This window comes from Sporomusa intestinalis (genome assembly GCF_055383785.1).
Map to the genome: position 1 here is coordinate 897,843 of NZ_AP042390.1, position 115,343 is coordinate 1,013,185.

The 115,343-nt window shown below is 49.9% G+C and carries 87 protein-coding genes, 3 tRNA genes, 5 rRNA genes, 1 pseudogene and 4 riboswitches (2 of these 100 cut by a window edge); of the genes and pseudogenes, 86 read left to right on the forward strand and 10 right to left on the reverse strand.

What is annotated here, in order from left to right:
* From ACZ481_RS04130 to cobO, 14 genes are all read left to right on the forward strand, one after another.
* A protein-coding gene (locus ACZ481_RS04130) for a TonB-dependent receptor plug domain-containing protein (protein ID WP_464768909.1) crosses the window boundary here: on the forward strand, positions 1–1,904 show its 3' portion. 76 nt of this gene lie to the left of the window's left edge; 1,904 of the gene's 1,980 nt are visible here — the last part of the coding sequence; the start codon falls outside the window, past its left edge; it ends in the stop codon at positions 1,902–1,904.
* A 175-nt stretch (positions 1,905–2,079) separates the two neighbouring features.
* Positions 2,080–2,262: riboswitch (cobalamin riboswitch) on the forward strand.
* A 207-nt stretch (positions 2,263–2,469) separates the two neighbouring features.
* Positions 2,470–3,132 (forward strand): redox-sensing transcriptional repressor Rex, encoded by a 663-nt coding sequence (locus ACZ481_RS04135; protein ID WP_464768910.1) that lies wholly within the window; start codon positions 2,470–2,472, stop codon positions 3,130–3,132.
* Between the two features lie 193 nt (positions 3,133–3,325).
* Positions 3,326–3,510: riboswitch (cobalamin riboswitch) on the forward strand.
* 163 nt (positions 3,511–3,673) lie between these two features.
* Positions 3,674–4,597 (forward strand): sirohydrochlorin cobaltochelatase, encoded by a 924-nt coding sequence (locus ACZ481_RS04140; protein WP_464768911.1) that lies wholly within the window; start codon positions 3,674–3,676, stop codon positions 4,595–4,597.
* 57 nt (positions 4,598–4,654) lie between these two features.
* Positions 4,655–4,841, forward strand: a riboswitch (cobalamin riboswitch).
* A gap of 706 nt (positions 4,842–5,547) precedes the next feature.
* Positions 5,548–6,360 (forward strand): nucleotide-binding protein, encoded by an 813-nt coding sequence (locus ACZ481_RS04145; protein ID WP_464768912.1) that lies wholly within the window; start codon positions 5,548–5,550, stop codon positions 6,358–6,360.
* Complete coding sequence (locus tag ACZ481_RS04150; protein WP_464768913.1) at positions 6,347–7,642, forward strand: nitrogenase component 1; 1,296 nt, start codon at positions 6,347–6,349, stop codon at positions 7,640–7,642. The genes ACZ481_RS04145 and ACZ481_RS04150 overlap by 14 nt, the downstream gene beginning before the upstream one ends.
* The gene (locus ACZ481_RS04155; RefSeq protein ID WP_464768914.1) at positions 7,635–8,924 is read left to right on the forward strand and encodes a nitrogenase component 1; all 1,290 of its coding nucleotides are present in this window, start codon (positions 7,635–7,637) and stop codon (positions 8,922–8,924) included. Before ACZ481_RS04150 ends, ACZ481_RS04155 begins: the two co-directional genes overlap by 8 nt.
* Before the next feature lie 205 nt (positions 8,925–9,129).
* On the forward strand, positions 9,130–10,782 hold the full coding sequence (locus ACZ481_RS04160) for a hypothetical protein (protein WP_464768915.1): 1,653 nt from the start codon (positions 9,130–9,132) through the stop codon (positions 10,780–10,782).
* Between the two features lies 1 nt (position 10,783).
* Complete coding sequence (locus tag ACZ481_RS04165; protein ID WP_464768916.1) at positions 10,784–12,472, forward strand: ABC transporter ATP-binding protein; 1,689 nt, start codon at positions 10,784–10,786, stop codon at positions 12,470–12,472.
* Positions 12,435–13,322 carry an energy-coupling factor transporter transmembrane component T family protein gene (locus tag ACZ481_RS04170; RefSeq protein WP_464768917.1) on the forward strand — a complete coding sequence of 296 codons (888 nt, stop codon included), beginning with the start codon at positions 12,435–12,437 and terminating at the stop codon, positions 13,320–13,322. The genes ACZ481_RS04165 and ACZ481_RS04170 overlap by 38 nt, the downstream gene beginning before the upstream one ends.
* Before the next feature lie 7 nt (positions 13,323–13,329).
* On the forward strand, positions 13,330–14,748 hold the full coding sequence (locus ACZ481_RS04175) for an outer membrane protein assembly factor BamB family protein (RefSeq protein ID WP_464768918.1): 1,419 nt from the start codon (positions 13,330–13,332) through the stop codon (positions 14,746–14,748).
* A 49-nt stretch (positions 14,749–14,797) separates the two neighbouring features.
* On the forward strand, positions 14,798–15,475 hold the full coding sequence (locus ACZ481_RS04180) for an ABC transporter ATP-binding protein (protein WP_464768919.1): 678 nt from the start codon (positions 14,798–14,800) through the stop codon (positions 15,473–15,475).
* 266 nt (positions 15,476–15,741) lie between these two features.
* Complete coding sequence (locus ACZ481_RS04185) at positions 15,742–16,185, forward strand: flavodoxin (RefSeq protein ID WP_464768920.1); 444 nt, start codon at positions 15,742–15,744, stop codon at positions 16,183–16,185.
* A gap of 78 nt (positions 16,186–16,263) precedes the next feature.
* Positions 16,264–16,445, forward strand: a riboswitch (cobalamin riboswitch).
* 383 nt (positions 16,446–16,828) lie between these two features.
* Positions 16,829–17,404, forward strand: coding sequence for an HD-GYP domain-containing protein (locus ACZ481_RS04190; protein ID WP_464768921.1), 576 nt, complete (start codon positions 16,829–16,831; stop codon positions 17,402–17,404).
* A 104-nt stretch (positions 17,405–17,508) separates the two neighbouring features.
* Positions 17,509–18,042, forward strand: a complete 534-nt coding sequence (gene cobO, locus ACZ481_RS04195) for a cob(I)yrinic acid a,c-diamide adenosyltransferase (protein WP_464768922.1) — start codon at positions 17,509–17,511, stop codon at positions 18,040–18,042.
* Here cobO and ACZ481_RS04200 read toward each other — a convergent pair.
* On the reverse strand, positions 18,039–19,802 hold the full coding sequence (locus ACZ481_RS04200) for an ABC transporter ATP-binding protein/permease (RefSeq protein WP_464768923.1): 1,764 nt from the start codon (positions 19,800–19,802) through the stop codon (positions 18,039–18,041). The two genes, cobO and ACZ481_RS04200, sit on opposite strands and share 4 nt — an antisense overlap.
* A gap of 149 nt (positions 19,803–19,951) precedes the next feature.
* Here ACZ481_RS04200 and ACZ481_RS04205 point away from each other — a divergent pair, with 149 nt between their 5' ends.
* The 23 genes and pseudogenes from ACZ481_RS04205 to ACZ481_RS04315 all read left to right on the forward strand — a co-directional run bounded on the left by ACZ481_RS04205 (position 19,952) and on the right by ACZ481_RS04315 (position 47,069).
* A complete protein-coding gene (locus ACZ481_RS04205) occupies positions 19,952–20,914 on the forward strand; it encodes an ABC transporter substrate-binding protein (RefSeq protein ID WP_464768924.1) in 963 nt (320 codons plus the stop codon).
* A gap of 616 nt (positions 20,915–21,530) precedes the next feature.
* Positions 21,531–23,087, forward strand: a 16S ribosomal RNA gene (locus ACZ481_RS04210).
* A gap of 244 nt (positions 23,088–23,331) precedes the next feature.
* Positions 23,332–23,407 (forward strand) — tRNA-Ala (locus ACZ481_RS04215).
* A 117-nt stretch (positions 23,408–23,524) separates the two neighbouring features.
* Positions 23,525–23,637 (forward strand): 5S ribosomal RNA (rrf, locus tag ACZ481_RS04220).
* Between the two features lie 322 nt (positions 23,638–23,959).
* A 23S ribosomal RNA gene (locus ACZ481_RS04225) occupies positions 23,960–26,966 on the forward strand.
* 181 nt (positions 26,967–27,147) lie between these two features.
* Positions 27,148–27,223, forward strand: a tRNA-Asn gene (locus tag ACZ481_RS04230).
* Positions 27,224–27,485: 262 nt separating this feature from the next.
* Positions 27,486–27,602 (forward strand): 5S ribosomal RNA (rrf, locus tag ACZ481_RS04235).
* Together the 16S, 23S and 5S rRNA genes with 2 tRNA genes alongside form the textbook arrangement of a ribosomal RNA operon.
* A gap of 517 nt (positions 27,603–28,119) precedes the next feature.
* Positions 28,120–28,449, forward strand: a pseudogene (locus tag ACZ481_RS04240) (PAS domain S-box protein); the annotation flags it as partial.
* A 30-nt stretch (positions 28,450–28,479) separates the two neighbouring features.
* Complete coding sequence (locus ACZ481_RS04245; RefSeq protein ID WP_464770572.1) at positions 28,480–29,517, forward strand: sigma-54 interaction domain-containing protein; 1,038 nt, start codon at positions 28,480–28,482, stop codon at positions 29,515–29,517.
* A gap of 303 nt (positions 29,518–29,820) precedes the next feature.
* Positions 29,821–31,113 carry an MFS transporter gene (locus tag ACZ481_RS04250; protein WP_464768925.1) on the forward strand — a complete coding sequence of 431 codons (1,293 nt, stop codon included), beginning with the start codon at positions 29,821–29,823 and terminating at the stop codon, positions 31,111–31,113.
* 422 nt (positions 31,114–31,535) lie between these two features.
* Positions 31,536–32,348 (forward strand): methyl-accepting chemotaxis protein, encoded by an 813-nt coding sequence (locus ACZ481_RS04255; protein WP_464768926.1) that lies wholly within the window; start codon positions 31,536–31,538, stop codon positions 32,346–32,348.
* Positions 32,349–32,411: 63 nt separating this feature from the next.
* Positions 32,412–33,545, forward strand: coding sequence for a uroporphyrinogen decarboxylase family protein (locus ACZ481_RS04260; RefSeq protein WP_464768927.1), 1,134 nt, complete (start codon positions 32,412–32,414; stop codon positions 33,543–33,545).
* Between the two features lie 145 nt (positions 33,546–33,690).
* Complete coding sequence (locus tag ACZ481_RS04265; RefSeq protein WP_464770573.1) at positions 33,691–35,121, forward strand: sigma-54 interaction domain-containing protein; 1,431 nt, start codon at positions 33,691–33,693, stop codon at positions 35,119–35,121.
* 315 nt (positions 35,122–35,436) lie between these two features.
* Positions 35,437–37,011 carry an acyl CoA:acetate/3-ketoacid CoA transferase gene (locus tag ACZ481_RS04270; protein ID WP_464768928.1) on the forward strand — a complete coding sequence of 525 codons (1,575 nt, stop codon included), beginning with the start codon at positions 35,437–35,439 and terminating at the stop codon, positions 37,009–37,011.
* A gap of 6 nt (positions 37,012–37,017) precedes the next feature.
* Positions 37,018–38,163 (forward strand): acyl-CoA dehydrogenase family protein, encoded by a 1,146-nt coding sequence (locus ACZ481_RS04275; protein WP_464768929.1) that lies wholly within the window; start codon positions 37,018–37,020, stop codon positions 38,161–38,163.
* Positions 38,164–38,193: 30 nt separating this feature from the next.
* Positions 38,194–39,333: an acyl-CoA dehydrogenase family protein gene (locus ACZ481_RS04280; RefSeq protein WP_464768930.1), complete on the forward strand. Its 1,140-nt coding sequence runs from the start codon at positions 38,194–38,196 to the stop codon at positions 39,331–39,333.
* A 70-nt stretch (positions 39,334–39,403) separates the two neighbouring features.
* Entirely contained in the window at positions 39,404–40,180 is a 777-nt protein-coding gene (locus tag ACZ481_RS04285; protein WP_464768931.1) for an electron transfer flavoprotein subunit beta/FixA family protein, read from the forward strand.
* A gap of 18 nt (positions 40,181–40,198) precedes the next feature.
* Positions 40,199–41,131 (forward strand): electron transfer flavoprotein subunit alpha/FixB family protein, encoded by a 933-nt coding sequence (locus ACZ481_RS04290; protein WP_464768932.1) that lies wholly within the window; start codon positions 40,199–40,201, stop codon positions 41,129–41,131.
* A gap of 36 nt (positions 41,132–41,167) precedes the next feature.
* Complete coding sequence (locus ACZ481_RS04295; RefSeq protein WP_464768933.1) at positions 41,168–42,451, forward strand: FAD-dependent oxidoreductase; 1,284 nt, start codon at positions 41,168–41,170, stop codon at positions 42,449–42,451.
* Entirely contained in the window at positions 42,448–42,738 is a 291-nt protein-coding gene (locus tag ACZ481_RS04300; RefSeq protein ID WP_144348814.1) for a ferredoxin family protein, read from the forward strand. The genes ACZ481_RS04295 and ACZ481_RS04300 overlap by 4 nt, the downstream gene beginning before the upstream one ends.
* 128 nt (positions 42,739–42,866) lie before the next feature.
* Positions 42,867–44,144, forward strand: a complete 1,278-nt coding sequence (locus tag ACZ481_RS04305) for an MFS transporter (protein ID WP_464768934.1) — start codon at positions 42,867–42,869, stop codon at positions 44,142–44,144.
* 55 nt (positions 44,145–44,199) lie between these two features.
* Entirely contained in the window at positions 44,200–45,663 is a 1,464-nt protein-coding gene (locus ACZ481_RS04310; RefSeq protein ID WP_464768935.1) for an S-layer homology domain-containing protein, read from the forward strand.
* 110 nt (positions 45,664–45,773) lie between these two features.
* Positions 45,774–47,069, forward strand: a complete 1,296-nt coding sequence (locus ACZ481_RS04315) for an MFS transporter (protein WP_464768936.1) — start codon at positions 45,774–45,776, stop codon at positions 47,067–47,069.
* 23 nt (positions 47,070–47,092) lie between these two features.
* Here ACZ481_RS04315 and ACZ481_RS04320 read toward each other — a convergent pair whose 3' ends face one another.
* Positions 47,093–48,379, reverse strand: coding sequence for an MFS transporter (locus tag ACZ481_RS04320; protein WP_464768937.1), 1,287 nt, complete (start codon positions 48,377–48,379; stop codon positions 47,093–47,095).
* A 940-nt stretch (positions 48,380–49,319) separates the two neighbouring features.
* Here ACZ481_RS04320 and ACZ481_RS04325 point away from each other — a divergent pair.
* The 4 genes from ACZ481_RS04325 to ACZ481_RS04340 are packed head-to-tail and all read left to right on the forward strand — an operon-like array spanning position 49,320 to position 52,618.
* Entirely contained in the window at positions 49,320–50,090 is a 771-nt protein-coding gene (locus ACZ481_RS04325) for an electron transfer flavoprotein (RefSeq protein WP_464768938.1), read from the forward strand.
* A gap of 15 nt (positions 50,091–50,105) precedes the next feature.
* A complete protein-coding gene (locus tag ACZ481_RS04330; RefSeq protein ID WP_464768939.1) occupies positions 50,106–50,999 on the forward strand; it encodes an electron transfer flavoprotein subunit alpha/FixB family protein in 894 nt (297 codons plus the stop codon).
* 45 nt (positions 51,000–51,044) lie between these two features.
* On the forward strand, positions 51,045–52,337 hold the full coding sequence (locus ACZ481_RS04335) for an FAD-dependent oxidoreductase (protein WP_464768940.1): 1,293 nt from the start codon (positions 51,045–51,047) through the stop codon (positions 52,335–52,337).
* Complete coding sequence (locus ACZ481_RS04340; RefSeq protein ID WP_464768941.1) at positions 52,334–52,618, forward strand: ferredoxin family protein; 285 nt, start codon at positions 52,334–52,336, stop codon at positions 52,616–52,618. The genes ACZ481_RS04335 and ACZ481_RS04340 overlap by 4 nt, the downstream gene beginning before the upstream one ends.
* A 145-nt stretch (positions 52,619–52,763) precedes the next feature.
* On the opposite strand, the gene ACZ481_RS04345 is transcribed toward ACZ481_RS04340, so the two are convergent.
* Together ACZ481_RS04345 and ACZ481_RS04350 are read right to left on the reverse strand one after the other, a co-directional pair.
* On the reverse strand, positions 52,764–54,227 hold the full coding sequence (locus tag ACZ481_RS04345) for a sigma-54-dependent transcriptional regulator (RefSeq protein WP_464768942.1): 1,464 nt from the start codon (positions 54,225–54,227) through the stop codon (positions 52,764–52,766).
* A gap of 144 nt (positions 54,228–54,371) precedes the next feature.
* Positions 54,372–57,419: a GAF domain-containing sensor histidine kinase gene (locus ACZ481_RS04350; RefSeq protein WP_464768943.1), complete on the reverse strand. Its 3,048-nt coding sequence runs from the start codon at positions 57,417–57,419 to the stop codon at positions 54,372–54,374.
* Between the two features lie 450 nt (positions 57,420–57,869).
* On the opposite strand from ACZ481_RS04350, the gene ACZ481_RS04355 reads away from it, so the two are divergent.
* The 23 genes from ACZ481_RS04355 (at position 57,870) to ACZ481_RS04465 (ending at position 87,968) form a co-directional block, all read left to right on the forward strand.
* Positions 57,870–59,087 carry a CaiB/BaiF CoA transferase family protein gene (locus ACZ481_RS04355; protein WP_464768944.1) on the forward strand — a complete coding sequence of 406 codons (1,218 nt, stop codon included), beginning with the start codon at positions 57,870–57,872 and terminating at the stop codon, positions 59,085–59,087.
* A 40-nt stretch (positions 59,088–59,127) separates the two neighbouring features.
* On the forward strand, positions 59,128–60,285 hold the full coding sequence (locus tag ACZ481_RS04360; RefSeq protein WP_464768945.1) for a thiolase family protein: 1,158 nt from the start codon (positions 59,128–59,130) through the stop codon (positions 60,283–60,285).
* A gap of 342 nt (positions 60,286–60,627) precedes the next feature.
* Positions 60,628–62,616, forward strand: a complete 1,989-nt coding sequence (locus ACZ481_RS04365) for a methyl-accepting chemotaxis protein (protein WP_464768946.1) — start codon at positions 60,628–60,630, stop codon at positions 62,614–62,616.
* Between the two features lie 51 nt (positions 62,617–62,667).
* Positions 62,668–63,528: a 3-hydroxyacyl-CoA dehydrogenase family protein gene (locus ACZ481_RS04370; RefSeq protein WP_464768947.1), complete on the forward strand. Its 861-nt coding sequence runs from the start codon at positions 62,668–62,670 to the stop codon at positions 63,526–63,528.
* A gap of 671 nt (positions 63,529–64,199) precedes the next feature.
* Entirely contained in the window at positions 64,200–65,504 is a 1,305-nt protein-coding gene (locus ACZ481_RS04375) for an S-layer homology domain-containing protein (RefSeq protein ID WP_464768948.1), read from the forward strand.
* A gap of 388 nt (positions 65,505–65,892) precedes the next feature.
* Positions 65,893–66,897, forward strand: coding sequence for an NAD(P)H-dependent flavin oxidoreductase (locus tag ACZ481_RS04380; protein WP_464770574.1), 1,005 nt, complete (start codon positions 65,893–65,895; stop codon positions 66,895–66,897).
* A gap of 167 nt (positions 66,898–67,064) precedes the next feature.
* On the forward strand, positions 67,065–67,847 hold the full coding sequence (locus ACZ481_RS04385; RefSeq protein WP_464770575.1) for an enoyl-CoA hydratase/isomerase family protein: 783 nt from the start codon (positions 67,065–67,067) through the stop codon (positions 67,845–67,847).
* Positions 67,848–67,921: 74 nt separating this feature from the next.
* Complete coding sequence (locus ACZ481_RS04390; RefSeq protein WP_464768949.1) at positions 67,922–69,064, forward strand: acyl-CoA dehydrogenase family protein; 1,143 nt, start codon at positions 67,922–67,924, stop codon at positions 69,062–69,064.
* A gap of 23 nt (positions 69,065–69,087) precedes the next feature.
* Positions 69,088–70,281 carry a CaiB/BaiF CoA transferase family protein gene (locus tag ACZ481_RS04395; RefSeq protein WP_464768950.1) on the forward strand — a complete coding sequence of 398 codons (1,194 nt, stop codon included), beginning with the start codon at positions 69,088–69,090 and terminating at the stop codon, positions 70,279–70,281.
* A 54-nt stretch (positions 70,282–70,335) separates the two neighbouring features.
* Entirely contained in the window at positions 70,336–71,754 is a 1,419-nt protein-coding gene (locus tag ACZ481_RS04400) for an SLC13 family permease (protein ID WP_464768951.1), read from the forward strand.
* A 379-nt stretch (positions 71,755–72,133) separates the two neighbouring features.
* Complete coding sequence (locus ACZ481_RS04405; protein ID WP_464768952.1) at positions 72,134–73,549, forward strand: sigma-54 interaction domain-containing protein; 1,416 nt, start codon at positions 72,134–72,136, stop codon at positions 73,547–73,549.
* Between the two features lie 351 nt (positions 73,550–73,900).
* Positions 73,901–74,539 carry a cobalamin B12-binding domain-containing protein gene (locus ACZ481_RS04410; protein ID WP_464768953.1) on the forward strand — a complete coding sequence of 213 codons (639 nt, stop codon included), beginning with the start codon at positions 73,901–73,903 and terminating at the stop codon, positions 74,537–74,539.
* A 15-nt stretch (positions 74,540–74,554) separates the two neighbouring features.
* Positions 74,555–75,355, forward strand: a complete 801-nt coding sequence (locus ACZ481_RS04415) for a methyltetrahydrofolate cobalamin methyltransferase (protein ID WP_464768954.1) — start codon at positions 74,555–74,557, stop codon at positions 75,353–75,355.
* A gap of 42 nt (positions 75,356–75,397) precedes the next feature.
* Positions 75,398–76,621 (forward strand): NAD/NADP octopine/nopaline dehydrogenase family protein, encoded by a 1,224-nt coding sequence (locus ACZ481_RS04420; protein WP_464768955.1) that lies wholly within the window; start codon positions 75,398–75,400, stop codon positions 76,619–76,621.
* A gap of 49 nt (positions 76,622–76,670) precedes the next feature.
* Positions 76,671–78,089, forward strand: a complete 1,419-nt coding sequence (locus ACZ481_RS04425) for a trimethylamine methyltransferase family protein (RefSeq protein ID WP_464768956.1) — start codon at positions 76,671–76,673, stop codon at positions 78,087–78,089.
* A 263-nt stretch (positions 78,090–78,352) separates the two neighbouring features.
* Complete coding sequence (locus ACZ481_RS04430; RefSeq protein WP_464768957.1) at positions 78,353–79,144, forward strand: aspartate/glutamate racemase family protein; 792 nt, start codon at positions 78,353–78,355, stop codon at positions 79,142–79,144.
* A 191-nt stretch (positions 79,145–79,335) separates the two neighbouring features.
* On the forward strand, positions 79,336–80,679 hold the full coding sequence (locus ACZ481_RS04435; protein ID WP_464768958.1) for an MFS transporter: 1,344 nt from the start codon (positions 79,336–79,338) through the stop codon (positions 80,677–80,679).
* A 164-nt stretch (positions 80,680–80,843) separates the two neighbouring features.
* Positions 80,844–82,274, forward strand: coding sequence for a trimethylamine methyltransferase family protein (locus ACZ481_RS04440; RefSeq protein WP_464768959.1), 1,431 nt, complete (start codon positions 80,844–80,846; stop codon positions 82,272–82,274).
* A 43-nt stretch (positions 82,275–82,317) separates the two neighbouring features.
* The gene (panB, locus tag ACZ481_RS04445; RefSeq protein ID WP_464768960.1) at positions 82,318–83,172 is read left to right on the forward strand and encodes a 3-methyl-2-oxobutanoate hydroxymethyltransferase; all 855 of its coding nucleotides are present in this window, start codon (positions 82,318–82,320) and stop codon (positions 83,170–83,172) included.
* A gap of 231 nt (positions 83,173–83,403) precedes the next feature.
* Positions 83,404–83,479, forward strand: a tRNA-Trp gene (locus tag ACZ481_RS04450).
* Between the two features lie 249 nt (positions 83,480–83,728).
* Positions 83,729–85,285 (forward strand): 16S ribosomal RNA (locus tag ACZ481_RS04455).
* A gap of 447 nt (positions 85,286–85,732) precedes the next feature.
* Positions 85,733–87,136 carry a hypothetical protein gene (locus tag ACZ481_RS04460; RefSeq protein WP_464768961.1) on the forward strand — a complete coding sequence of 468 codons (1,404 nt, stop codon included), beginning with the start codon at positions 85,733–85,735 and terminating at the stop codon, positions 87,134–87,136.
* A 463-nt stretch (positions 87,137–87,599) separates the two neighbouring features.
* Complete coding sequence (locus ACZ481_RS04465; RefSeq protein ID WP_464768962.1) at positions 87,600–87,968, forward strand: hypothetical protein; 369 nt, start codon at positions 87,600–87,602, stop codon at positions 87,966–87,968.
* A 163-nt stretch (positions 87,969–88,131) separates the two neighbouring features.
* On the opposite strand, the gene ACZ481_RS04470 is transcribed toward ACZ481_RS04465, so the two are convergent.
* On the reverse strand, positions 88,132–89,763 hold the full coding sequence (locus ACZ481_RS04470; protein WP_464768963.1) for an L-lactate permease: 1,632 nt from the start codon (positions 89,761–89,763) through the stop codon (positions 88,132–88,134).
* Positions 89,764–89,918: 155 nt separating this feature from the next.
* Here ACZ481_RS04470 and ACZ481_RS04475 point away from each other — a divergent pair, with 155 nt between their 5' ends.
* Genes ACZ481_RS04475 through ACZ481_RS04485 form a run of 3 tightly spaced genes read left to right on the forward strand, consistent with a single transcriptional unit; the run spans position 89,919 to position 92,778 of the window.
* The gene (locus ACZ481_RS04475) at positions 89,919–90,647 is read left to right on the forward strand and encodes a (Fe-S)-binding protein (protein ID WP_464768964.1); all 729 of its coding nucleotides are present in this window, start codon (positions 89,919–89,921) and stop codon (positions 90,645–90,647) included.
* Positions 90,644–92,056: a LutB/LldF family L-lactate oxidation iron-sulfur protein gene (locus ACZ481_RS04480; RefSeq protein ID WP_464768965.1), complete on the forward strand. Its 1,413-nt coding sequence runs from the start codon at positions 90,644–90,646 to the stop codon at positions 92,054–92,056. The genes ACZ481_RS04475 and ACZ481_RS04480 overlap by 4 nt, the downstream gene beginning before the upstream one ends.
* Positions 92,035–92,778, forward strand: a complete 744-nt coding sequence (locus tag ACZ481_RS04485) for a LutC/YkgG family protein (RefSeq protein ID WP_464768966.1) — start codon at positions 92,035–92,037, stop codon at positions 92,776–92,778. The genes ACZ481_RS04480 and ACZ481_RS04485 overlap by 22 nt, the downstream gene beginning before the upstream one ends.
* 208 nt (positions 92,779–92,986) lie before the next feature.
* Here ACZ481_RS04485 and ACZ481_RS04490 read toward each other — a convergent pair whose 3' ends face one another.
* Both ACZ481_RS04490 and ACZ481_RS04495 read right to left on the reverse strand, forming a co-directional pair.
* Complete coding sequence (locus ACZ481_RS04490; RefSeq protein ID WP_464768967.1) at positions 92,987–93,160, reverse strand: hypothetical protein; 174 nt, start codon at positions 93,158–93,160, stop codon at positions 92,987–92,989.
* 92 nt (positions 93,161–93,252) lie between these two features.
* The gene (locus ACZ481_RS04495) at positions 93,253–94,158 is read right to left on the reverse strand and encodes a LysR family transcriptional regulator (RefSeq protein WP_464768968.1); all 906 of its coding nucleotides are present in this window, start codon (positions 94,156–94,158) and stop codon (positions 93,253–93,255) included.
* A gap of 126 nt (positions 94,159–94,284) precedes the next feature.
* Between ACZ481_RS04495 and ACZ481_RS04500 the strand changes: the two genes are divergently transcribed.
* The 7 genes from ACZ481_RS04500 (at position 94,285) to ACZ481_RS04530 (ending at position 100,675) form a co-directional block, all read left to right on the forward strand.
* Complete coding sequence (locus ACZ481_RS04500; RefSeq protein WP_464768969.1) at positions 94,285–94,515, forward strand: hypothetical protein; 231 nt, start codon at positions 94,285–94,287, stop codon at positions 94,513–94,515.
* Between the two features lie 203 nt (positions 94,516–94,718).
* Entirely contained in the window at positions 94,719–95,984 is a 1,266-nt protein-coding gene (locus tag ACZ481_RS04505) for a helix-turn-helix domain-containing protein (RefSeq protein ID WP_464768970.1), read from the forward strand.
* Between the two features lie 150 nt (positions 95,985–96,134).
* The gene (locus tag ACZ481_RS04510) at positions 96,135–97,319 is read left to right on the forward strand and encodes an ABC transporter substrate-binding protein (RefSeq protein WP_464768971.1); all 1,185 of its coding nucleotides are present in this window, start codon (positions 96,135–96,137) and stop codon (positions 97,317–97,319) included.
* Positions 97,320–97,415: 96 nt separating this feature from the next.
* Positions 97,416–98,276, forward strand: coding sequence for a branched-chain amino acid ABC transporter permease (locus ACZ481_RS04515; RefSeq protein ID WP_464768972.1), 861 nt, complete (start codon positions 97,416–97,418; stop codon positions 98,274–98,276).
* 21 nt (positions 98,277–98,297) lie between these two features.
* The gene (locus ACZ481_RS04520) at positions 98,298–99,221 is read left to right on the forward strand and encodes a branched-chain amino acid ABC transporter permease (RefSeq protein WP_464768973.1); all 924 of its coding nucleotides are present in this window, start codon (positions 98,298–98,300) and stop codon (positions 99,219–99,221) included.
* Complete coding sequence (locus ACZ481_RS04525; protein WP_464768974.1) at positions 99,208–99,978, forward strand: ABC transporter ATP-binding protein; 771 nt, start codon at positions 99,208–99,210, stop codon at positions 99,976–99,978. Before ACZ481_RS04520 ends, ACZ481_RS04525 begins: the two co-directional genes overlap by 14 nt.
* Positions 99,965–100,675 carry an ABC transporter ATP-binding protein gene (locus ACZ481_RS04530; protein WP_464768975.1) on the forward strand — a complete coding sequence of 237 codons (711 nt, stop codon included), beginning with the start codon at positions 99,965–99,967 and terminating at the stop codon, positions 100,673–100,675. Before ACZ481_RS04525 ends, ACZ481_RS04530 begins: the two co-directional genes overlap by 14 nt.
* 129 nt (positions 100,676–100,804) lie before the next feature.
* On the opposite strand, the gene pdxK is transcribed toward ACZ481_RS04530, so the two are convergent.
* Positions 100,805–101,614, reverse strand: a complete 810-nt coding sequence (pdxK, locus tag ACZ481_RS04535; RefSeq protein WP_464768976.1) for a pyridoxine/pyridoxal/pyridoxamine kinase — start codon at positions 101,612–101,614, stop codon at positions 100,805–100,807.
* A gap of 140 nt (positions 101,615–101,754) precedes the next feature.
* On the opposite strand from pdxK, the gene pdxR reads away from it, so the two are divergent.
* The 11 genes from pdxR to ACZ481_RS04590 all read left to right on the forward strand — a co-directional run bounded on the left by pdxR (position 101,755) and on the right by ACZ481_RS04590 (position 112,875).
* Positions 101,755–103,158: a MocR-like pyridoxine biosynthesis transcription factor PdxR gene (pdxR, locus tag ACZ481_RS04540; RefSeq protein ID WP_464768977.1), complete on the forward strand. Its 1,404-nt coding sequence runs from the start codon at positions 101,755–101,757 to the stop codon at positions 103,156–103,158.
* A 135-nt stretch (positions 103,159–103,293) separates the two neighbouring features.
* Positions 103,294–104,166, forward strand: a complete 873-nt coding sequence (locus ACZ481_RS04545) for a DMT family transporter (RefSeq protein ID WP_464768978.1) — start codon at positions 103,294–103,296, stop codon at positions 104,164–104,166.
* A 435-nt stretch (positions 104,167–104,601) separates the two neighbouring features.
* Positions 104,602–106,182, forward strand: a complete 1,581-nt coding sequence (gene serA, locus ACZ481_RS04550; protein ID WP_464768979.1) for a phosphoglycerate dehydrogenase — start codon at positions 104,602–104,604, stop codon at positions 106,180–106,182.
* Between the two features lie 142 nt (positions 106,183–106,324).
* Entirely contained in the window at positions 106,325–107,458 is a 1,134-nt protein-coding gene (locus tag ACZ481_RS04555; RefSeq protein ID WP_464768980.1) for an FAD-binding oxidoreductase, read from the forward strand.
* A gap of 21 nt (positions 107,459–107,479) precedes the next feature.
* Positions 107,480–108,202, forward strand: a complete 723-nt coding sequence (locus ACZ481_RS04560; RefSeq protein WP_464768981.1) for a 4Fe-4S dicluster domain-containing protein — start codon at positions 107,480–107,482, stop codon at positions 108,200–108,202.
* Complete coding sequence (locus ACZ481_RS04565) at positions 108,085–108,759, forward strand: (Fe-S)-binding protein (protein ID WP_464770576.1); 675 nt, start codon at positions 108,085–108,087, stop codon at positions 108,757–108,759. The genes ACZ481_RS04560 and ACZ481_RS04565 overlap by 118 nt, the downstream gene beginning before the upstream one ends.
* The gene (locus ACZ481_RS04570) at positions 108,759–110,132 is read left to right on the forward strand and encodes an FAD-binding oxidoreductase (protein ID WP_464768982.1); all 1,374 of its coding nucleotides are present in this window, start codon (positions 108,759–108,761) and stop codon (positions 110,130–110,132) included. The genes ACZ481_RS04565 and ACZ481_RS04570 overlap by 1 nt, the downstream gene beginning before the upstream one ends.
* Positions 110,133–110,160: 28 nt before the next feature.
* The gene (locus tag ACZ481_RS04575) at positions 110,161–110,355 is read left to right on the forward strand and encodes a 4Fe-4S binding protein (protein ID WP_464768983.1); all 195 of its coding nucleotides are present in this window, start codon (positions 110,161–110,163) and stop codon (positions 110,353–110,355) included.
* A 26-nt stretch (positions 110,356–110,381) separates the two neighbouring features.
* Entirely contained in the window at positions 110,382–111,518 is a 1,137-nt protein-coding gene (locus tag ACZ481_RS04580; RefSeq protein WP_464768984.1) for a 2-oxoacid:acceptor oxidoreductase subunit alpha, read from the forward strand.
* 15 nt (positions 111,519–111,533) lie between these two features.
* Entirely contained in the window at positions 111,534–112,352 is an 819-nt protein-coding gene (locus ACZ481_RS04585) for a 2-oxoacid:ferredoxin oxidoreductase subunit beta (protein ID WP_464768985.1), read from the forward strand.
* Position 112,353: 1 nt separating this feature from the next.
* Positions 112,354–112,875, forward strand: coding sequence for a 2-oxoacid:acceptor oxidoreductase family protein (locus tag ACZ481_RS04590; protein ID WP_464768986.1), 522 nt, complete (start codon positions 112,354–112,356; stop codon positions 112,873–112,875).
* A gap of 64 nt (positions 112,876–112,939) precedes the next feature.
* On the opposite strand, the gene ACZ481_RS04595 is transcribed toward ACZ481_RS04590, so the two are convergent.
* Both ACZ481_RS04595 and ACZ481_RS04600 read right to left on the reverse strand, forming a co-directional pair.
* Positions 112,940–113,356, reverse strand: coding sequence for an EamA family transporter (locus tag ACZ481_RS04595; protein WP_464768987.1), 417 nt, complete (start codon positions 113,354–113,356; stop codon positions 112,940–112,942).
* 147 nt (positions 113,357–113,503) lie between these two features.
* Positions 113,504–114,340 carry a serine hydrolase gene (locus tag ACZ481_RS04600; RefSeq protein ID WP_464768988.1) on the reverse strand — a complete coding sequence of 279 codons (837 nt, stop codon included), beginning with the start codon at positions 114,338–114,340 and terminating at the stop codon, positions 113,504–113,506.
* Positions 114,341–114,497: 157 nt separating this feature from the next.
* Between ACZ481_RS04600 and ACZ481_RS04605 the strand changes: the two genes are divergently transcribed.
* On the forward strand, positions 114,498–115,343 hold the 5' portion of the coding sequence (locus tag ACZ481_RS04605; protein ID WP_464768989.1) for a hypothetical protein. Its footprint extends 576 nt past the window's final position; only the first 846 of its 1,422 coding nucleotides appear in the window; it begins with the start codon at positions 114,498–114,500; its stop codon lies off the right edge, out of view.

The window sequence follows — 115,343 nt, forward strand, 5'->3', positions numbered from 1 at the left end:
TAACACAGTGGCCAGGGGTTTCCTACGCCGAAGAAGTGGATGCATATGTGCTTGATCAGGTAGTGGTTACAGCCAATCGGGTACCAACCAAGCTTTCCCAGGCAGCGGCTAATGTTTCAATCATCGATAGAGAGGAGATTGAAAACGGACATTATAAGAGCCTGGCCGATGTGTTAAAACATGCCAATGGCGTTGAAATACGACAGCAGGGTTTTCCGGGGGCGGAAGAATATGTCCGCCTCAATGGTGATGAGCGGGTGCTCATCCTGATTGATGGACGTCGGGTGAATTTAAATAAGAAACCAGGCCATGGTCAGGCGACCTACAATCTAAATGTTCTTCCCTCCCTAAGCAATATTGAGCGCATTGAGATCGTAAAAGGAGCGGCGTCAGCAATATATGGCTCAGACGCTGTAGGTGGTGTTATTAATATTATTACCCGGCAAGGCGGCGAAAGTCGTTCGACTCTTGATATCGGAGCCGGCTCCTGGGGGTATAGGCAGTATGAGCTTACCACAGCAGGCGCTGAGGAAGGCTGGAACTGGTTTATTACAGCAGGGAAAGAAGAGCAGGATCACTCTGCCTATAAAGATTTTAAATTTGGCACCGTAAAAGATATGCCGAACAGCGCGTATGATCAGAAAAACATGACAATCCGTATTGACAGGGAATTAAGCGACACGACCTCACTGACATTCAGCGCGGAGCATGCTGACGACCATAAGGGGCAGCCTTATAAGCCACTTGGTTTTATAAACCATAATCCCAGTGCGTATTTAGATACGCTTACCAATAACTGGGATTTGACATATAATATGGATAAATCATCAACAACCCCGGGATACTTGCGCTTGTACCAAAATTATCATAAGTATGAATTGCATGATACCGATGAGGATTCGATGTACAACAATAAGGAAACCGGCATTGCCTGGCAGGATGGCTGGCACCTAGATGACAAAAACCTTTTGGTCGGGGGCGTGGAATGGCGCAATACCCGGGTGCAGCACACCTCAATGGGTAATCAGGAAATTACCAATAAGGCAGCATACTTGGAAGACCGGATGCAGCTAAATGACAAATGGATTCTGACTCCAGGCATCAGGTATGACCACCATAGTACGTTCGGTTCCAAGGCAACGCCGCGGGCTTCATTGAACTACCAGATGGATGAAACCACAGACATGTACATATCGTGGGGCAAGGTTTTTAATGCGCCGCTGGTAGATGATTTATTCTGGCCGGAGGAGGGTAGTGAGTATGAGTATGGAGGGCAAATCTACCGATACAAGCTGGTCGGCAATACCAACCTAAAACCTGAAACCGGCTATACGACGACAATAGGCATCAATAAAAAATTGGATAAGCGGACATATGTTAAGGCCAGTTATTTCCAAAGCAAGCTGCACGATGCAATTGACTGGGGCTCATATACATATGATGACAGCGGTATCTCTACAACTGTATATACACCGTCCAACATCAACGAATTACGCAAAAAGGGTGTCGACATAGAATTACGGCGGGCTATTTCGCCACTCTGGACTGTTATGACAGGATATTCTTATTTAAAGGTTGAGGAAAAAACTGGTGCTGCCTATATTCAGGACCCGGAAAACTCGCAGCCAAACGGTTACCGGCTAGGGGTTAGCTATGCCGATGAAAAATGGAATATTGATATTGATGGCACGGGGGCTACCGGGCGCAGTGCAACGAGGTTTACCTCTTCACGCTACTGGATTGTGGATCTGGCTATGAATTATTCTATTGATAAGCATGCCCGCGCCTATTTCAAAGTTAATAACTTAACAAATCAAGATTATGAATTAGTGGGAGATTCCCAACTTGGCTCGTTCCCCATGCCAGCCCGCAATTATCAGTTAGGCGTGAAATATTCCTTTTGAGGTTACAGCCAAAGTGATTTGATATAAGACCCAAAAATAGTTTCTGATTATACTAAGAGGTTGTGTTTTGCCTCTACCTCTTTAATGTAAGGTTACATCAAATCAAAACCGAAGGTGTTTGACAACTCCTGTCACAAATGGTATTATTAACATGTATAATATTCAGACATTGTAATTAAATAATCATGAGTTAGGTGCCCTTATGGGCTTAATAGGGAAGCCGGTTAAACACCGGCGCGGTCCCGCCACTGTAATGGGGAGCAAAACCAAGATATGCCACTGAGACATAACTGTCTTGGGAAGGTTTGGTGGAGTGATGAGCCAGAGCCAGGAGAACTGCCTAGCTGACAGTCACCGTTTAACCCACGAGCGATGGGGAGGGGATTACAGTCGCACCGGCTTGCTGTGGCATTTACTGCCAGGTTGGCTTTGTGTTTGCTGCTGAATTCACTCCTGGTCATTGACCAGGAGTTTCTATTTAGTGTGCGCTGTAAAAATTTCCCGGCTGTCGTGGCAGCCGGGTATTTAATTTTTTATTCATTTTTACGGGAAAGGGAGATGCGAAATGATAAAAACAAGAGATGATATATCTAAGCTGACGATAACCAGGATGGCAATCTATTATAACGCCCTGAAAAAAATGCTGGATGATGGCGAGACTATGTGCCTGTCCATTCAAATCGGCCAGCGTACCGGCATAAGCTCGTCGATAATACGCAAAGACCTGTCCTCTTTCGGTGAGTTCGGCACCAAGGGTGTCGGCTACAGGATTGATTTTCTGCTGCAGTGGATTGGTGAAATTCTGGGCTACAATACGGTTTGGAACACCATTGTGGTGGGCATGGAGATGCCTCTGTTATCGATAAATTGTTACCAGAATTTCCTGCCGCCCGGCTTCCGGATCACTGCGGTTTTAGACATGGATGAGCGGAATTACGGCGTCAGGATCCCTGAACTGGGTTTAACAATTGAAGCCCTGCGGAATCTGGAGACTGTGGTGTTGAAAAAGCAGGTGAGTATCGGGTTGGTAGCGGTGCTGCCCGAACAGGCCCAACTCGTTACTGACAGGCTTGTTGCAGCCGGTGTTGCCGGTATAGCCAATTTTACCCAGACCCAGGTAACAGTGCCTGAAGGCATTGCTCTGATCCAAATCAACGCCGGCCCGATGATCAGCCAGCTTTCCTATGATTTGGCCCGCCCTGTGCCTGCTCTGCGGTCTATTATTTGATGGCGTGGCAGTTGTAAATCGCGCTGCTAAAGCGGCAGCGATTTTCCCTGCGCCGGTTATGGAAAGCGAAGCTTCTGCAGCTTTCCTTTGGACCGGGTATAATATTCACTATATTCTGTATAAAACAGGATGTGTTTGACAATAGCTGATAACGGATGCTATTATTGGTAATAAATAAGCTGTTTTTCTGAAAATTGAATAGTAGGAGCCAGGTGCCTTAAAGGGCTTAATAGGGAAGTACGGTTAAAAGCCGGCGCGGTCCCGCCACTGTAATGGGGAGTTAGCCTAAGATATGCCACTGAGACGCAACCGTCTTGGGAAGGTTTGGGTGTAACGATGAACCAGAGTCAGGAGAACTGCCTGTCTGTCAATCACCGTTTTTACTCACGAGCGATGAGGAGGGGATTTAGAATATCAATTGCGGTTAATTGTTACGGTTATCTGGATTGATTTCCTCTGAACAGAACCCTCCCGGCCTGCGCCAGCGAGGGCTTTTATTTTTGTGGTACCTATGTGGGAGATTATGGAGGAGGCAATAACTATGGAGCAAGAGCAAAACAAGTCATCAAAAAAGGCTATTGTCGTTGTTAGCTTTGGAACTTCTTATCAGGAAACCCTTAAACTAAATATTGAAACTGTCGAAAACAAAATCCGCGCTAGTTTTCCCGAATATGAGGTGCGGCGGGCTTTTACTTCGCGTACCGTCATCAAACGTTTAGCCGCTGCCGGCGTTCAGGTTGATAATGAGATCCAGGCCTTACAGCGCCTGCAGGACGAAGGCTACAAGGAAGTATACCTCCAGCCTTTGCATATCGTGGCAGGTGCCGAATATGAAAAAATCAGGGTCCTTGTTGCCCATTACGCCCATGCCAAGGAAAAAGCTTTTGATAAAATCCGTTTGGGCCGCCCTCTGCTGTATTGCATGGGTCATGAGAATCATCCCGATGACTACGAAATTGCCATTAATGCATTAAAGACGCAGCTGCCTGCCGATGATGGCGCCAGCGCTGTGGTGCTTATGGGCCATGGCGGTATGCATCCGGCTAATGCTGCTTACTCGGTGTTGCAGCTAAAACTGGCAGACGCCGGCTTAAACAATGTTTTTGTGTATACTGTCGAAGGTTTTCCGTCTTTAAGCCGTATTATTGACAAACTGAAACTGCAACAGGTGAAAAAAGTTACCCTGATGCCATTTTTGCTGGTGGCTGGTGATCATGCAACCAACGACATGGCCGGGGATGAGGAAGATTCGGCGAAGTCGCAGTTGTTGGCGGCCGGCTTCCGTGTTGATGTATATTTCCATGGTTTAGGAGAGAATACCGCCATTCAGGATATCTATGTAAACCATCTCCGCTCTGCCATCGCCCATCCACTTCATGGCCACCGCCAGGCTGGGGGCAACTGCAGTCCCGGCCACAGCCACGCCTGCGGCAAAAGCCACGGTCACCGGCACGGACAGTCATAAGCCGGAAGTTGGTTATTGGCCGCTACCGTGTGGCTGGAAGCAGCCGGACTGATTTAACAAAATACAGCTGAAACAGGTGCCCTGCGGGGCTTAATAGGGAAGTCCGGTGGAACACCGGCGCGGTCCCGCCACTGTAATGAGGAGCAACTCCAATTATGCCACTGCGACGCCACCGAAGGAGGCTAGTGCCGAACACACCAGAAGTGTGTCGACGGTGCGACGCCACCGAAGGAGGCTAGTGCCGAACACACCAAAAGTGTGTTGACGGTGCGACGCCACCGAAGGAGGCTAGTGCCGGACACACCAGAAGTGTGTCGACGATGCGACGCCACCGAAGGAGGCTAGTGCCGGACACACCAGAAGTGTGTCGACGGTGCGACGCCACCGAAGGAGGCTAGTGCCGGACACACCAGAAGTGTGTCGACGGTGCGACGCCACCGAAGGAGGCTAGTGCCGAACACACCAAAAGTGTGTTGACGGTGCGACGCCACCGAAGGAGGCTAGTGCCGAACACACCAAAAGTGTGTTGACGGTGCGACGCCACCGAAGGAGGCTAGTGCCGAACACACCAGAAGTGTGTCGACGGTGCGACGCCACCGCTGCTAGCAGGTCGTGGGAAGGTTTGGAGGAGCGATGAGTCAGAGCCAGGAGAACTGCCTGTTTGACAATCACCGGTTGACCTACGAGCGATGGGGAGGGGGATTTTGCGATAACGCTTTTATAAAGCCGCAATAAACTCCTGGGTTAAGCTCAGGAGTTTATTTTTAGTTATTGCATCAATCGCAACAGCGGGTTTTTTGCGTCTACCAGAATTTATAAAAGAAATTCCGTGACATAAGAACGATTATACCCTAAAGGGCACAGGCGGCTTCTGCCATCGTCCCCAAGGACTTGACATAAGCCGAGTCTTTTCTTACGAATTGATGGAGAGAGGAATACAAGAGAAAAAAATGAAAAAAATTGCGTTTTACGGCAAGGGCGGGATTGGAAAATCGACAACAGCAGCCAATGTAACGGCGGCCCTGGCGGAACAGGGACACGCTGTCTGCCAGATTGGCTGCGACCCGAAAAATGACTCTACCAGACTGCTGCTTGGCAGCACCTGCAAACAAACAGTGCTTGATATGGTCAGAAAATATGGCGACGATGTGACTACAAGTCATGTGGTTCATAACGGTTTCCGGGGGGTTAAATGTGTTGAGGCCGGCGGTCCGGAGCCGGGGGTAGGCTGCGCCGGCCGCGGAATTATTGTTGCTTTGGAGAAGCTTAAAGCCCTGCAGTCGATTGCGGAAGATCATATTATTTTATATGACGTACTGGGCGATGTGGTGTGCGGGGGGTTCGCCGTGCCCATCCGTGAAGGCTACGCCACTGATATCTATATTGTGTCCTCCGGTGAGCTGATGTCGCTGTATGCTGCCAATAATATCGCTAAAGGGGTAGCAAGGTTTGCCGGCCGTGGTCAGGCCCGGCTTGGCGGTATTATTGGCAACAGCCGTAACATCGTGCATGAGCAGGCTTTATTAGAAGAGTTTGCCGCCAAACTTAATACCCGTCTGGTTGCTTATATCCCCCGGGATCAGACTGTTCATCAGGCGGAAATTCGCCGGCAGACTGTTATCGAATGGAAGCCGGACTCACCCCAGGCTGCTGTTTACCGGCAACTGGCCGCTTTGATCCTGGACAACCAGGAAATGTCCGTACCAACGCCCCTGGAATTTGAAGACCTTGAGGAACTGGTGTTGCGCTATGGTCAAGAGTAAGCGGCCCGTTGTCTCCCTGAAGAGCGGCTGCAGTTGCAGTATGCCTGGCGTGTGGCGGGCTGTAGCCCACAGCGAAGGGGCTGTAGTGATTTTTCACAGCCCTAAAGCCTGTGCCCATATAACCCAGGAGATGGGACTGGGTATTCATTACCGCCAGATATCCCGGCAGGAGTTTATGCCCGGACGTTACCGGGCCCCCTTAATTAGCAGTGAACTAAATGATGAACATTCTATCTTCGGCGGAGCGGAGCAGCTGCGGGCCTGCATCCGGTCTGTAGCCGGGCGCTACCGGCCCGGTTATATTGTGATTGCCAGTTCCTGTGTGGCCGGCATCATTGGTGATGATATCGCCGAGGTGGCCGCTCTGGCTGAACAGGAATTTAATATACCGGTTATTGCTTCTCCCTGCAGCGGGTATTTGGACGGAGAATATCATGCCGGTTTTTACCATACGGCCATGGCTGTGGCCGAGCGTTTGGTTACTCCGCAGCCTGTGCTGCCGGGCACGGTTGCGCTTTTAGGTGACCGTGGCGGGCCTGACAGCGAGGACTGCCGGGAAATGAAACGATTGCTCGGCTACTTTGGCTTAAAGGTCCATGCGCATTTTCCGGGCTATACCTCGCTTAATGACATGGGTTTGGTTGCCGCGTCATCACTGAACATCCTGATTGGCGGCAGGTCCCAGTCCTATGCCTGGATTCGCAAACTGGCCGCCGGACTCGAAAAAAGGTGCGGCACGCCGTTTTTTGACCGGGACCATCCTATAGGCTGGTTAGGGACCGCGGCGTGGCTGGCTGAGCTGGGGGCCTTACTGGAACGGCCTCAGGCAGCCCGGCAGGCAATTGCCGCTGAACAGCAGCGGTTGCAGGCCGCTGCCGGGGAAAGCCGCCGGACCTTGCGCCTGGCCCGGGCTGCCTTAGTTATCGGCCGGCCGCTGCCGTATTTTGAACCAGGCTGGGTGCTGGAGCTGCTTGCCCAGGCCGAAATGGAGCTGGTGGCTATTGTCTTGCTGCAGGGGGTGACCGGCCAGCAGCAGGAATTATTGCGGCAGGCCCTGGCCGCATATACAAAGGTGCCTGTCCTGCTGCAAAGTCAGGCCGGGGAAGTATTCAGTACAACTGAGCTGGTGCTGACTACGCATGAATTAGATGATGAAACGCTGCGCCAGTTTTTTGTGCCGGTATTACCGCCTATCGGTATAAGCGGTTTCATCCAACAACTGCAAAAACTGGAACGCCTGGCCCAGCGTCCGGTCCAGCGGGGAGGAATATTATATGGCTGATCAACAGTGGCATGATGTCCAAAGCTGCTTCAATGCCTGTGCCCTGACCGGGGCGGCGGCGTTTTTTGCCGGGATTGAGGATGCGGTTATTGTCGGCAACGGCCCGTTGTGGTGCTATTTCTATGCCCTCCGCTTTCTGGAGCATGCCTGCCCTGATATTGGCAGCCGCTTTTTTTGCTCCCAGGTCGATAATGATGCAGTGATTTACGGTACTGAAGAGGCCCTGCTGGCGACTCTGCAAACCGTCAAGGAAACTACCCGCCCGGCTGTGGTATTTATTGAAAGCAGCTGCTCAGTGAGTCTGATCGGCGATGATCTTGCCGCGATTGCCCGGCAGGCCGCTATGGCCTGTCCGGTAATTTGTCTGGAAAGCGGCGGTTTGGGCGGGAGCTTTCAAGAGGGATACCGGGCCGCGGCTAAAGCCTATTTTTCCGCAATGCCGTTGCCAAAAGGCCTGCCAGGAAAGGCGGGCACGGTCAATTTATTGGGGGCCACCTGCGGCTATTATAATGCCGTCAGTGATATACAGGAAATTAAGCGCCTGCTGGGAGTGTGTGGCTACCAGGTGCTGGCCTGCCCGGGGGCCGGTTCCAGCCAGGCCGGCATCGCCGCCATGGCTCAGGCAGATCTGAATATTGTCTTACATGCTGAGCTGGGGCTGGAAACAGCTTTGTTACTGCAAGACCAGTATGGTATACCCTATGTGGCCGCGCCGCCGCCGTATGGGCTGGAAGGCTCCTGGGAATGGCTCTGTGCGCTGGGGCAGGCCGGCGGCAAGTCAAAGCAGGATTTGGCAATAGCCGGTAAGGAACGGGATTTGCTGGAGCGCCGGCTGCGCAGCGCCACCCTGGAGATGGAACGGATTTGGGGTGAACTGTGGTTTGACCAGGTGCTGGTGGCGGCCCCTGCTTCCACCGCACTGGGGATGGCCCAGGCAATACGGCGGGAGTGGGTGGACACCGCTAAGCTGACGATCCTTGCGCAGGGCGGAATTATGCAGCAGATTCCGGCAGGCTTAGGCCGGGTAATCGATGCCAAAAAAGACGGCCAGGCACTGGCAGACTGCTTAAATCAACTGACGACAGGACTGCTGCTTGCCAGCAGCAATGAACGGGTCTGGCTGTGTCGCAACCAACAGCAGGCGGTGGTGTACCAGAATATAGCCTTGCCTGTATATGATGAAATCCGGCTCAGTCATCGACCGTTTATGGGGCTGCAGGGAGCTGTTCATCTGCTGGAGAGCCTGTGGGAAAGATATATTGCTGTTTGCCAGCAATATTGAGCGGCGCTGCCTGCTCCAACCGGGAAGATGCTGCGGCTGAATTGAACAAAGAAAGGTGAGCGGGTTGTGGCCATGTTGATTGATTCGCATGAGGACATGGGTAATTTCAGCACCTATGTGCTGCTGCCTGTGTCGTTTTTATGTGCTGCTTTTTAGGTGGCCAGCCTCCGGATAATGGAAAAGGTGCGGGAGTAGAAGGAAAATTATGAAACTAACAGCATTGCTCAGTTTATATCTCATCGCTCTTTGCCTGCTGCCGCCATTAGGGGCAGGGCAAACAAATGATGATGTTACTATTTCGTTGCAAGTACCTTACTATTTAGGAAAACCGCGGGAAGGCGTCAGGCCGGGGAGTCAGCTGCAGGCCCTGTACAGCATCGAAAACCGCAGTCAGGCTGCGGTTGCCGCCACACTTTCCATTAAACTGCCCCCCGGATTTTCTCTAGTTGACAGGTCTACTGTATGGCAGGTGGAACAACACCCGGAGGGGGATATTCTGCAGCGGCACATTGACTTAGCCGGCGGCTACAGCCAGTGGTTCGACTTATTGACAATCCAGGCTGCGGCAGATGTAATACCAGGTACCTATGCCATTACCATCAGCGACGGCCGGCAGAGCCGGCAGATACCATTTACCGTAATTACAACAGGCCGGAGTCTTGGCAATCAGCCGGCAGTTATTGAGGAAATTATCCTGCCGCTGGACCGGGATGGAAAAAATGACGAGCGGTTATCACGCAATACACTGGTCATGCGTGACAAAAGCTGGGACTATTATAAAAATATTATCAATGGCAAAGGGGCCTCCAATCTGGAGGTGGAGGCGCTGCACCCGCTTACCCACATGCGGCTTATTGTCAATAATCCGTCTGAGCAGCAAAAACTGGTGGTTATTACGGCCCGGTTGCTTGATGCAAATAGCCGCGAGCCGGTGTCCGGCCTGTTTACGCCGGGAACAACCGGCGAGGATAAGGATGCCGGCTCACTGGGCGGGCACGAGGATAAGCTGGTCGCTTTTGCCGCGCTCACCGGTGAGTCCAGACAGGCTGTTCAACTGCCTGTTTATATGAACGAGCAGGCGCTGACAGGAGGGCAGTACATCCTGCGGGTGATTATGGAAGATGAGTTTGCGCCACCCATTGTGCAGGAAACAGTGCTTACTGTTGTTAAAAAGGATGTAAAAGCCCTGGCCATTATTGGCGGCGCGGCCGTTACTTTGCTGGCGGCGCTGCTGCTGGCTGTCAGTCGCGTCAGGTCTGTTCTGACAACGCTGAAAACCCGCTGGCTGGTGACGGTGGCTTTATTCGGGGCGGCGGCGTTTGCGGTTGTTACGGTGCCGTCCACCCTGCTCAGTGATTTCTTTCATATTCTGATGGGGCCTTTCGGGTTTATTGTTACCGGCTTATTTCACAGTATTATGCTGTATATGATGATCATAGCGCTGGTTATACTGATTCCCCGGCCAGGGGTTATCGCCCTGATGATTATTGTGCGTCTCCTGCTGGGAATGCTGGCCTTCGGGCAGGTATCACCGATTAGTTTATTGTCTTATGGGATTAATGCCCTGCTGCTGGAAACGCTGCTGTACAGCAGCGGTCTGTACCGCCACCTGCAGTCAGCCCATGCGGCAGCCGGCCTGAGCTGGCATAAGATTGCCTGCCTGGCCTTGATCTGCGGGGTGGCCGACAGTATTGCGACCTATGTTAGTCTCCAAGGCCTGTCGGTGTTATACCGGATGTACTATGCCGACTGGTATATTTATCTGCTGTTATTGATTAACGGCTTCTTATATACCGCCATTGGCGCGGTCTGCGGTGTGCGGCTTGGCAGCCGTTTATGCCGGGTAGGGGGGGACTGAGATGCAGTTTTTGGTGGAATGGCAGAATGTAACCTTTACGTATAAACATGCAAGTCAGCCCAGTGTCAATCAGTTCAACCTGCAGGTAGCGGCCGGCGACTTCGTACTGATTACCGGTTCGACAGGCTGTGGCAAAAGTACATTACTAAAAATGCTTAATGGACTTATTCCGGAAGAGAGCGGCGGGGTGCTGGGCGGTACTGTGCTGGTGAACGGGCAGGATACCCGCCGGCTCAGTGTCAGCCAGCTGAGCCGGACGGTGGGAATGGTGTTCCAAAGCCCGGAGGATCAGATTTTTTCCACAACAGTGTATGACGAAACGGCTTTTATTTTGGAGAATATGGGCATGGCTGCCGCCGACATTACCCGCCGGGTTGATGAGGCCCTGACGCTGGTAGGGATGCTCGATAAACGGGAAGCAAGCGTACATGCCCTGTCAGGGGGGCAAAAACAGCGCCTGGCGGCCGCCTCGGTATTGGCGGCCAGGCCGGCTATTCTAGCCCTGGATGAACCGATCAGCCAACTTGATCCTCAGGGGGCTACTGAATTGTTGGCCGTGCTGGAAAAAATCAACCGGGAGCTTGGCATTACCGTTATTCTGGTGGAACACCGCCTGCATGAGGTTATGCCGCTATGTAACCGCGTTGTCATTATGGAGGAAGGAAACCTGCTGTGGGAGGGTACCAGAGAGGCGGCGTTCGGCTGTCCGGAGTTGTTTGCCGACAATGGCCTCAGGGTGCCGCAGCCGGTGGACATATGCCGGCGGCTGGGGATTGTAGCCTCGTCGGCCGGGGTTGGAGAGGCTGTAGCCGCTATCCGGCGGCGGTACCCTGTACCGCCCATGGTCCAGACGGCATGTACGCTGGCGGCAGCCGGCAGCAGTTCGGAGCCGGCTATGGAGATTCAGAAGGTATCTTTCTGGTATGAGCGGAGCCGCCAGCCGGTTCTGGATCATATTGATCTCGTTATTCCCCGGGGGCAGTTTGTGGCGCTTATGGGCAATAACGGGGCCGGGAAATCAACCTTGCTGCAACAGATAGGCGGGCTGTTGACGCCGCAGCAGGGAGCCGTGCGGGTATTAGGCCAGCCGCTGGCCGCTGTACGTCGCCAGGTGGGGATGGTATTGCAAAATCCGGATCTGATGCTGTTTAACAGTACGGTAGCCGATGAGGTGGCCTTTGCTCCCCGGCAGCAGGGAGGAAGCGATCTCACGCCTTACTGCCGGGAACTGCTGCTGAAAATGGGGTTAAACGGCCGGGAAGAAGAGTTCCCGCTGGCTCTTAGCCGCGGCCAGCGCCTGCGGCTGGCCCTGGCGGCCGTATTGTCCTGCCGGCCGGCGGTATTGCTGCTGGACGAGCCGACAACAGGGCAGGATATCGGTCATATTGAGGACATTATTGTCTTGTTGAAAGAGTATGTGGCGCACGGAGGAACAGTGGTGTTTTGTACTCATGACACCGAGGTTGCCGCCGGTCATGCCGACCGGGTCATTGTTCTGTGCCAGGGGCGCCTGGCGGCGGACGGGCCGCCGTCTTTAGTCTTCAATCAGGATGACATGCTGCGCCGGGCGGGTTTAAAGCCGCCGGCTGCTTTGCTGGTGGCGCAGCAACTGTATGGCGGCGTGGCCATGGGGGTAGAGGAGGTGGTGCGGTATGTCCGTCAGGGATGTCTGGGAAGCAACGCCGGGTGATACCCTGGTGCATAAACTTGACGTACGGACTAAAGTAGTATTATTGGCCGGGTTTGCAGCGGCCGCGATTCTGATTGACAGTCCCCGTACCTTATATTTGTTGTTTTGCCTGACTTTGGCTATGCACATCCTGGCCCGGTCAAGCGCGCCGCGATGGCGGATACTGATTATTTTTGTCCTGCTGGGTTTATGGGGGTCGATGGTCAGCCAGGCATTGTTTTATTCCCGCGAGCCAAGAACCATTGTGGCTTGCCTCGTACCACCGTCCCTGCCGGTTCTCGGGGCTTTGACCGGCGGCGTGTTTGTCTACCGGGAGGGGCTGGAGTATGGCGCGGTCCAGGCCTTGCGCTCGGCAACTATGCTGTCGTTAGGTTTGCTGCTGAGCTGGACGTCAGATCCCCGGCAACTGCTTAAAAGTTTTGTTGCCTGGAGAATGCCGTATGAGCTGGCCTTTATGCTGATCAGCGGCCTGCGTTTTCTGCCGGTTATTTTTCAGGAAACGGCTATTGTCCTGACTGCGCAGCGGCTGCGGGGGTTTGAGCCGTTAAAGGCATTAGCGCCCCGCCGGCTGATTCAAACCGCCTTCCAGACCCTCTTTCCCATTCTGGCAAGGACGCTGAGGCGGGCAGCAACTCTGGCGGCCTCGGTTGAAAGCCGTGGCTTCGGGCGGGAAGCACGGGTGGCGGAAATAAAGCAGTGGCCGGCAGGCGAACAGCGGTTCTGTCTGGGGGTTTTGGCCGCAATTGTCCTCCTGCTGGGGTTAAAACTTCTGGATGTGCTGCAATTCAACGGTATGCTTTTCATTCCGGCCTGGCGTGACCTGTACGATGTAATGAAAGTGTGGATGTGAAATATACATGAGAAAGCTGCAAACAGCAGGGTTTATTTTTCTGTTCCTGATAACCTTAGGCCTTTTGGCAAGCCATATTTTTGATAATGCTGCTGCCGGGCCGGTGCTCTCATCCCGGCAGACCGGGACCCAAACCGGTGCTTTTGTGCAAGTGGCCGACATTTCACTGGGTAAAGTAGAAGTACATAATTTTCAGAGGATGGGTTTCACAAAAGGGTTTATTAAGTTTTCGCCAGACAGCCGGCATTTGGCCATTGGTACTGAGAACGGTGAGCTGATGCTGCTCAATCTCAAGGGACAGGTACTGTGGCGTAAAAATATGGGGCTGGGTAAGTTATCGGCCCTGGAATTTTCACCGGACAGCCGGTATTTATATATTGGCGAAATCAGTCAACAGGGATACCTGTTGTGCATAAACCGGGAAGATGGCCGGGAAATCTGGCGGCAGCCCAGTGTCAGCGAACTGGGGGTCAATATTCAGGATAAAACCTATCCTGGTATCATAGCAGTCAGGACTGATGCCAAGGGGATGGTATACGCAGTCGGGCAGCGTTATATCCGTTATGCCGACGGAAGAAATGAGTACCGGGGGCGCATTTACAAATTTAATGCCGCGGGAGTGCGGCAGGCAATGTTTCCGGCTGACCACAATCTGGATGCCTGGGTCAGCTGGGTAAGTGTCGACGCCGGCGGCAGCAGGGCTGCTTTTGGCACGGCGAATTGGGATGAGGGCTCAACTAACCGCTATACGGACAGCATGTACTGCCTGGACGGGGCTTTGCGGCAAATACTGTGGAGTGCAGAGATTCCCCCGGCTCCGCCTTATCTGAACACAACCATGCGCAGCAGCCCGGAGCTTACGCCCGGCGGCAGGCATGTTGCCGGTGTGGCCAGTGACGGCCGGTGCTTTTTGTATGATGGAGATGGCCGCGAGATATGGTTCCGTACCATCAGCCAGCCGCAGCAAGTAGGCGGGGTGTATATAAATGCTGTCGGTAATTATGTGCATCTTACGGAAGAACATGCAGTGTTTACAACCGGCAATACCTACAACCGGGCTAACTGGCAGCTGCCCACGCCGGTAGAACACCCTGGCTCGAACAGTGTATTTGTTTTTGATCTGTCAGGCAAGCTTGTCAGCCGTTACAAGCTGGGCGGCATGGTCGAGCAAATCAGCGGCACGGAGCAGACAATGGCCATTGCTATCGGCCGTAATGTCCGGACCAGGGATGTCGGGGTGCATGGGTTATATCTTTTATCCCTGCCTGACGCCCGGCTGCTTGATTATGCTGCCACTACCGGCCCGTGCGTAGGGGCGGCCATCAGCCCTGACGGCCGTTATGCTGCGGCGGTGGAAGCGCCATTGCAGCTGGATGATGGTCAGGTTATAGGTGCATATCGCTTATTATTATTAAAAAGAAATTAGTTACGCCTGGCCGGTACTGGCATGCAGGGCGCTATAAGGAGGGATTGCTATGACAATTGCCTTGGTCGATGTAGGGAAAACATATAACATTGATGGCAGTGAGGTTTTTGCCCTGGACGGGGTTAACCTGACTATTCCCGCCGGGGAATTTACCGCAATTATGGGACCTGAGGGCGCAGGTAAATCAACACTTATTAATATTTTAGGCTGCAGGGACCGGCCGACCATTGGCTCCTATACCCTTGACGGCCAGGAGATAACATGTCTGAACGATGCCGCATTAGCTGCCACCCGGAATCAGAAAATTGGTTTTGTGCACCAGTACTTTAACCTGTTGCCGCGCATGTCGGCTTTACAGAACACCACGCTGCCATTAATTTATGCCGGTGTTGATAAACAGGAACGCTACGAGCGGGCGGAACAGGCGCTGCTGACTGTAGGGCTGAGTAAGAATATGCGGCAGCGCCCAAATGAAATGACCGGCGGTCAACGGCAGCGTGTGGCCATTGCCCAGGCACTTGTTAATAATCCGTCCATTATTCTGGCTGATGAACCGACCAGTAATCTGGATACTAGAGCAGGTAATGAGATTATGGAGGTTCTTAGCCGTCTTAATCAGCAGGGCCACACCGTTGTCATCGTCACCAATGCCTCTGAGATTGCCCGGCGCACAGGCCGTGTTATTCATGTGCGCAATGGGCGTATTTTAGGGGAGGAGAGCGTGTAATGCCCCGTAAATCCAGCCATTCCCGGGGAAAACCGCCGGGCGTGGCTGGATTTACGGGATAGTTTACAATTAAAATAAATAATAAATTAAGTACTGGGAGATATTGACTAAAAGCTCGTTTCGCGTTATATTAATGATAAAGATTATCATTTTCACTGATAAAAATGCATTGTGGGGGTGAGCAAAAAGCAGCTGAACTAAAGCTTTGGCTGATATTTTTTTTGACAAGCGATTGAGAACCTATTTCAATTATGGAGGGATTAAGCATGAAAAAGCTAGCTGTTATTTATTGGAGTGGTACTGGGAATACGGAACAAATGGCTGTGGCTGTAGCGGACGGTGCTAAAAGCAATGAAGGCGTTAGTGTTGAATTAATTGCCGTAAATAATGCGAATAAAAATAATGTTGGTGAAGCGGATGCGGTTGCTTTAGGCTGCCCGTCTATGGGGGATGAAGTGCTGGAGGAAACGGAAATGGAGCCATTTGTGGCAACCTTACAGGCCGCTGAGTTAAGCGGCAAACCGCTGGCTTTATTTGGCTCCTATGGCTGGGGCGACGGACAATGGATGCGGGATTGGGAGGAAAGAATGAAGGGCCTTGGCGCCGAGTTGGTAGCGAATGGCTTGATTGTACAGGAAAGTCCTGACGACCAGGGGCTTGGCCAGTGCAAAGAGCTGGGGGCAAAATTAGCCCAGACAGCTGTAAAATAATAATCTGACAAATAGTTATTGACATATTTTGGGCTACATGCTACATTTAATTTGAAACGAAAAACAGATACATAAAACAATTGAATATTGGAGACAGGTGCCCGCAAGGGCTTAATAGGGAAGACCGGTGTAAAACCGGCGCGGTCCCGCCACTGTAATGGGGGAGCAAACCTAAGGTATACCACTGAGACTTAGTCTTGGGAAGGTTTGGGCGAGCAATGATCCAGAGCCAGGAGAACTGCCTGTCTGACAGTCACCGTTTTACCCACGGGCGATGGGAAGGGGATTATTATAAGAATCATTTAGCCAGATAGATTGCTTTTTTCAGTTCGACCCTCCCGCATTATGTAAGGGAGGGTTTCTTTATTGCCATTTTGGCCATCATCAAGCGTAAAATATAATGTGGTCAAGGCACTGTCTGAACTTGTGCGATAAATGTTTGTTCCGGGTGTAGTGTCCCAGGACAGAACTCCTGAGCCAGGCTCAGGAGTTTTATTTTCCAGACCGCAAGCTTAACATTCGCCAAAGGCCCGGCTGCCGCTTTTGCCAAACCTGCGTGAGCCGTGTTTGCTGCCAGGGGGGTTGATTGCATCAGGGTGAGCGGGTCATACTAATAAAAACATAACAGGGACGGTGAAATACAATGCAAAAAGTCGCTAGCTTACTGTCGCTTCTTGGCAAGCACGATCCCGGTACCCTCAGCCATTGCCAGAGTGTTGCCATGCAAATGTTTGAATGGGCAGCCTGTATGGATTTTTCTGAGCGGGAGATGCAAAAATCCCTGACCTGCGGCATGGTGCATGATATTGGGAAACTATGTCTGTCAAGTACAATCCTAAACAAAGTCGAACCATTGTCAGAGCATGAAGAGACGATGATTAAATTTCATCCTTTATATGGGGAAGCAATCCTTAACGCCATGGGATTAGCAGAAATCAGCCGGGTTATCCGGTATCATCGTGACCGCTATGATGGCTGGGGGTCCCCGGATGGTCTTAAAGAAGCCGAGCTTCCGTTTTTAAGCCGAATGCTTGCTGTTTGTGACGCCTTTGATGAAATGACAAACAGGCGCCAGGAAAATAGCCGGAATTTAAATACCCAGCAGGCTTTGCTGGCAATAGAGCGCTGTGCCGGCACCCGGTTTGATCCATGGCTGTGTCATCAATTTAACAGTTATATGGAAAAAATAGAAGCGAAAAAGGATGAGTATCTGATCTGAAGGATTGCTGCTGTAGGCCAGAGAAGCAGGAGAATAGGCTATGGGCGGGAAAATATAGTTAAAAGCTGTGATAAGGAAATGACATACAGGAAGGGACTGGGAGTATGAAAGAGCGCCACGGATTAATTATTGTCAATACAGGCAATGGTAAAGGCAAGACAACAGCGGCGTTGGGGCTGGGGCTGCGGGCCTGGGGACAAGGGTTTAAAGTGCTCGTCTTGCAATTTATCAAGGGAAACTGGAAATACGGTGAATTAGAGGCTGCAGCGAGGATGGGCGAGGATTTTGTCATCCGCCAGCTAGGCGAGGGGTTTGTACGGCATGCCACAGATGAGGCGTTAGCTGATCACAAAGACGCAGCTGCAGACGCACTCCTTGATGCCAGGGAAGAAATGCTCTCAGGCAAGTGGGACATGATTATTCTGGATGAGATTAATTATGCTATCAAATATGGACTGGTCCCGATAGCGGAAGTACTGGCGCTGCTGACAGCAAAACCACAGACGCTGCACCTTGTACTCACCGGCAGGGATGCACAGCCGGAAATTATTGCTAAGGCCGATTTAGTCACAGAAATGAAAGAAATTAAGCATCCCTATAAAAAGGGGGTCCCTGCTCAAAAAGGGATCGAGTTTTAACTGGAATTAGCGAATTGCAGTATAGTGCCTGCCGTCGGCTGCTGCTCAGAATAATGCCATAAACCGGTTGTCTCCAAATGTAAAATCCGCCGGTGATAAGCCTTCAGAGTATCCCGGTGACCGATGCTGATAAACGCTGTTTTCGGTAGCTGCTCTTTGAGAATCCGGTACATGGCCTGCTCCATGCCGGTATCAATACAGGAGGTTGTTTCATCCAGAAACAGCCATTCAGGCTGATGCAGTATTGCTCGGGTAATGGAAAGCCTTTGCAGTTCACCCATTGAAAGCAGTTTTGACCAGTCTGCTTCCTTTTCCAGGTGTTGCTGCAGTGAGCATAAACCACAAATTGTCAGCAGCTCCTTGATTGCCCGGTTAGGAACATCAGCCACGCTGTGCGGGTATAAAATGGCTTTGCGGAGTGAACCAATAGGTAAGTAGGGTTTTTGTGGCAGAAACAGCATCTTTTCCGCTGTCGGTAATGTGATTTTCCCGGCAAAGAACGGCCATATGCCTGACAATGTCTTTAATAAGGTTGTTTTTCCACAGCCGGACGGGCCGGTAATAAGCAGGCTTTCTCCGGGGCTTAACTCCAGTGTTAAATCATTTATTAAAACCTGGCCGGCCGGTGATAATACCGTAAGGTTTTTCATTGCTACCGTTTTATGATTGCCTGCTATTATAGCAGCCGGCCGTGGGGTGATTTCTTTATGATTGGCAGCCAGCTGCGTGTAGAACTCTCTTAAGCGGTCAGTGACTGCCTGCCACTGTGCTATCTTGCCAAAGCTGTCGATCAGGTAAGAAAGGGCAGAATGAACGTACCAGTAGGCGCCTGATATCTCAAATAACTGGCCAAGCAGTAATTCGCCGTTGAAATACCGGGGCGAGGCAATCAGGAAGGCGAAAACGATGGATAACTGGGAATAAATTGATGATATCCAGGTAATTGTTCTGGTCGTTTTAATTATAGAAAGATAAGTAGCCACAATTCTCGCCAGGTGCCGCATTAAATTAACCTTTTCCTGCTGGTCCCCTTTGTAGAGGGCAACACATTCGCCATATTCCTGCAAGCGAATCAGGCAATAGCGGAAATCAGCCTCATTGCTTTGCTGGACATTACTTTGCCGCATCAGCGGATGGCCTGCCTGCATAGTGACCCATGTCCCGAAGGCAGAATAAATGAGGGCTGATAAAACGAGATAACCGGGAAGAATAAATTCGGTGCCGGCCAAGGAGACTTTGAGCTCGCCTGACAAATGCCACAATACAGCGGCGAATACAGTGAGCGATATAATTTGACGCAAAAAGCCTGTTGCCAGCTCTAAGGAGTGAGTGACAAACAGATTAATATCTTCGCCAATTCGCTGGTCCGGATTATCAACAGTGTCAGGATGTACACTCATGCGAAAATAGGTTTGGTTATGCAGCCATAAGCTGATATATTTGTCGGTTATCCACTGCCGCCAGCGTATCTGCAGCATCATTTTAAAATGCGTCTGGCTGCCGGAAGCGGCAACCAATACCAGCGACAGAACAATAAATTGTGCCAAAGAGTTTGTAAAACCGTTATAGCTAAGCTGTTGCAGATTAGTATAAAAACCCACCTGCCAGCTGTTAAGCTGCATAGTTAATAATACGATCAGCCCTGTACAAACAATAAGGGAACAGGTTAGGAGCCAAGCCTGCAAGCCTGCTGATGACCACCAATAGGACAATAACAGTCTTATTAAGTTGCCATTGGTTTTGGCGGTATAGTTGATCATAGGTTTCCTCCTCCCCAGGCAGGACGAATGATCCTCACAAAAAGCAGGTATGGCATTTATATGCCTCTGTGGGTACAGATATGTAAGCAAATACAAGAAGAATTGCAATACTATGTATATGTTGCAGTTGAATTTTTAGGAGGCACGATATGAAGCGTCCGGCAGCTATCAGCCTGTTGATAATAGTTTTAAGCTATGCTTTTTTGCTTACTGCCGGCTGTGGCCCCAGTCCCAGGGAGCAGGCGCCAGCGCCGCCTGGCGGCTACAGCGTGACAGACAGTAAAGGGCATGTTGTTACATTCACCCATAAACCGCAGCGGCTAGTGTCTTTAACCATTGGCACGGATGAATTTTTAACAGGGCTTGTACCTGCTGAGCGGATTGCCGCCCTGACATATTTAGCTGATGACAGCAGCGTTTCCAATATTGCCGAAGCGGCTAAGCAGGTTCGGGGCAAAATCCGCGCCAATACTGAAAACGTAGTGGCAATGTCGCCCGATTTGGTTATTACGGCCGACTGGCAGGCTATTGAGCTTATTCAAAGCATAAGAGATGTCGGCATCGCTGTATATGTATATAAAACACCAAATAATATAGCCGAAGTTAAACAGGTCATTGCCGAACTTGCCCATGTTGTCGGTGAGGAGGCGGCCGGTGCCAGGATTGTAGCAGATATGGAGGCTGAGCTCCAGGCCATTGGCAGGAAAATCGAACAGGTGCCGCCTGATAAGCGGCAGGTTGTTGTTAATTATTCCTTAATGGGTGGTATGGGGGGACAGGGCAGTATGTTTGAAGATCTATGCCGGCATGCCGGTGTGGTTGATGGGGCGGCCAGCGTGGGTCTTAACAAGGATGGTACGCTATCCAAAGAACAGATTATTAAAATAAACCCTGATATTCTTCTGACTCCAGACTGGGACTATACCGGGAAAACTAATTTTAAGCAATTTAAAAGTGATTTAGAGAATGATCTGGCATTACGGCAGGTCAAAGCCATTGCTAATAAAAGGCTTATTCAGATTCCTGACCGCTATATATATTCTACATCGCAATACATAGTTTACGGAGTTTCCGGGATGGCTAAAGCCGCCTATCCGCAATACTTTAACTGAGCAGTATGTGCGGCTGATAAAGAAAAACACAGCTTACGCCGAGCCTTAGCGAAAGCGGAAGCCGATGTTGCCCTTATCCAGGGAAGTTAACCTTTCTATCCTGAAAAATAGCATTTTTCATTCTTTGCTGGTGCCGTTGTAACGGCATGACTGTCTATCAGGATAAAAAAGTTCGGGCAGATGATTGACAATACTGTATTTGTTGGATATTATATATAAGTCGCTTGCCGATAACAGGGCGTAAAAGGTTGTAATTAACAAAAAAAATACTGTTAAACATATTGACAATGACAAAATCAATATGTTAATATATAAAAGTCGTCACAAAGCGACAATATACCAAATGATACCAGGATTAATGTATCATTATGGTATGATCATGACACTAGCGCATCCATGCGCGTCGGTCCCCGGCAGAGCGTATCGTCCTGATACGCCTGTGATCCTAGCGCATCCATGCGCGTCGTTCCCTGAAAACTGAACAATGTAAAGAAATGCATCATAAAAGCCAGATGTGCGGTGTGCTGCCATGCAGCACAACCAACAACAATTTTGATTGAATTGAGCCGATAAAACGGCTTCAATATAAATGTAGTCACTATGTGATTGCAGCATTTTATTGGAGAGTTTGATCCTGGCTCAGGACGAACGCTGGCGGCGTGCCTAACACATGCAAGTCGAACGGAGTAGTTAGCAATAGCTACTTAGTGGCGAACGGGTGAGTAACGCGTAGACAACCTGCCTCTGAATTGGGGACAACACCGCGAAAGTGGTGCTAATACCGAATGTGGTATCTTGGTTGCATGACTGAGATAAGAAAGGTGGCCTCTATATATAAGCTATCGTTCAGAGATGGGTCTGCGTCTGATTAGCTGGTTGGTGAGGTAATGGCTCACCAAGGCGACGATCAGTAGCCGGTCTGAGAGGATGAACGGCCACACTGGGACTGAGACACGGCCCAGACTCCTACGGGAGGCAGCAGTGGGGAATCTTCCGCAATGGACGAAAGTCTGACGGAGCAACGCCGCGTGAGTGAAGAAGGCCTTCGGGTCGTAAAGCTCTGTCGTTTGGGACGAACGTATCCTATGTAAATAATATAGGGTAATGACGGTACCAAAGGAGGAAGCCACGGCTAACTACGTGCCAGCAGCCGCGGTAATACGTAGGTGGCAAGCGTTGTCCGGAATTATTGGGCGTAAAGGGCGTGTAGGTGGCCTGATAAGTCGTGTGTCTAAGTGCGAAGCTCAACTTCGTATGGGCGCAGGAAACTGACAGGCTTGAGTGCAGGAGAGGAAAGTGGAATTCCCAGTGTAGCGGTGAAATGCGTAGAGATTGGGAGGAACACCAGTGGCGAAGGCGACTTTCTGGACTGTGTCTGACACTGAGGCGCGAAAGCCAGGGGAGCGAACGGGATTAGATACCCCGGTAGTCCTGGCCGTAAACGATGGGTACTAGGTGTAGAGGGTATCGACCCCTTCTGTGCCGGAGTTAACGCAATAAGTACCCCGCCTGGGGAGTACGGCCGCAAGGTTGAAACTCAAAGGAATTGACGGGGGCCCGCACAAGCGGTGGAGTATGTGGTTTAATTCGACGCAACGCGAAGAACCTTACCAGGGCTTGACATTGAGTGAAAGGTCTAGAGATAGATCCCTATCTTCGGATACACAAAAACAGGTGGTGCATGGCTGTCGTCAGCTCGTGTCGTGAGATGTTGGGTTAAGTCCCGCAACGAGCGCAACCCTTATCCTTTGTTGCCAGCGCGTAAAGGCGGGAACTCAAGGGAGACTGCCGCAGAGAATGCGGAGGAAGGCGGGGATGACGTCAAGTCATCATGCCCCTAATGTCCTGGGCTACACACGTACTACAATGGGCTTAAACAAAGCGAAGCAAACCTGCGAAGGCAAGCAAAACGCAGAAACAAGCTCTCAGTTCGGATCGGAGGCTGCAACTCGCCTCCGTGAAGTCGGAATCGCTAGTAATCGCAGGTCAGCATACTGCGGTGAATACGTTCCCGGGCCTTGTACACACCGCCCGTCACACCACGAAAGTCAGTCACACCCGAAGCCGGTGGGGTAACCAGAAATGGAACTAGCCGTCGAAGGTGGGGCCGATGATTGGGGTGAAGTCGTAACAAGGTAGCCGTATCGGAAGGTGCGGCTGGATCACCTCCTTTCTAGGGATAAGCAGAGAACCAGGTTTTTAGGAGCGAAAGCGACGCGGAAACCTGAGTGAATCGCTTAGTTCTGAGCGCAAGCGAAGAACATCATTATAAGCGAGCTCTATTCCAGGTCGGTACATTTGGCAGATGCACAGATTTACATTGTTTAGTTTTGAGGGAATGCTTTTGTTACCAAAAGTTACTTGTTGAAACATACAGGCAACTATGATAACATAGATATTCCTGAAACAAAATATCTGGGGGTATAGCTCAGCTGGGAGAGCGCTTGAATGGCATTCAAGAGGTCAGCGGTTCGATCCCGCTTATCTCCACCATAGATCCAGTGACGATAGCTGTGGGGGATGAGGAAGGTACTCGCGTACCTTCGAATTGTACACTGTGTGTCCTATGTTGTAATAAGAGTCTTCGTAGAAGTCATGGGATATTAGATATCTAGTGGCAGTAAGACGTTTGACCTGTTCCCATACCGAACACAGAAGTTAAGCCCACAAACGCCGAAGGTACTTGGCTGGAAACGGCCCGGGAGATTAGGAAGCTGCTGGTTCCTCTCGATGTTCGACAGTCGACCTTCGACTTTCGAGTCGAAAATCGAGAACCTGTTCCTTGAAAACTGCACAGAAGAAAGCAAAGTAAAAGTACCTCTCATATGCAAATATGTGAAGTAGCTTAACGAAGCGCAATTAGGATTTTTAAAAAATGACTTAACCTTAGTCACAAGCAAAGTTTAAGTTGAGGCGGAGACTGGCTAGAAGGTGCCATATGCTAGGCGCCCCGGAAACCCGAGCCGTGCCGCGTACTCGCGTACGCAAACAATCGGGTTGAGGAGCAACAACGCAGATGGCGACTTATAGACAGTCGGAGCTAGAAGTCAAGTTAGTAAGGGCATACTGGTGGATGCCTAGGCGCCAAGAGCCGAAGAAGGACGCGGTAAGCTGCGAAAAGTCATGGGGAGCCGCAAGCAGGCCCTGATCCATGAATGTCCGAATGGGGGAACCCAGTGGTGGTCATGCACCATTACCCGACTCAGGTCGGGAGGTAAGCCGGGGAACTGAAACATCTAAGTACCCGGAGGAAAAGTAATCAAACGAGATTCCCCAAGTAGCGGCGAGCGAACGGGGAAGAGCCCAAACCCGGATCGACATTCGACTTTCGACACTGGATTTTGGAAGAGTAAAACGATAGTTTTACGAATCCCTTACGAAAGTCTAAAGTCGTACGTCGAATGTCGAATGTCGACCCGGGGGTTGAGGACCGGCGGAAGTTTCGTCAGGCCTAGTCGAACTACCTGGAAAGGTAGGCCGCAGAAGGTAACAGCCCTGTAAGCGAAAGGCAGAGCGAAATGGCCGGAATCCAGAGTACCACGGGACACGAGGAACCCTGTGGGAAGCAGGGGGGACCACCCTCCAAGGCAAAATACTCGAGGCGACCGATAGCGCATAGTACCGTGAGGGAAAGGTGAAAAGCACCCCGGGAGGGGAGTGAAAAAGAACCTGAAACCGTATGCCTACAAGCAGTCGAAGGCCCGTAGGAGGCTGACGGCGTGCCTATTGAAGAATGAACCGGCGAGTTACAATATCCAGCAAGGTTAAGTGGAAGACACGGAGCCGAAGCGAAAGCGAGTCTAAAAAGGGCGAAAGTTGGATAGTGTAGACCCGAAACCGCAGTGATCTATCCATGGCCAGGTTGAAGCGCAGGTAAAAATGCGTGGAGGACCGAACCCGTGAGCGTTGAAAAGCTTTGGGATGAGTTGTGGATAGGGGTGAAATGCCAATCGAACGCGGAGATAGCTGGTTCTCCCCGAAATAGCTTTAGGGCTAGCCTCAGGAAGTAAGTACAGGCGGTAGAGCACTGATAGGGCTAGGGGCCTAATGGGTTACTGAACCTTGTCAAACTACGAATGCCTGTAGTGGAATCCTGGGAGTCAGACTACGAGTGATAAGACCCGTGGTCAAGAGGGAAACAGCCCAGACCATCAGCTAAGGTCCCCAATGCCGTACTAAGTGGCAAAGGATGTGGAGATACAAAAACAACCAGGATGTTGGCTTAGAAGCAGCCACCATTAAAAGAGTGCGTAATAGCTCACTGGTCGAGTGTCGCTGCGCCGAAGATGTCCGGGGCTAAAGTACGGAACCGAAGCTATGGCAAGTCTACGGACTTGGGTAGGGGAGCGTTCTATACCCAGAGAAGGTATACCGTAAGGAGTGCTGGAGAGTATAGAAGTGAGAATGCCGGTATGAGTAGCGAAAAGACAAGTGAGAATCTTGTCCACCGAAAGCCTAAGGATTTCTGAGGAAGGATCGTCCGCTCAGAGTCAGTCGGGCCCTAAGCCGAGGCAAAAAGCGTAGGCGATGGACAACTGGTAAATATTCCAGTACCACCTAGGATCGTTTGAGCGAAGGAGTGACACAGGAGGGCAGGCAAGCGCGAGGATGGAAAATCGCGTCTAAGCTTGTAGGGTGCATCACAGGCAAATCCGTGATACGGGAACCTGAGGAGTGATGGGCAGCTGTTAGAGATAATGGCGAAATTGCTGATCCCAGACTGTCAAGAAAAGCTTCTAGTGAGAGACTAGGTGCCCGTACCGTAAACCGACACAGGTAGGCGGGGAGAGAATCCTAAGGTGCGCGGGAGAACCCTCGTTAAGGAACTCGGCAAAATGTCCCCGTAACTTCGGGAAAAGGGGAGCTTGTAAACCGTGTAGACCAGAAGCGGTCGAAGCGGGAATGAGTTGCAAAAAAGAGGCCCAAGCGACTGTTTACCACAAACACAGGTGCCTGCTAAAGCGAAAGCTGACGTATAGGTGCTGACACCTGCCCGGTGCCGGAAGGTTAAGAGGAGAGCTTAGCGCAAGCGAAGGTTTGAATTGAAGCCCCGGTAAACGGCGGCCGTAACTATAACGGTCCTAAGGTAGCGAAATTCCTTGTCGGGTAAGTTCCGACCCGCACGAAAGGTGTAACGACTTGGGCACTGTCTCAACGAGGGACCCGGTGAAATTGAAATACCTGTGAAGATGCAGGTTACCCGCGACTGGACAGAAAGACCCCATGGAGCTTTACTGCAACCTGACATTGAGTTTTGGTAAATGATGTACAGGATAGGTGGGAGACTAGGAAGATGGGACGCAAGTCTCATTGGAGTCAATGTTGGGATACCACCCTTTATTTACTGGAGTTCTAACTCAAGGAGTAACGAAACTGAGGACAGTGTCAGGCGGGCAGTTTGACTGGGGCGGTCGCCTCCGAAAGAGTAACGGAGGCGCCCAAAGGTTCCCTCAGCGCGGATGGAAATCGCGCGAAGAGTGTAAAGGCAGAAGGGAGCTTGACTGCAAGACAGACAAGTCGAGCAGGGACGAAAGTCGGGCTTAGTGATCCGGTGGTACCGAGTGGAAGGGCCATCGCTCAACGGATAAAAGCTACCCTGGGGATAACAGGCTAATCTCTCCCAAGAGTCCATATCGACGGGGAGGTTTGGCACCTCGATGTCGGCTCATCACATCCTGGGGCTGAAGTAGGTCCCAAGGGTTGGGCTGTTCGCCCATTAAAGTGGTACGTGAGCTGGGTTCAGAACGTCGTGAGACAGTTCGGTCCCTATCCATCGCGGGCGTAAGAGACTTGAAGGGAACTGCTCCTAGTACGAGAGGACCGGAGTGGACGGACCGCTGGTGTACCAGTTATCCCGCCAGGGGTAGAGCTGGGTAGCTACGTCCGGAAAGGATAAACGCTGAAAGCATCTAAGCGTGAAACCAGCCTTAAGATGAGGTCTGTCATTCGCAAGAAGTAAGGCCCCTTGGAGAAGACAAGGTTGATAGGCCAGGAGTGGAAGTGGAGTGATCCATGGAGCGGACTGGTACTAATAGGCCGAGGACTTGACTTTAAACCCTCGTTTGCATGAAGTGCAAACATTAAGCAGCGAACCAGCTTGCCGCGAGCGATAGCGAAACGGGAAGTTGTGTGAGTCGCTTAGTTCCGAACGAAAGTGAGGAACGTCCTATATATTGCGCAAATCTTTCTTCTGTGAAGTTTTGAAGGTACATTCCTTCATATGTCAGGCATATTCCTCGATAGCTCAGTTGGTAGAGCAATCGGCTGTTAACCGATCGGTCGTAGGTTCGAGTCCTACTCGAGGAGCCAATTTCATTTCAGGCTCAGACAGTTTAGAGTATTCCATATGCTAGGCGGAAGGAGGACGTGACCGTAGTCGTACTGGGAAGTACGTCGGAGGGAACGCCCGGACTGTACAACAACACCGTCGCCTATGAGACTACTTTACAATGAGTGGTTGGCGGCTATAATTTGTTGTAACAGCATCGCACAGATGGGATGCTATCAACTGTCATAACTCGGCTGTTGACCGATAGGTCGCTAGTTCGAGTCCTACTCGAGGAGCCATAGATCCAGTGACGATAGCTGTGGGGTTCCACCTGTTCCCATACCGAACACAGCAGTTAAGCCCACAAACGCCGAAGGTACTTGGCTGGAAACGGCCCGGGAGATTAGGAAGTTGCTGGTTAGAAAGAAAAGCACTCACTGTTGCAGTGAGTGTTTTTTATTAGGGAAAGCGAAAAAGCTTAGACCGTTCAGAGTGCCCCAGCTGCGAGGCGGAGCGAGGACGCCACCGTAGTCGTACTGGGAAGTACGTCGGAGGTGGCGCCCGCAGTGTACAACGATACCGTCGCCTATGAGACTATTTTACGAGGACTGGTTGGCGATCGGCTTTGTTGTAACAGCATCGCACAGATGGGGTGCTATGGACGGTCGTAGGAGCCGAAGGTGCTTGGCTGGATGGGCCCGGGAGATTAGGAAGTTGCTGGTTAAAAAATAGCACTCACGCCAGTGAGTGCTATTTGCTATGTAAAGAAATAGGCAAGATCATAATATTCAATGTAATGTTTTAAATAATTTGATCTTGTGGAGGATAAGGATAGGCAGGATTTCCTGTTATTGTGGTAAATAGGTATTGTAAAATCTTATAGACAAATAGGATAGGGGGAAAAATTTTGGACTATAAATTCCTTTTAGAATCAATATTGACGCATTTGGATGAAGGAATTTTAGTAGTAGACAACAAAGCCAATGTTACTTTCTATAATGAACCGGCAACCAATATAGCAGGTATTACCCGGGAAAAAGCTATCGGTAAAAATATATTGGAAATCTTTCCTGACCTGACGCCTGAAACTAGCACCTTTTATCGGGTGCTGCGGTTTAAGCAGCCAATCATTGACTATGTGCAGACCTACATGAATTATCAGGGCCGGCAAGTATCTACCCTGACCTCAACGATACCCTTGATAGCACAGGGGGAAGTTGTTGGCGCCCTTGAAATTTACCGAGATTTAACCCAGGTAAAAGAATTGTCGGAGAAGCTGTTGAGCCTGCAATCGGAGATGTTTAAGTCCAAACAAAGGAATCCGGTGAAACCATATACCGGAAATGGGACTGTTTATACTTTTGGTGATATTATCGGTAAAAGCCCGGTGATAAAAAAATTAAAAGAACAGGCGAAAAAAATAGCTGACAGCAATTCACCGGTGTTAGTATATGGAGAAACCGGGACTGGTAAAGAGCTTTTAGTTCAGGCTATTCATAATGAAAGTAAGGTACGGGGAAATCAGCCGTTTATTGCTCAAAACTGCGCCGCTTTGCCCAATTCTCTCCTGGACAGCATATTATTCGGAACGACATCAGGGAGTTTTACAGGTGCTAAAGATAAACCGGGATTGTTTGAGCTGGCCGACGGCGGGACCCTTTTTTTGGATGAAGTGAATTCTATGGGGACAGAATTGCAAGGAAAACTGTTGCGGGTTTTACAGGATGGTGTGGTCCGCAGGGTTGGCGGGACAAACACAGTGCAGGTCAATGTAAGAATTATGGCTAGTACCAATGAGCACCCGGCTAAAATCGTAGAGAAAAAGATTTTGCGTACAGATTTATATTACCGGTTGAATGTAATATCATTGAATATCCCTGCCCTCAGGGATAGAAAAGAGGATATCAGCCTGCTGACGGGATTTTTTATTAACATGTATAATACTCAGGCTGGCAAACAGGTTAAAAGGATTTCTCCTGAAGCTTTGAACGCTTTGCAGGTGTACCATTGGCCAGGCAATATCCGAGAATTGCGATACGCTATTGAGAGTATTATGAATTTCGTTGATGGCAATAGTATTGAGCTGCATGATATCCCTTCTCATATAACGCATTCCGTAACAGATGAGGATAATTTGGCAGATATTAAAGCTGGTCTGTCAATATCTTCGCTGGCGGACAAGCTAAATGAATATGAAAAACAATTAATCCAAGCAGCAATAAAAGAAGCCAATGGCAATGGGGCCAAAGCGGCGAGGCTATTGAACCTTCCCCGGCAAACGCTGCATAACAAGATCAAGAAATATAATATTGAATGGAAGATTACATTAAAATAATACTAATTTATAATGTCCCATAAGTAATACAATGTCAAAAAATATTGTATTACTTATGGGACATTATATTTTTCACAATATAGTAAAAGATCAGAATAAGCGGTTTAAGTGTCTTTGAATAGCAAACAAAATGTTGGCAGGATTATTGCATAGTATATTCGATAACCGGGGCAAGTGGGCGGCTGGTGTACGTTTAGCTGTTCGGTGGCCTGGGCAAAGCGGCAGGAGCTTGGAGGAGGGAATCAGTTGCGACGACAAAACAGGTAAGCTGATATGATGTTATTAAGCTGGGGAGGTTAGGCTATGAAAAAAACAAATTTTCGCTGGATATTAGGATTTCTGGGCTTTTTAATTATGTTAGTCGCATACATGGACAGGGTAAATTTGTCTGTGGCTACGCCGGCAATTATGAGTGAGTTTAATTTCAGTAAAATGGAAATAGGTATGCTGCAAACCTGTTTTTTTATTAGTTATGCGGCTATGCAGGTTCCCGGAGGAATTTTATCAGATTTTTTTAAACCCCGTTCGGTTGTAACAGGGGCCGTAACGTGGTGGTCGATTTTTACTGTGCTGACAGCTTACGCTTCGTCATTTAATGGTTTTGCGGTTATCCGTGCTATATTTGGAATAGGTGAAGCTCCGGTTCTGCCTGCTTTAACTGCCTTTGTCGGGCGCTGGTTTCCAAGCCGGGAGAAGGGATTCGCTTCCTCTATGTTGCTGGCCGGCTGCTATATAGGGCCTGCGTTTGGTACTGGTCTAACGGTAGCGATCTTGGCAACTATGGGTTGGAGAAATGTATTTATTTTATACGGTATTGTTGGTTTAATTTTTGCAATTGTGTGGCATTTATTAGCTGAGTCAGCGCCTGAGAATAGCAAATTTGTTAATCAGCAGGAGCTTGCCTATATTGAAGCCGGCAGGATAAAAGAGGAGGGTAAACAACGGGAAATCGCTCCGTGGGGCAATTTTTTGCAGTCCAGGCAATTCTGGGCGGCCGGTATTCAAGTGCTTATTGCCGACTATATTATGTATGTTTATCTCGTTTGGCTGCCTTTATATCTGATGGAAGCGCAGAATTTTTCACTGACAGAGATGGGGATTTCCGCCACTTTTCCCTGGCTGGCTTTGACCTTTTGCACACTTTTAGCCGGCTGGTGGGGTGACCGTTTAGTTGCCGCCGGCCATACCAAAAAAATAGCCCGCTCTTATTTGGGTGTAGCCGGATTTATTAGTTGCGGGCTATTTATGTATTTAGGAGCGATGGCCACCAATCCGACGCTTAATGTGATCTGGCTGACCCTGTCATTAGGTTCTTTGGGATTTTCTTTTGCATCGGCATGGGGAGCAGCTCATGATATTGGCGGCAAATATATCGGTTCAGTTACCGGCTGGATAAACCTAGGGGGGAATATGGGGGGAGTATTTGCTCCGGTTGTGACCGCCTGGCTGGTTACAAGCTTTGGCTGGCAAGTGGCTATAGCCGCTACTGCCACCTTTACGCTTGTCGGCGCTATTGCGTGCTTCCTGGTGCGGCCTGATACCCCGCTTAGACTGCAATCCATTAACACTCCTGCTACAGATACTAAACCAGCCTAGCAGGATATAGAGAGCCTGGTCCCGGCAGGTGTGCCGGCATAGGGGCAAATATCTGTTTTAATAAATAGTAAGAAGCCACGAAGCCATTATTTCATTTGCTGAAATAATGGCTTCGTGGCTTCTGTTTTGCTGCAACCGCTTAGGGGAGATAACTTGACCAGTAGTCAGTCAGTATCAAGGCTGATAATTTGATTCAGGTGCAGCAGGTAAGTGAAATTACGGCAATGTACCTTTTTAGGTACATAAAGGTTTTAAAAACTATTTAAAAATGTTGCAAAATAGTAACAGGCAATAGTATCAAAGCGGCAAAAATGCCGGTATATTTGATGTATTCTCAATTTTAAAATATTGGCATAAAAATTGCTTATATATAGTGATGTGATTTGCTCATATAAGGAATAGCCAAAGGAGTATAGCTGATTATGACGTTGAACGAGATTATTAGCTCAGCCGAATTCTTCCGGGATCTTAATGCCTTCGACTGTTCTGTCATGGTATGTGATACTCAGGGAAAAATCCTGCATTATGTACCGGCTGCCACGTTCCATGCCAATGTAAAGATAGGTGAGATTGCGCAAGGGGGGGCAATGGCGGAATGCATTAAAAGCAAACAAAAGGTCGTTAAAGAGGTGCCGAAAGAGGTATACGGTATTCCGGTAAAGGCGATTATTAAGCCGGTATTTGATGAAAATAACGAGTTTATTGGTCTTGTCGGTACTGCTATCAGCATGCATACTCATCAGGTTTTGCAAAACGTTGCTCATACCATCGCTGCAACCACGCAGCAACTGAGCGTAACATCGGAAAACCTTACGGTATCAGCCGCCAGGCTGGCAGAGGATTTAACCCAGGTGCGTATTGGCGGGGAAAGGGTATTGGCTGATATCAATAAAACAACAAACATTTTGCAATTTGTTAGTGAGATTGCCGCTAACTCCAATTTATTAGGACTTAATGCCGCCATTGAGGCGGCCAGAGCCGGCGATCATGGCCGGGGTTTTGCTGTGGTTGCTGAAGAAATCCGTAAGATGGCTGTTAATAGCAGCAATTCGGTCAAAGATATTGCCAGTATTCTCAAAACAATTCAGCATGATACAAGTTATGTTGTTGATACATTGGCAAAAACTGCTGAACTGGGCAATCTTCAGGCCGCGGCTACCAGCGAAATTTCCGTATCCATGCAGCAATTAGCCTCAACGGCCGGTGATGTGCAGAGGGTGGCGGAAACGGTTTAGGGGCTTTGTGGTTATAGGCAGTAAAAAAATTATATATAAAATCTAAATTAGGAGTGAAGTTAAATGGCTGATGTAATGACAGCAGAAGAGAGAATTGTGGCGACAATTAATCTTGAACCGGTGGACAGGGTGGTCTGTGCGCCGATTATCGAACAATATGCCGGCCAGTTTGTGGGGATGACCAACAAAGAATTTCTCTGGGACTGGGAAAAGGCCCAGGATGCTATGCAAAAAGTCTGGGAGGCTTTTCCTGTTTGGGACAGCAATGCATATATGCTGCACGGCCGGATCGGGCCGGTGGCGACTAAATGCGGCCCGGGGCGTTTTAAGATGCCAGGGGTCGAACTGGAGGATAATGCCCAGTACCAAATCCATGAATTCGAAGCGATGACCCGCGAGGACTATCCGCTGCTCAAAGAAAAGGGCTGGGCCGAATTCCGGATGTTATTTCTGGAGCGGGCCCATCAGGTCAGCCGGGAAGAAGTAGTGAAGGGTATGCAGGAAATGGCCCGGTTGCGTCAGGATGAGATTGACCGTTCCCTGGCCCGCGGGCAGAGTATGACCTGGGGGGCTATCATGGGGACGATTCCCTTTGACGCCCTGTCCATAGTCCGGTCGATGGACCGGTTTTATAAGGATATGTTCCAAATCGGCGATCAGATAGAAGAATTATTGTGGATTATCAATGATGCCGTTATTGCCGGCAGTGAAGCTGCTGTGAAAGCAACCGGTGTCAACCGGGTATTTGTCGGCGGGGTCAGGGGTTCAGGCCAATTCATCGGCAAGAAACATTTTGAACGGTTTGTCTGGCCGCAGCTTAAAGTGATGGTAAATCGTCTGGTAGAAAAGAACATTGTTCCTATCCTCCATTTTGATGCCGACTGGACAAAAAATCTGGAATACTTCCTGGATTTGCCGAAAGGTAAGTTTGTGCTTGAACTGGACAGTGCCACCGATATTTTTAGAGCTCACGAAATCCTGAAAGGTCACTGCTCCATTAAAGGGGATGTAAGTGCGTCATTATTTACGGTGGCTTCCCCGAGTGAACTGGATGAGTATGCGAAAAAACTGATTAATACCTTCCGCAATGGTGAAGGGCTGATGTATTCATCAGGCTGCAACCTGCCAATGAATGCAAAACATGACAATGTAAAAGCCTTCTTTGATGCTGTGGAAAAATACGGAAGATATAATTAGAATTATTGACTGCAAAACAGTTTCGCTCAACCGGTGAGACTGTTTTGCCTATTTTCCCCCATTGTTCAACTATTCGCAATAGCTGGATTAGAAGGAAAAATGTTAGTTTATGTCGAATGATGCGATAGAAAAAGCAGAGAGGGTGATGCGATTGCCGCGTAAATCCCGGAAAGCAGGGCATAATTATCAGTTTTCCAAGCAGAACTTGGACCGGCTTTTTGATATGTTACCAGATCCGATATTTGTAACTGACAGGCATGGCAATGTGCTGCTCTCCAATTCTACGACTGCATTGACACTCGACCTGTCGTTGGATCAACTGTTAAAATCCAATGTGCGCGACCTTGTCAGCAAAGGCTATTATACTAAATCAAATATAATGGAAGCGGCAGAACGAAAGTGTGTGATCAAAGGAGAACTGACTACCAAGCTGAATATTAAACAAATCTCAACAAGTACACCGATCCTGGATGAGGACGGAAATGTTATCCTGGTGCTTACAACCGGGAGAGCGGTTGAACCTGACAGCAAATGCAGCAGCCCGGAAAAGCGTGACTTGATTGATCGCCGCAAGCGCGAGGTGGAGTATTTGCGCAGTTATGTCCTGGACCGGGATACTGTGGTCGCCGAAAGCAAGTCTATGCGCCAGCTGTTGCTGCAGGCCCATAATGTGGCTCAGACAGACAGTACTGTTGTTCTATATGGTGAGACAGGTACCGGTAAGGAAATCCTGGCCAAGTACCTGCACCGTCACAGCAAGCGGGCCGGTGAGGCGTTTATTGCCGTTAATTGTGCTACTTTGCCTGAACATCTGGTGGAATCAGAGCTGTTTGGGTATGAAAAAGGGGCGTTCACCGGTGCCAGTGCGGACGGAAAAATAGGCTTATTCGAAGCTGCCCATCGCGGCACCCTGTTTTTGGATGAGATTGCCGAGATGCCACTGTCCCTTCAGTCTAAACTCCTGCGGGTTTTGGAGACTTACGAAGTAAGGCGTCTGGGCAGTCATGTGGACCGGAAGCTGGATTTCAGGCTGATTGCGGCAACCCATAAGGATTTGCACAAGATGACTGTTGATGGGACTTTTCGAACGGACTTGTTTTATCGTCTTAATGTTATTCCCCTGCAGCTGCCGCCGCTTCGAGACCGGCCGGAAGACATTGTTGCGCTGTCTTTTAAGTTCTTTGAAGACTTTAAAAAAAAATACGGGCCGGAAATCCAACTAACGCCTGATACGTTAAGCTCGTTGCAAAAATACAACTGGCCGGGTAATGTCCGTGAATTAAGGAATGTGGTTGAACGGCTGGTCATCAGCAGCCTGCAGAATTATCCCTCGGAACAGCTGCTGGATGACAGCAAGGTTTATGAAATGGGCTCGCAATATGATCCGTTTCGGTTAGCCGGACTGAATGGCACGCTGAAACAAGTGACGCGGGCCGTGGAAGAACGGTATATATATCAGGTGCTGAATGAGTGCGGGGGCCGGATGGGAGAAGCAGCTGAACGGCTAGGCATTTACCGGACGGTATTGTACCGGAAATTAAAGTCTTTTGAGAAAGAGAGAAACGAAAAGAATTAGCAGGCATAACTGGGTGTGCTGTTTAGGCACACCCAGTTATTTATTTTGCCTGTCAGCTGCCTGGCGGCCAGCCGGAAGCCAGGGAAACAGGGGGCAAAGGCGGCCGGGATTCATTGGATGTACCTAATTAGGTACATCCAATTTTTAAAATTTTATAAATTGTTGCAAAAAAGGTACTTAAAATCTCCCGCCAGATTGCTTCCTGACCGGAATTCCGGCTAATTCCGCCGCCATTTTGCTCCTTAGTGATATTGGCATAAAATTTGCTTATACATATTTACGACAACGGTCAAGAACAGAAAGGGGAGATTTATCGTGTCAAAAGTTATAACTGCCGATCAGGCTGCGGCTTTGATTCAGGACGGCGCAACCGTGGCTGCGACCGGGTTTGGTCTGGGCGCCTGGGCTGAAGAGGTTGCGCAGGCTATTGAAAAGAGATTTGTGGAAACCGGTCATCCCCGGAATATAACGCTGACCCATGCTTCGGCAATCGGTGACTGGAAAGAGCGGGGGACCACCCGCCTGGGAAAAGAGGGGCTTGTTAAGCGGTGGATCGGCGCCCATATTGGCTCATCGGCCGGAATGTCCAAACTGCTGGCGGAAAACAAGATGGAAGCTTACTGCCTGCCGCAGGGGGTCATTGTGCAATTGTTCCGGGAAATCGCCGCCAAGCGGCCGGGCCTTATCACGAAAGTCGGCCTGGGAACGTTTGTTGATCCCCGGGTGGATGGCGCTAAAATGAACTCGGCAACAACGGAGGATATTGTAAAAGTTGTGGAGTTTGAAGGCGAAGAGTGGCTCTTCTATAAGACTTTCCCCATTCATGTGGCCATTATCAGGGGGACGACTGTTGATGAACATGGCAACCTGACAATGGAAAAAGAGGGCGTTCTTATGGAAGCGCTGCCCTTGGCCCAGGCCACGAAAAACTCCGGCGGCATTGTTATTGTGCAGGCCGAATATCTGGCTAAGGCCGGTTCCCTGCATCCCAAACAGGTGAAAGTTCCGGGGATTCTGGTTGACCATATTGTGATAGCAAGCAAACCGGAGAGCTGCTGGCAGACCGAAGGCCTGTATTTCAATCCTGCCTTTGCCGGCGATCTCAAAGTGCCGTTAAACAGCATCCCTGAACTGCCGATGGATGAACGGAAGATTATTGCCCGCCGGGCGGCCCTGGAATTAGCGCCTAATACCATTGTGAACTTAGGTGTGGGTATTCCCAGCGATGTTGCCGCGATTGCCGCGGAAGAGAACCTGACAGAACTGCTGACTTTAACTACCGAAGCCGGCGGCATCGGCGGGGTTCCGGCCAGCATACCCCATTTCGGCCATTCTTATAATGTCGAGGCTGTAGTCGAGCACCATGCCCAATTTGACTATTACGACGGCGGCGGCATTGATGTGGCTTTCCTGGGCCTGGCGCAAACAGATAAAGACGGTAATGTGAATGTAAGCAAGTTTAAAGGCCGGCCGATGGGCTGCGGCGGTTTTATTAATATAACCCAGAGTTCCAAGAAAGTAGTGTATTGTGGTTCGTTTACCGCCGGCGGCCTGGAGGTTGCCGTCCAGGATGGCAAGCTGGCCATTCTTAAGGAAGGCAAAAATAAAAAGTTCATCGACATGGTTGAGCAGATTACCTTTAGTGGCAAATATGCGCAAAAAGTCGGGCAGCCGGTGGTTTATATCACGGAACGGGCCGTATTTACCCTGGAAAATGGGCAAATGAACCTGACTGAAATTGCCCCCGGCATTGACCTGGAAAAGGACGTCCTGGCTCTTATGGACTTTAAACCTGTCATTTCGCCGGCTTTAAAAACGATGGACAGCGGGATTTTCGCGCCGAAATGGGGACAGCTTAGACAACTTGTCGAAGCGAAAACGAAAGGGTGATAAAACATGGTTGATATGACACTTACCCCGCAGCAGCAGCAATTGCAGCAGGTGGCCCGGGAGTTTACGGCCGAGCATATTATTCCGGTCGCAGAGGAATGGGATGCCAGAGGGGAATTTCATGAATTTATTCTGGCTGAAGTTAAAAAGGCCGGCTTAAATTGTATGGCAATACCGGTAGAGTATGGTGGTCCCGGTTACGACGCCGTTACTCAGTCTGTTGTTGTTGAAGAATGGGGTTATGGCTGCGCCGCTTTTGCGACGACCCTGGGCGGTAACGGGCTGAGTTCTTATCCGCTGGCTATTGCCGGCACGGAAGAACAGAAGAAATTATATTACGGTCGGCTGGTGGCCGGCGGTATGGGCGGCTTTGCCCTCACTGAGCCGGGTGCCGGTTCCGATGCGGGTGCCTGCACAACCACTGCCAAGCTGGAAGGTAATGAGTGGGTGCTGAACGGGACAAAATGCTTTGCCACTACTTGCGGCTATGCTGATATCATGGTTATATTTGCTTCCACCGATCCCAGCAAAGGGGTTAAAGGTCTTAGTGCGTTTATTGTGGAGAAAGAGCGCGAGGGCGTTATTATCGGGGCTGTTGAACACAAGATGGGTATCCGCAGCTCCAATACGGTGGAGATTATCCTGAAGAATGTGAGGATTCCGCACAATCATCTGCTGGGTAAAGAAGGCGAAGGTATGAAGCTGGCCATGAAAACCCTGGATATGGCCAGACCGATTGTGGCTTCCATGGCGGTGGGGATTGCCCGCCGGGCTCTTGATGCGGCCATTACCTATGCTAAAGAATTCCTGGACATTAATGGCAAGCCTATCGGTACTCATCAGGCTGTTGCTTTTAAACTGGCCGATATGGCAACCCAGGTGGAGGCTGCCAGGCAGCTGGTCCGTAATGCCCTCCGGCTGAAGGATGCGGGCGTGCCCTATACCAAGGAAGCCGCCATGGCCAAGACTTACGCCACCGATACCGCGATGCGGGTGACCGCGGAAGCTGTGGAGTTGATGGGACATTATGGCTATTCCCGGGATTCCTTTGTGGAAAAGCTGATGCGTGATGCCAAGGTTACTCAGATTTATGAAGGCACTAATCAGGTTCAGCGGATTGTTATATCCGGGCTGCTGCTCAATTCCAAATAAGCGGCGGCAGAAAGAAGAGGAGGGGTACGCATGAGTTATCCATTAACAGAAGAGCAACAACTGATTCAGCAGAATGCCCGGGAATTCGCGCAAGAGTACGTGGAGCCGGCAGCCGCCGGGATTGACAGCACAGGCGTATATCCGGCGGAAATAGTGCAGAAAATGGCCGAACATGATTTTCTTGGGATTTTTCTGCCTGGTGAATATGGCGGGGCAGAGGCCGGGTATCTCAGCTATACCTTGCTGGTCGAGGAACTATCACGGGTAAGCGGTGCTGTGGCGGCTATCCTGATTAACCATGCCTCGCTGGCTGCCTACACTATTAACAAGTATGGTACGCCTGAACAGAAACAAAATTATCTGCCGTTTTTGTGCAATGGTCAGAAGCTGGGGGCGTTTGCCCTGAGTGAGCCTGGTGCGGCACCGGGAGCAGGAGCACAGCGGGTTGTGGCGGTTAAAGACGGTGACAGCTATATCCTGAATGGCCGTAAATGCTATGTTGCCAACGGCGGCGCTGCCGGTATCTATATTGTGTTTGCCCTGACCAACCCGGAAGCCGGGCCTAAAGGTATCAGCGCCTTTATTGTTGACGGCAAGACCGCCGGTCTGGCGGTAACCCGGAATATCGGCAAAATGGGGCTCCGAGGCTGCCTGTCGGCTGAACTGAGTTTCGAGAATGTCAGGGTTCCGGCCGTTAACCTGTTAGGGGCGGAAGGGGATGGGCTGGCGATTGCCCAGGCAGCCCAGTCTGTTGCCAGTGTGGCGGAAGCCGCCATGGTGCTCGGTATTGCCCAGGCAGCCATGGAGGATGCCGTCAAATACGGTAAGCAAAGAATCCAGTTCCGCCGTCCCATTGTCAGCTTCCCCGCCATTCAGACCATGCTGGCCGAGATGGCTGCCCATATTCATTTGACCCGTCTGGCTGTATATGATGCTGCCAGGCTGATTGAAAATGGGGAAGCCTTTACGACAGAAGCAGCGATGGTAAAATTATTTGCCGCCCGGATCGGACAAAGCGCATTGATTGATGTGATTCAGATTGAAGGCGGTTATGGCTACAGCCAGGAAATGGTTGTGTCCCGGCTGTACCGCGATGTGAAGGGCGCAATTATCAAAGAAAGCTCCGTCGATTTTCCTGAGAAAGCAATCGTCGAAGCTTTGCTTGCCTAAGTTTAAGTAGCCTGAAATATTGACAAGGAGAGGGTGCCGCACCCTCTCTGCCAAGAGAAAGGGGAAAATCATGCAAAAGCTTCTTGTCTGCTACAAGTGGGTATTAGACGAACAAGACATTAAAATTACCGGGGATTTATCCCTCGACATCAGCAAAGCCAAGTACAAAATCAGCGATTATGACAAAAATGCAATAGAAGCGGGCGCACTCTTGGCAGAACAGCACGGCGTCGCCGTTGAAGCCATCACTTTTGGGAATGCTGCGGTAAAGCAGTCGCTGAAGGATGCATTGTCCCGGGGCCTGGACAAAGTGTTCTGGATTGGTGATGCCGCGGCCGACCAGGCAGACGCTTTTGTGACCGCCAATGTATTGGCAGCCGCTATCAAAAAAGCCGGGCACTTTGATCTTATTCTGTGCGGGGAAGGCAGCGCCGATGCGTACAGCCAGCAGACAGCCTCCCGGCTGGCGGTTTTGCTTGGCATACCGGCCGTTACCTTTGTTCAGCAGTTAAGCATCACTGACGGCAAAGTTACGGCGATTCGCAAACTGGGGGACTGCACGGAAGAAGTGACGGTAACAGGCCCGGCCGTGATCAGTGTTTTGCCGGAAATCAACAAACCACGGATACCGGGCCTTAAACAGGTCATGGGGGCAGCCAAGAAGCCTGCGGAAGAATGGAAGCTGAATGACCTGGGGCTTGCTGCCGGCGACCTGACGCCAAAGGTGCGCAAATTGTCGGTACAAGGTTATGTTATGGACCGGAAAAAGGTCATCTTCAAGGACGCTGATCAGGCCGACAATGTTGCCAAATTAGTTGCCAGCCTTGCCCAAGAGGGCCTGTGCTAGAGGAAAGGGGTAAAAAACATGCCGGGAATTTGGATTTATTCAGAAGATAGCGCAGTTGCCAGACAACTCCTGACCGCCGGTCTCGAACTCAAAAACCAATTAAATCAGGCTGTTGGTGTACTTACGCCCAACAGTCAGGATGCCCAGACCTTCGTTGCTGCCGGCGCTGATAAAGTATATGTATTAAGGGGCACCAACCCCTGGCCTGAGAGCTATGACGTTGCTATAGCCGATATTCTGGTCCGGGAGGAGGCGGCAGTTGTTCTGGTAGGCGGAACCCTGCGGGGCAAAGATCTTGCCGCCAAAGTGGCGGCCGCTATGCAGGCCGGCCTTGTTACCGATGCTGCAACTATAACTTACGCCAATGGCAATATTGAAACAAGCCGCTTAATCTATGGTGGCCTGGCTGTCTCCACAGAAGCAGTGGCGCTGCCGGCATTTGTCACCATCCCGCCCCGGACGTTCGCGGAAGCGCCGGCTCAGGGGAACGGGGCCGGCGAGGTGGTGACTGTTGAGGCGGCTAATGAGGATGGGCGAATCTCCGTTACTAACGTCTGCCCCATTGTCCGTCAGGGGACGGATATTGCCGGCGCCAGCCGCGTGGTTTGTGTAGGACGGGGTTTAAACAAGCAAGAGGACCTGTCCCTGGCGGAAGCGCTGGCAGCGGCCGTGGGGGCTGAAATTGGCTGCACCCGCGGTATTTCCGAGGATTATCACTGGCTGCCTAATGACCGGTATATTGGCATTTCCGGTCAGAAGGTTAAACCTGAACTGTACATCGGTATGGGGATTTCCGGCCAGGTGCAGCATGTGGTAGGGATTAGGGACGCCAAGGTGATTGTGGCGATAGATACCAATGAAAAATCCCTGCTATTCGAAGCCGCTGACTATGGGATTGTGGGCGATCTGTACGAAGTGGTGCCCTTATTGACCAAAGCGCTGCAAAAATAGGGCGGCGGTGCCGTTTACCACAGGAGGCTTTATAGTATGTCAGCTGATGAAAAATTTGATGCGGTTATTATCGGCGCCGGTCCGGCCGGAGCTGCCTGCGCTTACGTATTAGCCAAAGCCGGTAAAAGTGTTTTACTGGTAGAGCGGGGTGCCAGCGCCGGCAGCAAAAATGTTACCGGCGGTCGTTTGTATACTTATGCGCTGGAACTGGTAGAGCCTGGGTTGTATCAGCAGGCGCCACTGGAACGGAAAGTGGTCAGGGAGCAAATCATGATGCTGGGGCAAACCAGTGCGGTGACCATGGATTATGTTGATTATAGCTTCGGCGAGGGGGTTCCCCAGTCTTACTCGGTGCTGCGGGCTCCTTTTGACGAATGGTTTGCCGGTCAGGCTGAAGAGCAGGGGGCCATGGTGGCGCCCGGCATTGTCGTCGATGAACTAATTGAGGCCGACGGCAAAATTGTCGGCATTAAGGCCGGTGATGATGAAATCTACGCAACCGTTGTCATTGCGGCCGACGGAGTGAATTCCTTTATTGCCCAGAAGGCCGGCTTACGGGAAGATATCGCCGGTCATAACGTAGGGGTTGGGGCGAAAGAAATTATCGAGCTGCCGGAAAAAGTGATTGAAGACAGATTCAACCTGCAGCCGGGCGAAGGTGCGGCCCGGGTACTGATCGGTTGTTCAGGCGGCGTGCTCGGTGGTGGCTTTCTCTATACCAATAAAGACAGTATTTCTTTGGGGGTGGTGCTAAACCCGGAAGACCTGGCCAGACAACACAGCAAGATTCATGAAATTTTGCAGACTTTAAAAATGCATCCCGCAATCTATCCGCTGATCAAAGACGGCACAACGGCAGAGTATGGGGCTCATCTTGTGCCGGAGGTCGGTTATCATGCCATGCCGCAGCGGCTGTACCGGGATGGACTGGTGCTGGTTGGCGATGCTGCCGGCATGGTCGTAAACAGCGGGACGATTCTGCGCGGCATTGACTTGGCGATTGTCAGCGGCGTTGCCGCGGCGCAGGCCATCCTCCGGCAGGCGGATGAGAGTCAGATTGGCCCGGCTTATGTTCAGCAGCTGGAGAAGCTATCGCTGCTGGCCACCATGAAGCTTTATGCCAATTTCCATGAGCTGATGAGCAACCGGCGGATGATATCCGTGTATCCGGCCATGGCCAATGAGATGATGAAAACATTGTTTGCTGTTGACGGCGGCGTGCCCGAGCGCATGGATAAGGCTATGTTCAAAGTATTGAAAAAACATGTAACAATGGGCCAGCTTATTGCTGACGGCTGGAAGGGGTTTAAAGCGATATGACTGTAAAAAAACTTTCGCCGGAAGAACTGCTGGGATTAAACAAATTCGTTGTCGACGAAGAAGAACCGCACATTGTTCTGGATAAGACGGTTTGTGCCCGGTGTCAGGAAAAGCCTTGCCTGTATGTTTGCCCGGCCGTGCTTTATACCCTGAAAGAGGGCGAAATGAATTTTGACTATGCAGGCTGTCTGGAATGCGGCACCTGCCGGGTTGTCTGCAAAGACAAGGGAATTATCAAATGGACTTATCCACGCGGTACCTTTGGGATTGCCTTTCGCTACGGTTAAATGAACGCTGAGCATAATTGCTGTTATGTATTTGGTCAACCATGGCCGGATACATAACAGGCAAATTATCAGAACCATAAGAAAATAGCGGCAATAGGCCCAACAATAATTTAGAGGGGATTGAGGAAATGGAAAACAAGCAACAGTTTTATGGCTGGAAACTAGTAGGGGCATTATGGTTCCTGTATCTCTTAAACATGGGTTTTCCTCTGTATGGTGGGGCAGTTATTAATACATATATGTTAAAAGAAATTACCATGGAGCGCAGTGTTTATGGCATGGGCTTTACCTTATTGAACTTTTTCGTTGGTGTACCCTCGATTCTGGTGGCTGCCGCCATTGGCAAATGGGGTGTCCGGTCAACCTTTGGCATTGGTTCGGCCTTGATTCTGGTCGGGACATTGTGGATGGCCTTTTTTGCCTCCCAGCCCTGGCATTATCTGGTCGGCTTCGGTGTCATCATTGGCTCCGGTATCGGTTTTGGTACCATTGTGCCGTTGTCGACGGCAGTTACCCGCTGGTTTAAAAGATACCGCGGCCGGGCGATGGCCATCACCTTAACCGCGTCAGGCTTTGCCGGTTTCCTGGGGGCGCCGCTGATGAACAAGGTGCTTGCCGCCAATGGCGGCGACTGGCGCCAGGCCTGGCTGATCGTTGCCGGCATTGCTATTGTGGCGGCGGTTGTTGCCTTTTTCACCGTTAAGGAAAGGCCGGAGGATCTGGGGCAGCTGGTTGACGGCCTTGAGGAACAGGCTGGTGCCCAGGCCGGGCCGGTCAATTCCCTGGCTACCAAGTTCAACTGGACCCCAAGTGAAGCCTACGGTACCCGTTCGTTTTGGATGATTGTTGTTGGCTCCTTCGCCTGCCAGTTTCCCTTCTTCTTTTTTACCGCTCACTGGATCCTGCATTTAAGGGGCCTGGGCATTAACCCGGCTGACGCCGCCTGGGCAATGGGCCTCTTTACAATGGGTGGTATTGCCGGCCGCCTGATCGGCGGCTGGCTGATGGACAAAATGCCGGCCCGCTTTGCCTTCATGATGGGCATTTGCTGCTACTTTGTGGGCTCTTTCCTGGCTATCAATGTCACCGCAGATGCATTAATGGTGGCTTTTGCGGCCGCTATCCTGTACGGAGCCGGCTTTGGCTGGACCTTTGTCTGCTTAAACACTATGGTCGGCAACTATTTCGGACCGGTTGCCTTCCCCAAGGTCAATGGCATGATGCTGCTGTTATCAGCCCTTGCCTGCTCACCGGCCGGGCTGGTCGGCGGCAAACTGTTCGATGTGTTTAAGAGCTATACCCCGGCCTTCTACCTCAATGTTGCTATCTGCATCGTGGGAATATGCGCCTTGTTCTTTGCCACTATGCCGCAGAAAAGAACTGCTGATTCAACAATCAAAGCCTAACAGCAAATAGATCCAGAGGTAAAATCACTAAAATAAAAAAAGGTGGGCGATCATTATGAGAAAAATGAAAAACGCGAAAAAATGGCTGGCAATCGTACCCTTGGCACTGCTGTCGATTACAATGGCCGGCACCCCGGCCCTGACCACTACCGTGCAGGCGGCCCCGGGGCAGTCCTTTACCGATGTGCCGGCCGGCCACTGGGCTTATACTGCGGTGGATCAACTGGCGCAAGCGGGCTTTATCGATGGTTATGGTGACAAAACTTTCCGTGGTGATAAGACTATGAGCCGGTATGAATTTGCCATTCTCGTGGCTAAAGCCATGGATAAGTTTGATAGTGCCGACGAAGCCAATAAACAACTGATCGATAAACTGTCGGCCGAGTTTGCCGGTGAGCTAAACCGTCTGGGTGTGCGCATGGCCAAGGTAGAGGCGAAAACGAATACCTGGATCGGCGGCGAAACCCGTTTCCGGGTAGTAGGCAACGATCCTACCCCGGCAGGTTCAAAGAAGTTGTCGGGATCGGACACGTTTGAATTCCGGCAGCGGATTAAATTCTGGGGCAATATCAACGATAATATGTCGTTCTTTGGCCGTATTGCCACTACCGGCGGCAATAAATTCGGCAATGCTGAATACAGCTCCGGCTCGGAAATCGCTCTCGATCAAATGAATGTTACTGCCAAGAACACACTGGGGTTTGACTCTATTCGCGCCGGCCGCAGCGCGCTGGACTTTATCACCACCGGTTTAATTGGCAAGCCGATGAATGTGGACGGCATTTTGCTTACTGACAGTTGGGATAAGCTCAGCTTTAAAGGCTGGACAGGCAATATTAAAAGCAACAGGTGGGATGCGAGTAATGCCAGATATAGCGATAATGAATCCTACCAGCTTACCACCGGGCAATTAGGCTATAAATTGTCTAGAAACTTTACGCTCTATGGCGGCTACTACTGGGCGGATGTTCCGGGCACCAGTACACCCACCGGCATGGGGACGCTCAACACCAACACCGGTTCTTTTGACAGTTCACAAGGCTGGACATCCTCGGTAGTCTACAAAATGGGCAAATATACCCTGCTGGGCGACTATGTGGGCAGCAAGCTGGACGGAGCAGCTAACTTGCCGGATAATCCCAAAGGCTGGGCTGTCCAATTTAGCAACAGCCAGGCGCCGCCCGCCATGTATCAGGCCGTCGGCTTGGTAAATCCGGCCAAAGTAGGCACAGATGGCTGGATGGTATCTTACCGCAGTGTGGATGCGGGCGCCCTCCCGTCCGGGGCCGGCGGCTTTGATACTACGGCCGTTGCCAGTCCCGGTCAGCCGTATAACGTGTTTACTCACACCACCGATAATGTCAATGCCTGGTTCCTGGCGTATCAAAATGTTGTTGCCAACAATGTTGTACTCTCGCTCGAATATCAGGATATCAAAATTAAGGATAGAAGCTTAACGTCCCTGACAGATAAAAAACTGGATAAAACTTACATGATGAAATTTGAATTCTTCTATTAAAATGTAATAACAAAACAAAAAAGCAATGGGGCCCCGACTTGTTCGGGGCCATCTTTCACACAACATGGTGCTACTCATTCCATTACTATAGAGCAGGGGAGGCAACAACTGTGAGTGAAAAAGTATTGCTGCAGCAGGCTGAGGCCGCCGAGCAGCCGACCAAACAGCGGGTAGTTGTAATCGTTGTTTTACTGGTGACATTATTAGTTGCATACCTTGACCGGGTTAACGTATCGGTGCTTGTGGCCGATGAAGCCTTTTTGGCGGCAATGGGGATCAAGGGCAATGCCGTGGCAATGGGGTCGCTGATGTCATTGTTTCTGGCAACCTATGCCATTGCCAACAGTGTTCTCGGACCGCTGGGCGATTGGTGGGGGCCGCGCAAGGTCATGGCTTTGGCTATTGTATTATGGGGCTTGTCCTGCATTTATGGCGGTCTGGTAACGACCTTTACCGGCATGCTTGTGGCCAGATGCATTCTGGGGCTGGGGGAAGGCATGCATTGGCCGATGCAGATGAAGTTTGTCCGCAACTGGTTTCCGCCCAATGAACGGGCCCGGGCCAACTCCACCTGGCTGCTGGGTTTGGCGGCCGGACCGGCGATTGCCATGCCTTTATTTGTCTGGATTGTCGGCAACTGGGGCTGGCGGTCAAGCTTTTTCGCCTTAGCAGCTATTGGCATTATACCGTTAATCCTGATTTGGTTTTTTACCACCGATTACCCGCGGGAGAGCAAAAGAATCAACCGTCTGGAACTGGAATATATTGAGAACGGGCTGCAGGCCGAAGCGGCAGCCAAACAGAAAGCGGAGCCGGTTTCCGCCTGGGAGGCGTCCAAGGGCTTCCTGTTTAATCTGGATTACTGGCTGTGTGTGTTGTTTTATATTTGCAGCTCTGCGGCTTGGTGGGGGTTGATGACCTGGATTCCGTCCTACCTGAAAGAGGCTATGGGTTTTTCCTGGAAAAGCATGGGCTTCTGGGCTAATGCCCCCTATGCGGCGGCCGTTGTGGCGCTTGTGGCTGTCGGTTATCTGACCGATAAGGTGGAACGGAAAGCTACTTTCGGCATCCTGCATATGCTGGGCGGGGCGGCGGGAATCTATTTTGCCGCTCATGCGACAGATCAGATCGAAGCAGCGCTGTGGCTTGTGGTGGCCGTATCGGCACTGGTCATCGGCCTGCCCGGTCATTGGTCGATGATTCAAAAAGTTGTGCCCGAGAAAGCCCTGGCAACAGGCAGCGGGCTCGAAAGCGGCCTGGGCAGTGCCGGCGGGGCGCTTACACCGGTCATTGTCGGGTATTTTATTGACGCGACCGGCAGTTATGCCGGCGGGCTGATGTCATTGGTCATGTTTTGCCTGATTGGGGCGGTGGCGATGATTGCCCTCTGGTTTAGGAAGGTGTAGATCGGATGTAGACATTCGCCTGCTTAATATTTTCTCAACAAAAGAATGAATGCACTGGCGGCACCCAGCGCAGCTACACCGCTAAGAAAGGCAATACCACTTTCTGCGTGACCTGTAGCACCAATTACAAAGCCAACCGCCAGCGGAGCAAAGCCTGATAATGCATTCGCAAGCCCGATAAATATTCCTGAGGCGGTACTTATGATTTTACCCGGTACAAGGTCCTGGAGCAATGTATAGGCAGCGGGGGTCCCAAAGGACATAAATCCCATACCCAGGGCGATAAATATAGCGGACATCACATTGCTGGCAGTTGCAACCGAAGTATATATGCCTGTGCCCAGACCAATCATCGCGATCAGGAGGACAGGCGCTCTGCGTCCGAAGGCATCCAGAACATAGCCGGAGATCAGTTTGGTAAAAAAGCCAGCTACTCCTGGCAGTGAGGCTAATGCTCCCATTTCGGCCCAGGAAAACCCGCGTGAATTCTTAAGATAGACTGGTAACCAAGTCATAATGCCAAAGTATACAAAGGATTGGCAGCACATGAACAAAACCAGCAGCCAAAAAGAAGTGTTTTTAGATAAAGCGGTTATGTTTTGTTTAAAGGATCCCTGCTCCAATTGCCCTTGGGCGGCTTTTTCCGCGGCCAGCCCGGATTCGATGAGATCCAGTTCCGCGTTATTAACCCTTTTATTTTGCCGGGGTGTGTCGGTTGTAAAAAACCACAGCAATACCAGCGGAATTAAACCGATTACTGCCAGTCCAAAGAAACTGAAACGCCAGCCGGCGTAATAGACCATTGCCGACACTAACGGCATGCTAATAACGGGGGCCAGGGTTATTCCCATTGACCAAACCATATTCGCCCGGCCCCGCTCTTTTATAGGAAACCAGTTTTTTACAAAAGTATTTTGCATGGGATAATGCAAGCCTTCCCCAATACCTAATAGAATTCTGGAAACAATAAGGAGCCCAAAAAAAGATGTTAGACCACCTATTACGAGTGATAGAACCCATATAAACACAGCAATGATCATGGCTTTGCGAGGGCCTAAGTAGTCGCCCAAAGGAGCCAGCAGAAAACTGCAGGCTCCATAAGCAAACAGGAAGGCAGTCATGAGCATGCCCATCTTTACTGGTTGACCCTCTAATTGCAAATCATGTAAAAAATGTGGGTCGGCTATCAGTACTGAGATATTTACCCGGTCCATAAATGCAATCAACAGTGTGATTAGTAAAATAAATGATAACAGGTGGCGTTGACGTGTTGGTTTTTGACTCATAGTTCCTTCCGGTAGTTGTTTCATTTAAAGCATCCTCTCCCATTATTGCTACACCTGTTATTGCCAGCGTCGTTCGGATACAATCATAACTGCCTATTGGCCAGACAGTTATGATTGTATCAGCAGCGATTGCAATGCATATAAAATCAGGCTGGTAATACAAGTGCTAGCTTTTACTTAATCAGTTTTTCTGTTTTTCGCATATTTTAGAGATGCAAAATACATGCCAAAAAAATGTCTTTTGTGAAGAGAAACTGTCTAAATTTGTCAAAGAATGCCTTTGTTCCATGGTAATTAGTATTTATTTTTTTGAAATTTTTTAAAAAACTGATTTTATAATAGGATAATTTATTCCGCTGATTAGCCTAAAACTGTAGAGCGACTGCTGTTTTTGTAATACAAAAATAGAAGCTTTCTCATCCTTTGGCCTATCGTAAATGAACGCAGCTGAATCCTTGTCCTATCGTGGACAGAGCATAACAAAGTCTTCTATCGAAGATGTTTCATCTTCCATGGGAGGCTTTGTTATGCTGTTTTAATGGATAGTAACTCTGTTGTTTGCCGTTCTCTTGGACTATTTCCTTTTGGCAAAATTTTATGCCAAGGCGAAGCAGTTTTACGAAGGTTATGGCAGAAAATCAGCGTTATATTGACGATAATTTGCCTGCTAATATTTCAAATTCAGATACTTGGCATAATATTTGCTAATAAAAAATGTGTATTGCTTTATTATAAAATTTCATGAAGGAGGGATAGACGCATGCCAAGCAATTTTGAAAGGATACAAGTCGCCAACTTTACGCTGAATACTGCAGGGCCATATTCAACCGTTTTCTGGCCGTTTTACGGTGCAGAGAAAATTCTCTCCGTAACTGACGGCTAGCAAGATTAAAAGCATTTATTGTAGCTGTATTTCTGCTACCTGATAAATCAGTGAACGATAATTAATATTTGAGGTGTAAGTATGCAGATTATAACATGTTTTAAAATAGTGCCGGAAGAACAGGACATTATTGTTAACGCTACTGGCGATCTCTCGTTTGACAGAGCAAAAATGACAATCAGTAATTATGATATCAATGCAATCGAGGCGGGAACCCAGCTGGTTGAAGCCCATGGCGGGGCAGTGGTGGGGATCAGTGTCGGCGCCGCCGGCATAAACGACTCTAAATTAAAGAAAAACGTTTTGGCCCGGGGGCCGGAAAGTCTGTACGTAGTGGCCGATAACAGCCTGGCTGATATGGATACACACCAGACCGCAACTGTTTTAAAAGCAGCGATTGGTAAAATAGGCCAGTTTGACCTTATTCTCTGTGGCGAAGGATCGGCCGATCTGTATGCCCAGCAGGTTGGTGTTCAGCTTGGGCAGCTGCTTAATCTGCCCACAATCAACAGTGTCAGTAAAATTTCCATTAAAGATGAACAGGCTATCGTCGAACGCATTCTGGAGGACGAGGTGGAAATACTGGAAATTCCATTGCCGGCAGTGCTTTCAGTTACCTCTGACAGCAATGTGCCGCGCATTCCCGGCATGAAGCAAATCTTAGCGGCCGGGAAGAAAACAGCTATTTCCTGGACCGCTGCCGATCTCGGCCTGGGCCGGCCGGCAAAATCCATTGAGAACCTGGAAACGAAGGCCCCTCAGCAAGCGGAACGCAAGCAGGATATCCTGGAAGGCGATGCAGAAGAAGCGGTCCGGAATTTTCTGGAAAAAATTATTAAAGAATTGAAGTAAAGGGTGGGCACAACAATGAAAATACTGGTTTTTGCAGAACGGAATAAGGCCTTGGCTGACCTGTGCAGCGGTGCACGCAGTCTGGGGGATCAGGTCGAAGCCGTCGTTATTGGCGCGCCGGGAGAACTGGCCGCCGATAAAATATGGTCCATTCCGCCCCAGGAGAATGTAATGCTGGAGGATTATACCGATTCCCTTGCGGCGCTTATGGACAGGGCCGCCGCCGATATGCTGCTGATTGAGTCCACAAAACGCGGCAAGCTGATTGCCGGCCGGCTTGCCGCTATGAAAGGTTCCAGCGCTGTCACTGATGTTATCGGGTTTACAGATAATCTTGCAAGCCGGCGCATGGTTTATGGCGGGGCGGCAGTCCGCCAGGAAAAAGTGGTGGCAGGAACAGCCATTGTTCTTATCGGTCCTGGCGTACTGCCCCCTGCAGCACCTGTGACAGGCCGGGGGGAAGTAGAGACGGTCGCCTATATTGAACCTGGCATCAAGGTCAACGTAGCAAGCCGGGTACAAAAACCAAAAATCTCTGTCGATTTGGCCAGTGCTAAAAAAATCATCGGTGTAGGCCGTGGCCTGGCCAAGCAGGAAGACCTGGCCATAATGCGGGAACTGGCTGATGCCATCGGGGCTGAACTTGGCTGCACCAGGCCTATTGCGGAGGCCGAAAAATGGCTGCCCAAAGAAACCTATATCGGTGTATCCGGCCTGATGCTGGCACCGGAGGTGTATATTGCGGCCGGCATCTCCGGCCAGATTCAGCATACGGTTGGCATCAGCCGGTCGAAGGTAATCATTGCTATTAATAAAGACAAAAATGCGCCGATTTTTAAGCAGGCCGATTACGGTATTGTCGGTGACCTGTATAAAGTGGTGCCGGCATTGATCAGTCAATTAAAATAGTCGAGCATAGGGTAGTTTTATGAGGCGACTGGAAAGGGTGTTATCATGGCTGAGGAAAAATTTGACGCCATCGTCGTCGGGGGCGGTATAGCCGGCACGGTCGCAAGCTATCTGCTTGCCCAGGCGGGCCTGGAAGTAATGCTGGTAGAACGGGGAACATTTGCCGGCAGTAAAAATGTGAGCGGAGGCAGAATCTACAGCCACAGTCTCGAAAAAATTTTTCCGGACTTTGCCCGGGAAGCACCGGTGGAGCGTAAGATTACCCGGGAAAAAATCAGTCTTATGACCGAGGATAGCAGTGTAACCTTGGATTTCTACTCCGGTTCCTTAGGCCAGCAAGGCAGTGATTCTTATTCCGTATTACGCAGCGTGTTTGACCAGTGGCTGGCAGAAAAGGCGGAGGCGGCAGGCGTCCTGATTGTCAGCGGTATCCGGGTTGATGATTTAATTGTCCGTGACGGTAACGTCTGCGGGGTGATTGCCGGTGAGGATGAAATGGAGGCTGATATTACGATTTTAGCTGATGGCGTGAATTCGCTGCTGGCGCAAAAAATCGGCTATTGCCACGAATTGCTGCCTGGCCAGGTTTCCGTGGGCGTAAAAGAGATTATCGAACTGCCCCGGGAAGTGATCAATGACCGTTTCAACTGCCGGGAGGATGAGGGAACCGCCTGGCTGTTTGCCGGGCTTCCTTCCGGCGGCAGAACAGGCGGCGGCTTTTTATATACCAATAAGTCCAGCTTATCCCTTGGTATAGTCTGCACACTGAGCGATTTAATCAAAGGCGATAAAGCGGTGCCGCAGCTGCTGGAGGATTTTAAACAGCATCCGGCCATTGAGCCGCTGGTCAGGGGTGGCAAACTTGTGGAATACTCTGGCCACCTTGTGCCGGAAGGAGGGCTGGCGATGGTGCCGAAGCTGGCTGGCAATGGTGTGCTGGTAATTGGCGATGCCGCCGGATTCTGCATTAATACCGGTTATTGCGTGCGGGGGATGGACTTGGCAGTCACCTCCGCCGAGTGTGCCGCGCAGGCTGTTTTGGCTGCCAAGGACAGGCAGGACTATAGTGAGGCGACCCTTAGCCTGTATCAGACTAAACTGAAGCAGAGTTATCTCATGCAGGATTTAAACCTGTATAAAAATCTACCGCACTTTTTGGAAACAACACCGCGCCTCTTTGACGGCTATCCCCGGCTGGCAGCCGACATGCTGACTGACCTATTTACAGTCACCGGACAGCCGGCGAAGCCGTTGATGAAAAATATGCTTAACCATGTCCGGAAAATTGGTATTACCAACATCATGCGGGACAGTTGGAAGGGGGTGCGGTCCTTGTGAGTACGGTCAATGTAGATGAGAAGCTTAGTTTAAATAAATTTTTTGTAGATGAAGACAATGCCCATATCATTCTTACAGCCGAGCCTGACAGGCAGGAACTGCGAAAGCTGGTACTGGCTTGTCCGGCCGGATTATACAAGGTTGATGAAAACGGCATCATTCATTTTGACTATGCCGGATGTATCGAATGCGGCACCTGCCGGGTGCTTTGCGGCAGTACGATTCTGGAAAAATGGGAATATCCTGTAGGAACATTAGGTATAGAGTTTCGTTGGGGATGACCTGCAGAAGAATATAATATATGATCAGGCGTGTGACAAGAAACTGTTAGAAAACCCGCTTCAAGCCTTTCATCAGGCGAAGAAGCGGGTTTTCCCATTTCTCAAGTCGTGAAGTTGTTTAATTCGTCCGCAGTCAAACAACGGGTTAGCTATCTTTGGCGTCTTGTTCCAACTTGTAACAGAGCGCGCGCCGTGACATATTGAGATAGTTCGCAGCTTCTGTTTTGTTGCCATTATTTATTTCCAGGGCTTTATAAATTACCTTATCCGTAAATTCTTTTAAATCAAATTTTTCAGCTGGCAGAATAAAGTTGTCCGGGTTGATGACCAGTGGGGAATTTTTGCTGGCTGCATCTACCGGCTGCTCATTTTTGGTGATCGCTCCCAAATGCTCCGGACGCACCTCCATGTCATCATACATAAAGGTTACCCATTCTATAACATTGCGCAGTTCACGGATATTGCCGGGCCATGAATAAGAGCGGAGTATATCGGCTGCCGCCGCTGAAACAGCAGTAAACTGCTTTCTTCTGAGCTGGGCGAACTCCTTCAGGAATACGTCGGTTAATGGCAGGATTTCATCAGACCGTTCCCGCAAGGGCGGCAGGACAATATGACCCACCTTAAGACGGTAATACAAATCTTTGCGAAAGCTGGCATTGGCAATCCTGTCGGATAAGTCTACGTTTGTAGCGCAAACAATGCGAACATCGGTAGTAAGTTTTTTGACGCCTCCTACCCGATAGTAGGTCCTTTCCTGGAGGACACGCAGCAATTTACTCTGGAGCTCCAGCGGCATCTCGCCTATTTCGTCTAAAAATAAGGTTCCGCCGGCAGCCATATCCAATTTACCTTTTTGGCCCTTGGTCAAACCGCCGGTGAAAGCTCCCGCCTCATAGCCGAACAGTTCGCTTTCAAACAAGCTGGAGGTAAAAGCAGCGCAGTTAATATCAACGAACGGGGCCGGGTGGGCATCTTTGCCGTAATGGATCATCTTGGCAATAATCTCCTTGCCGGTTCCTGTTTCGCCTTGAATCAGAACAGGTATTGAACGGTCAGTATGATATTTAAATGCCTGGTCAACGATTTGCCGCATGGAGTCGGAAAAAACGCCAACATTCCCTAAGCCTACTTGTTTGGCCATAATAGTTTTTAGTTTGGACAACTCACGTTGGGTTTCTTCCGTGGCAGCTTTTACTTCGCTGTCAAAATGATTAATCAAGCGCCGATTTTCCCGTAAGAGGTTTTGATGCTCGGCAATCCTCTCTGTCAGTACTGCCAGTTCATCCATATTGATAGGCTTCAGGAGATAGTCGTAAGCGCCAGCCCGCAAAGCGTCAATAGCCGACTCCATGTCACCATGACCGGTGAAAAGGACAATGTCAGTGTTTGGCTTGGATGGCATGGCTGAAATGGTCTTTAGCAAACTGAGGCCCGACATTCTGGGCATTTTGATATCAGACAGAATCATGCCAAAATCCATGGTTTTGAATGCTGCCAAAGCGTCTTCGCCATTATCACATTCCAGGACATGATGGCCAAGCTGGCGCAAAAACATGGCAATCCATTCCCGGCCGGTTTTATCATCATCGACAAGCAAAATATTCATTATAGCCTCCTGCGTTTACTGCGGCCAGTCATAATAGTCTCCTCGAAAGGCAGCCGCAGTCGGGGTGTATGCTCTTTACTTCGGCAAAAACACCGCTAAATCCTTGTATTTATCGACTGCTCATGCTTGTTTGGCACCCCGTATTTATAGTTGCCTCTCATTTTGCCGATAGACAGGCAATTCCGCCCGGAAGGCAGCCCCGCCCTGGTCGTTGTTTGCGGCCTCAATGGTTCCATTGTAAGAAAGAATAATCGATTTAATGATAGCCAGCCCCAGTCCCATTCCGTCACCAGAAGAATTTGTGCTGAAAAAAGGCTCAAACAGTTGAGCTTTAATATCATCTGCGATTCCGGGGCCGTTATCTGACACCTCAATGATAATACAGTCTTCAAGCCAAGTAGAGATAGTAACTGTCTTATCTTCCTGTTCCATTGACTGGAGTGCATGAAAGGCATTGAGAACTAAATTGATGACAATTTCCTCGAGCCCGGTAGGTGTTGCAAAAACCGGCGGCAGATGAGCTGTCAGTTTTTTTTGCAACCGGATATTGTGCGTGGTTAGCTGGGATTCCAATAGGCTTAACACGGTTTCAATGATGCTGTTTACGTCGCAGGGAACCCGCAGCGATGAATTTTTGCTATGAAGAAAGCCGCGGACATGCTTGATAATTTTGTCAATTTTATCGGCCTGGACGGAAATATCGCTGATTGCATGCAGCAGAGCCGGTGTTTCCGCTTGGATGCCTTTTCGCTGCCAAAATTGAATGCCATCGGCAATTACTTTAATCGTGTTTAACGGTTGGTTGATTTCATGAGAAATACTGGCCGCCATTCTGCCTAAGGAAGTTAATTTTTCCGCCTGGGCCAGGGTTTCTTTGGCTTGCAGTTTATGTAACTCCGCCTGTTTACGGTCCGTAATATCACGGATAGTGCTGAAAATAACAATTTTCCCTTCAATCGGCACACAGACGGAACTGACTTCTACCGGGAAGGTTGAGCCATCCCGCCGGTGGTGCTCTGTCTCTAACAAATAGCCGTCTTGTGCAGCCAGTATTGGCATAAGCGGATGCACAAGGGCGGGGATCTCTGGTTGTGGTTCAAAGGCAGGGCTGATTCGCATGGTAAGCAGGTGCTCGCGTGTATAGCCATACGCGGTTTCGGCCGCTGGATTTGCCTCGACGATCAGGCCGTCAGGGCGGGAGATAAGAATAATATCATTTGTCCGCTGATAAAGAAACTGGTAGCGTTGTAATACCGATTCCGCCTGTTTTCGTTGGGTAAGATCGTGAAAGCAGATAATAAAATGCGTAGTTTCCTCCAGCGTGTTTTTTACCGGCGTGACTGCAATCTCAAATGGCGCTAGTGCGCCATCCCGTTTATACAAAATAAATTCATTTATCCAGGCTGAGCCGGTTGCGGCGACAGACTGAATCTCGGTAAATATTTCCCTATCTTGATTAAACAGCTTAATTGTTGCGGGAAAATGCAATTTTACAACTGACTGATAATCGGGCAGGGTCAAATCGGCGAAAGCTGGATTATTCCATTCGATGACAAAGTTCCGGTCCGTAATAAGAGTGGCATTGGTTGTTGCCTGCAGCCCGGCGGTTATCAGCTGCAACTGCTGTTTTTTAATCGCATCATTGATAGCAAGCGCAATTTGCTCGGCAAATGATTCGATTTCACAGACGACCCTGTTGCTAAAAAAATATTTGTAATTTGAGTAGATTACCAGTGCACCCAGTGTATTGCCTTTTGTTTTCAAAGGAAATGCCGCAACAGAACGTATCTTGCGGGCAACTAATCTGTCTAACCAGGGCTGGATCTGAAAGTTGGCTTTCTCCACGTCGACAATCAAGGTCTTCCCGCCCCGGATAACTTTACCTGTTGGCCCTTGCCCTTCCAGGGTGTCATCCCAGCGGATATTAAGTTCGCGTAGGCGGATAAGCTGGTTTTGTATTCCCTCTACTGCGCTAATGCTGACAGTGCCATCATGCTCCTTTAAACCGATCCAGGCGAAATTAAACCCGTAGATGTCAACGAGTTTGTTGCAAATGTGAGAAAGAATGGTTGTTAGGGGTTTATCTTCCATTACCATGAGGGCTACTTCTTTCAAAAGATCGTTACGGGCTTCTAGTTGCTTTTCATGTGTTATATTACGCGCAATTCCGTTTATTTTAATCAAGTCACCACACTCGTTGAATGTCGGCAGATTAATATGTTCGACCCAAATCATGGAAGAGTTTTTAGGCCAAATGCGGGTGATCATCGGTTTTCCCGGAGATTCTGCCATCATGCCGGCCAAGGACGCGAAAGATTGCCTGTCATCCTGATGAATAATACGATATCCCAGCATGTGGTTTTCGTAAAACTCATTTGGCGAATAACCTGTTATCGCTTCGATGCCCGGACTAATATAGTCGAAGGTTTTGGTTGGCGACTGATGAAATGAATAGACGATAAACTCGGTCTTTTCAACAAGGGTGCGCAATAGCACATCAGCTTCAGATGACACTGCGATTTCCTGCAGATAGCTTCTGAAAATTGCAATGGCACATACCAGCTGTGCGAGACTAGCCATACGGTATATCCATAACCAGTACCAGTCCGCCTGACTGGCTTGTAAGCTGATCAGATTCAAAAATCCCCAGACAGTCAAGGCAATGATAGTTGCAAGTACTGTAAAGAGACTTTTGGTCTGCAGTACTAGCTTATTATAAGCAATCGCGCTATATACAGCCAATAAAAATGCCGATGGCAGGAGAATAGTAATATGGCTTGGTGCAAGAAAGAAAAAAATGAGTATGAAACAGATCAGACAAATAAGCGGAATGACCTGCCAGGTCTTATTGTACTTTTTGTGAATTACGAAGCCTGATAAGATAAGGTAGCAGCTGAGTAGTTTTGTGGCCAGACAAGTGAAGGTAATGGTAGTTTGGTCTGCCTGGACATAGCCAAGTTCGAGAATATCAGCAAACAGATTACATAACCAGCCTAGCAGCCAAAGTAGGTTAGGGGTATTACGGTTCATTATAAATAAAAGAAATAACAATACGAGCGAAATCATTGAGAATAAAAGCTGAATTATCGAGGAAAATGCAGGCGGAATCAATATGTCATTCAAACTCATCGTTTGCCTCCTGGGAAGAAGTTTTTGCATTAATAATTCCCAATAAAAGACCATATTCGACATTATTCGTGCAGCTATTTTGAATCTCCTTTATCGACAAATATCAAAATTTGCCAAGCTGCTGTTTGTTTCAGTGCTGGCTTATAGTACAGCGATAAGAAACCTTGTGGCCATAAGTAAAAAAAATGGGGGTAATGTACTGTTATAGTATTCGTACCTAAATTTTTATAGTTCATATTTTTTTGTATTACAATTTTGCAAACATCTACACTTTTTGCATATGAGAAATTCACTTTTGCTTTCAAAAAAACATTTGTTTAGCTGATCTTGATAGAAAAAAGGTCGGTCAGAGTACCCTGACCAGCGCTCAATCCTTGGCCAGCTTGCAGCTGTTTACCTGCCCGGCTGCATTGTGTCAGCACCTTTAAAATAGTTTGATTGGCATAGTTCTTGCAAAGATAAATATACGGCAGTGTCCGATAAATCATTATAAGGCCAGAGGAGATGAGACGAGTGATTAATCAAAAACCTTTAAGTGGATACCGCATTATTGAATTGGCGACTTTTGTTGCGGCACCGGCGTGCGCCCGGATTTTAGGAGATTGGGGCGCCGATGTTATTAAGGTCGAGAGTCCGGACGGTGATGCATGGCGTACTTACGGCCAAACCATGTCAATGCCTGCAAACGAAGAGGAGAATCCGGCCTGGGAGCTTGCCAATACAAATAAGCGGGCAATTACACTGGATTTAAAAAAACCGCAAGGGCAAAAGGTGCTTCACGATTTATTGCAGACAGCCGACGTATTTATAACCAATAACCGGCTAGAAGCGCTTAGAAAAATGCAATTGGATTACGAAAGTCTGAAAGCAAAGTATCCCCGGCTAATCTATGGTATTGTAACCGGGTTTGGCGAAAAGGGGCCGGACGTTAACCAACCGGGGTTCGATACGGTTGCTTTCTGGGGGCGCAGTGGATTCTTGACTGATTTGGTTCCTGATGGGGCATATCCGGTATATAGTCCGGCCGGTTTTGGTGATTTGGCAGTAGGATCTATATTATGCGGCGGGATAAGCGCGGCTCTTTTGCAGCGGGAGAAAACCGGCAAAGGTGAAAAAGTAAGTATCTCATTGTTCGGGGCAGCAGTATGGCTTGCCGGTCTAATGATTACTGCGACCCAATCACGCTATCAGAACAAGTACCCGAAAGAGCGGCTCGAAGGGAATCCGATGGTAATTCCCTATAGGACTAAAGACAAGGAATGGATTTTCCTGTCGGTTCTTGATTATGACCGTTACTGGCCGGCGCTATGCAAAGTGATTGAGCGGGAGGATCTCCTAACCGATAAGAGGTTCAAAACAAGGCTTGATATGTTAACTAACCGGGCGGCTCTCATTCCTGTTCTGGAGGAGGCCTTTGCGACTAAAGACATTAATGAGTGGATTGTTCGCCTGCGTAAAGCCGATATTGTTCATGTAAGGCTGCAGCATTTTAAAGAGATTGAAAATGACCAGCAGGCATGGGCTAATGATTTTCTTTATGAAAATACTTTTGCCAATGGTGCAAAAGCAGCGCTTCCGAGTTCACCGGTTCAATGGGCTGAGTCCGGTTCACTTTCTTATCAGGGGAGTCCGCTATTGGGCGAACATACTAAAGAACTTCTTGAGGAATTAGGCTATACTCCGGAACAGATTGAGGAGTTGAAAACATTACGCGCCGCCGGTATACGTTGACGCTATAGCGCTATATAAACTTATGCAGGAGGAATTTAAATTGAAAAAAGTAGTTATTGTATCGGCAGTTCGTACTGCCGTAGGCAAACACAAGGGACAATGGACCAATGTGCCACCGGAAAAATTAGCGGCGGCAGCAATTAAGGAAGCGGTTCTGCGCGCTAAAATTGATCCTGCGGAAATTGAAGATGTCGTTATGGGGAATATCCAGGGGCAACACGGCAATCTTGCCAGAATAGCCGCCATGACGGCCGGATTGCCGCTTACCACCGGGGCAACCACGGTTGACAGGCAGTGCGGCTCAGGCTCGCAGGCGGTGATTAATGCGGCCGTGAATATCATGGCCGGCTATGGAGACATCTATATTGCCTGCGGTGTTGAGCATATGACAACAGCCCCCTATCAGTTAGAAAAAACAGCCGCTTATTCTTCTAAGCCACCGGCTTTTTTACCAAACCGTTTATCCATTGACGAGCTTGGCAATCCGGATATGCCGACTACCGCCGATACCTTAGGCGCCAGGCATAATATCAGCAGGCAGGAATGCGACGAGTTTGCCTTGCTGTCACATACCAGAGCAGCCCGGGCCATTAAAGCGGGTGTATTTAAAGATCAGATCGTCCCGATCGAAGTAAAAACCAAAAAAGGTGTACAGATAATCGACACCGATGAATGCGTACGTTATGATTCTTCTTTGGAAACCATGCTTAAACTGGCACCGCTGCATCAAGGCGGACTGACTACGGCTGGCAATTCCTGCCCCCGGTCAGATGGAGCCGGCGCCTTGGTTATGATGTCGGAAGAGAAAGCTAAGTCGCTGGGGCTAACGCCGCTGGTCAGCTTTAGGTCCTTTGCCGTGGCAGGGCTGGATCCCAATATTATGGGCTACGGACCGGTGCCGGCAACGCGTAAAGTGCTGCAGCGGGCAGGCCTTACCGTAAATGACCTGGATATTATTGAACTCAATGAGGCGTTCGCCGCCCAGGCGCTGCCATGCATAAAAGATCTCGGCCTTGATCTGGCAAAGACAAATCCCAATGGCGGAGCCATTGCGTTAGGACATCCCATCGGCGGTACGGGCCCCATTCTGACAACTAAGCTGGTGCATGAAATGGTGGCGAAAAATTATAAACTCGGCTTGGTGACTATGTGCATTGGCGGTGGACAAGGGTTAGCGACAATTTTTGAACGTTATTAAGTGCCAATGGTCCTTTGGCAGATGGCAGTTAATTGTAAAGCGATGGTGCTTCCTGAAGTATAGTGCACAGGTGCGTATCCGGGATTGCGTCGGCACAAGCACACCAGGCTCCGGCTCATAGAGAGTGGCTTACGTTACATGGTCGCGAAGTACACGTTCTACATTGCAGGCTGATTGTCACTATGCGAACATAATTTGGGGAATGAAAGCGGCAGGAGAACCAATTCTCTCCGCTTACAAGCCGTTTTACTGTGCGAGGGGCTCAAAACCTGTATTATCAGCAAGCGTATATAGATAGGACTAATGGAACGAAGCGTAAAATATGATGCTGGAGTGATAGGTGTGAATTTAATCCGAAATAGCATTCAGGCAAAATTAACGGTCATGTTACTGTTGATTATTGTCGGCGCACTGTGCATGCTGGGCGGGATCAATTATTGGCAGGCGCGGCAGATTATTAGTACAAGTCTGACTCATGATATGGAAAATGTAGTGGCGAGATCTGCCAGCGAAGTGGGCGATTGGTTGCTTGCCCGCAAAAGCGAATTACTAATTGCAGCGATGGACCCTGTTATTATATCCGGAAATAAAGAGGCAATGGTCCCTTATTTAAGGTCAATTGCGAAAGCTATGCCAGGCATGGATGGTGTTGCCTATGCTGCTGCCGACGGATCATTTATCGGTAATTCAGGAATGACAGGCAATGTAGCTAAAGCAGAGTACTTCATTCAGGGGATGCAGGGACAAGCGGTCATAACGAATCCAAGAATTTCGCCGGTTAAGGGCAACTATGTCACTGTAGTTGCTGTTCCGGTTAAGTCCGGCGATACAGTTACGGGCGTCCTCTTTGCCACCGTAGATATGGAAGGCCTGACTAAAAAAGTAACCTCAACCAAAATTGGCAAATCCGGCTACGCTTATGTCGTACAGGGCGACGGAACCGTGATTATCCATCCTGACAAGAATGTTGTTTTGAAACTAAATACACTTACAGATGAGAAGATTTCGCCGGCGCTGAAAAAAATTACCGAAGAAATGGTTAATGGCGCCAACGGCATAGTGCAGTACAAGTTTTCCGGCAGAGAGCGGATTGTCGCGTACTATCCTATCGCAGGGGTGCAATGGTCGCTGGCCGTTACTGTCCCGATCGAAGAGATTACCGATAATCTGTCAATGCTGCTGAATACGACGATTATGACCATTTTGGCTGTACTGGCAGTGACTGCGTTGTTGATTGCGTGGTACGCCCGGCGTTTTGTCAAGCCGATTCTGTTACTTGAGGCTGCTGCCAACCGTATTGCCGGCGGGGATGTATCGTCAGAGCAGCTGGATATCCATTCGAATGATGAATTGGGAAGACTGGCCCGCAGCTTTGAGCTTATGTCTCACAATTTATCTACGTTAGTAAAAAAAATTCTGGGTGCTACCGAACAGGTAGCGGCTTCGGCCGAGGAGCTGAACGCCAGCTCTGAACAGTCCGCACAGGCGGCCAATACGGTTACTGCGGCTATTACCCAGATCGCGGACGGGACCAATGAACAAATGGAAGCCGCCAGTTATAGCCGCACTGTTATTGGCAAGATGACCGACAACTTACAGCAGCTTGTGGCGCGCGCCGATCAGGTCGCTCTGCGCTCGGACCAAGCAGCCGAACAGGCACAGGCGGGTGATGCGGTAGTAGGAAAGGTTGCCGCGCAAATGCAGCAAATTGAGGAAACGGTTGTCTCCTCAGCCCGGGTAGTAAGTAAGCTGGGTGAGCGTTCCCAAGAGATTGGGCAAATTGTTGACACAATTTCCGGTATTGCCGGTCAGACAAACCTGCTGGCATTGAACGCAGCGATTGAGGCCGCCCGTGCCGGCGAACAAGGCCGCGGGTTTGCCGTCGTTGCCGAGGAAGTCCGCAAACTGGCAGAGCAATCACAGGATGCGGCCAAACAAATAGCAGCATTGATTGGCGAGATACAAGACGAGACCGATAAGGCGGTAGCGGCAATGGACAACGGCACCCGGGAAGTTAAGATGGGGGCTGCGGTGGTTAATACGGCCGGGATGACTTTTCAAAAGATTGTTGAGCTTGTTGCTGCGGTCTCCAGGCAAGTCAAAGAGATCTCAGCGGCGATGGAGCAGCTTTTTACCGGCAGCAGCCAGGACATTGCCGCATCCATCCAAATGGTTGACTCGCTTGGGCGAAAATCAGCCGATGAAGCCCAGGGGGTTTCAGCTGCCGCACAAGAACAACTGGCATCGATGGAAGAAATTGCTGCCTCCAGCCAGGCCTTAGCTGCTTTAGCGCAAGATCTGCGTACCGCAGTTAATTCGTTCCGTATATAAATAGGCGGATAGACCTTGTCTGTCTGTAATGAAATAGAGGAGGATGTTGTTATGAAAATTGATGATATTAAAAAGGTTACGGTCATCGGTGGCGGGACAATGGGTAAGCAAATTGCGCTTAATGCTGCGATTCATGGTTATGAAGTTAATTTAACCGATAGTTTTCCCAGCGTATTGGCACAGGTTGACGCCTGGAGCAAGGACTATCTGAACGGCCGTGTGGCCAAAGGAAAAATGACAGCAGCTGCGGCCCAGGACACAATAAACCGTTTTCATATGGTTAGTGACTTAGCTGAAGCAGTGAAAGAGGTTGAATTGGTCATTGAGGTTATTGTAGAAAAGCTGGATATTAAGCAAGACCTTTTTGCCAAACTGGAGGCACTTACTCGTCCAGATACTATTTTAGTCAGCAATTCCAGCACTTTTGTACCATCCGTGATTTCGTCCCAGATGAAGAATCGCTCCCGGGTGGCAAATCTGCATTACTTCAATCCGGCCTTGCACATGGAATTGGTGGAAGTCGTCGTGGCGCCTCAATCCAGTGAGGAAACCATTGACACACTGATGGCGTTCGCTGCCCGAATCGGTAAAAAGGCGATCAAAGTCCAAAAGGAAATTGAAGGTTTCGTAGTTAACCGGCTGCTGGGGGCAATCAACAGTGAAGCCTGGTTCCTTTTGGACAGCGGCTATGCCACTGTTGAGGAAATTGATCTGGCTGCGGAAAAAGGTCTGGGTCATCCGATGGGGCCTTTCCGCATAATGGATTTGGCTGGCTTGGATGTAATCTATGATATCCGTAATGCCAAATACAAGGCCGGCCTGGGGGAAGCGCCCTCAAAGGTGCTGGAAGCAAAGGTGAATAATGGCCATTTCGGCAGAAAAACAGGCCAAGGGTTCTATTCCTATAAATAATTATCACCGGTCAGCCGGAAAAAAGGGCCCGCAACGGTTGCCATTTCAAGGTCAAATGGGAAGCATTTGACCGGTTTCTTGCTGACTAAAGTTTTGTGAGATTGGCTATTCTTAACTCGTTTCCCTGGGGAGAACGGAAGAGCAGCGCGCTGGCGCAAAGGCTTCCGGAACACTCAGGGAAATGTTTTTTTAGTGAAGTGATCCGGTTAACAAAAACTGCGCTACAAAATCGTAATCAACACCCAATTTTGTTGGTTGCAGTACAGTCTGGTGTTGACAGGGCAACCGGTAAAACAATGTGTTTTCTATTTTTCCTGTAATCATGAACGGCAAATCCGCCGGTTTCAGCGGTTTAAACCGCTGTAAGGGGGATAAAACGGAAAGCTGGCATATTTCTTGCTTTTACTAGGTTAGACGGCGGACAGCAAGGGATTTGCTCCTTATACAGGCGCATTGCCTATTCCCTTTGCACTGAACGCCCCCAAAGATTCTTTTGCCGGGGAAGACCAAACGGGGGAAGAGAGGAGGGTATGTAAAGAGCTCCCGGGAGTGGCTTGGACGCAGGCATGGGATACGAGCACTGTGGATTAGGACGAATTAAGATTGCAACAAACCGTTAACGCCTATTCCTAAGGCTCAACAATTTAAAACAAACCAAGGAGGAAAATACGTTGAAGAAAACTCTCGCAACTCTTCTCGCACTTATGTTTGTACTCGGTATCGCCGGGGCCGCACTGGCCGCTCCGGCCAATACCTTCGCCGATGTGCCGGCCACACACTGGGCATACGGAGCGGTGACTAAACTGGCAAAAGCCGGTATTGTTGACGGTTACGGTGACGGCAGTTTCCGCGGCGACAAAACCATGACCCGCTACGAAATGGCCCTGGTTGTTGCTAATGCCATGACTAAGTCCGACAAGGTCGACCCTGAATTTAAAGCCCTTATTGATAAGCTGGCTGCCGAATTTGCTGACGAACTGGACAACCTGGGTGTCAGGGTATCAAAACTTGAAAAATATGCCTCCAAGATTAAGCTGAGCGGCGATGCCCGCCTGCGCTGGATTCACCAGGAGGCCAGCACATCCAACCCGGCTTTTGCCGAGCGATTCCGTTTGGCTGCTCAGGTTGATGTCAACGACAAAGTCAACTTCTATGCACGCTGGCAGGTGCTCAACCACAACACGATGGGTACTTATAACGCCGCTACTGTTAATTACATTACCGACGCCAGTGTGCAAGTGAACCGGCTGTTGCCGAATATCGATCTGAAAGCCGGCCGCTACAGCCTGAGTCTTGGTGAAACTACCTACTACGCCGGTACAGTCGGCGGCTTTGATGGTGCCGAGGTTACCTGGAAACAAGGCAAAGCGGCTGTCTTTGCCGGTTATGCCGACCCCGGGAGTCAGTTTGATTATGCCGCGGCTGACCTTACCACAGATCACAATCCTTATGGTAACCTCTACTATGGCCAAATGGTCTATAAATTTACCAATAAAGTCAAGATGAGCACCTTTTATATGAAGAACCAGGACAAAGGTTCAACGGCCGCTAAACTCATCAACACCTATGGCGCCGGTTTTACCTATGGCTTTGGCAAGGACTGGAAAATTGTAGCCGACTATTGGAAAAATACGGCTGATGCTGCTCAGCTTGCCGGCGGCAGTGAGCCGGACGGCAGTGTTTACCGCCTGCAGTATGGCGCGATGAAACCTAGTGTTCCCGGCAGTTGGCAGGCATTTGTCGAATACAATAAAATAGAGAAAAACTCCAATGTTCCTACTTTCAGCGGTGCTTATACCGCTGCCTCCAATATCAAGTCCTGGGACGTCCAGTACGCCCGCACGTTAGGCAAGAATGTCACTTTAGAGGCTGTCTATCAGTTCAATATGAAAAAGGCTGATACCGGTACCGACTACTACACCGGCGATGGCACTGGTGACACCAGAACCCGTATGCAGGTTAACATTCTGTTTTAGTTTTACAACAAACCGTGCTGCGGCACGGTTTTCCTTTTTAACCGCTGTGGTGCAAGCGACAAAGCATTGCTAGTTAAATTAAAACTTGACCTTGAATATTGCCGGAATAATGGACAAATTTGCAATACAAAAATGGAATTAGGTGACGGTTTTTGATACTGGCGGTATGGACAAGGAGATTGGCAAGTTCAGGAAGCCAATGTACGATTTTCTACTTTTAGCCTGTATATACTGACACTTGTGCGGTTTCGCCCCTCTAAAACCAAAACACCCGTATATCTGGCACACTTCTTGCTTTTAATTACTGCGGAAGTACGGTGCGCTGTACATTAGCGGGTAACATTTGGCAAGCGAAGGATACGTCACAGAGGTATTTGTTAACAAAAAATTGCGCTATGACGCACAACGAACGGAGAGGACAAACTTGAAAACCAAAATTACCGAACTCTTACACATTCAGTATCCCATTATGCAGGGGGGATTACAACATCTGGGAACGCCGGAACTGGCTTCTGCCGTATCCAATGCCGGCGGCCTGGGGACTATCAATGCCACGATTTACCCGTCTATGCCTGAGTTCCGGGATGCAATCCGGAAAATGAAATCGCTAACCAGCAAACCCTTCTGTGCCAACGTGTCTATGCTGCCGACCATGATGCCGGGAGAATTGACTCAGGAATATTTCAAGGTAATTGTTGAAGAAGGCGTTGCCGTCGTAGAAACAGCAGGACGGGATCCCAAGGCATTCGTGCCCCTACTGAAGGCTGCCGGTATCAAGCTGATCCACAAAGTTGCAGCTGTGAAATATGCCAAGAAAGCTGAAGAAGCCGGTGCAGACATGGTTACCATTGTTGGGGTTGAGTGTGCCGGTCATCCGGGCATGGACGATATTACTACCATGATTTTGGGCAACAAGGTAGCCAAGACCGTGAAAATACCGGTCTTAATTGGCGGCGGTATAGCTGACGGCAAAGGGTTGGTGGCCGCACTGGCACTTGGCGGCGAAGGCATTGTGATGGGTACGCGGTTTGTTGCTACGCAGGAATGCATAATTCATCCCAATTTTAAACAGTGGATGGTTGAGGCCAGCGAAAACGATACTATTCTGATTCAACGCTCAATCAAGAACATGATTCGCGCTATGAAAAATGAAGCGGCCTTAAGATGCCTGGAAATGGAGCGGCAGGGTGCCACCTTGCAAGAACTCCTGACGGTAATCTCCGGCAAAAAAAGCAAAGCCTGCGTGATGGCCGGCGACCTGCAGGGAAGTATTTTTGCAACAGGACAGGCTATGGGCTTAATCGACGAAATCAAACCGGTAAAACAGGTTATTGAAGATGTCATGCAGGAAGCCGGACAGGTGCTGGCGCGGCTGGAAGCCATGAAGAATTAAGCTGACTTTCGTATTACCGTTTGGGAATGGCCGCCGGCACTGGGACTTGTTAGCTGAGCACGGTAGCTTAAAAAACGGTCATTCCTATTTATCTTTAATTAATGTGAATAGGTTAACATGCATAAACACGCAATTGAAAAAAAGGGTAGGTGAAGTCGGTGGAGGACATGAAGGTTATCCTCAAAAAAGAGAATGGCATAGGGGTAGTAATCCTGAACGACCCGGAACAGCGAAACATTCTTTCTGTACCAATGGTCGAGGCATTGGAGAAACGTCTGGATGAATGCCATACTGACCCTGAAATCCGGGTAGTCGTATTACGGGGTGCCGGCAAAGCATTCAGTGCCGGCGGGAATCTCAATGCAATGAAAGAAAGAGTCGATACGGGAAATGCCAAAGAATACGGAGAGGGTGTCGGTAAGCTGGGAAAAGCCGCTGTAAAGATCAGACACCTCCGGAAACCTGTTATTGCTTCTATTCACGGCGCGGCGGCCGGCGGGGGGTTGAATCTTGCCCTGGCCTGCGACTTCCGCATTGTAGCAGAAGAGACGAAACTGGTTTTTTCTTTTGCCAATATCGGGTTAATACCCGACCTGGGCGGCCCGCTGCCGCTGCTACGGTCTATCGGTGTAGCCAGGACGACTGAGCTGCTTATGACCGGGCGCCTGTTTTCCGCCGCCGAGGCTCTGGCGTGGGGCCTGATTAACGAGGCAGTGCCGTTGGCCCAGTTGGAAGCGGCAACCATGCGTCTGGCCGCTAAGCTGGCCGGGGGTGCCACTGTTTCCTATGGCTATATCAAGGCGATGATAAATCAATTAGCCTTTCACGACCTGGAAGCGGAAATTCGCAATGAGGCTGAATATCAGGCCATATGTGCGGCAACGGCCGATCATAAAGAAGGCGTATATGCCTTCCTGGAAAAAAGGACGCCTGTATTCCGGGGCAAATAGAGAAGCTGGGCCGTCAATGAAAGCTAGCATAATAAGAAACCTAATCTACTAAAGGCTGGGGGAGGCTGTTATTTATGGAGAGAATCTTACCGTTCACTGATGAACATGATGTATTTCGTACGGCATTTTGTGAATTCTTAGACCAGGAAGTGGTTCCCCATTATGGGCAATGGGAAAAGGATGGCGGTGTGCCGCGGGAAGTATTTAAAAAGTTTGGCGACCTGGGTTATCTGTGCATCTGGCTGGAGGAAAAGTACGGCGGTGTTGGCGGCGACTTGCTGTATTCGGTAATCCAGGCGGAAGAAATGCAGGCCCGCGGCTTAAACAGCCTGTATACCAGGCTGCATGGCGACGTTATCGCTCCCTATATCTATACCCACGGCAGTGAGGAACTGAAACAACGGTGGCTGCCGGCCTGCGCTGCCGGAGAAAAGATTCTCGCTGTAGCCATGTCGGAGCCCCAGGCAGGTTCAGACCTTGCCAGCCTGGCAACCAGCGCGGTTAAAGAAGGCGACAACTACATAGTAAATGGTAATAAGGCGTGGATTTCCAATGGCATGCTGGCAGACCTTGTTGTAGTTGCGGTTAGGACTGATCCCAAGGCGAAACCTTACAAGGGCATCAGCCTGCTGTTAGTGGAAACCAACACGCCGGGCTTTAGGCGGAATCGCGTCCAAAAGGTCGGCATGCATGCCCAGGATACGGCGGAATTATTTTTTGCCGATTGTAAAGTACCGCAAGCGAACCTGCTGGGGGAAGAGAACAAAGGGTTTTACTATTTAATGGAAAAGCTGCAGTGGGAAAGAATCATGGCCGCCGTATGCGCTGTTAATCAGGCACAGTACAGTCTGGCGCTGACAATTCCTTACGTAAAAGAGCGAAAAATGTTCAATCAGCCCTTAAGTTCGTTTCAAAATACACAGTTTGAACTGGCAAAAGCGGCTACGGAGATTGAGGTTGCCAAAAGTTTCGTGGATCAGTTGGTTGTTCAGCATCTGGCTGGCAAAAAGCTCAGCAAAGAAGTCGCTATGGCCAAATATTATTGCAGTGATCTGGCCTTCCGCACTGCCGATCGCTGCGTGCAATTGTTCGGGGGCTATGGGTTGTGCGAGGAATACCCTATTGCCAGACAGTTTGTTGACAGCCGGTTTTTAAAGATGCTGGGCGGCACTTCGGAGATACAGCTAGTGATCATTGCCAAAGAGCTGGGATTATAGAATCTAATATCAAGGAGGTTACAATGAATATCTTTGCAGGATTAAAAGTTGTGGATTTTACGAACAACGCTGCCGGTCCTTTTGCTACCGCCATGCTTGCCGATTTCGGCGCTGAAGTGATCAAAATTGAGAAGCCGCAGGTGGGCGATGATATGCGTTCCTTTCCGCCGGCTTTGGATGGCACCGGGGTTCCCTTCTTTTGGTTCAACCGCGGCAAAAAATCAATTGTGCTGGATATGGAGGATGGTAAGGGGCGGGAAGTGGCCAGGAAGCTGGTCGCGACGGCTGACCTTATAGTCGAAAGCTTTAAACCCGGTACGATGGAGAAGTTCGGCTTAGGCTATGCAGAGGTCAAAGAAATCAATCCGTCGGTTGTTATGTGCTCTGTTTCGGCCTTCGGACAAACGGGCCCCTACCGGCACAAACCGGGGTATGATATCGTTGCCCAGGCGCTGAGCGGAGCCATGGATCTAACAGGCGAGCCGGATGGGCCGCCAACCCGGTCCGGCCTTGTTCTGGCTGATTATGTGGCCGGGATACATGCCTATGGGGCGATAACCACCGCCCTTTATCACCGGCAGCGTACCGGGGTTGGCCAGCATATCGACATCGCCCTGCTCGATTGCATGGTCTCTTTCAATGGCCTGATTGAGCATGCCGGGTTAGGACGGAAACCGACAAGAACAGGCAATCATCATAGTGTATTGGCTCCCTTTGGCTTATTCCAGGGAACAGGCGGCAGTGTTATCATCGGCGCCCCCAATCAAAAATTCTGGAAATTGCTCTGCCGGGTCATGGGAAAGGAAGCTCTTGCTGATGACCCGCTATATTGTACCGGTGCGGACAGGATCAAGAATATTAAAAATTTGATTGCTGAACTGGAAAAATGGCTTAAGACATTTCCTAATGTTGATGAACCGCTGGCTCTAATCGACCAGGCGGGAATACCGTGCGCGAAAGTAAACACAACCAATGACCTGCTGGCCGATAGCCAATTGCAGGCCAGAGGTATGATTTGTGAGCTTGAATTGCCGGACGGCAGTTCAATTCCCGCAATCAAGTCTAGAGGGAACCCCTTTAAGTTTTCGGAAACGGCTGCGGTTATGAAAAAACCGCCTGCTTTAGGCCAGCATCTGGAGGAAGTTCTGGCAGGTCTTAGTTATGGTAAAGAGGAAATTGCTGAACTGAAAAAACGCTGGAGTACTGGCAGCAGATAACTTGCAAAATTATAGAGATTCATTAATAAATGAGTAGTACTGGAGGTAGTTGTGGTGACAGAAGCCAAGCGGATCAATTGGTCAAAAATTATTGGCGGGATTATTGGTATTATAATCGGGTTGGCTATTGCCAATACGCCTGCGCCTGAGGGGCTTTCCCCGCAGGCGATGTGGGGAATAGGAATTTTCAGTTGGGCAGTAGTTTGGTGGATCGCCGATGTGCTGTCTGACTTTGGCACAGGCCTGTTGATGTGTTGTGCCTGGGCTGTATTTAAAGTGGTTCCTTTTTCCATAGCGTTTGCCTCTTTTTCGACAAGTACAATCTGGATTATTGTCGGTGCCCTTGGTCTTGGCGTGGCTGCAACCAAAAGCGGTCTGTTGAACCGGGTAGCATTGATGACCATGAGCAAGTTTCCCTTAACCTTTGGCGGTCAGGTATTGGCTTTAGTGAGTGCCGGTCTGGTTTTGACCCCGTTCATTCCCAGCGGTACTGCCAAAGCAGCCGTGTTGGCCCCCTTTGCCCGGTCGATTTGTGAAAACATGGGTTATGAGAATAAAAGCCCGGGCGCGGCGGGCCTGTTCAATGCACTCTTCCTGACGACAGGGCTGGCTTATCCTATATTTCTCAGCGGTAATTTCCTGTGCTATGCCATTTTGGGCCTATTGCCCAAAGATGTACAGGCGCAAATAACCTGGGGAACCTGGTTCATCAATGCCTTGCCGTGGGGGCTTACAATGCTTGTTTTAAGTTACTTTGCTATCATAGTCTTATACAAGCCGAGAGAGAGTAAGCCAATGAGCTCCGGCTTTATTAAAGAAAGACTGGAGAACCTTGGTCCTCTGACCAAACACGAAATTATTACCGGCGTAGTTCTCATTATAGCGTTAATTCTGTGGATGACAGAGAGAATGCATGGAATTGAATCAGCCGTCGTAGCTTGTGTTGCAACGATTGTCCTGATCACTTTTGGCGTTTTCGACCGCAATGCCTTCCGTGCTAACATCGCCTGGGATGCCATTATATTTATTGGAGCCCTTATCAATGTATCAGGTGTTTTTAAAACACTTAAAATTGACGCCTGGATCGGTCAAGCCCTTGCTCCTTATCTGTCACCGCTGGTGTCGGGCAATATTTTTGTATTCATCATTCTGCTTTGCTTAATCATCTACGTCGTCAGGGTGGTGCTGGTATCCCAGCTTGCGACTGCTGCCATACTGATCCTCGTGCTTACACCATTCAGTATTCAAGCGGGAATTAGTCCCTGGGTTACCGCTTTTGTTATCTTTGTTGCCGTTAATGTATGGTACACATTTTATCAAAATGCCAGCTTTTTAGTTGCTTATTATGCTACCGGCGGGGACATGATTGAGCATCGGCAAACAATAAAAATGTGTGTAGTCTATATGGCCGTTTCTCTTCTTGGTTTGTTGGTCAGTGTACCGGTATGGAAGATGACAGGTCTTATCCGTTAAGCGCTTGAGACAGAGATAGTGTAGCAGTATCAAAGGACTGTCATATTAACAGTACGAAATACAAAAAACAGCAACCGGCAGTTTGCAATGCAATATACTTATATTTAGATTAAGCAATCCTGGCGGCAGGGGTCAGGTTGCCGGATCAAATCCTGCGCTAGTAACGCCAAATGAGGAAGATACCTCATTTGGCGTTTTTATTGTCACTTAAAAACTAATTTAGAGAATTTGTTAGCAGTGCCATGTTAGGCTTTGCCAGAATAATTCACGCTGGAGGAAATCAGGTATATGGCTTAGTATTATATACAGAACCAGGCTAAGTTAAATCAATGGTGGTTACAGCGCCGATTAACCTAACTATTGGAAAGGGGGAGTATGCTTGCGGGAATCTAAGTATATATCGGTTCATAATAAACAGCTGAGTAGAGAGATACTGCTTAAAATTTTAGACAATTCTTATGACGCTATTTTTGCTACAGATAGTACGGGTATAACTATTTATGCAAATAAAGCTTGTGAGCAATATTATGGAATCAGGCCAAGTGATATGATCGGCAAAGACCCATGGCAGTTTATGGAGCAAGCCGGATGTTACCCGCCTACTGCGCCGATTACGCTTCACTGCAAGGCTAGAAACACGCTGGAGCAGTCAACGCGGACAGGAGCTAAAATGGTAGTAACCAATACTCCGATTTATGATCAGAATGGTAATATTGAATTTTTGGTGCAAAATTGCCGTGATGTAAAACAATTGGCAGATATAAAACGTGATTTAGAACAAACAAAAGAATTATTAGCGCGGATGGAAAAAGAAGTTGTAGTATTAAGAAAAAAAGAACTGCAAAATGTCAAGCTTGTGGCTCACAGTGCGCAAATGAAAGAGTTAATGCAATTAGTGGAAAAAGTGGCACCTGTCGATATAAACATTTTAATTCTAGGTGAGACAGGGACTGGCAAAAGTGCCCTTGCCAAAAATATTCACAGGATTAGTTCACGCCAGAACGGGCCTTTTATCAGCATTAATTGTGCGGCTATTCCGGCAGACCTGATTGAGTCAGAATTGTTTGGCTATATGGGAGGGGCTTTTACCGGCGCGCTGCAAAAAGGCAAGACAGGTCTTATCGAACTGGCCGACGGCGGCACCTTGTTTTTGGATGAAATAGCGGAGTTGCCGCCACGTCTGCAGGGTAAGATTCTCGATGTTATTCAGGAGCGGCGCTTTATACCGATCGGCGGCCAGCAGGTCAAGACGGTGGACTGCCGGATTATTTCAGCTACCAACAGGAATATGAATGCTCTGATCGAGCGGGGACTTTTTCGTGAAGACCTCTATTACCGGCTTAATGTAATTGAATTAGAATTACGGCCTTTGCGGGAACGGCCTGAAGATACGCTGTCGTTAATCTATTATTTTTTAAACAAGTTTAATAAGAAATACAAAAAAGACCATAGCATATCGCCGGCATGCAGAGATATACTGCTTGACTATTCCTGGCCAGGCAATATCAGAGAACTGGAAAACATGATAGAACGGCTTGTTGTCGTCGTAGAGGACTCGACCGTTGAAGTATGCCATTTGCCCAAAATTTTCTCTGAAGCATTTGCCAAAAACATACAGTTTCTCGAAAAGGAGAAACCGCAAGTCAGTACTTTAGATGAAGCTGTGTATCAGTTAGAACGCAGAATGATTGTGGAAGCATTTCAGAAATATGGCAGTTCCCGTAAGGTTGCTTACGCACTACATATTAGTCAAAGTAAAGCCCATAGACTAATTGAAAAATATTGCAAACAATAATTTAATAGTAATGTCTTTCCTCATTTGCTGTGAATCATAGACGACTCAACGAGTTATTCAAATCTGAATCAAAAACAATAAAAGTATGTCAAATATTTAGGCAGGTTACTGTTTGAACTTTACTGAATATTTGAAATAAATACTGGAAAAACAAGTACTTTCCGGTATTTATTTTTTTGCGGAAAAATATTTTCGCCTATCACCAAAATGGCATGAAAGATGCATTTATAGTTTAGCGTAACAGTAGACCGCGATTATTAACCATGCCGGGAGGTGGTGCAGCAGTAAACAAAGCAACTGTACAAAAGGCTGGACTTGCAATTTTATATTACATGATAGGAGGAGCTTTAGATGAGTCATTTTAAAGAATTGGCCGAAGCAGTATTGGAAGGTGACGACGACAAGGTGCAGGCAATTACCCGGCAATTGATCAATGCCGGCGCAGCTCCATTAGCTATTGTCAACAAGGGGTTGCTGGCAGGTATGGATATTGTAGCGCCTAAATTTAAAGCCGGTGAAATGTTCATTCCAGAAGTTATGATGTCCGCTAACGCCTTGGCAGAGGGGCTGAAATTAGTTAAGCCGCTGCTTTCTACAGAAGATACAGCAGGTATGGCCACCTTCCTGATGGGGACGGTAAAAGGAGATTTGCATGATATCGGCAAGAATCTTGTTGTCATGATTTTAGAGAGCAGCGGCTTTAATGTTGTTGATTTGGGAGTGGATATATCACCGGAGCAATTCGTGGCAGCTATACAAGAGCATAAACCGCAAATTGTGGGCATGTGCGCGTTATTGACAACCACGATGATGGTGATGCAGGAAACCATAGCTGCGATTATTGCGGCCGGGTTGAGGGATAAGGTAAAGATTCTGGTGGGCGGCGCCCCGCTTTATCCTGCGTTTGCAGAAAAGATTGGTGCTGACGGCTATTGCGTAGACGCTGTGGCCTGTAAGGAAATGGCAGCGGCCCTGGTGGGAAAAATGTAAACTGGAGGATTGGTCATGGTAATTGTCGGTGAACTAATTAATACCAGCCGCAAAGCTGTCTCTGAAGCCGTAGACCGGCAGGATGCTCAATTTATTCGGCAGCTGGCCCAAGAACAGGCTGGGGCTGGCGCCAATTATATAGATGTAAACTGCGGCAACAAGGTCTTTAATGAGCTTGAGAACATGCAATGGCTGGTCAATATCATCCAGGAAGCAGTTCAGCTTCCCTTATGTATTGACAGTCCCAATCCGCAGGCGCTGGAAGCGGGCCTCAAACTGGCAAAGCATGGAACCCCCATGATCAACTCCATAACCGATGAAGGGCCGCGTTTGGCCGCAGTCCTGCCGCTTGTGCAAAAATACCAAGCCAAGATTGTGGCTTTGTGCATGGATGAACAGGGCATGCCGGACACAGCGGCAGACCGTATGCGGGTAGTAAAAAGTTTGCAGGCCAAACTGCTGGCAGCCGGCATAAAAAACGATGACATCTATTTTGATCCGCTGGTAAAACCAGTCAGCAGTGTGAGTACGGCCGGCATAGAAGTATTAGAAACAATACAGATGATAAAGGCCCAGTATCCGGCAGTCCACTTCATGTGCGGGCTAAGTAATATTTCTTATGGATTACCAAACCGCAGCTATCTGAATCGGCTGTTTGTATCACAAACCATGGCAGTTGGTATGGACGGCTATATTCTCAATCCAACAGACAAAGCAATGATGGGGCTAATTCATGCAGCAAAAACGCTGCTGGGAAAAGATGAATACTGTATGGGGTATATCAGAGCCCATCGCCGAGGCTTCTACGAAAAATAGTCTGAAAAATCGAAATTATAATAACCGGAGGAGGAGACACCAATGAAAAACATGGAGTATCTCAAAGCTAAACCGATCGCTGTATTGGGCGCAGGTGCCGTGGGCAAGGCAATAGCCGGCGATTGCGCTTTGGGCGGCGCCAGGGTCCGCCTTTGCGATTTGCCGCCTTTTGCCGAAAAGACATTGTTTGGCATTGAACAAAGAGGTATTAAATTTTTTGGCGATCAACTGAATCTATATGGCTTTGAACGGAACGGTACGGCCCGGATGGAGCTGGTTACCACTGAGGTAGCGGAGGCCGTAAAAGGGGCAGGTTTGATCGTGGTAGCGATGCCCTGCGCCGGCCATAAACCGTTCTTTGAAAAGTTGATTCCGGCCCTGGAAGATGGGATGGTTGTTCACATTTTTCCCGATAACTATGGTTCTTTGCTCTTAAGAAAGCTGATGCGGGAAGCGGGCTGCAACAAAGACGTCATTATTGGCGGCTGGTCCAGTTCGACCTATGGCAGCCGTGTGGAAATCAAGGGCGGCGTAATTTTACCGAAAATTCGGGTTTATTACCGGGCGATTACCTTACGCGGCGCGGCGTTGCCGGCCTGTGATACCAACGCTTTTCTCGCCAGCGCAAAATATCTGCCGTCAATGGACGCGGTAACCTTCGGGCAAGGCGCCGTTGCCGGTGATACGGTAATGGATACTGGTTTTAGCAATGTTAATCCGGTATTGCATTGTCCGGGCACTATTTTGGGTGTAGGTGTTATGGAAAACTTCGGGGTTATTTTTGGCGAAGATAAATATAAATACAGTATTTATTCCCATGCCTACTGCCCTTCGATTTCTGAGGTGCAATACGCTTTTTATCAAGAGGAATGCGCTTTGGCGGCAGTCATGGGAGTCGGCATTCAACCCTATAGAAAGGAACAGTTTTTCTCCCGGGAAAATGTATTAGGGGCCGAATATATGGGTGAAGATTATGTTATACCCTTTGAACAGCAAGACCCGATTCAGTTTGGTACCGGCCCGTTCACTATGGAGAATCGATACATCACCGAAGATATCCCGGTAGGTTGTCATGTGTATCATGAGCTAGGCAAAAAATTTGGTGTTAAGACACCGGTTATTGATTCGATGATTAACCTGGCCTCCGCAATTCTGGGAAGAGATTTTTACAAGCTCGGCTACACCCTGGATTATTTAGGGATTGGCCATATGAATAAAGAAGAAATGAATGCATACCTGCGCGAGGGTGCTTACAAAGCGCAGTAGCAGCTTACGTATTGGCTAGCAGCGGAAAGGGAAGTGAGACATTATGGTTATGCCGGTTAAACGGAATATTGAGTTTTCCGTCCTGAACCAGGAGAAGATCAATAAGATCCATGAAAAAAGCCTCTATATAATGGAGCATATAGGCATGAAATTCAGGGGCGAGCGGGCGATAAAGCTGTTGCAAGAAAATGGCGCTGTGATGACAGACGACGGCTTAATCCATATTCCGCCGCAGCTGGTCGACAGGGCGCTCAAAAGCGCTCCCAAAGAGCTGACCTTGTATACCCGTGATGGTCAGCCGGCGATGACCATCAACAGCGGGAAGCAAGTGTATTTTGGCACCCATTCGGACCAACTGGAATTTGTCGATCCTGTTAGCAATACGGTGCGGCAGTTTCTGAAAAAAGATATTCAAACAATGTGTAAGGTGGCCGATTATCTGCCAAATATCTCTTTTGTATTATCGGTAGGCATGACGGCCGATGTCAATCCCAAAGTACAGACCCAAAGCACCTTCATCGAAACAGTAAAGAACTTTAGCAAAACGATCAATTTTTCCAGCAATGACATTCAGTCTCTGCGTGACATAATCCATATAGCCGCTGATGTAGCCGGAGGGTTGGATAAGTTACAGGAAAAACCCTTTATCTTTAACTACTGCGAGCCTATTCCCCCGCTGACTCACCCTGAGGAAAGTACGGAAAAGGTGTACATCAGCGCGGAAAACCGGATACCTTTTGTGTATATGCCGTATTGCATGATGGGGGGAACATCGCCGATGAGCAAGGCGGCCACGTTGGCACAATGCAATGCGGAGGCTTTGGCAGGCTTGGTCCTTACCCAATTGGTCAGCGAGGGCGCGCCGTTTATCTATGGTGCCATGCCGTCTGTATTTGATATGCAGACTACGGTTGGCAGCTACGCAGCCCCTGAGTTCCATGTAAATATTGCAGCCATGGCCGACTTGGTCGCCTATTACGGGCTGCCCTTTTATGGTACTGCCGGCTGTTCCGACGCCAGGGTCATTGATGAGCAGGCCATGGCCGAAAGTACGATGCAAATATTTTCGACAATGCTAAGTAAAGCCCATATCATTCATGATGTCGGCGTAATGGATCATTGTAAGAGTGTTTCACCGGAACTGGTGGTTTTGGCTAATGAAATTATTGAAGGATTAAAACATTATGTTGCGGGCATTGATACGGCGGAAGAAGATTTTGCAATGGAAGTAATGGCAAAGGTAGGGCCGGGAGGCCATTATCTGACGCAAAAACATACCAATAAAAATTTCCGCCAGGTATGGTATCCCAGCTTGTTCAGCCGCAAGATGAATAATGAGAACTACTCGGAGATCAGCAGCAAGGTGAAGGCCAAAATCAAAGAAATTATGGAGGAATACGAGGTTCCCCGGCTGGATGCTTCGATAGTCAAAACATTAGCGGGCTGGGAACGGAAATTCGGGTTATAGGTTTTTACCAGGGGGGCGCTGTGCATTGTTTACGGCCATACCCTGGTAGCAAATTCATGATAAGAATGCTAGTGTCTTGACAACCCTAATCCTATGGATACTGACGGGAGCTTTTCCGTAAGCCTGCGTTGTTGTCAATCGGCATACGTCCGGTAAGCCTCATTCCTCCGCCTTGTCTTACGAAAACGCTCCTCGCCATTATCCTACAGTTTTAAGGTTGACACGCTACTAGAGAGCATGCTTAGGATGGGGGCATATTCACAATGATTTTTTGGCAAAACCGTGATTGGGGCATCAATTATATCAAAACACGGAAAAACCATGTGTGTTACGGAATGGGATTAGGCATTATCCTGCTTAATGATGCGTATCCCGGATTTCCCGGTGATGTTCGCAATGCCAGCGCTTTTTCCTATCCGGTACAATATGAAATTGCCGCAGGGGTAACCAATAAAACCCTGGTGTATGATAATAATCCGGCGCAATGCCGGACCGCGGTCATAGCGGCGGCAAAAAAGCTGGAGCGGCTGGGGTGTAGGGCAATTGCCGCGGAGTGTGGCTACTTTGCCTTTTTTCAGCAGGATGTGGCGGCAGTGGTGGAGGTACCGGTATTCATGTCCAGTTTGCTGCAAGTCCCTTTTATTCAGCAGGTGATTGGACCAGCTAAGAAGGTCGGCATTATTTGCGCCCAAAAGCAATTTCTCAGCCCAGAGCATTTAAAAAATGTAGGCATTACGCCGGGGAGCAACTATGTCATTGCCGGCGCCCAGGATGAATATGGCTGCACCGAATTTAATAATTTGTGGAACCCTTTACAGCGGCCGGACTGCCCGGAAGCTTATTACAGCAAGGCGGAACAACAAATGATCAACACGGGCAAGGGTCTTGTCAAAAAACATCCTGATATTGGGGCTATTATGCTGGAATGTACCGGCATGCAGCCTTTTGCGCGGGCTATGCAACGGGAAATCGACCTGCCGGTATTTAGCTGGGGAACCTTGCTGGACTACGCCTATTCGGTTGTAGCTCATCGCGACTATTATGGCCATGTCTAATATCTTTGTGTAGGCGCTACGGTTGTCAGACTGAAAGTGACAAATAATAAAATAAAATATTCTGAAAAAAGTGGTGATTAAAAATTCTTGCATCCTAATATTGCTGTTTCCAAGCATAGACGCATATTCTATGATCCTCTGTCGTAGCTGATGGCAATATGCTCCCTGAAAATATACGAGGAGGTTATGTAATGAATACAAGCAGCGTAATTAAGTATGACGATGTGCCGTTAAATAAGTTTCACTGGCGAATGACCGGAATCACCTTTGCCGCCCACTTCACCGACGGCTTTTCCCTGGGGGTTATTGGTATAGCGCTGACGGTTATTACTCCCCAGATGGGACTGTCCCCCTTTTGGCAGGGGCTTATAGGCAGTTCGGCTTTAATTGGTTTGTTTTTAGGCAGTTTGTTTCTCGGCTGGGTTTCGGATTACGTTGGCCGAAAAAAAATATTTATGCTTAATTTTGTGGTAATTGCTATTGCCACCGTCTTACAGTTTTTTGTGCAGACACCGGAGCAGTTGTTTTGCTTAAGGATCATAATTGGCATTGGCCTCGGCGGTGACTATAGTGTTGGCCATACCATGCTGGCGGAATTTTTGCCGCGGAAGCATCGTGGCGCTATCTTGGGGGCATTTAGTGTTATTTGGACCTTTGGCTATGTACTGGCAAGTTTCCTGGGGATATTTTTACAATCGGCACTTGCTGATTCCTGGCGTTGGCTGCTGATATCTGCTTTTCCGCTGGCGCTGTTTGTCATTGTTTTCCGGCTAGGCAGCCCCGAATCACCCCGGTGGTTACTACGGCAGGGGCGCCATGAGGAAGCCCAGGCCATAGTCCACAAATATTTAGGGACCAATGTTGTGCTTGACGATGAGCTACAAGTACCGGCAACAGGTAATTTTAGCGATTTATTCAGCAGAAGATTAATTACCCGTACCTTGTTTAACTGCATCTTCTTTATGTGTCTGGTAATTCCATATTTTGCTATATATACGTTTTTGCCCGATATTTTGAGAATAATGGGTTTGTCTGAAAATTTTACCACTAACATGCTGTTAAATGCCTTATTGATAGTGGGGGCTCTATGCGGTATCTGGTGGACGATAAAATTCACGCGTCGCGGCTTTCTCATTAACTCTTTTATCTTTTTATCTATAGCCCTGCTTGTTTTAGGCTTACTGCCGGAAAGCGCCAAAACCCTTATGGTTATTACCTTTGCCGCCTTTACGCTAGTAATGTCCGCCGTATCTAACTTAGTCGGGGTTTTTCCGGCGGAAAGCTTTCCCACTGATGTCCGTTCTTCCGGTGTAGGGCTGGCTACTGCCGCCAGCCGCCTTGGTGCAGCCGTTGGCACCTTTCTATTACCGATGAGTATTGCTAATTTGGGGATGAGTGTTACGCTTATCTGGCTGACAGGTACGCTGGTAGTCGGTACGATCGTCTCTGTTGCCTGGGCACCGGAAACAAAGACATTAACCCTGGGGGAGGCAAGCGCAATAGATCGGGTAGGTACGAGGCAGGAAAATATGTAAGTCTTTAGTCCTGGTGTCTTGGCCATGGTGAATTTTAGTTTTTGGGTTGACGCCGCCATTTGCTGTTTTGGCCGTCAGCAAACTAAAAATATATGTGGTCAAGGCACCCCCTGAATATAGTGGAATCCGGCGGCTGTTTTGGCAGGAGGAAGAGGAGGAATACGATGTATTTGGGTCATATGGATGCGGATTTGAGAAAAATTCATAACGCCTCTTTGCAAATTCTCAGGGAAACCGGCATGAAATTTCATGTCCCCGAAATCTTGGCATTATTGAGGGATAACGGGGTAAAAGTAAGCGGGCAAACGGCTTTATTTACAAACGAGCAAATTATGTACTGGGTGGGGAAAGCTCCGTCAAGTTTTACGCTGTTTGCGCGCAATCCGCAATATGATATTGTTGTCGGCGGGGATCAGGTGGAATGCTGTCCGGGGTCGGGTTCTCCGTCTGTTGTCGATGCTGCCGGCGCGAAGCATCCGGCTACTATCGAAGACTATGTAAATTTCATTAAATTGTACCATCAGAGTGACCTGTATAAGGTTAACGGCGGGTTCGTGGTGCAGCCTGCGGATTTAACAGGCAAAAATAGCATTGCTGTCATGTTGTATGCAACTATGCTGTGTTCGGATAAAGGGATTATAACCGGTACGGGGCCAGCGGCAGAAGTAGAAGCACTTATGGATATGCTGAGGATAGTCTTTGGCAGAGAGGAACTGGCCCGGAAGGCCCGGGCAATAACTATTGTAAATACCAATACACCGCTGCAGTTTGATAAAAACATGCTGGAGACTTTAATGGTATTCGTAAAATATGCGCAACCGGTTATCATTGCGGCAGCTTCGATGGCAGGCACTACGGCACCGGTTACCTTGGCGGGCACAATCGCTTTAACCAACGCGGAAGTGTTAGCCGGAATCGCCATCTCCCAAATGTTAAGAGCAGGAACACCGGTTGTGTATGGATCACAGACCACTACGGCGGATATGAAGACAGGCAGCATCGCTATCGGCTCGCCGGAAGGGGCCTTATGCTATGAATATGCTGCCCGGCTTGCCAAAGCCTACGGACTTCCCTGCCGCGGCGGCGGTTCCCTGACAGATGCCAAATCCCTAACCGTTCAATCCGGCTATGAAAGCATGCTAACCTGTTTGGCTACTCATAAGGCCGGTACAAATCTTATTTTCCAGAGCGCAGGTATTATGGATAGCTATTTGGCTGTATCCTACGAAAAATTTATTGTAGATCTCGAAATTATTGGCATGGTAAAGCGTTATCTGCGGGGTGTGCGGGTTGATGACGATACACTGGCAGTTGACTTAATTAATAAAGTAGGTATTGCCGGCCAATTTCTGTCTGCACAACATACCGCCAGGAATTTCCGCAAAGAAACATTTATACCAGAGGTCAGCGCCAGGGGAACTGTCAGTGGCGACCCAGGCGCCAGGCTGCTGGCAACGATAATAAATAAGAAAAGCTCAATGCTGGTCAATTACCAAAGACCAGAGCTTGCTGAGAAAATTAATAAGCAGCTGATAGATTATTTAATTGGCAGGGGTGTTTCTCCTCAGTATATTGAAGCCTTGCAAGAAATGTAACAGATACCAACTCACATAATTTTAAAAATAGGTGGTGTTTTTTATGGCCAAGAAAACAATTAACGATTTTAGCCGGATGGTGGCGGAGGGTGAGAAAATTGTCTACTTAACCGCATATGATTACCTTACTGCCAAAATGCAGGAGAAAGCCGGTGTCGATATGATCCTGGTCGGGGATTCGCTGGGCATGGTAAGCTTGGGTTATGATACTACCTTGCCGGTAACGATGGCTGACATGATCCGCCACTGCCAAGCTGTACGGCGCGGTGCTCCCAACACTTTCATCATTGGGGATATGCCGTACATGTCTTACCAGCGCTCAGATGAAGAAGCGATTGCCAATGCCGGACGTTTGGTTAAAGAGGCCGGAGCCGATGCCATTAAGCTGGAAGGCGGCGGGGCAATGGTCGCCAACCGGATTAGAGCCATTCAACAAGCCGGTATTCTGGTAATGGCGCATATTGGGCTAACACCGCAGTTCATGGGGCAAATTGGCGGCTATCGCGCGCAGGGACGCAGCAGCGAAGGTGCGTTAAAACTGGTTAACCAGGCTGACCTTGTAGCGGCGGCGGGTGCTTTCAGTATTTTGGTCGAAGGTGTTCCGACTGCCGTAGGTAAGGCAATTACGGAGAGAGCCGGTATTCCCGTTCTCGGCATTGGCGCCGGCTCGTGCACGGACGGGCAGCTTTTGATTTATGCGGATATGGTCGGTATGTATGACAACTTTACTCCGAAGTTTGTTAAAAAATATGCCAATGCCGGCGAGATTCTAATTACGGCTTTCCGGCAATATGCTGACGAAGTGCGGCAGGGCCAATTCCCTGACGATCAGGAACATTCCTATAAAATGAGTGACGATGAAATACAAGAGTTTTTAGCGGCACTCAACAAAGGATAAGCTATGCTGCTGTAATAATTTCAACAAAAAAGCGTGCCGCAAAATGCTTTCAAGAAAATGAAATGCGGCACGCTTTTTTTACATAGAGTGTGAAAAATTTGTTCTTTTAAGCGGGTTTAGCACGACAGCTTTTATATTTGAATCTTAGTGCAAGGTTTCCAATAAATGTAGAACAAATTATTCTTGCTTATTAATAAAGTCTATAGTATAATAAATATCTGTGGTAACCATAGGGGTATAGCTCAATTGGTAGAGTAGCGGTCTCCAAAACCGTTGGTTGAGGGTTCAAGTCCTTCTGCCCCTGCCATTATATTCTATTGACAGCATGCTTTGATGATGTTAATATAGTATTCCGTCGCAGATAGCGTATCGTTCTGATACGCCTGTGATCCTAGCGCAACCATGCGCGTCGTTCCCTGAAAACTGAACAATGTAAAGAAATGCATCATAAAAGCCAGATGTGCGGTGTGCTGTTATGCAGCACAACCAACAACAATTTTGATTGAATTGAGCCGATAAAACGGCTTCAATATATATAGTCGCAAGACTAAGAACTTTATTGGAGAGTTTGATCCTGGCTCAGGACGAACGCTGGCGGCGTGCCTAACACATGCAAGTCGAACGGAGTAGTTAGCAATAGCTACTTAGTGGCGAACGGGTGAGTAACGCGTAGACAACCTGCCTCTGAATTGGGGACAACACCGCGAAAGTGGTGCTAATACCGAATGTGGTATCTTAGTTGCATAACTGAGATAAGAAAGGTGGCCTCTATATATAAGCTACCGTTCAGAGATGGGTCTGCGTCTGATTAGCTGGTTGGTGAGGTAATGGCTCACCAAGGCGACGATCAGTAGCCGGTCTGAGAGGATGAACGGCCACACTGGGACTGAGACACGGCCCAGACTCCTACGGGAGGCAGCAGTGGGGAATCTTCCGCAATGGACGAAAGTCTGACGGAGCAACGCCGCGTGAGTGAAGAAGGCCTTCGGGTCGTAAAGCTCTGTCGTTTGGGACGAACGTATCCTATGTGAACAATATAGGGTAATGACGGTACCAAAGGAGGAAGCCACGGCTAACTACGTGCCAGCAGCCGCGGTAATACGTAGGTGGCAAGCGTTGTCCGGAATTATTGGGCGTAAAGGGCGTGTAGGTGGCCTGGTAAGTCGTGTGTCTAAGTGCGAAGCTCAACTTCGTATGGGCGCAGGAAACTGACAGGCTTGAGTGCAGGAGAGGAAAGTGGAATTCCCAGTGTAGCGGTGAAATGCGTAGAGATTGGGAGGAACACCAGTGGCGAAGGCGACTTTCTGGACTGTGTCTGACACTGAGGCGCGAAAGCCAGGGGAGCGAACGGGATTAGATACCCCGGTAGTCCTGGCCGTAAACGATGGGTACTAGGTGTAGAGGGTATCGACCCCTTCTGTGCCGGAGTTAACGCAATAAGTACCCCGCCTGGGGAGTACGGCCGCAAGGTTGAAACTCAAAGGAATTGACGGGGGCCCGCACAAGCGGTGGAGTATGTGGTTTAATTCGACGCAACGCGAAGAACCTTACCAGGGCTTGACATTGAGTGAAAGGTCTAGAGATAGATCCCTATCTTCGGATACACAAAAACAGGTGGTGCATGGCTGTCGTCAGCTCGTGTCGTGAGATGTTGGGTTAAGTCCCGCAACGAGCGCAACCCTTATCCTTTGTTGCCAGCGCGTAAAGGCGGGAACTCAAGGGAGACTGCCGCAGAGAATGCGGAGGAAGGCGGGGATGACGTCAAGTCATCATGCCCCTAATGTCCTGGGCTACACACGTACTACAATGGGCTTAAACAAAGCGAAGCGAACCTGCGAAGGCAAGCAAAACGCAGAAACAAGCTCTCAGTTCGGATCGGAGGCTGCAACTCGCCTCCGTGAAGTCGGAATCGCTAGTAATCGCAGGTCAGCATACTGCGGTGAATACGTTCCCGGGCCTTGTACACACCGCCCGTCACACCACGAAAGTCAGTCACACCCGAAGCCGGTGGGGTAACCAGAAAAGGAACTAGCCGTCGAAGGTGGGGCCGATGATTGGGGTGAAGTCGTAACAAGGTAGCCGTATCGGAAGGTGCGGCTGGATCACCTCCTTTCTAGGGATAAGCAGAGAACCAGGTTTTTAGGAGCGAAAGCGACGCGGAAACCTGAGTGAATCGCTTAGTTCTGAGCGCAAGCGAAGAACATCATTAAGCGAGCTCTATTCCAGGTCGGTACACCTGGCAGATGCAGACCATTTACATTGTTTGGTTTTGAGGGAATGCGGCTTGTATATCACAGAGATTTTAAGACAAATAGGGCCGGTTAAAGCAGTAGCTTTAGCTGGCCTTATCTGTTTTTGTGCGGCATAGACAAATTTAAGCCGAAAGCAGTAAATAAAAATAAAGGACTTAAGTCCTTGAAAAAAAGGAAAATAGTCTAGTGATAATGAGACTTATTATCATGTATAATGAAAAATAAATGAGCAGCCAGGCAGCGTGCCATATGGAACTGCTTTTTTTGCCCGTATAAGGCTGCAGGGCAAGCGGAGAGGAGAAAAGGCCGTGAATGTAAAGACAATTATGCTGTTCATGCTCTGCCTGACAATATGGCTGAGTCCGGGAGGTGCTGAAGCTTTTGGTTATCATGTCAATGGCGGCAATATCTATGGGCACCAAAGCCTGGATGGCGCAATTTCTTATTTTGTGACTGATGAAAGGGGCACATGGAGCCTGAAAGGGGATTATGCAAGGCTGTCGCTGCACAAAGTATTTCCAGCAAACGGCGATGAGACTTTGTATTATTTTTTTGTCGAAGTTGCTGATGCTAAGGTAAAAAAGAATCCGGTGACTGATGTCATTTTTTTTATCAACGGGAAGGCGGTGGATAGTGAGCCTTTCCCGGGAACGGCGGCAATAACCAGGGACAAAATTTTCCGTGGGTGGTATAAACTGCCGGCAGGAATAGAAAAAGCGCTGACGGAAATGGAAACCGTTGTCGTTGAATTGCAATCAAACGGCACTCTCCTTAAAACGATCAAGACCAGCGGGGATGCGCAGGCCGCATTGAAGCGCCTGCCGGCCATAAAAAAGGAACAATATGTGCGCGAGGGAAAGGTGGTGGATACGCCGCAGGAGTCAGTCAAAAGAATTCTGCAGCCACAGCTTTTTATCCCTAACGCAACCGTGGAGGATGTCCAGGCGGCACTTATTTATAAAACTACCATTACAAACAAAAAAGGCAAGGATGAATTTTTGTATTACAAAGGCTATCAAATCTGGAAGGACGCCAACCCTAATCTGATGGCGCTGGAGGGCTTTGAAAACGTTGACCGCAGTCAATATTCCTTCGTAACGATTGCCACCCGGCCCTATCAAGACGGCGTTTGGGTCAATATGAGCCTTATGCGTAAAAAATATGGAAAAAAAAGTCATTATTACTTGGATTACGATGCAGGCAGCTCCGGTCTGGTAAGCATGAGGAGTTACTGGCGTTCGAAAGCCGAGGATTGGGCGCAGCTTTTGTTGGATGTGCAGCATGAATTTTATGGGCGCTATGACTATGGAATTACCTGGAAAAAAGAAATGGACGCAGAAGCAAAGGAAGGCAGCCTTTTCCGGATACAAGCAGTGGATGCAATGGGCTTTCCCATGCTGAACGGCGTTGCGGCAGGTGATGTGCTTGTGGCGGTCAACGGTGTGGCAACCAGTTTTATGAAGCCGCTTGATTTAAATTATTTGCTTGACGCCAATGGGGACCCCGTAATATTAACAATTAAAACGAAAGACAATGAAGAGAAAACGATTGCCGTCACACCTCAGTTTAAACCGTCTCCACCCCTGGAAAAGGACTATAAAACAATGATTGGGCCTGTATCCAAGCGATTTGTAAAGGTGGAAAAGCGCGGCTTGAAATTTGCTGTTGAACCTTCTTTCCATCCGCTTGAAATGGTATGGGGTTTACCATAGGAATTGGCAGCGTTACTCGTGGGCAGGTAGTATACTGACAACAGACGAGGGTAGCCGGAGGGGCTGGTAGCTCATGAAAATGAGTTTACTCAGTTTTGAGAGGCCGCCCCGTTTTGTTGTTATCTGGGATATTTACGGGGATAATGCCGGCCTGCGGCCAAAGCCCAGCCAGTAGATCGGATAAGCAAAATGCCCGGCCGCCTGGCGGAAATGCCGATGGGCCAGTCTCAACGGCTGGACAAGCCGGTGGCGCTATGGTAGGATGGAAGTAATAGGAAAATAAAGCATGATCAGAAAGTATAGCGGTTTCTGATCATAAGTAGAACGCCTAGACCCTAAAGGGCCCAGGCGGTTTTTGCCGGCGTTCTGAGGGACTTGGCCCAGGCCGGGTCTTTTCTTAGCCTGCGGCGGCAGATCGCGCCGCAGGCCCAATTTACTGATTCAGGAAAGGAAGATGAAGACCATGAAACCAAAACTCTATGTCCTGCTGCTGGCAGCGCTGGCGGCCCTGAGCCTGAGTGTGGCAGCGGCCGAGCCGCCGGCTCCTGTGCCTGTGCCGGCTGCGGCCGCTACCAACCTGCCGGCCGAATACCCTGCGGCGCAGACTAAATTGCCGCCGCTGCCGGTGCCCCCGGCTTCTGCCAAGGATACCAAAGCCACGGCCGCCTACATTGCGGCAGTGGATGCTTATCTTAAAGCGTCGCAAAGCTATATTGACGCTGCTACCAACGACGCCAACCGGGTAATTCAGGAACGAAACACGGCGATTGAAAACGCAAACCAGGTAGTGGCAGCCTATAATGCCTTTTTCAAATTGGAAGAAAAAAAATAACGGCCGCAAAATGGTAATATACTATTTGCTTGGACCTGCAGGGCTGACGTGTATTGGGCACGCCAGCCCTTTCTTTGCGGAAAGCAACAGGGATGCCTGGGCAAAAAAGCAGGTTAACAACAAAAAAGCCGCCGCTATTTTGGCAGGCGGCGGCACAGTGGCTTTACGGAATCATCCAGGCCAGGATGTAGGCCTGTAAATAGGTCATAACGCCGACGATGACTGCCAGGGCGAGGGAATGCATGACAGTGAAGCTGAATAAGTCACCCTCTTTGCCCACAAGGCCTGTGGCCGCAGTGGCCACAGCGATGCTTTGCGGCGAAATCATTTTGCCGGTGACACCGCCGGAAGAGTTGGCGGCAACTGTCAGAATGGGGTCAACGCCCACTTGCTGGGCCGTTACCGCCTGCAGGTTGCCGAACAGGGCATTCGCCGATGTGTCTGAACCGGTAAGAAATACTCCCAGCCAGCCCAGCCAGGCCGAGAAGAAGGGGAAAAATGAGCCGGTCCCGGCCAGGAACAAGCCAAGGCTGGAACTCATGCCCGAGTAGTTCATAATATACGCAAGGCCGAGTACGGCCGGAATGGTGATTAAAGGTTTGGTCAGTTGTTTGAAGGTTTTACCGAGGATGCTAAAGAACCGGCCAGGCCCAACGCCCAGGATCATGGCGGAAACAATGCTGGCAATAAACAGGGCTGTTCCGGCTGCACTCAGCCAGTTGAGCTTGTAGGCGGCCGCCATTGCCACCGGGGTTTTGGCGATGGGGGCGACCTGGGTAACGGCATTGTGCAAGCCCGGAACATAAATGGAGAGGGTAGGGGCTTCGATAAGGGCTTTGACCGGTTTTAATCCCCAGAGAATAACCATCACAGTGAGGATAATAAAAGGGGACCAGGCAGTAATCAATTCCCTGCTTGAATAGGTTGGCAGGGTGGCAGCAGCCGTTTTGTTTCCCTGCTCACCGGGGAAACGCCAGATTGATACCGGTTTCCAGCTCTTCAGAAAAAAAGTCAGGGCCAGTATGCAAGCCAAAGAAGAAAGGATATCGGGCAGTTCCGGTCCCAGGTAGTTTGAAGACAAGAATTGGAGGACGGCAAAGGAAACGCCGGCTATCAAACAGGCAGGCAGTACTTCCATCGTTGCCTTCCAACCGGCCATTAGCATAATCAGCCAAATAGGGATAAAAACGGAGATAAAAGGTAACTGCCGGCCTACCATCTGACTGATCTTCATCGTATCAAGGCCGGTAACCTGGCCGGCCACAATAATTGGAATCCCAATACCGCCAAAGGCTACCGGGGCGGTATTGGCGATAAGGCACAAGCCGGCTGCATATAAGGGATTAAAACCGAGGCCAACAAGCATACCGGCCGAAATGGCCACAGGGGTGCCAAAGCCTGCCGCTCCCTCCAGAAAAGCGCCAAAAGCAAAGGCGATCAGCAGGGCCTGCAGGCGCCGGTCATCGGTTATGGTGGCAATGGAATTTTTAATGATTTCAAATTTACCGGTTTCGACCGTCATATTATAGATGAATATCGCGGTTATTACGATCCAGAAGATGGGGAAAATCCCATAGGCAATGCCCATAAGCGCTGCCATCAGAGTGGTGGTAAAAGGCATCTTATAAACCAGTACTGCTACCAGGAAAGCCGCTACCAGCGCTGAAATTCCGGCAATCTGTCCAGGTGCCCGGCGGATAGCCAGTAAGTAAAAAATCACGATGATGGGAATGGCAGCAGCTAAAGCAGACAGTGCCAGATTGCCTAATGGTACATATTCCTGAGTCCACATCATATTATCGTCCCTCCTGCTGTTTAACCAGACTCAAAAGTCTATTCTATTATTTCCAAGAGAGATTTAAAAAAAAACAGGATAATGCTGGATGATCTGCACAGACTATAGATGACCACTTGCCGGATAATTATACTATTTGTGGAGGTCACTTGGGAATGAAAGCATCAATATTTATTACCTGCATCTGCGACAGTATGTACCCGCAGGTGGGGGAGTCCATGGTAAGGGTACTTGAGAAGCTGGGCGTGGAACTGGATTTTCCGCCGGAGCAGACCTGTTGCGGCCAGCCGGCATTGAGCAGCGGTTATTGGGAAGACGCCAAACCGGTAGCCGAGACCATGCTCACAGCCTTCAAAAACAGCGAGTATGTTGTTGCCCCGGCGGGCTCCTGTATCACGGCTGTTAAGGAGTATTATCCTGCCCTGTTTGCGAAGAGTCCTGAGCAGTACCGGCAGGCCAAGGAACTTATCGGCAAACTTTATGAATTTAGCGAATTTGTCGTGAAGGTATTAAAAAAAGATGATGTCGGTGCCAGCTTTCCCCACCGGGTTACCTACCATTCAAGCTGTCATGCCCGCCGGTTTTTGAACACCGATGAATATATCCATGCTTTACTCAAAAATGTACAGGCGATAGACTATGTCCCCCTGCCCCATGAGGAGGCCTGCTGTGGTTTTGGCGGCACCTTTGCCGTTAAATTGCCGGAAATATCCGAGGCTATGGTGGATGAGAAGGTGCGAAATATACTAGAAACCAAGGCTGATGTGCTTATTGGCACCGATTTAAGCTGTTTAATGAATATTACCGGCCGTCTGAGAAAGCAAAAGTCCGGTATCCGGGTAATGCATATGGCTGAGTTATTAGATGAGGGGATGAGAACGTGAGTGAGAGACCGGCTCTACATCTTCGGGATCGTGCGGTTAAAGCCTTAAAAGATGACCAGATGCGCCAGGCTGTCCGCAAAGCGGTGGACCGCTTAAGCGGCAACAAGGAGAAGGCCGCCCGCGAGCTTCCCAACTGGGAGCAGTGGCGGGAGCAGACAAGACTGATTCGCCAGCACACAATTGACAATCTTGATTACTATTTAAAGCTGCTGGCAGACAATGTGCGCAAGGCTGGCGGGCAGGTTCATTTCGCGCCGACGGCGGCAGAGGCGCGCAGGATCATTACCGATCTGTGCCAGCAATATGAAGCTAAAAAGATCGTTAAGTCCAAGTCCATGGTGACCGAGGAGATACACCTTAATCCTGCCCTGGAAAAGGCCGGGCTGGAGGTCGTTGAAAGCGATTTGGCCGAATATATCCTGCAATTGGCCGGTGAGACGCCCTCGCATATCATTGTGCCGGCGATTCATAAGAACCGGTATCAGATTGCCGACCTGTTCTCGCAGGTGGCAGGCAAAAAGGTGGCACCGGATACGCCGTCTCTCACCCGGTTTGCCCGTCAAGTCCTGCGGCAGAAATTTATGGAGGCCGATGTTGGCATTACTGGCTGCAATTTTGCGGTTGCGGAAACAGGTTCGGTTACGCTGGTTACCAATGAAGGCAATGCCCGGTTGTCGACCGCTTTACCCAGGGTGGTTATCACTGTCATGGGCATGGAACGGCTGGCGCCGACGTTTGAGGACCTGGAAACCCTGTTATCCATGCTGCCCCGTAGTGCCACCGGCCAAAAGCTCACCAGTTATATCTCGGTTATCAACGGGCCCCGTCAGACGGCAGATATTGATGGCTGTGAGAAATTCCATCTGGTTATTGTCGATAATGGCCGTTCCCGTATTCTGGCTGATGAGGAATACCGCCAGTCACTGAACTGTATCCGCTGTGGGGCCTGCTTTAATGTATGCCCGGTGTACCGTCAGATCGGCGGCCATGCCTATGGGTCGGTATATGGCGGGCCGATAGGCTCGGTCATCACCCCGCTGCTGGAAAACGATTTTGCGTTCTGGGGTGAACTGCCTTATGCATCGACATTGTGCGCCGCCTGCACCAGCACCTGCCCGGCGAAGATCCCGCTGCAGGAGTTGCTGCTTAAGCTGCGGGCCCACCGGGTCGGTGCCGGGCATACCAATACCTTTGAAAAAATAGCCTTTGGCATGTGGAAACGGTTTTTCAAGCTGCCCGGCACCTATAAATTTGCGATGAAGGCTGCGTCACTGGGGCAAAAACCGTTAGTGAAAAATGGCTATATTACAGCCCAGATACCGTTATTATCTAACTGGACTAACTCGCGCTATCTCCCGGCTGCGGCGGATGAGACATTCCGTGACAGATGGAAAAAACGCAAGAAGTAGGTGAGCACATGACAGTAATCCATGGCGATGTCTCCCCGGAAACACTATTTTTGCAAACAGTGGCTAAAGCCCTGGGACGGGATAAGGCCCTCACTGTGGCGCCCGCACGCCAGGAAGCTGGGCCGCCGGCCTTTTGGCGGGAACAGCAATTTGAGAATACACAGCCGCTGGCACTGTTTAAGGCCAACCTGGAGGCTCTCACCGGCAAAGTCGTCATTGCCCGTGACGGTGCCGAGGCCACTAACCAGATAAAACTCTGGCTTAAAGTGTTAAATGCGAAGTCGGCCATCCTCTGGGATCACCCGGAACTGCGCAAGTATCTGGACCCGATGCAGCTGGGGGTTAAGACCGCCTTTTGGAATCAGGAAAGATCCCGCCAGGAATTGATAGCAATTGCCGAGCAGGCGGATGTGGGCATTACCTGGGTGGATTACGCAATTGGTTATACGGGAACCGTGGCCCTGTTTAACGGGCCTGCTACCGGCCGTTCTGTAAGCCTGCTGCCTCCCACCCATATTGCCGTAATGCGGCAATCGGATATTGTACCCACTATGTCCACAGTGATGAGAGACCTGCTGGCGCGGTGCGGCCAGGGTAATTTGCCTTCGGCCGTTGATTTCATAACCGGCCCCAGCCGGACTTCAGACATAGAAATGGATTTATCGATCGGGGTCCACGGACCGGTCCGCATCTGGACAGTTGTCATTGCCGACCAGTCTTAAGGCCATGACACAATCGATTTTGGCAGGAATTTTGCCCGGCCGAGAGATAATTAGCATATAACAGTTTACCGCAGCAAGATTTATAATAAATCTGTGGACATAAGATGACTAAGGCTTCTGCCGTTGTCCTGAAGGACTTGGCAGAAGCCTTAGTCTATATCTGATTTGGCCCAGGCAGTATGGCCGGGCATATCCTCTGTGTTGTGTATTACGTATGTCTTTTGCGCCTGAGCCTATACCGCAGCCAGCCTTCACAATCCGTCCAGACGGCGACAGCTACAAACCCGCCGATAAAGAGCCTTTCCCAGCTAAGCCCGCTGTAAAACTGGTCAATAAATAAAAATACTATGCCGATTATGCATACCAGACTGCAAGCCCGCATGACTGTTCCCTCCCGGTGTTGCTGCTTTCATTATACCGTCCGGGCCGGCGGGAAGGGAAATCGTGGTTGCCTATGGTAATGATAAAAATCTTTTATGGTTTGGTGTTAAGATAATCGGGCAAACCGCTCTGGATAGTGGCATGTTCTGCGAACAGCAACAGCAGTGACCGGATGGCTGCTGTCAATACCTTGCTCTTATGAAAGGCGACAGACATAATGAAGGTGAGTTGCGGTTTGCCGGTTAATTCCACAAGGGTACCGTCCTCTAAATAGGGTTCCACCAGTACCTGCGGCAGTATGCTTGCCCCTAACCCGTCCAGCACCGCCCTTTTAATGGCCTCGGCATCGCTGTATTCAAGCAGAGAATGAACATCCTGCTCCTGCACAACCTCTTCATATTTGCTCCGGTATACACAGCCGGGACGGAAATTAATGAATGGATAATGGCTGATGTCGTGGCAGCAGTTATGGCTGATAAACAAATCCCGTTTAGCCACCCAGACCAGCTTTTCTTTAGTCAGGTTGAACTGCAGGATTTGGTTATGGTTAATGTTATCATGGACAATGGCCAGATCAAACGTGTTATCCAGGAGCCCTTTTACGGTCAGGGGGAGATTTGCGCAGATATCGACAAGAATGGAGGCCGCCGGGCAGCGTTCCTGAAAGCCCAGTAATATTGGCGACAGGATATAGCTGGCGGCTGTGGTCGATGCCCCCAGTTTTATCGGATTAGCGGCGGCGGAATAGCGCTGCATGCCGGTATTCATATCCTGATAGGCAGTTAACAGCTTACCGGCGTGGAGGGTCAACTCCCGTCCGGCGGCAGTAATAAAAAGCTTCTTGCCAATGCGTTCGAACAAGGCTACGCCAAAATGTTCCTCCAGTGTTTGGATTTGCGCCGTGATTGTCGGCTGGGTGAAATTCAGCTGCTCTGCAGCCTGGGTGATGTTATTAAGCTTTGCCACCAGTAGAAAGGTGCGAAATAATTGAATATCCATTTGTCAGTTCCTCCAGGCTATATACCTTATTATTAACATATAGTAACTGCTTTGACAATACGTACCCCGGAACTATTGCCAGGATCAGCGGCAGGAATGTTGCAAATAATCATTGTAATCACTAATGTGATTACAATAGCGAAAGGAAGCTCGCTGGCGGAGCTTCCTTTCTTCCCTTATTGCTGGTCAGGAAAGTTTTCATTTATTATCGGCAAGAGAATTGCAACGGCGAAGAATATAAGCATTTCCATCTCCAGTCCTCCTTTAATCCGGTATGCAAGTGTGCTGGGGAGGAGTGCCAAGTCAATGAACAGAAAAAGTATTATGCCGGCAGCTGATGTTTATAAAAATTCTTGATACCGTTCTTAATAAAATTATAGGCCTTGGCCGGCTTGCCTGTGAAATTGGCAATAGTTATTGGATTCATAGGCCTTTTCTATATAGAAGGTGAAAGTAAGACTAAATACTGCCAGCGTGCCGGCAGGAGGAATATATTGTTTGCATAGCCAATTAAACAGTAGCTCACTCTTTGCAGCAATTTAGGTAAAGTCGGGTAGGTAATGATGGATACTGATCTGTGGGGCTTAAACAAGACCTTTATAGCCAATAAACACCGGCAGCTGATTAAAGAGGCTGTCAGGCGCAAGTTTGCCTTTGAAGCAATATTTGGCAATGCCGAAACGGATATGGCTGAGTTTTTGTCTGTATTTAATATCCAGCTACTCCCTACGGTGGCGATTGTCATTCAGGCTGATAATGCCGGTACAGCCTGTTTCGATCACACTATTATTAAACGGCAGCAGAAAGATATTTACAGCCGGGTACTCAAGATGCTGCAAGAGGATGTGGAGGGTATTGTCACTGTGGTTGGCCAGGACAATATCTTTGCCATTACTGTGGGCGAGCGTGATATTGCCTTGCTGCTGCCTGTTGATATAAAAGGCGGCCAGGCGGAGACCCGGATTGCGGCCAAGCGATATGGACGGCATATTAAAGCCCATTTGTCAAAGAAGATGCATTACAGTATCAGCCTGGGAATTGGCCGGGGGTACGAATTTAAAAACATCCGCCAATCCTATTTTGAAGCCTGTGCCGCCTTAAAATATAAGTTTTACCAGGGTGACGGCACCGTCATCCATTATAATGAGGTTTCCTGGGGCGACAGAGCCAGCCAGCAAATATTCATTGATTACGAGACCAAGCTGCTGGCCATTATCCGCAAGGGCGACTGGGAACAGGGGGCTGTTGTGGCCGCACACATGCTTGACACCATTGGCAGCACCATGCGTGTACACCCTGATGTACTCAAGGTGCGGGTGCTGGAGCTGCTAACGGTCATATCCCGCGGCATCATGGAGCTGGGAGGGGACCCGGACACCCTGCTGGATCTCAAGATAAGATCCGGCGAGGAAATCGACAGGGTAACTACCCTGAACGAGATGAAAGCCTGGCTGCCGGCGCTTGTGGTCGAGATGTGCGCATTATTTAAAGAGAAGCAGCAGGCGGCTATTGTGCGGGCGGTTAGTCATGCCAAGCAGTTTATTGCCGAAAACTATCACCGGGAAATATCACTGGAAGAGCTGGCCAAACGGGAGTACCTGAGTCTGTCGTATTTTAGCAGGGCTTTTAGTGAGTTGGTGGGAACGAGTTTTACCGACTACCTGAAGGCTGTACGGGTAAAACGGGCGCAGGCTTTACTGTTGACAACCGATAAAGGGGTAGCTGAGATTGCTGCCAAGGTCGGTTATCAAGATCCCAATTACTTCAGTCGCGTATTTAAGCAGGCAACAGGCAAAAGCCCGCAGCGTTACAGGCTGGGCGAATAAATAGATGAAAAACAAGCTTACACAGAATTTCCTGAGTAAGCTTTTCTTATTTTCGTCAACAGTGTGCTAATTGTGACAAAATTCTGCAGAGGTATTTTGGAAAGTGTGCTAAATAATAGATATTAACCTAATCTTAAAGGAGGAAAATACATGACCCAAAAACGTATGTTTACTCTGCTGGCACTCCTAGTTACACTGGCCCTGGTAGTAACCGGCTGTGGCGGCGGCCAAAGCACTCAGTCCGACAACAAGGGACCGGTAAAAATTGGCTTTTTTGCACCGGTAACCGGGCCGGCGGCTGCTGACGGGGAAAGCGTATTGAATGCAGCGAAACTAGCGGTGGAGGCGATTAACAAGGACGGCGGCATTAACGGCCGCAAGGTCGAGCTTGTTAATTATGACGACGCCCTGGACAGCAAGCAGGCAGTAAGTATTGCCCAAAAGCTGACAACCAAAGACGGCGTTGTGGCGGTTGTCAGCGGTTCCTACAGCGGTACCACCCGCGCTTCCGCCAAAATTTACCAGGATGCCAAAATTCCTATGATTTCCGCCTATGCGCTCCATCCTGATATTACGAAAACCGGTGACTACATGTTCCGCCAGTCCTTTGTGGGCCCTGTTCAGGGCAAAGCCGGCGCCAAAGTAGCGGTCGACATGCTCAAAGCCAAGAGGATATCCATTCTCCAGGTGGATATTGATTTCGGCAAGACCCTAGCTGCGGGATTTACAGAAAAGGCGCAGCAGCTGGGAGCAGAAATCATATCTGTTGATTCTTTCTCCACCGGGGAAAAGGAATTTACTCCGGTCCTGACCAAAATCAAACAACTTAACCCTGACCTGATTTATATCCCCGGCTACGCAGCCGAATGCTCGCAGATTGTCCGGCAGGCCAAAGAGCTGGGAATTACGGCTAAAATTCTCGGCACAGAAGGGGCTGACTCCACTGTACAGTTCCTCGGTGTTGCCAAGGACGCCGCTAATGGTGTCATTATCACCACCAACATGAACCGTGACAGTGACCGCAAGATTGTACAGGACTTTATTAAGGACTATAACCAAAAATACGGCCATAAACCGGATATGGTGGCCGCATCGACCTATGACGCCTTTATGGTGCTGGCCCATGTCATGAAAAACAAAGGCGCAGAGCCTGATAAAATTCGCCAGGGACTGGCAGAAGTAAAGGATTATGAAGCTGTAACCGGGTTGATTAAAGGCTACAATCAGCTTGGTGAGGTTAAAAAGTCTGTCCAGGTCCAAATTGTTAAAGACGCCGAATTCCATTATTTTGGCGAGATTAGTGATGACGACATTATAACCCCTCCCAGCGAGTGAGCGAATACAGGGCCGGTAACGGGGTAGGGGCATGGGCCTCTATCCCCTTACTTCCCTGGCTGCTTCTTGCCAAACGCAGAAAAGGAGTATGAAATTATGATCACGCAGCAAGTATTAAACGGCCTGGTCATCGGGGGCGTATATGCATTAACCGCGATGGGGGCGGCTATGGTGTACGGCATACTGAGAATTCTGGATCTGGCCAGTGCCGGCGCCTACGCCATCGGGGCCTACGCGGGCTTATTTCTTTATTTGGCAACCGATAATATTGTCCTTTCCTTTTTAGGCGCCATGTTGCTTACCGGTTTTTTTGGCACCGCCGTCCAGCGGCTTCTCTATATTCCCATGCTGAACCGTCCGCCGATAGTGCCGCTTATTGCCAGTATCGGCCTTTTCATTTTTATACAGGACCTCTTGCGCCTGATTGCCGGTCCCCGCATCCGGGAGTTTACTGTGCAACTGCCGTTTTCTGCCTGGAAATCGGAAAACCTGACGGTAAACCCAACCTGGATACTGATCATTCTCCTGGCGGCCGCCTTTTTACTATTGTTATGGTATATCCTTACCCGGACGCGGATTGGCCTGGCCTGGCGGGCGACGTCCCAGGACCTGGAGATAGCGAAAGCCATGGGCGTCAATATTAATAAAGTCGTGGCCCTGAACTTTTTCCTGGGGTACTCTTTTGCCGCTGCCGCCGGCATTATGGTCGGCATGCTGTATAGTTCCGTCTTTCCCACCATGGGTGATGTTCCGGCCTATAAAATGCTGGCCTTAATTGTGCTGGGCGGCCTGGGCAGTCCGGTAGGCACGGTGATTGCCGCCTTATTAATTGGTTTGATCGAAACATTGGTTGCCGGTTATATTGGGTTTTTCCTGCCGCGGGATGCCATCGCTTTCGTCGCGTTGATTATTATTCTGTTGATTAAGCCTGAAGGCCTGATAAGCAAAAAAGCCTAATACGTAAGAAAGGGTGTTGGCATGTACGAATTAGTTGTAGGCATTAATATTGGTATTTTTATTCTGCTGGCCCTCAGTCTGAATGTAATTACAGGTTATGCCGGGCAGCCGTCTATGGGACATGCCGCTTTCTTTGGCATTGGTGCCTATACCGCTGCTGTCATGACCGCAAAGCTGGGTTTCAGCTTTTGGCTGGCGCTGCCGGCGGCCGGTATTGCCGCCGGGGTTGTGGGCGTGCTGCTTGGCCTGGTAAGTTTGCGGGTACGGGATGATTTTCTGGCCGTGACTACCATCGGGGTTAACTTTGTGGCTGTGGCCGTCTTTCATTATACGCCGTATCTTGGCTCGTCCTATGGGCTGGAGGTCAAAAAGCCGGTCTTGTTCGGTACCGAGCTTGGCAATCCGGAATTTTTCGCATTAATTGTTGGCCTGATCATTCTTGTCTGCCTGTTATGTGTTAAAATTCAAAATTCCTGGCTGGGCCTGGCGTTAAGCGGCATCCGGAATAATGAGGAGGCTGCCGCGTCGCTGGGGATCGATGTCAGCCGGTTTAAGATCATTGCGTTTACCATCGGTACGGCTATTGCCGGTTCAACAGGCGCCGTATATGCCCATTATATGGGTTTCATTTATTCCAGTGATTTTGCTTTTATTACCTCGATATCCATTCTGTCAATGATTGTAATTGGCGGGATGGGGACCATTAGAGGCGCGATTACGGGGGCTATTATCCTGGGCCTGATGCCCGAAGTTTTCCGATTTATCTCAGATTACCGGATGCTGCTGTACGGCGGTCTGCTGGTCTTCATGATGAGGTTTCAGCCTGAAGGCTTGCTGGGCGAGAACAGTTTTGTCTGGCGCAAGCTCTCACCCGGCCTGAATAAAGCCGCCGCCATGCTGGGACTAAGCAGCCAGAGGAGGATAAGCGGTGATGGACAACAATAAAGAGAAAATGCTGCAGGTGTTAAACCTGAAAAAATTTTTCGGTGGCCTGAAAGCGGTTAATGATGTAAGCTTTGATGTATATAAAGGCGAAACCTTAGCGTTAATTGGGCCTAACGGAGCCGGCAAATCAACGCTTTTTAATACGGTATGCGGCGTTTATGCTCCTACTGCCGGGCAGATCCTGCTGTCAGGCCAGGAGATTCAGGGATTAAAACCGCACGAGATTGCCCGGCGGCGGGTTGCCCGTACCTTTCAAATCTCTCACCCCTGTCAGGACATGACTGTGCTGGATAATATCATCATGGCCATGGGGCTTAGCCAATATAGCTCGCTGACAGGCATCTTCGGCAACAGCCGGACCAAAAGGAATGTGGAGAAGGCGGAAAAGCTGCTGGACAAAGTGGGGATACTGGCGCAGCGGGACCGGCGGGCCGGGGATTTGAGCCTCGGTTATATGCGCAGGCTGGAGATTGCCAGAGCCTTGGCGCTTGAGCCGCTGCTGATCCTGCTGGACGAGCCCTGCGCCGGCTTAAGCAACAATGCGGAAGAGGAGTTCATTGCGATTATCAACCAGCTCAAAGCGCAGGGTACGACGATTATGCTGGTCGAACATAATATGTCCATTGCGATGACAGTAAGTGACAGGGTTGTCGTCATCAGTTACGGGGAAAAAATCGCCGAAGGGGCGCCCCAGGAGATCCAGAACAATCCCTATGTAATCGAAGCTTATCTGGGAAAGGACGATGACTGTGCTTAAATTAGAGAATATCAGTACCTTTTATGGTCATTCCCAGGCTCTCGACAACATAGCTATCAATGTACAGGCCGGTGAGTTTGTCACCATATTAGGGGCGAACGGGGCCGGGAAAAGCACCATTATGAAGACGATTATGGGGTTGGTAAAGGCCAAAACCGGCACCATAACCTTTAACGGCAGGGATATTTCCCAGTTGCCGCCGTGGGAGCGGGCCGGCATCGGCATTGGCTATGTACCCGAGGGGCGCAGGGTATTCCCCGATTTATCGGTGGAAGAGAACCTCCGGATGGGGGCCTATAGTGTCAGTGATGATAAAGTAATTGCGGCCAATATTGAAAATGCATATGAGCTTTTTCCCCGGCTTAAGGAACGAAAAAGCCAGCTGGCCAAGACCATGAGCGGCGGTGAGCAGCAAATGCTGGCCATCGCCAGGGCGCTGATGTTAAATCCTAAGCTGCTGTTGATTGATGAAATTTCAATGGGGTTAATGCCGATTCTGGTTAATCATTCGCTGAGTGTTGTAAAAAAGCTCAATGACGCCGGCCTGACCATCCTTATGGTAGAGCAAAATGCCAATAAGGCTTTGAAGGTGGCAGACCGGGGCTATATTCTGAAGACCGGGAAAATTATTATGCAGGATACCAGCGAGCGTCTGCGCAATAATGCCGAAGTGGTCAAGGCCTATCTCGGGGAATGACCTGAGGGCCAGCAGCAAGTGGAGGGGGAGCGGCCGGTTAGCAAAGCCAAATGAGGCAACATCTCATTTGGCTTTGCTTATGAGGGCCAATAAAAAAGACTTGCTAGTAAAGCAAGTCTTTTTACGCGGCTAGTTTGGCAGCCGGTGAGCCGCATGCCAGGTAGGGCCGACATATTGGTTAAGCGGAAAAGAATGCTTGAGAGCGGTGGTGATAAACTCCTTGGCTTGCCGGACCGCGGCGGGAACGGCAAAGCCTTTGGCAAGGCCGGCGGTGATTGCCGCCGCATAAGTGCAGCCGGCGCCGTGAGTGAATTTTGTATCAACCTTCGGATTTTCCAGGATGATAAACTCCGTGCCATCATAAAGAACGTCGACTGCATTGGCGGTGTTGAGCTTGGAACCGCCTTTGATCAGCACATTTTTCGGCCCCAGGGTATAAATTTTCGCTGCTGCCGCTTTCATATCAGCCACTGACGCAATTGAGCGGATACCGCTTAATTGTTCGGCTTCAAAAATATTGGGCGTAATCACGGTAGCCCGGGGCGCGAGGAATTCTTTCATGCTGATTGTTGATTCCGGATGTAAAACCTCATCGGTCCCTTTACAGACCATGACCGGATCAATCACTATATTCTTAACCTGGTACTGGTCGATTTTTTTGGCAACAAGCTCAATGACCTCGCTGGAGGCCAGCATCCCTGTTTTCAGGGCGTCGACGCCAATACCGGCCAGTACGGTTTCCAACTGGGCCTCTAACGCCGCGAGCGGCAGGGGATACACATCATGGGCCCAGTTATTATGCGGGTTTTGCGCGACAACCACTGTGAGGGCGGTCATGCCGTAAATCCCAAACTCCTGAAAAGTTTTCAGGTCGGCCTGGAGGCCGGCACCGCCGCTTGTATCTGAACCAGCCACTGTAAGTGCTTTAACTACTGTCATGATAAGTCCTCCTTTGATTCTGGTACTTCAAAATCAAGTACCGGGGTTTAAAAAAATATAATTGTAGTATAAAATATAATTGGTTATATTAAAATATACAGAATTAAGATATTTAACAGGGACAGTTTTAGGAGGATATTATGTTAGAGCTGCTGATGCTTAACCCGAACAGCAAAGAACCCTTATATATACAGCTTTACCAGCATTTCAAAAATGCCATTGAGCAAAACCGGATTGTCAAAGGGGAAAAGCTGCCGTCAATCAGGGGCTTGGCGAAAAGTCTGGCGGTAAGCAAGATTACGGTGGAGAAAGCCTACCAGCAGCTGCTGAGTGAAGGCTATATCAGCAATTTTGACCGTTCCCGGTACACGGTAAATAAATTCGAGGATATAGGCTGGGAAACGGCGGCAGTAGCCGCCGTCGCCACCTATCAGCCTCCCCCCGCGGCGGAAGCCAGGATAGTTTATGATTTTGCCAGCGGCGAGATGGATATTAACGGGTTTGATTTTTCGCTATGGAAACGGTACATCAGTAAAGTCTTTTTGAATAAGGAGCGGCTTGTTGGCTATGGCCATATTCGCGGCGAGCTGGAGCTGCGTACTCAGATCGCTAAATATATCCAGAAGTCACGCGGTGTTTATACCCAGCCGGACCAGATCATTGTCGGCGCCGGTGTCCAGAACCTCCTGAATGTTCTTTGCAGCCTGCTAAAACCTGAGCACAAAAGCATTGCTTTTGAAGAACCGGGTTTTAAGAACGGGAGACGCATCTTTACCGATCATGCCTTTTCCATTATACCGGTAAAAATGAGGCATGATGGCATTGCGATGGAGGAGCTGGTTAAAAGCGGCGCCAAGCTGGTGTACCTAAGCCCCTCCCATCAGTTCCCCACCGGGTATATTATGCCTGTTGGCAAAAGAACAAGGCTGCTGAAATGGGCCCAGGCGGTTGACGGAACGATTATTGAAGATGACTATGACAGTGAATTCCGTTATTTCGGACGGCCGATACCGGCCCTGAAAGGGCTGGATAATGCCGGCCGGGTGGTGTACCTGGGCTCGTTTTCCAAGGTGATTCCGCCGTCAATACGGATTAGCTACCTGGTGCTGCCGGAACGCTTGCTCGCTTTGTACCGCCAAAACTCATCCCTGTATAATCAGGCCGCTTCCACCATCGAGCAACTTGCTTTGGCTAAATTTATGGAGGACGGCCATTTAGAGCGGCAGATTCGCCGGCTGCGCAAGCTGTATTCGGAAAAGAACGTCCTGCTGGTGGATGCGATTAGAAATATACTGGGCGAACAGGTTGAGGTGGCGGATGCCGAATCAGGGCTGCATACCATTCTCAGTGTCAAATCAGAGCTGACGGCTAAAGTGCTGGTGGAAAAAGCCTTGGCCCATGGCTGCCGTGTGGCCCCTGTTCAGGATTACTATTTAGATTCGTCCCAGGAAAAATTCCCCCAAATCATACTCTATTTTTCGAAAATACCGGCAGCGGAGATCGCTACCGCTGTCAGGCGCCTGCGCCAGGCCTGGTTTGCCTAATTTTGCGGTGCGAAAATAGCCTGGCCGTGCTGCTAAACGGTCTTGATGATGCTATAATAGAAAAATACGCGCCGATAGGACTGCGGTTCGGCAATGGGCGGGGGCTGCGCGTGAATATTGGATGAGTGGGTGTTTATGTTGAACTGGTTGCAGAGTTTTACGCTTTCAGAACGGCTGAAAGGGGTGTTTTTGCTGGCCGTAACCGCTGTCCTGCTGAGTACCAGCGGCATCGGCATCAAGTGGATTGACTGGAATCCGCTGGCCATTGCCGGGGCGAGGAGTGGTGTTGCCGCCTTGGTTATCTGGGCCGCTTTCCGGCATTCGCCGGTCAGCTGGAACAAGGCTTCGGTTATTGGCGGGGTTGCCTACGCTGCCATGATGCTAACCTTTGTTACGGCTATCAAGCTGACCACTGCGGCTAATGCCATTTTGCTGCAATATACCTGTCCGGTCTATGTTGCCATTCTGGGCGCTGTTTTTCTGAATGAGAGGCCCGGCTGGCGGGATCTGGCGACAATTGGGGCTGTTGCCGGCGGGATGGTGCTGTTTTTCCAGGAGCAAATGTCAGCAGACGGACTGGCCGGCAATCTGCTGGCCATCCTCAGCGGGGTATCTATGGCCGTCATGACTGTTGCTATGCGCCTGCAAAAGGCAGGATCTCCATTCGGGTCCGTGCTGCTGGGCAACGGGCTGACCTTTTTATGCGGCCTGCCGTTTCTATTTTCAGGCTCACCCGGTGCCGGCGGCTGGGCTGCTATTGTTGCCCTCGGCTGTGTCCAAATTGGGTTGGCCTATGTCCTGTATTCCATCGCCATCAAATATGTAACCGCCCTTGAGGCTTCCATCATTACCATGATTGAACCAATCCTCAACCCCCTGTGGGTATTCCTGCTGCTGGGGGAAGGGCCCGGCTTTTGGTCGCTGGTCGGCGGCGGCATTATCCTGCTGGCGATTGCGGCCCGCTATATCGTCCCGGCAATCAAGCCCGGGGCCGCTGCCGGCAGTTAAGCCGCCAGGCCTGCCAGGCGGGGCTTAACTATTGGTTTGGACACTTTGGGCCAATTTGGCCTGATTACATGCCGGAACTGTATAATGGCTGCTGCTGAAAAAGACACTTGACTTGTACTTGCGAACACATTATAATGATAACAAGTTTATATCATACATGATGAGCAGGAAGCCTAATGCAAGGTGGCCAGAGAGACGGCGGTTGGTGCGAGCCGTTACACCGAACAGCATGGTTCCGCCTGGGAGTGGCTGGTGAAGAATCAGAACGGGATCCGCCCATTACAGCGGCTAAAGTTGGCCGTAAGGCAACATGGGTGGCAACGCGGGAAAGTTCTCGTCCCTATAGGGATGAGAATTTTTTTTATTTTGCCGGACCATGCATTTTTTGACCTCAGGTGAGGATATAATTGTACAATTAATAATGGAGGTAAGAACATGAAAGTATTAGTTTCTGAGCCGATAGCCCAAAAAGGACTTGAAAAACTCACGGAAGAAGGGGCCGTAGTTGATATAAAAACCAGTCTGAGCCGCCAGGAACTGCTGGAAGTTATCGGCGATTACGAGGCCCTGATTGTGCGCAGCAATACGAAAGTCAATGAAGAGCTGTATCAGAAAGCCACCCGTTTAAAGGTGGTGGGCCGGGCCGGCAACGGTGTCGACAATATTGATATGGAAGGCGCTACCAAACGGGGGATTATTGTTGTCAATACGCCCGAATCGAATGTGGTTTCGGCGGCAGAGCTTACCCTGGGTTTGCTGTTTGCCACCTGCCGCAATATCCCGCAGCTGCATAACCGGCTTAAAGACCGGATATGGGACCGTTCCGGCCTAAAGGGCATGGAGCTGCAGGGAAAAACCGCAGGTATCGTGGGTTTGGGCCGGATCGGATCGCTGGTGGCCACCCGCCTGAAATCGTTTGGTATGAATATTATCGCCTATGATCCGTATATCAGTGATTCCCGCTTTAAAAACCTGGGGGTCGAGAAAAAAGAAAAACTGGCAGACCTGATGGGCGCCTGCGATATTTTGACCGTCCACACTCCCAAAACAGAAGAGACCTATGGCATGATCGGCAGGGAGCAGTTTAAGGCGGCGAAAAAAGGGCTTACGGTAATCAACTGTGCCCGGGCGGGGATTGTAAATGAGGAAGCGCTGATGGAGGCGCTAAAAGCTAAAGTTGTCAAGCGGGCCGGTATCGATGTCCTGGAAGGGGAACCGCAGGCCACGTCCCCCCTGCTTGAATTTGACAATGTGATTGTCACACCCCATGCCGGGGCTGATACCGTCGAAGCCCAGGATAATGTCGGCATAACTGTGGCCCAGGAGGTAATCTCCGCCTTACGGGGAGAAATGGTGCCCAATGCCGTCAATCTGCCTACCCTTCATATCCAGGATATGGATACGATCAAGGCTTACCTGCGGCTGGGTGAGACCCTGGGCAAACTGTATTACCAATTGGAGAAAGAAGCAGTCGACAAGGTGGAAATCCTGTATCGGGGCGAGGCAGCGGCGCTGGAAACCTCGGTGATCTCCCTGGCGATATTGAAAGGTCTGTTCGAGCCGGTGCTCAAAGAACGGGTGAATTATGTGAATGCCAGCCTCATTGCCAAAAGCAGAGGGGTGACGGTAACCGAAAGCAAGGAATCCTCCGTCAATAATTATCTGACGCTGATTACCCTTAAGGTCGGGTCAAAAGGTAAAGTGTTTACGATCAGCGGCACAATTTTCGGCAAAGGGGAATTAAGAATCCTTGAAATCAACGGTTATGAGTTTGATGTCAATCCGATGCCCTATATGCTGATTGCCGAAAACATCGATAAGCCGGGGGTTGTCGGACAGATGGGCACCTTGTTGGGGGCCGGCAAAGTGAATATTGCCACTATGCAGCTGGGGCGGAAGACAACTGATCAGCGGGCGATGATGGTGCTGACTGTGGATTCGGAAGTGTCGAAAGAGACCCTCGATTTTCTTGGCGGCATTGAAGGGATACTGAAAGTCCGCTTTGTGAAAATATAGAGCTTATTATAAGTTAATAACCAATCGCCTAAGGCGTGGCGTAATGAGCAGCTTTAGGAACACGGCCAAACGGAGAAAAGCACTCAATAGAGTGCTTTTCTCCGTTTGCAGGCAGGATTATGGTTTTGAAGGAGGAAGTAATGTGAGCCATGCAACGTCACCCCAGTCTATTGAAGAGCTGCAGCATTTATTCCGGACCTCATCTGAGGCCGGCCGTCCCCTGTATATTTACCGACAAGCCAAGGCTGACGGTCTTACCGTTGATTTGCAAGAATTAAACCGGATTATTGAGATTGACGCCGCTAATCTTGTCGCGACTGTCCAGCCAGGGGTCAGGCTTGGGACTCTTGCCAGGCGGCTAAGGGAGCAGGGCATGCGGTTTATCCCGGCAGATACCCCGTTTTATCATGACAAGACCCTGGGGCAGCTGTTTTATGAAGGCTGCTCCAATATATCCAGTTTAAAATATGGCTTTACCAAGCATTTTCTTATGGGCTCAGAAATTGTTTTACCAACAGGCGACTTATTAAAAACCGGGGGGAAAACGGTTAAAAATGTGACTGGTTATGATTTTACCCGCTTCTTTAACGCCCCCTATACGGATTATGGCGTGACCGTAACATTCCTGCTTAAACTGCTGCCTTTGCCGGAGAGCCGCAGGGGGCTGGCCGCGGCCTTTGCCAGTTTGGAAAAGCTGTTGGCGTTTATGCGGGCGCTGCGGGAGAGCCGGCTGGTGCCCGCCTACTTATTATGGATTGATCCTGGTGTGCAAAACCTATATCAGGCCGGTGGCCAGGGGCAGCTTGTCGTCATGGAGTTTGACGGTTTAGCGGCAGAGACCGCTGAACAGGCCCAAAAGACAACGGTCCTGGCAGAAACCTATGGCGGCGCCCTGTACGACAGCCATGACCGTCTGGTCTCGCAATGGGCCCCGTTATATGGCCAGGGCGGCAATTTTGTATTAACAGATGAATATAAATTGGCATTTACCCGTCAGGAAGAATTCATAAACCAATTTTATGCAATAGCCGAAAAATTTGCTCTACAAGCAGGGCTATTTGGCCAACTGGCCGAAGGTAAGTTAAATATTGCCCTGTCCCGGCCGGAGCCGGAGTGCGGTTTTCTTGACGCGGTCCGGCAGGCTGTTATTCAGGCCGGGGGGATTGCCGCCGGCAAATATGACCGCCTGGCCGGACGGTTTGGCCGTGGCGCGCTGGCGGTGCTTGAGCAGCGGGCCAAAGCCGCCTTTGATCCCCAAATGATATTAAACCGCTGACTGCAGAGAGGTGGAGACAACATGGATAATAAGTATGCTGAGTGGCGGCAACAACTGGTCAAGTGCATCCGCTGCGGTACCTGCCGCTCAGTTTGTCCGGTTTTTCAGGCGGCCGATAATGAAAACACCACTGCCCGCGGGAAAGTTAAGCTGCTGGAGGCAGTCAGTGAAGGAAAATTGGCCCTTACTCCCGAACTTCAAACAAGAATGTCAAAATGTTTGTTATGCAAAGCCTGTGTCACCGGTTGTCCGTCAGGGGTGAAAACAGACGAACTGTTTTTAAGCGCCCGGCGGGTCTTAGCCGTTGCCAACGGCTTGCCGCTGGCGAAAAAGCTGGCTTTTACCGGGCTTACCTATCGTCGCTTGTTTGACCTGGGCCTTAGGGCCGGGGCCGTTTTTCAAAATCTCGTCTTTAAAAATGCCCCTGGCGGCGGCAAAACGGCCCGGGTTTCCCTGCCCGGGGCCGGACTCAGCCAGCGGCGGATTATTCCGCCCTTAGCGACAGTGCCGCTGAGGGACCGCCTGCCTGAAACCAGCCGGGTGGCTTCACCCCAGGCCCGGGTGGCTTTTATACAGGCTGTATGCTCAACTATATCTATCCGGCGGCCGGTGAGGCGATTGTCAAGATTCTTAAGGCCCACAATGTCGAAGTCGTCCTGCCGGCCAGGCAAAGCTGCTGCGGCACGCCGGCTTTTACCTCCGGCGACTATCGGGTTGGGCGATACCTGGCCGAAGAAAATGTGAAAATTTTGGCAGCTGGCCATTATGATGCGATCATAACCGGTTGCGCCTCCTGCGGGGCGGCTTTGCAGCATGAATATGGCCTTATTATTGAAGACCCCGCAGTTAAAAATTCCTGGCAGCAGCTGGCCGGAAAAGTGAAAGATATTACCCAGTTTATAGCTGACATCGGGATCAAGCAGGACTTGCGGGCGGTAAAGGCTAAAATTACTTACCATGATCCCTGCCATCTTGTCCGGGGCATGGGGGTGGCGAAAGAACCGCGGCAGCTGTTAGCGGCTATTCCCGGGGCGGAATTTGTGGAAATGAAAGCGGCGGCCAAGTGCTGCGGGGCCGGCGGGACTTTCAGCATGGCCTATTATGATGTCGCCCGGAAAATTAATGACTGGAAGCTGGACCATGCCGAAGCAACAGGAGCCGCTATCCTGGCCACAGGCTGTTCGGCCTGCCGGATGCATATCGCCGACGGGCTTGGACAGCGGCAAAGCCCCATGCAGGTAGTGCACACGGCGGAAATCATTGCCCGCGCTTACGGTCTGGAAGAGGGGGGAGAACCTTAGTGCAGCAAGTCATTACCGAATTAAAACGCCTGCTGGGCCGGCAATATGTTATGGATCAGCTGGAAGACCGGATCTGTTATTCCTTTGATGCCACTTTCCGGGATTTTCCGCCTGATGTGGTCGTCAAACCCGGCAGTGCCGAAGAAGTCGCTGCCATTGTCAGGCTGGCCGGGCGGTACAATATCCCGGTAACCGCCAGAGGCGCAGCCACGGGTTTATCAGGCGGTTCCGTGCCGGTAAAGGGCGGCATTAGCCTTGTGTTAACCCGCCTGAACCGGATTATCGAGATTGATGCGGCCAACCGGGTGGCCGTGGTAGAGGCCGGGGTTATTACCGAGGATTTCGTAAACGCAGTCAATCAGGCCGGCCTGTTTTATCCTCCCGATCCGGCCAGTGCCAAAACTTCAACTATCGGCGGCAACATCGCCGAGTGCGCCGGCGGGCCCCGGGGGGTTAAGTACGGCATTACCAGAGACTATGTATTAGGGCTGGAGGTTGTGCTGCCAGACGGCAGCATCATTGAAGCCGGCAACCGGTTTGACAGCGAAATGGCCGGCCCCGACTGGGGCATGCTTTTTGTCGGGTCGGAGGGGACCCTGGGGATTGTGACGAAAGCCTATCTGCGGCTTGTTGACAAACCGCAGGCTAAGCAAACCCTGCTGGCCATCTTCAGCAGCCTGGACGATGCCGCCCGCACGGTCAGCGGGATGATCGCCGCGGGGACGATTCCAACCACACTGGAGATTATGGATAATCAGACCATTTGTGCGGTAGAGGATTATCTTCAGGCCGGACTGCCGGTGCAGGCCGAGGCGATCCTTCTGATTGAGGTGGATGGCGGCGAGGTGTCGATCAGCACACAGACGGAACATGTCATGAAGGTGTGCCGGCAATGGGGCGCAACCGAGATTCAGGTAGCGGCGACGCCGGCAGACAGTGACAGGCTGTGGCAGGCCCGCAAGGCTATTTCGCCGGCTTGCGGCAAAATCAACCCGACTAAAATCTCGGAAGACGCTACGGTTCCCCGCAGCCAGATTCCGGCGATGGTGCGGCGGCTGCGGGAAATCGCGCAGAAATATGACCTGAAGATGGTGATTTTCGGTCATGCCGGTGACGGTAATCTTCATCCCAATATTCTAAGCAACAAGCACAATCACCAGGAAATGGAACGAGTCGAGCAAGCGGTAGAAGAGTTGTTTAAAGCAGCGCTGGCGCTTGGCGGTACGCTGTCCGGTGAACACGGTATCGGTTATATGAAAGCGCCGTTTCTGCAATGGGAAACAGGCGAAACCGGCTTCGCCGCGGGGCAAAAACTGAAAGCAGCGGTTGATCCGCAAGGGGTGCTAAATCCCGGCAAGTTGTTTACTGCCTGAGCCTGACTTGTTTTGAATATAAAAAGGAGTGAAAAAGATGCTGAAAACTAAGCCCCGGTTTTGTAAAGGATGTGGAATATGTATCGAATTTTGTCCCAAGAAGGTGCTGAGGCTGGACGATCTTGCCAAAATAGAGGTTGCTCAGCCTGATGACTGTGTGGCTTGCGGGCAATGTGAATTACGGTGTCCTGATTATGCTATTTTTGTCATTGCTGATAAGTAATAAGTGATAACGGAGGAATGTATTTTATGGCTAAAGCAGTACTTATGCAGGGGAACCATGCTTGTGCAGAAGGCGCGCTTGCCGCTGGCGCCAGGTTTTTTGCCGGCTATCCGATAACACCGTCCACTGAGGTTGCCGAGTTGCTGGCAAAGCGCCTGCCCCAGGTTGGCGGGACTTTTATTCAGATGGAGGACGAGATTGCCGGCATGGCTGCAACGATCGGCGCGGCTTTGACCGGCGTCAAGTCTTTGACGGCAACCAGCGGTCCCGGTTTTTCTCTTAAACAGGAATTAATCGGCTATGCATCCATGGCGGAGATTCCCTGTGTTATTGTAAATGTGCAGCGGGTTGGCCCCAGTACCGGTCAGCCGACTTCACCGGCCCAGGCCGATATTATGCAAGCCCGGTGGGGCTCCCACGGGGACCGGGGGGTTATTGCCCTGAGTCCTGCCAGTGTGCCGGAATGCTTTAGTCTGACAATAGAAGCCTTTAATCTGGCCGAACAATACCGTACACCGGTCGTATTGCTCCTTGATGAGATTATCGGCCATATGCGGGAAAAAATTGAGATTCCGTCTGCGGACAGCCTGAAAATCGTTAACCGCAAAAAACCGGTTCTGCCGCCGGGCGAGTTCCTGCCGTACAAGCCTGAGGCCGACGGGATACCGCCGATGCCTGCCTATGGCGACGGCTACCGGTTTCATGTTACCGGCTTGGCCCACGACTATACCGGTTTTCCCAGCGGCGCCAACAGCACATCCCATGAATTGATTGCCCGGCTTCATACCAAAATTACTGATCATGCTGATGAGCTTGTCACTTTTGAAGAAGTGCAGCTTGCCGATGCCGAGATTGCCGTTATTGCCTTTGGCGGTACAGCCCGCACAGCCTATGCCGCAGTGGAAATGGCGCGCCGTCAGGGAATTAAAGCCGGTTTATTCCGGCCGATTACCATCTGGCCCTCGCCGGCAAAGCAGCTTAAGGCGTTGGCGCAACAGGCCAAAACTATCATTGTGGCTGAACTGAATTATGGCCAGTATGTGCAGGAGGTTGAGCGCATCGTGGCCGGACAGGCCAAGGTCGTTTCCCTGGCCAAGTGGAATAATGATCCCATTACACCGCAGGAAATGCTGGCCGCCATTACCGGAGCCCAGGCTAATTAAGGAGGAGGGAAAGCAATGGAACAATTATTGGCAAAGTATTACCGGCCCAAGCTGCCGCATATCTGGTGTCCTGGCTGCGGGAACGGCATCGTAACCGCAGCTATTGTCAGGGCCATTGATAAACTGGGGCTTGATCAGGATAAAACAACAATCGTGTCCGGGATCGGCTGTTCGTCCCGGGCTTCGGGGTATCTGAATTTTGACACCCTCCATACCGCTCATGGCCGGGCCTTGCCGTTTGCCACCGGGATTAAGCTGGCTAAGCCTGACCACAAGGTGCTGGTAATCACCGGGGACGGTGATGCGACCGCCATTGGCGGCAATCATTTTATCCATGCCGCCAGACGCAATATTGACCTGACCGTTATTGTCTATAATAACAATATCTATGGTATGACCGGTGGTCAGTACTCACCCTTGACACCGCAAATGGCCAGAGCGACTACCGCACCTTACGGCAATATCGACCGGGCCTTTGATTTAAGCGAACTGGCTAAAGGCGCGGGCGCAACCTTTGTTGCCCGTTCCACCACTTATCATGCCAAGCAGCTTACCGAGCTTGTGGCCAAAGCGATTGCCCATGAGGGTTTTGCCGTAGTGGAAGCGCTGACCGGCTGTCCGATTTCTTACGGCCGGCAGAACAAGCTGAGCAAACCGGCCGCCCTCTTAGCCTGGCAGCGGGATCATACCGTGCCGGTTGAAGCTGCTGCCAGGCTCAAGCCGGAACAACTGGCCGGAAAAATTAAGATCGGCGTGCTTCACCAGGAAACAGCGCCTGAATATACGGCAGAATATGGTAAGGTAATCAAACAGGCAATGGGAGGGCGTGGTTAATATGATCGAGGTCAGATTAAGCGGTTCAGGGGGACAAGGGCTGATCCTTGCCGGCATTATCCTCGCCGAGGCCGCCATTGCCGACGGCCGGGAGGCAGTACAATCCCAGTCCTACGGGCCCGAAGCGCGCGGCGGTTCCAGCAAATCGGAGGTTATTATCAGCAACAACCGTATTCATTACCCCAAAGTGGCGGCGCCGGATCTGCTGCTGGCCATGACCCAGGAGGCACTTGACAAATATGGTGCCGACTTGAAAGCTGAGGGCATCCTGGTTGTTGACACCACCTTTGTCCGGGAGGTGCCGGCTGCTTACAAACAGGTCCATGCTGTTCCTATTACGCAACTAGCCAGGGAAAAATGCGGGCGCGAACTATTTGCCAACATTGTCGCCCTGGGCACGATTGCCAAACTTACCGGCTCGGTCAGTTTTCCCGCCTTGGAGGCGGCTGTGCTGGCTCGCGTACCCAAAGGCACGGAAGAAATGAATAAGCTGGCGCTGCAGATAGGCTATCAGGCTGTCTAGAACCGGCTCAGAACCAACAGCTGCTATTTCCATAATGTAATGGAGATAGCAGCTGTTGGTTCTTTCAAAGGCTAATCAGTATTAAGCCAATGGTTACGAACACCGCGCCCATAAGCTGACTGCCGGTAATCACCTCATTTAACAGGAAATAGCTTAGGCTGATCGTCACCAGGGGCGCACAGGACATAATGAGTGACACTTCATTAATATTGCCGTCTTTTAAAGCATAAAAATAGGCCAGATCGCCAAGCAAGGCCGCCAAAACGGCTTCAATTGTAATAACAATCCAGAGGAAGGGCGGAACAGCCAGCAGTTCATTAAAGCCTTTGGCACTAAGAAACCAGGCGGCGATAATAATGGCGGCAATTATTGTCCGCAAGACAAAAGCCGTAACCGGGTTGACTGTGTTCAACACCGTCTTGCCAAATAACGGGGCCAAACCCAGGCAGAAAACGCCGGCCAGAGCATATAGCAGAAACATGGTTCACTCCTCATTTCCAACAGGCCTGCTGTAAGATAAATATGCTAAGCCATGCCGAAAGATGAGTAGGCTTACGCCGGCCAGGCCGGAAAAGTTCAGCAATGCCAAACAATGCCACCCCTGTGGGTGGCATTGTTTGGCGGCAATTTATTTGGTGCGCAGCAAATTATAGGCTTTGGCGGAAATAGCGGCAATAAAATTGCTGGCATAGGGAGGCGGTCTGCGGGTTGTCGTATAGGCGCTGATCAGTATCTGGTCGCGGCCGTCGTCGACGATTCCCACATCACACTGCACTCCGGGCAGTTCACCCACTTTATGCAATACTTTGCTATTGTGCATGAAACGGGGGATTTCCTCTTTAAAGATGGTTTTGGACAACTCTTCTTTTAAGATGGACGAGAACTCTTTGCCAAGATAGGCTTCGTTATAGATAGTTTCAAAAACGACGGCCATTTCCCCGGGGGTGGTAACGCTGTGGTAACCATATTTACTGAAGGCCTCGCGGCTGTGAATCCTGGTGTGAACAAGCTTGAGGTCAGACAATACGCGGGTCAGGGCATCAGGCTTTTTCTGTTCAATATCGTCCAGAAACTCGTAAAAAGCCTCATTGTCACTGACTACCAGCATGTTCTTAATGCCAACGTCATACCGCTTTTTATCTGCGGCTGCCGCTTCTGCGTACAGATATTTATAGACAGCCAGGGCAACCACCAGCTTATGGGTTGACGCCGTAGGGAAAACAGTATTTTCATTAAAACTGAAGGTTTGGCCTGTTTTTAAATTTTTGGCAAACAGGCCTGTTTGACCGTCAAACTGCTGTAAGCTGTTGTTAAGCTGTGCCGACAGGTCCGGCTGGGCTGACGGTTGATTCACCGCCGGCTGTTTCGCGGCTTCCGGTTTGGCCTGCGGTTTATTAAGAGTACCGCAGCCAGTTACCGTAAGCACCGATAGCAGCAACAGGAGGATTAGCATTATTTTTGGCAATTATATCACCCGTATTTAGGATGACACGCAGCCGCGCAGACTATCCGCGGAGATTTTTGGGTAGCCTGTAAATCTTTATTGCGGTAAGGATCACGATGACTAAATTCTTCTTTTATGCATATTCTGTAGAAAATATAAAGCACCGGAGGGGAGCGCGATGGGGGTAGAGCTTACGGCACTGCATTATGTATATTTATTGTTTATTGTTGTGATTATGGGCGTAATGCTGCTGCGGCGTGATACTTCTTTAGTATGCATTATCGGGATTTTTGTTATCGGGTTACTTGTCAAAGGCTCGGTTTATCTGGCAATCAGCGGTATTTTCCATAGTTTTATTTATGCGATTACCGAATTGCTGGGAACTATTCTGATTATCTCCATCGTTGTCGCTATGAGCCGGATTTTGCTGGTCACAGGTATTAATGAGGTTATGGTATCGCCGATTACGGCCCTGATCTGTACACCCTTTCAGGCCTATTGGGTAACAGGCTTAGTCATGATGGTCATTTCCTGGTTCTTCTGGCCGTCACCGGCAGTGGCCCTGTTGGGCGCCGTGCTGCTGCCGGCGGCGGTAAGAGCCGGCCTGCCGGCCATAGGCGTTGCCGTGGCCATGAATCTGTTCGGCCATGGCATTGCTTTATCGAGTGATTTCGTTATTCAGGGGGCTCCAAAACTAACGGCAACGGCTGCCGGCATTCCTGTGCAAAGTGTGGTAAGTGCCAGTGTCCCTTTAGTATTTGTCATGGGTTTGGTGGCCACAGGCACCGCCTACTGGCTGCTGCGGCGGGATATAAAGGAGCAAGCGGACTGCGGCCAGCGTGAAAACACTGACCTGTCCTATACCCGTTATTCACCGCCCGGTGAAGAACAGGGAATGGACTTGCGCACTATACTGCCGGCAAAGGTGAAAAAGGTATTGGCCGCACTTGTGCCGGGCCTGTTTTTCCTGGATGTCGCAATTATGTATGCGGCAGATTTGCAAGGCGGGGACGCTACGGCGCTC

What these genes read in the sequence shown, in the direction of transcription:
- cobO (WP_464768922.1), top strand. Translation starts at nt 17,509, where the DNA reads ATGAAAGAGCGCCACGGATTAATTATTGTCAATACAGGCAATGGTAAA.
- ACZ481_RS04370 (WP_464768947.1), top strand. Translation starts at nt 62,668, where the DNA reads ATGAAAATTGATGATATTAAAAAGGTTACGGTCATCGGTGGCGGGACA.
- ACZ481_RS04285 (WP_464768931.1), top strand. Translation starts at nt 39,404, where the DNA reads ATGCAAAAGCTTCTTGTCTGCTACAAGTGGGTATTAGACGAACAAGAC.
- ACZ481_RS04160 (WP_464768915.1), top strand. Translation starts at nt 9,130, where the DNA reads ATGAAACTAACAGCATTGCTCAGTTTATATCTCATCGCTCTTTGCCTG.
- ACZ481_RS04205 (WP_464768924.1), top strand. Translation starts at nt 19,952, where the DNA reads ATGAAGCGTCCGGCAGCTATCAGCCTGTTGATAATAGTTTTAAGCTAT.
- ACZ481_RS04465 (WP_464768962.1), top strand. Translation starts at nt 87,600, where the DNA reads ATGAAACCAAAACTCTATGTCCTGCTGCTGGCAGCGCTGGCGGCCCTG.
- ACZ481_RS04350 (WP_464768943.1), bottom strand. Translation starts at nt 57,419, where the DNA reads ATGTCGAATATGGTCTTTTATTGGGAATTATTAATGCAAAAACTTCTT.
- ACZ481_RS04525 (WP_464768974.1), top strand. Translation starts at nt 99,208, where the DNA reads ATGGACAACAATAAAGAGAAAATGCTGCAGGTGTTAAACCTGAAAAAA.
- ACZ481_RS04425 (WP_464768956.1), top strand. Translation starts at nt 76,671, where the DNA reads ATGCCGGTTAAACGGAATATTGAGTTTTCCGTCCTGAACCAGGAGAAG.
- ACZ481_RS04245 (WP_464770572.1), top strand. Translation starts at nt 28,480, where the DNA reads ATGTTTAAGTCCAAACAAAGGAATCCGGTGAAACCATATACCGGAAAT.
- ACZ481_RS04155 (WP_464768914.1), top strand. Translation starts at nt 7,635, where the DNA reads ATGGCTGATCAACAGTGGCATGATGTCCAAAGCTGCTTCAATGCCTGT.
- ACZ481_RS04475 (WP_464768964.1), top strand. Translation starts at nt 89,919, where the DNA reads ATGAAAGCATCAATATTTATTACCTGCATCTGCGACAGTATGTACCCG.
- ACZ481_RS04520 (WP_464768973.1), top strand. Translation starts at nt 98,298, where the DNA reads ATGTACGAATTAGTTGTAGGCATTAATATTGGTATTTTTATTCTGCTG.
- panB (WP_464768960.1), top strand. Translation starts at nt 82,318, where the DNA reads ATGGCCAAGAAAACAATTAACGATTTTAGCCGGATGGTGGCGGAGGGT.
- ACZ481_RS04495 (WP_464768968.1), bottom strand. Translation starts at nt 94,158, where the DNA reads ATGGATATTCAATTATTTCGCACCTTTCTACTGGTGGCAAAGCTTAAT.
- ACZ481_RS04335 (WP_464768940.1), top strand. Translation starts at nt 51,045, where the DNA reads ATGGCTGAGGAAAAATTTGACGCCATCGTCGTCGGGGGCGGTATAGCC.
- ACZ481_RS04505 (WP_464768970.1), top strand. Translation starts at nt 94,719, where the DNA reads ATGATGGATACTGATCTGTGGGGCTTAAACAAGACCTTTATAGCCAAT.
- ACZ481_RS04510 (WP_464768971.1), top strand. Translation starts at nt 96,135, where the DNA reads ATGACCCAAAAACGTATGTTTACTCTGCTGGCACTCCTAGTTACACTG.
- ACZ481_RS04180 (WP_464768919.1), top strand. Translation starts at nt 14,798, where the DNA reads ATGACAATTGCCTTGGTCGATGTAGGGAAAACATATAACATTGATGGC.
- ACZ481_RS04515 (WP_464768972.1), top strand. Translation starts at nt 97,416, where the DNA reads ATGATCACGCAGCAAGTATTAAACGGCCTGGTCATCGGGGGCGTATAT.
- ACZ481_RS04395 (WP_464768950.1), top strand. Translation starts at nt 69,088, where the DNA reads ATGAATATCTTTGCAGGATTAAAAGTTGTGGATTTTACGAACAACGCT.
- ACZ481_RS04560 (WP_464768981.1), top strand. Translation starts at nt 107,480, where the DNA reads ATGGATAATAAGTATGCTGAGTGGCGGCAACAACTGGTCAAGTGCATC.
- ACZ481_RS04325 (WP_464768938.1), top strand. Translation starts at nt 49,320, where the DNA reads ATGCAGATTATAACATGTTTTAAAATAGTGCCGGAAGAACAGGACATT.
- ACZ481_RS04290 (WP_464768932.1), top strand. Translation starts at nt 40,199, where the DNA reads ATGCCGGGAATTTGGATTTATTCAGAAGATAGCGCAGTTGCCAGACAA.
- ACZ481_RS04260 (WP_464768927.1), top strand. Translation starts at nt 32,412, where the DNA reads ATGGCTGATGTAATGACAGCAGAAGAGAGAATTGTGGCGACAATTAAT.
- ACZ481_RS04490 (WP_464768967.1), bottom strand. Translation starts at nt 93,160, where the DNA reads ATGCGGGCTTGCAGTCTGGTATGCATAATCGGCATAGTATTTTTATTT.
- ACZ481_RS04135 (WP_464768910.1), top strand. Translation starts at nt 2,470, where the DNA reads ATGATAAAAACAAGAGATGATATATCTAAGCTGACGATAACCAGGATG.
- ACZ481_RS04385 (WP_464770575.1), top strand. Translation starts at nt 67,065, where the DNA reads ATGAAGGTTATCCTCAAAAAAGAGAATGGCATAGGGGTAGTAATCCTG.
- ACZ481_RS04390 (WP_464768949.1), top strand. Translation starts at nt 67,922, where the DNA reads ATGGAGAGAATCTTACCGTTCACTGATGAACATGATGTATTTCGTACG.
- ACZ481_RS04190 (WP_464768921.1), top strand. Translation starts at nt 16,829, where the DNA reads ATGCAAAAAGTCGCTAGCTTACTGTCGCTTCTTGGCAAGCACGATCCC.
- ACZ481_RS04200 (WP_464768923.1), bottom strand. Translation starts at nt 19,802, where the DNA reads ATGATCAACTATACCGCCAAAACCAATGGCAACTTAATAAGACTGTTA.
- pdxR (WP_464768977.1), top strand. Translation starts at nt 101,755, where the DNA reads ATGTTAGAGCTGCTGATGCTTAACCCGAACAGCAAAGAACCCTTATAT.
- ACZ481_RS04185 (WP_464768920.1), top strand. Translation starts at nt 15,742, where the DNA reads ATGAAAAAGCTAGCTGTTATTTATTGGAGTGGTACTGGGAATACGGAA.
- ACZ481_RS04175 (WP_464768918.1), top strand. Translation starts at nt 13,330, where the DNA reads ATGAGAAAGCTGCAAACAGCAGGGTTTATTTTTCTGTTCCTGATAACC.
- ACZ481_RS04420 (WP_464768955.1), top strand. Translation starts at nt 75,398, where the DNA reads ATGAAAAACATGGAGTATCTCAAAGCTAAACCGATCGCTGTATTGGGC.
- ACZ481_RS04250 (WP_464768925.1), top strand. Translation starts at nt 29,821, where the DNA reads ATGAAAAAAACAAATTTTCGCTGGATATTAGGATTTCTGGGCTTTTTA.
- ACZ481_RS04150 (WP_464768913.1), top strand. Translation starts at nt 6,347, where the DNA reads ATGGTCAAGAGTAAGCGGCCCGTTGTCTCCCTGAAGAGCGGCTGCAGT.
- ACZ481_RS04545 (WP_464768978.1), top strand. Translation starts at nt 103,294, where the DNA reads ATGTTGAACTGGTTGCAGAGTTTTACGCTTTCAGAACGGCTGAAAGGG.
- ACZ481_RS04415 (WP_464768954.1), top strand. Translation starts at nt 74,555, where the DNA reads ATGGTAATTGTCGGTGAACTAATTAATACCAGCCGCAAAGCTGTCTCT.
- ACZ481_RS04345 (WP_464768942.1), bottom strand. Translation starts at nt 54,227, where the DNA reads ATGAATATTTTGCTTGTCGATGATGATAAAACCGGCCGGGAATGGATT.
- ACZ481_RS04310 (WP_464768935.1), top strand. Translation starts at nt 44,200, where the DNA reads ATGAGAAAAATGAAAAACGCGAAAAAATGGCTGGCAATCGTACCCTTG.
- ACZ481_RS04580 (WP_464768984.1), top strand. Translation starts at nt 110,382, where the DNA reads ATGGCTAAAGCAGTACTTATGCAGGGGAACCATGCTTGTGCAGAAGGC.
- ACZ481_RS04590 (WP_464768986.1), top strand. Translation starts at nt 112,354, where the DNA reads ATGATCGAGGTCAGATTAAGCGGTTCAGGGGGACAAGGGCTGATCCTT.
- ACZ481_RS04585 (WP_464768985.1), top strand. Translation starts at nt 111,534, where the DNA reads ATGGAACAATTATTGGCAAAGTATTACCGGCCCAAGCTGCCGCATATC.
- ACZ481_RS04440 (WP_464768959.1), top strand. Translation starts at nt 80,844, where the DNA reads ATGTATTTGGGTCATATGGATGCGGATTTGAGAAAAATTCATAACGCC.
- ACZ481_RS04170 (WP_464768917.1), top strand. Translation starts at nt 12,435, where the DNA reads ATGTCCGTCAGGGATGTCTGGGAAGCAACGCCGGGTGATACCCTGGTG.
- ACZ481_RS04595 (WP_464768987.1), bottom strand. Translation starts at nt 113,356, where the DNA reads ATGTTTCTGCTATATGCTCTGGCCGGCGTTTTCTGCCTGGGTTTGGCC.
- ACZ481_RS04305 (WP_464768934.1), top strand. Translation starts at nt 42,867, where the DNA reads ATGGAAAACAAGCAACAGTTTTATGGCTGGAAACTAGTAGGGGCATTA.
- ACZ481_RS04485 (WP_464768966.1), top strand. Translation starts at nt 92,035, where the DNA reads ATGGAAAAAACGCAAGAAGTAGGTGAGCACATGACAGTAATCCATGGC.
- ACZ481_RS04530 (WP_464768975.1), top strand. Translation starts at nt 99,965, where the DNA reads ATGACTGTGCTTAAATTAGAGAATATCAGTACCTTTTATGGTCATTCC.
- ACZ481_RS04255 (WP_464768926.1), top strand. Translation starts at nt 31,536, where the DNA reads ATGACGTTGAACGAGATTATTAGCTCAGCCGAATTCTTCCGGGATCTT.
- ACZ481_RS04265 (WP_464770573.1), top strand. Translation starts at nt 33,691, where the DNA reads ATGCGATTGCCGCGTAAATCCCGGAAAGCAGGGCATAATTATCAGTTT.
- ACZ481_RS04165 (WP_464768916.1), top strand. Translation starts at nt 10,784, where the DNA reads ATGCAGTTTTTGGTGGAATGGCAGAATGTAACCTTTACGTATAAACAT.
- ACZ481_RS04295 (WP_464768933.1), top strand. Translation starts at nt 41,168, where the DNA reads ATGTCAGCTGATGAAAAATTTGATGCGGTTATTATCGGCGCCGGTCCG.
- serA (WP_464768979.1), top strand. Translation starts at nt 104,602, where the DNA reads ATGAAAGTATTAGTTTCTGAGCCGATAGCCCAAAAAGGACTTGAAAAA.
- pdxK (WP_464768976.1), bottom strand. Translation starts at nt 101,614, where the DNA reads ATGACAGTAGTTAAAGCACTTACAGTGGCTGGTTCAGATACAAGCGGC.
- ACZ481_RS04145 (WP_464768912.1), top strand. Translation starts at nt 5,548, where the DNA reads ATGAAAAAAATTGCGTTTTACGGCAAGGGCGGGATTGGAAAATCGACA.
- ACZ481_RS04330 (WP_464768939.1), top strand. Translation starts at nt 50,106, where the DNA reads ATGAAAATACTGGTTTTTGCAGAACGGAATAAGGCCTTGGCTGACCTG.
- ACZ481_RS04320 (WP_464768937.1), bottom strand. Translation starts at nt 48,379, where the DNA reads ATGAAACAACTACCGGAAGGAACTATGAGTCAAAAACCAACACGTCAA.
- ACZ481_RS04140 (WP_464768911.1), top strand. Translation starts at nt 3,674, where the DNA reads ATGGAGCAAGAGCAAAACAAGTCATCAAAAAAGGCTATTGTCGTTGTT.
- ACZ481_RS04430 (WP_464768957.1), top strand. Translation starts at nt 78,353, where the DNA reads ATGATTTTTTGGCAAAACCGTGATTGGGGCATCAATTATATCAAAACA.
- ACZ481_RS04280 (WP_464768930.1), top strand. Translation starts at nt 38,194, where the DNA reads ATGAGTTATCCATTAACAGAAGAGCAACAACTGATTCAGCAGAATGCC.
- ACZ481_RS04470 (WP_464768963.1), bottom strand. Translation starts at nt 89,763, where the DNA reads ATGATGTGGACTCAGGAATATGTACCATTAGGCAATCTGGCACTGTCT.
- ACZ481_RS04410 (WP_464768953.1), top strand. Translation starts at nt 73,901, where the DNA reads ATGAGTCATTTTAAAGAATTGGCCGAAGCAGTATTGGAAGGTGACGAC.
- ACZ481_RS04435 (WP_464768958.1), top strand. Translation starts at nt 79,336, where the DNA reads ATGAATACAAGCAGCGTAATTAAGTATGACGATGTGCCGTTAAATAAG.
- ACZ481_RS04300 (WP_144348814.1), top strand. Translation starts at nt 42,448, where the DNA reads ATGACTGTAAAAAAACTTTCGCCGGAAGAACTGCTGGGATTAAACAAA.
- ACZ481_RS04275 (WP_464768929.1), top strand. Translation starts at nt 37,018, where the DNA reads ATGGTTGATATGACACTTACCCCGCAGCAGCAGCAATTGCAGCAGGTG.